This is a genomic window from Lutibacter litoralis, assembly GCF_014646675.1.
GTDB classification, from domain to species: Bacteria; Bacteroidota; Bacteroidia; order Flavobacteriales; family Flavobacteriaceae; genus Lutibacter; species Lutibacter litoralis.
The window spans coordinates 1-115,343 of the sequence record NZ_BMNS01000007.1 but is presented as its reverse complement, the minus strand read 5'-3'; the positions used below and the strand labels follow the sequence as shown (position 1 = coordinate 115,343).

The following is a 115,343-nucleotide window of genomic DNA, read 5'->3' as shown; positions in this document are numbered from 1 at the left end:
ACAACACAATTTAAAAATTGAACACCCACAAGATGATTCTGTCGTAAAATTCAGTACTAAATTTCAACAAAAAGTATTGTTCAGACGCTCACGTGGGTATGCTCCAAATTATTTAGAAACTTCAATTAATTCTGAACAGAAAATTTTGGCAATGGGAGCTCATTTAAAAAGTACCATTGCGTTTTATCCAAATTCAAATTTATATATAAGTCAGTATTTAGGTAATCTCGATAATTTTGATGTTTATAAACGATTTACAGAGGTTACAGAAAATTTTATACAGCTTTTTGAACAGCAACCAGAAATTATTTTGGTTGATAAACATCCTACATATCAAAGCACCCAGTTTGGAAAAGAATTAGCTAAAAAAACAACTTCAGAATTAATTGAGATTCAACATCATAAATCACATTTTACAGCTGTTCTAGGAGAGCATAATTTATTTGATAAAAAAGTACTAGGTGTTGTTTTTGACGGAACAGGCTTCGGTGATGATTCAAACATTTGGGGAGGAGAGTTTTTTAGTTATCAAAACAATAAAATAGAGCGCATTGGCCAAGTTGATAACTTTGATTGGTTGTTAGGAGATAAAATGTCCAAAGAGCCACGTTTGTCCCTATTTTCATTGGCTTCAGAGGAAATGAATAAGATTTTAAAGCAAAAATTCACTTCAAATGAGTTAAACAATTATAGTTATTTAAAATCTCAAAATAAGTTAAAAACTTCTTCAATAGGAAGGTTGTTTGATGCAGTTGCTTCCTTATTAAATATTACAGATTTTAATACGTATGAAGGCGAAGCTGCCATTTTATTGGAGAACTCAATATTAAATTACAATTTAAAAACGTGTAAAACTTATTGCCAATTAAATTCATTAGGATTTTCAGCAAAAGAGATTATAAAAAACATCTATAAAGATGTTGAAGAAGGTATTGATAGAACGCAAATAATTTCCAACTTTTTATTTACTTTGGCTACTCATATTTTAAACTTTTCAAAAGAAAAAGGTTTTAATAAAATAGCTTTAAGTGGCGGTGTTTTTCAAAATACAACCTTGGTTGATATGCTTATAGAATTAGCCTCAAAAGAAATAAAATTGTACTTTCATAAAGATTTATCGCCTAATGATGAAAATAGTTCCTTTGGGCAATTAATGTATTATTTAAACATCCATAAATGAAGTATTTAAGTGAGTATAGAAATTTAGCAGAAACTAAAAAGGTTTTAGATGAAATTCACAAAATAACTACTCGTGAATGGAATATTATGGAGATTTGTGGTGGTCAAACACATAGCCTAGTTAAAAACGGAATTCTAGAATTATTACCCGAGAAAATAAGAATGATTCACGGTCCTGGTTGCCCTGTTTGTGTGACTCCATTAAACTTAATTGACAAAGCAATTGAACTATTAGAGCAAGGTGTTATTGTGTGTTCATTTGGCGATATGATTCGCGTACCTGGAAGTAAAAAAAGCTTATTAGAAACCAAAGCATCGGGTGGCGATTTACGTATTTTATATTCACCTATTGAAGCTGTTTCAATAGCAAAAAATAATCCAGACAAAGAAGTGGTGTTTTTTGCGGTTGGTTTTGAAACTACTGCTCCCGCAAATGCTTTATCTGTTTTACACGCCGAAAAAGAGGGAATTTCTAATTACTCCATTTTAGCTTCTCATGTATTAGTTCCTCCAGCAATGGAAGCCATTTTAGATGATAAATTTTGTACAATTAACGCCTTTTTAGGTGCTGGTCATGTATGTGCAATTATGGGAATAAAAGATTATTACCCCCTGGTTTCAAAATATAAAATTCCAATTGTAATCACCGGTTTTGAACCATTAGATTTAGTACAAGGAATTTACATTGCTGTAAAACAATTAGAAGCAGGAAGGTATGAATTAGCCAATCAATACTCGCGCATTGTTAAAGAAGAGGGCAATAAAGCAGCAATTAACGTTATAAATACAATTTTTAAAATTGGAAATAGAGAATGGAGAGGTATTGGTGAAATTTCAAATAGTGGTTATGTAATAAAAGAAGCGTATCGAAAATACGATGCTGAAGTAAAGTTTAATATTAGTACTATAAAAGTTCCTGAAAATCCAAACTGTATTGCTGGTGAAATTTTAAGAGGAATTAAAAAACCGAATCAATGCGATCAATTTGGAAAAACTTGCAAACCATCTAACCCGTTAGGCGCTCCAATGGTGTCTTCTGAAGGTGCTTGTGCAGCATATTATCATTTTTCAACTAATTTAATCGACTAAAATGAACATAGAAAATATAGGCTTTGAAACTATTAATTTGGGGCACGGAAGTGGCGGAGAACTAACTAGAAATTTGCTTGACAAGATAATTTTTAAAACGTTTAGCAATCCTTATTTAGATCAAAAACATGATGGTTCCATTGTTAAATTTGAAGGCGAAATAGCAATTTCAACCGATAGTTTTGTAATTACACCAATATTTTTTAAAGGCGGAAATATTGGAGAATTAGCAGTACATGGAACGGTAAATGATGTTGCAATGTGTGGTGCAATTCCAAAGTACTTATCATTGGCTTTTATTATTGAAGAGGGGCTAAAAGTTTCAGAGTTTATAGAGATTGTACAATCTATAAAAAAAGCTGCTGATGAAAGTGGAGTTCTAATCATTACTGGAGACACCAAAGTTGTTGAACGTGGAAAAGGAGACAAAATATTTGTAAATACTACAGGTTTTGGTGAAATGCATCCGATGGCAAATATATCAGTTCATAATATAAAGGAAGGTGATAAAATTTTAGTGAATGGATTTATTGCGCAACACGGAATGGCGATTATGAGTGAACGCGAAGGATTAGAATTTGAATCTACCATAGAAAGTGATTCAACCAATTTAAACTTTTTAGTAAATGATTTATTAGATACATTTGGCAAAAAAATAAAGCTTTTTAGAGATCCCACTCGTGGTGGTTTAGGAACTGTTTTACACGAAATTGCCAACGATATAAATAAAGGGGTCTATTTAAAAGAGACAGCTATTCCTGTAGAAAAACAAGTTGCTGCAGCCTGTGAAATGTTAGGGTTGGATCCAATGTATGTTGCAAATGAAGGTGTATTTTTGGTAGTTGTTGATCCAAAGATAGAAAATGAGGTTTTGGAACTAATGAGAACTCATAAAAAAGGAAAAAACACCGCTGTAATTGGAGAATTTACTAATGAACACCCGAAAAAAGTTGTAATGGAAAGTTTAATTGGAGGAAAACGAATTGTGAGTCCGCTAGTTGGAGAGCAATTACCTAGAATTTGTTGATCCACTAATCCCAAAGGGAAATTTTAAACCTAACAGGTTTTTAAAAACCTGTTAGGTTTGTTATAAGTTTTAATTATAAAGAATATCTTCAACTTCTATTTTTTTATCATTTATAAAATCGTAAAGTGTAAGTTGCCTTAATACGTAGTAATCAATCCAAAAATCTTGTAAAGAATTTAAATACCGCACCATAGCTTGATCTTTTTTCTCTTGACTTATATTTAAATCTGTAATAGTTACTTTTCCAAGAAAATACCTTTTTTTAGTTATTTCGTAACTTTTATCGGCTATTTCTTTTGCTTTTTGTGAAGTTGTTAAAAAATCTCTTTTGCTCGACCAATTTAATACGTGTAAATATATTTCCTGTTCAAAAGCTTGTTTATCTTGTTCTATATTATTGTTTGTTAAATCTAAATTGGCTTCTGCCATTTTACGTTCAGATTTAGAAACTCCCCAATCAAAAATAGGAATCCCTAAATTTAAGGATACAAATTGTTGCTTGTTATAATTGTTAAATAAATTATTAAAATCATTATCGTTTTGCGAAATTCCCAAATTAGCAATAAGACTCATTTCTAGCTTGTTACTTCCCTTAGCTCTAGCTAATTCACTTTCTGCTTGCAGTCTTTTTCTTCTAAATTCAATAACTGCTTTTCTGTTAGACTGTGCTTCTTCAATAGCTTTTTTTACATCCACATTAAACAGTGCTAACTCATCTGGAACTCTTAATTCTAAATTTTCATTCTCTAGTTCTAAATAACGTGTAATTTCTTGAGATGATCGCTTTAGCTCTATGGTATTTGTAGTTACCTGATTTTTAGAATTTAAAAGTGATAATTCCATTTGTAATAATTCGTTCTCAGCAATTTTACCATTTTTAAAACGACCTTGTGAAATTTGGTATAACGTATCTTTATTTGATACATTTTTTTCAGAGAATTTTAACTGTATTTGAGCTTTTAATAATCTAAAATACCGCCTGCAAGTTGTTATCGAAATTTGTTCCATGTTCTCGATAAAATCTCTTTTAGACTCTTCGTAAATTAAAGGTTCTATTTGTTTATCCCATTTAAATCTATTGTAGAAAAGTGAATTTTGACGGTATCGAATAGAAAATGGCACCACAGAATAATTTGTAATATTATTATTGCCATAAAGATCTACTTTTTCTAAATTAGAATAAAGTGAAAAAGTACCACCTGTAAAAGCAACATTTTGAGATACCGACAAACCTGCAGCTAATAATAGTTGATTTTGATTCACAAAAACATCTTGTCCAGCATCGTTGGTTTGTCTTCTGGTAGAATTACTAAATTCTGGCAATGTCGCATCCAATCTCAGTTGTGGCAAAAAACGTGCTTTGTAGTTTCTAAAACGCCAATAACTTGCCTGATTTCTATTTAAATTGGTTTTGTATTCTGGCGACTTTTTTTGTGCTATAGTAATAGCATCGGCAAGCGTTATTTTTTTTGATTGAGAAAATGTAATTATTGAAAACAGGCCAATAATTATGAAGAGAATTATTTTTTTCATATTTTTTTATTCAGATCTTAAAGCTTCAATAGGTCTTTTTTTAGTAGCTGCTTTTGCAGGAAAAATCCCAAAAATTAATCCAACGGAAACTGCAATAAAAAAGGATAATGCTATTGAACTTAGGGTTATTATAGTTTCAATTCCAGAAACTATTTCAATTATGTATGCTCCTAAAACCCCTATAATTATTCCTATAACTCCTCCACCTACACTAATTAGTACAGATTCGGATAAAAACTGTAAAATTACATCGCCTTCTGTAGCTCCAATGGCACGCATAATTCCTATTTCTTTGGTGCGTTCTAATACAGAGGCTAACATAATATTCATAATACCAATACCACCAATAAGTAATGAAATACCCGCAATTAAGCTTAATACAATATTAAATATCTGTTTTGTTTTTTGTTGCTGTTTTAGAAGTTGAATTGGAATTGATATTTCAAAATCCAATTGATCGTTATGTCTTCGTTGTAGCATTTTACTTAAAACCTCTGCTGTTGATTTAAGTTCGTTAGAATTGGTAACTTGTACAATTAATTTATCAATTTGATGATAATTACCTCTAAGATTACTTCCATTAGGTCCGCCTTGGTTTCCTCCATACCTTCCAATGTTAGTATTTTTTTTACGGTTATTATAACGTACTAAAAAGGTTTTAATAGGTACATACACATCTTGGTTTAAATCTCTTATACCTAAATTTTCTTGTGCTTTTTCCGAAATTAGTTTCTCTTCTATAACCCCAACAACTTGAAGCCAAACATCTTTTACTTTAACGTGTTTACCTAATGCGCTTTCTCCTGTAAATAATTTTTTTTCCACTTTTTTACCAATAATGCAAACTGGTAAAGAATTTATGTGTTGGTAATCCGAAAAGTTATTCCCGTTTTCTATATGGATATTTGAAGCTTCAAAAAAAGAATTGGAAACACCAACTAATTTAACAGCATTTTGTTTTCCGTTATTAATAATATAGGTGTCTAAAATAATTTCTGAACTCACAAGTTTCACACTCGGTATGTTTTCTTTTATACTATTAGCGTCCAAAACATCAAGACCTTTTGAAAACCGTTTTCTATCATTTTTATCACCTTCATTTTCATCGATTTCAGTAGTGCCATCATCTATAATTGGCGTAATAACAATATTATTTACACCTACTAGTTCTAGCTGTGCTAAAATTTCTTTTTCAGCACCATTTCCAATAGCCAACATTGTTATTACAGAGGCAACTCCAAAAATAATACCTAAGCCTGTTAAAAAAGTTCTAACTTTATTGGTTTTAATAAACCAAAATGCTTGACTAAAATTAGTCTTTAATTTTTCTAAAAGTATATTATCTATCATAATTTATTTCAAGAGTGTTATACTTTTAGCATCCAAATCTTGAGGTTTATTTAAATAAATAATATCGTTTTCTTTTAAACCTTTATTTACAATAACTTGATCGTTGTTAGTGAGTCCTAATTCTACTTGTTTTTTTTCAATAGAATATCCAGATTTTACATAGGCATAACTAATTGAATCTTGAGAAAAGATAGCTTCTAACGGTGCAATTAAAACATTTTCTTTTTGATTAATTAAAATTTTATTAGAGGTTGTCATACCTGGTCTAATATTTTTATCGGTTTCGTTTAGTTTAATTAAAACCTGAAAAAGTTTAATATCTGATCCATTGTTACTTTCACCAATGTTAGCAACATCGGTAACTTCACCCTCTAATTCAATATCTGGAAATGCATCAAAACCTATAGTGGCTTTTAGTCCTTTTTTTATTTTTCGTATATCAACTTCATTGCTGTAGGTTCTAGATTCCATTTTAGATAAATCTGGCAGACTTGCAATTGCAGGATTCCAAGGAGAAATAACGGATCCTATTTTCTTTTTACTATTATTTCGTTCTTTAATATAAGTAACCATACCTGGATCTTCAGAATAGATGGTGAATTGTTTTTGTAATTCGGTTAGCTCTTTAATTTGATTTTCTATTTTTAACACTTGATTCCCAACACGAATCATTTTAGCATCTGCCTGCCTCTTTTTTATAAAATAATCTGCTTTTTTTTCTGTTAATTCACGTTTGGTTTTTTCAATCTTGTTTTCTAACGATCTAATTGCAGCTGGAGATTCGTAAGCAGAACGTTGCAACTCCAGTTTGTCTTCTTCAATATTAAATAACAAATCTTTAATACTATTCCGTTCTTGTTTTAAAGATAAAGTCGTGTCGAGTTGTTGAGTTGTAAACCTAGATTGTGCATCTTCAAGATTTATTTCATAGTCTAAAATTTTTCTATTTATTTCAGAAACATCAAGTTTTCCAATGTATTCGCCCGTATTAACTATAGTGCCTTCGGGAACTAAATCTTCAATTTTTATTTCATAAATCCCAAAACGTCTAAAATTACTCGGCCCTTTAATTTCTTTAGAACTTGTAGATTGCGCTTCACCTGATATATACACCTCATTTACAAAAGTACCTTTTGTAACTTTTACTGTAATTGAAATATCTTCATTAGATGTTTTATTATAAAAAGTATAGGTGATAATTAAAATGACTAATCCACCAATTAAATAGGCTAGTTTTCTTTTACTCATAACAATTTTTAAAAGTGAATTTCAAATTTACTAAAAAATACTTGTTACAATAGTTAATTAGTGTTAAAAAGAAGCCACAAAAACAACTTTTAATTCTGAAATTAATTGTTGCTCAAAAGATTAATTAAATTATTATCTGACTTGAAATACAGCCAATTTATAACTATTTTGTTAATTTGCAATTGTCCAATAAACACCAACTACAAGGGCAAACAAACCACCGGCAAAACGAATTCCTTTAAAAAAGGTTTCGTTATGGTCTTTTTTTGAAAAATCTGAGATTCTTCCAATAACAATTGCAAAAGAAATCATTGCAAGCAAGGTTCCTATGGCAAAACCAATTATATATTTTGAAGAATCAAGCATAGAAGTAAATCCAATTACAGGTAAAAAAAGTAAAAAATGAGCAATTCCAGCCAAACCGTGAATAAAACCAACAGATAAAGAAGCAATATTTCCTTGTTTTAAATTTGGATGAGTATGATTGTGTGTGTTCTCACTCGTATGAATATGCTCATGTTTATGAATTACAGGATTATTTTTGGTATGAACATGGGTATGTTTATGGTGTTTTTCAGATTTAAATATTCTTAAAAAAATCCATAGTCCCAAACCAATCAATATGATACCTACAAATTGTTCACTATGTTCAGATATTTTTTCAATAGGAATTAATTCTTTAAAAAATAAAAATAAAACTCCTATAAATAACATTCCTAATAAATGTCCTACACCCCAAAACAAGCCAACTTTCCAGGCTTTCTTTTTACTTTCAATTGCAAAAGGAGTAACCGCTGCCAAATGATCTGGTCCAGCAAGAACATGCACCATTGCAGCAATAATACCGGCAAATAAAGGGAAATTCAACTCCATAACGATTTAGGTGTTTAGAACATTAAAAATACTAAATTTTAATAAAACAACTTAATTTCTTTTCCTTTTATTAAATTTTAAAATTTAGTATCTAAAAAGCAGTAGCGCTATACTTTTGGCTGTATAAATGTTAAAAAAATAATTTTGTATTGTTTTATTTTTGAAAACTATAGTATAGGAAGTGTTATAAAAGAAAACCACCTCATTTTAATGAAGTGGTTAAATCTAAACAATTTGAATATAAATTATTTAATGGTCAATGGCATTGTATATTTCTTAAACTGTTTTCCAGGATTTGCAATTACTTTTTGATTTAAATTTTTTCGAATATAATTTAATATATTTAAATCTTTTGAATCTACATCTAGCACAACTATTTCACCTTCTGAACTAAAAGTAAATGTTATTTTTACTGTAATTTCTTGATAAATAGGAAAATCTGGAGTATTTATTAATGCTACAATCTCATCCCTCATATCATTTACAGAATCATCTGTATTAATGTTGTTTGCAAATAACCCTGCTGATCCAATAAATAATGCTAAAGCTAATAATTTTATTTTTTTCATAATTGTAAGTTTTGTTTTGTTTTTAGTAATTAATATTTGTTTTGTTTATAAACTATATCTTCTATAGTTTCCCCAACTTGCTCTTTTAGTATTTTTGAAGCTTAATGAATTAAATTTTGATTTGCTTAAAGTTGTCATAATAATAAATTTTTTATGTTAGTATACGTAAATGACGTTTGTAAAATTATATTGTTACACTACTATGCATAACAAAGTAGCAATTTAACGAATCTTTAACAATTGTAGAAAAGCTTAACGTTTTATTAAGGGGTATATAAGGCTAAGATTTATTCATTTAAATTATCAAGTGCATATAATGCAACTATATCGCATAAAAAAAGAGTTACATCTCTGTAACTCTTACTATATTTTTAGATTTGAAATTCCTTTTTACGATTGCTCAAACAGAGTAATCATATCTTCTTTAGAAAAAAAAGTGCTAACACCAAAAGAATTCGTTTGTAAATTATTCTGCCTTATTTTCACCATTTTTACTCCTTTTAAACTTTTGTATTCAAGCTTAATTATAGTATCGTTAATTGCTTTAACTATAACTAAATGGTCTTTTGTATTATTAAACCCATCTATAATTATATTGTAAAAAGATTCTATTTTAGGGAATAAGAATAGATTATTTTCTCCTGATTTAATATCAGAATACAATAAGGAGTAATTAGATGCATTTTTAATTAATTTAATAGAGTGCTTTCCATTTTTAACAATTCCCAACTCTTGGCCCTTTGCATAACTGGTTAAAAAAAGAAACACAACAATTAAAACAATTCTCATAAATAGATTTAAAAAAACCTCACTATTTCTAGTAAGGTTTTATATTTTGCTCCCCCTCTTGGACTCGAACCAAGGACCCTCTGATTAACAGTCAGATGCTCTAACCAACTGAGCTAAGGAGGAATGCAATTTGCTTTTGCGAGTGCAAATATACAAGCTTTTCTTATTTTTGCAATTTTTTTTTAAAAAAATTTGTGCTTTTTTTTTACTAATTTTTATAAAAGTTTATAAACACTTGTAAATTACATTTTTAGCAATTAAAAAAAATACTATTTTTATCTACTTTTTATTAATTATCATAAATAAAGTATCATAAAAATCACTTTTATTATGGAATTCCTTAATTTTTATTAATTCTATAATAATTTATAAATTAACTTAATTAAAATGATAGTTTTAGTAAAAGTTGTATTTTTGTCGGGATAACTAAAACATAGACTACTAACATAAAATATGGATAAATTTTCATTTTTAAATGCTGTACATACAGAATTTATAGCCGATTTATACGACCAGTATTTAATAAATCCTGATAGTGTAGAGACAAGTTGGAGAAGTTTTTTTCAAGGATATGATTTTGCAAATGAAAACTACTCATTAACAGATGCCAAAGTTCAAATTCCGGATAATGTATATAAAGAGTTCAAGGTAATTGATTTAATTAATGGTTACAGAACACGTGGACATTTGTTTACTAAAACAAATCCCGTAAGAGCCCGCAGACAATATACGCCTACCCTAGATATCGAAAATTTTGGTCTTTCCGAAAACGATTTAGATACAGTTTTTGATGCTGGTAGTATGATTGGATCTGGTAAAAATACACTTAGAAACATCATAAAACACCTAAAAAATATTTATTGCGATTCTATTGGTGTTGAATATATGTATATTCGAAATCCAGAAGAAATAAAATGGCTTCAGAAACAATTAAATAGAAACTCAAACCACCCAAATTATTCGGTCGACTCTAAAAAATATATTCTTCAAAAATTAAATCAGGCCGTTACTTTTGAAAACTTTTTACAAACCAAATATGTGGGGCAAAAGCGTTTTTCATTAGAAGGTGGAGAAACTTTAATCCCTGCAATAAGTTCTGTTATTAGAAATGCTGCCGAAGTTTATGATGTAGATGAGTTTGTTTTGGGTATGGCACATAGAGGTCGTTTAAACACATTAACAAATATTTTTAGAAAACCTATTCGCGATGTTTTTAGTGAGTTTGAGGGTAAAGATTTTGAAGACAAAACCATAGATGGGGATGTTAAATATCATTTAGGTTTAACTATTAGCAAAACTTTAAAAAATAATAAGGAACTAAAAATGAACCTAGTTCCAAACCCTTCACATTTAGAAACTGTTGGTCCAATTGTTGAAGGTATCACACGTGCTAGAATAGACAAAGCCTACGGAGGAAATAATTCAAAAATTCTACCAATTATTGTCCATGGAGATGCGGCAATTGCCGGACAAGGCTTGGTTTATGAAGTAACACAAATGAGTAAATTACCTGGATACTCAACTGGTGGAACTATTCATATTGTTGTAAATAATCAAATTGGTTTTACCACCAATTATTTAGATGGTAGGTCTAGCACCTATTGTACCGATGTAGCCAAAGTTACATTATCTCCCGTATTACACGTAAATGCCGATGATGTTGAAGCTGTTGTACATGCAACAGAAATGGCCTTAGATTTTAGAATGAAATTTAAGCGTGATATTTTTATAGATTTATTAGGTTATAGAAAATATGGACATAACGAAGGTGATGAACCTCGCTTTACACAACCAAAATTATACAAAGCTATTGCTAAACATAAAAATCCAAGAGATATTTATGCGCAAAAATTAATTGCTGAAGGTACCATTGACGCTGCCTTTTTTAATAATAGTATTGCCGAATTTAAAAACTTACTAGAAAAAGAGTATCAGCTTTCTAAAGAAGCCGAAACTTCTAAGGTTAGAGAATTTATGCAAGATACCTGGGAAGATTTTGACCGACACAGGTTAGATGCCATGTTATTTTCTGAAGATACAAGTTATGAGAAAACTAAATTGCAAGAAATTTCAAAAATCGTTTCTACAGTTCCAGAAGGTGTAAAATTCTTAAGAAAAGCAGAGCGTATTTTAAGAGACAGAAATAAAATGATTTTTGAAACCGATAAAATTGATTGGGGAATGGGCGAAACTTTAGCTTATGGTAGCCTCCTTCAAGAAGGGTTTGATGTTCGTATTTCAGGGCAAGATGTAGAGCGTGGTACGTTTAGTCATCGCCACGCTATTTTACGTGATGAAATTTCTGAAGAAAGAATAAATTTACTGAACACCATTAGCGATAATCAAGGACAAATGTATATTTATAACTCATTGTTATCGGAATATGGCGTTTTAGGATTTGATTATGGATACGCCATGGCAAATCCAAATACATTAACTATTTGGGAAGCTCAATTTGGAGATTTTAGCAACGGAGCACAAATTATTTTCGATCAATATTTATCGGCTGCGGAGGACAAATGGAAACTTCAAAATGGTATTGTGATTTTATTACCTCATGGCTATGAAGGGCAAGGCTCTGAGCATTCTTCTGCACGTATGGAACGTTTTTTACAATTATGTGCCATAGATAATATGATTGTTGCAGATTGTACAACGCCTGCAAATTTTTACCACCTATTGCGTCGTCAAATGAAACGCAAATACAGAAAACCACTTATTGTATTTACACCAAAAAGTTTATTACGCCATCCTTTAGTTACTTCATCTTTAGATGAATTTGCAAATGGAAGTTTTCAAGAAGTTATAGATGATACAATAGCCCCAGAAAATGTAACTAAATTAGTGTTTTGTACTGGTAAATTTTATTATGATTTATTAGCAGAAAGAGCAACTTTAGAAAGAAACGATATTGCATTTGTAAGAATTGAACAACTGTTTCCGTTACATTTAGATAAATTACAACAGATAATTGATAAATATTCAAACGTAAAAAACTATGTTTGGGCGCAAGAAGAACCTGAAAATATGGGTGCCTGGAGTTATATGTTGCAACGTTTTAGATTGGTGCATTTAGAAGTGGCCTCACAACCATTTTATGCTGTACCTGCAGCAGGTTCAACCGCACGTTTTAAAAGAAGACATCAAAGAATATTAGATAATATATTTCAAACTAACGAATAAAAAAATCGTCAATAATAGACTAAAAAATTAACAACATGATTTTAGAAATGAAAGTTCCCTCTCCGGGAGAATCAATCACAGAAGTAGAAATTGCAGCTTGGCTTGTTGAAGATGGTGATTATGTTGAAAAAGATCAACCCATTGCTGAAGTAGATTCAGACAAAGCAACCTTAGAATTACCTGCCGAAGAAAGTGGTATTATTACTTTAAAAGCCGAAGAAGGTGATGCTGTAGAAGTTGGAGCAATTGTTTGCTTGATTGATATGGATGCTAAAAAACCCGAAGGCGCATCAACAACTGAAACTCCAAAAGAAGTTGAAACTCCAAAAGTTGAAACGCCACCAAAAGAAGAAAAAACCACCTATGCAAGTGGCCTTGCCTCTCCTGCAGCTAAAAAAGTATTAGCTGAAAAAGGAATTTCCACTTCAGAAATAAAAGGAACAGGAAAAGATGGTCGAATTACTAAAGATGACGCCGTAAAAGCGGTTCCAAGTATGGGAACTCCTACTGGTGGTTCTCGTGGATCCGAAAAAAGCAAACTTTCTATGTTACGTAGAAAAGTAGCTGAGCGTTTAGTTACCGTTAAAAATGAGACCGCAATGCTTACTACGTTTAACGAAGTAGATATGAAACCTATCTTTGATTTACGTAAAGAATTTAAAGAAGATTTTAAAACTAAACATGGTGTTGGATTAGGTTTTATGAGTTTCTTTACTTTAGCTGTTGTTAGAGCTTTAAAAATGTATCCAGATGTAAACTCTATGCTAGATGGAGATTATAAAATTTCACATGATTTTCAAGATATTTCTATAGCAGTATCTGGTCCAAAAGGGTTAATGGTTCCTGTTATTAGAAATGCTGAAAATCTAACTTTTAGAGGTATTGAAAGCGAAGTGAAACGTTTGGCTATTAGAGCTAGAGACGGACAAATAACTGTTGATGAAATGACAGGTGGTACTTTTACTATTACTAACGGTGGCGTATTTGGCTCAATGCTATCTACTCCAATTATAAACCCTCCTCAAAGTGGAATTTTAGGAATGCATAATATTGTAGAACGGCCTGTTGCTATTAATGGCGAAGTGGTTATTAGACCAATTATGTATGTGGCTCTATCTTATGATCATAGAATTATTGACGGAAAAGAATCTGTTGGTTTCTTAGTAGCCGTTAAAGAAGCGTTAGAAAATCCAATTGAAATATTAATGGAAAATAATCCTAAAAAAGCTTTGGAGTTATAAAATCCAATTCATATAACGTTAAAAATAAAAGCCGGACTATTTGTTCGGTTTTTTTTGTTTTATGATTATTGTCATTCTTATTTAGACTTAATAAAAATAAATTTGTGAAAGTTTATTATATCTAGAATGAAAAAATTATTACTGCCCCTATTTGGACTATTGCTGTTATTTAATTGTCCAACTTCTTCTGCCCAAACCGTTGAAGCTTCTTCCTCAATAACTAAAAATATTTTACAAATTGAACTTGAATCTGTTTACACAATTCAAAAAGAAAATAATTCAACCATAAAATATTGGAGTATTCCAAGCGCATTGTTTAGATTTGGATTAACTGATGGTATAGAACTTCAAATTAATACACCAATAATAAAAGAGGAACTTTGGGAAAATGATCATTTAGTACATTCTTTAAATAAATTTGATGATGTGCAAGTAGGATTTTCAGTAAATTTATGGAAAGAAAAAAACTTGTTTCCAGAAGCATCGCTAATGTTGAGAGCTATTTTACCAACCGATTCAAACTTTAAAATTGATAAATTTGGAAGCTTAACTTCACTTAACTTTTCCAATTTCATATCTGAAAAACTAATCTTAACTTATAATCTTGGATTTGTTTTTGAAACTGACAATTCAAAATCTGCATTTTACATTGCAAATTTAACTTTTGCTGCTTCATCAAAATATCATTTTTATGCAGAATCTTTTGGAGATTTTGCTAACAAAGAATTTACGTCATTTAATGTTGGGACTGGACTTGGCTTTAATTTTAATGAACAATTAACGTTTGATTTGTCTGTTGCAAAAGGAATTAACCACAGTCTGTTTTATGTTGGTGGTATATTAACTTATGCATTAAACACTCAAAAGAATCAATAAAACCTAGATAAAAATTAACTCAAAATCCACATTCGTTAAAAAATATGTACTTATAATATTATTATTTCATTTATTATCTTTTTATTGCCTTTTTATTTAATTATTGATAATTATCATGATTTAAGAAGCCTTATAAATTTAGCTTTGCGCTTATGTTTTAATTTAAATAAAAATGAGACAAATAATAGTATTATTTTTACTAATAATGAATTTAATATCATTTAAATCACAAGGACAAACTGTTATTTATTCTAATAAAGTTGAAAAAGATATTTTTCAAATAGAACTTTATTCAGATCAAACTATTCAACATCAAAACTTAGAAAAGGCAGTATATTGGTCTTTACCAAGTGCCTTATTTAGGTTTGGTCTATCTGATAGAATTGAACTACAACTTGTAACTCCATTTACTTTAGAACAGATTTATAACAACAACAATATCGAAACAAATCATTATATGAATTCAACGCAAGTTGGAGTTCTTATAAACTTAATAAAACAACAAAATGCAATACCAGAAATCTCTTTTACATATAGATCTATAATCCCATTTAAAGAAAATACAGTTGAAACAATATCTCATCTTGTTTCTCTCAATTTTTCGAATAAAATATATCAAGATTTTAATGTAAATTACAATTTAAAATACAAAATAATACCAGAAACATCTGACATAAAACAAGTTGTAATTAATTTAGGTTACAATATCTCTTCAAAATCTCAACTTTTTATTGAAAGTTCTGCTGAATTGATTTCAGATGAAATTGCTTCAAATTTTATTACTGGTGGCTTATCTCATACATTAAGGAAAAATTTATACTTAAATCTCTATTACGGAAACTGTTTAAAACAGAATACTTCTTTAGCTGGTGGAATATTAACTTGGCGATTTAATACAAAAAAAGTTAATAGTTAAAATCAGTTTCAAAATAAAAATAGCCTAATAATAGTATCCTACTCCATATCAAATCTAATCCCTAAAGAAATATTGTTTTGTTTTATAGCTTGGTCTTTAAAAATTGGAGATAAATCGTATTTTACATATACCGCTGCACTTCCAAAAGCAACATAAGAACTTAATCCATACACCAAATCACTGGCATTATAACCTTGCTTAATCTTATCTTTTCCTTTATCGCCATCAATTGTATATTTTAATTTTTGTCGGGTTCCAATATTAAATCCTGCATACCCTCCAATTCCAAATTTAAACTGGTTATAAGTACTATATCTAAAATAAGTATCGTTATTTACGGTTTTTTTAGATGGACCAAACTCAAAATGAATAGGCATTACCAAATTGGTAATATTTAATTTAGATTTATTTAAATTCCCTTCAAAAACTTCAAGAGAAGTTACATCCCCATTTTGAACAAAAAACCTATTATCGGTAGGTTTTAAGCCATTAAATTGCAGCGAAAAACCATACTTAAAACGCATAAAATTTGTGTTTTTAAACACTCTAGTTTTCCAAGCCCAACCAAGTTCAAAAAAACGAGAACCTAGATACTTATAGGGAGAATCATCAAACGCTTCACCTTTAATTATAGCATTGTTTAAACCAATAGCCACAACTATTTCATTATATGTTCTTCGGTCGTACCGCTTTATTTGATTGTTTTCTTTTGATTTAATTTCTACAAAAGTTCCATTTTTAGCAATACTAATTCCTTCGTTAGATATTACTTCATCATTAGCATAGTATCCTTTCTCGTTACGTTCTAAAAGGGAAATTTTATTAGTTAAAATAGCTGTTCTATTTTCAATATTTAAAGCCCGTTTTCTAGCAGCTGCCTTTTTAAGCGAATCTGCCTTCTGTTCGGTAATTTCTCCATTCTTTAAACGCTCTAAAATCGTTGCTACTTCGGTTTTTAAAAAATCGCGTTCTTCTGTAGTAATTTTATCTTTTTGTTCTTTTAATATTTTAATTCTAACACTATTATTAGCTTCTTGAGCTTGTATAAATTGTGTGGTTAAGGCAAGGACTATAAAAAGTACATATTTAGTTATATTTTGCATGGTATTTTTTTTGTTTTAACTTTTACTTATTAATTGTTACGTTGTGCAATTGCAGTTTTAATATTTTCAAAATTCAATTTTAAAGTTTCTAAAAACTTAACTCTAATAGATTTATCTAAATCTGCTTCAACGTCTTGAAGTAATTTATAAGCATTTACTGTTTTAGTATTATCTTCAAATAATTTTTCTAAAGCCAACTTATTTTGGGCATCTTTTAAAAGTGCATCAATATCTGTATCAGTTACCGTTAAATGTTCTGATTTTAAAGCTTCAATTTGAAGAATTAACGCTGTTATTTCTTGATCTTCTACCGTTGTTATTGCATTATCTTTTTTACTATCCTCATTTTTTATTACAGCTATTTTATCTGAAGTATTAGTTACAGGTATTTTTGTAGTTTCTAAAGTTTCATCGGAAGAATTTTTGCTTTTAGAAATTAATATTTTTGAACTATCAACAACCAAACTTGATGCATCATCGTTAGTTTTTATACTATTTAATGTATCATTTTCTGGTGAATTTGTTTCAACCACAATTACTTTAGTCGCAGCTTCTTTTTCAGGAATCGGGCTATCTACAACTATTGGTGTCGTTTTTTCAATATCTTTTTTAAAGAATGTTGAAACCAAAAATAATATACCAACAATACTTACAGCTACACCTAGTAAATACCAAACTCTTGTTCCTTTCTTTTCATTTTTAGAATCTAAAGAACTCGCTAATTTATCCCAAGAATTTTTAGCAGGATTGATAGTACGCCTTTCAAGCTTATTTTTTATGTTCTCTTCAAATTTATAAGGCTCCATTGCTTGTTTTATTTAGTTTAATAATTTTTTTCTGAAGGATTTTTCTAGCTTTAAATAATTGTGATTTTGAAGTTCCTTCGGTAATATTTAACAATGTGGCAATTTCTTGATGTTTGTACCCTTCAATAGCATACATAACAAAAACAATTCTATAACCATCTGGAAGTGCATCAATTAAATTCTGAATTTCAGCAGCATGCATATCGGCATAAACAGTATTAATGGTAGTTTTTTTAAATTCAAATTCATCAGTAACAAATTCAATTTGCTGTTTTTTTCTTAAGAAAGAGATTGATTCTCGAATCATAATTCGTCGAATCCAACCTTCAAAACTTCCTTTATTTTCGAATTTATTTAAATTCGTAAAAACTTTTAAAAATCCATTTAACATGGCTTCTTCTGCAAACTGAAGATCTCTTATATAGTACCTACAAACACTCAGCATTTTTGGTGCGTGGATGTGATACAACCGTTGTTGTGCTTCTCGGTTATTTTGAATCGCCTTTTTAATAAGCTTTTCTTCGTTTTTAAATAATTGAATTATTTTCACAATTTGCAACGGTTTTACCAAAGTGTTTTTGACAACTTTCTTAGGTTAAATTGATAGTATATTTATAAAGACGCAAATTGTATGCAAAAGGTTGCCTGAAGTTGATTTTTTTTAAAATAAAAAATCAATTATAAAAAATAATTGAAAAATGAAACAGTTTTTGTACTTAAAACTTATAAATTATCTTTTTTAAATAGACACATTGGTTTTTATAATCTATAATTGCTTCTCCCCGTTCTAAAATATCGGCGCCAATAATACCATGCACAGCTTTTGCGTTATGTTCGGTTAAAGCAGTATTTACATGAGTTAAATCTAACAATACTAAGCTGAATTTTTTAAACTTATAACCTTTAAATTTAATGGTATTACTTGACGCTATTTTAGTTTCCATTCCAATAGCACCAGCTCCTGCTGCTTTGGTTTCAGATTCTTCTACTTTTAATTTAAATTGATCTGCTAAAGTAATATCCAAACAAGAATTTGAAGCACCAGTATCTAAAATAAATCGTCCTTTCACACCATTTAATCTTGCTTTTACCTCAAAATGATTGGTATTTATCTTCTTCAATTTAATTTTAACGAAGCCTTTTCTAGAAAGAATATTTTTTAGTTTCATGTTCTATTTATTTAGCCCAAATCTACTGTTTTTTAAAAAAACAAAACCACCTAATAGCGCAATAAATACAATAAGAATCCACCAATACTTATTATTTTGTTGCGCAACAGGTGTTACCTCTCCAAAATAAATAAAACTTGCCCAATAATAAGGTGATTTTTTTAGTGCTGGAATAGAAGTATCTTCTAAATAATTTAATTTTGAAATATGTAATGCTTCGGATTTACTTCCTGTTTTTTTATAATTTTTATAAAAATTAGTCATTAAATTTTCTGTAGATTTATCGTTTACTTTCCAAAGTGAGACTATTAAATTTTTAACGCCTGCATACGAAAACCCTCTTGCCAAGCTTAAAACTCCTTCGCCTTTTCTTAAGGTTCCAATTCCTGTTTCACATGCACTTAATACCACTAAATTACAATCTAAATTATAACCATAAATTTCTGGTAAGTACAATGTCTCATTATAAAACTCAATGGCTGGCGGCGAATAAAAATCTCCAGCAGTAGCATGTGTTGAAAGGTGTAAAATAGCATAATCCTCATTTATATTGTTAAAAGCACTTTTTGTAGCGTTTTCAAAAATTAAAAAATCTCCATCAATTACATTTTTAATACTTGACGCTTCTTGTCCTGTATAACTTAATTCAGCTAAATTTCTGTGGTTGTTTTTAAATACAGGAAAAAATCCCAAAATTTTAGCTTCTTTATTCTCATTACTTTTAAAATCGTTCCATAAAATAGAAGCGGAATATCCATAACTAATATTGGTGTTATGTATTAAATATGGTAATTTATCAAAACTTACCTGCTCAACAGGCAGGTTGTTAATTGTTGTTTCTGCCGTTAACAGAGCTTCAAAAGGCATAAATGAAAATGAACCATCTGGAATTATGATTGTATTTTTATTTAAATCTTCATCAAATAAACGACGGTATAAACTAAAAGCTAAGCTTTTGTATTCTTGCATATTATTTTGAATTGCTGTTCCCCTAGCTTCTGAAAATAACGCTAAAAACTGTGCTATTTCTTCCTTAAATTGCGAAGTCTTTTCTATTCTTTTTACTGAAACCGGGTTATTTTTTGAAATTGAAAAAATATAAACATGGGTTGAGCCATCAAAAAATTCTAGCAACAATTCATTATTAACTAAAAATCTTTCTTGTAATGTTTTAATTGTGACAATTTTATTTAAGTCTGATTTTAAATTTGGATACTTTAATTCAATCTCCTGATTTATTAGCTGGATTTCCTGAACCACATTTACGCGCTCCTTTGTTAATGCTGCCAATAAGTTTACTGATGCAGTTTCATTTTTTAACTGTTCAATTGTAATACTCTTATTTAATTGCGCTTTTTTTAATGCCAATTCCTTTTCCTTAATGAATAGACTTTCATTTTTAATACTTGATTTAGTAGCAATAAGTTGTTTGTTTTCTAATAAAACTGAGGCTTTTGTTAGTTCCGCAAATTCAAAAGCTTTTTCAATCCAATTGGTTGCCTTCGTTTGTTCATATAATGTGTAACATAAAGCTATACATTTTTCACTTCTACTTCTATTTTCTTGCTGTTGTTGTAATTTAGCATTCTGACTTAAATATGTGTTATTAAGTTCCTTTTCAACTAAAAAAGAGAGCTCATAATTTTTTATTGCCGCTTCAAAATTATTAATTTGTGCAAATATGTTCGCCCTACCGTCCAACGCTTGAATTAACGTATTCTCAGGATAGAAAAAAGTACTTTTCGGATTTTCAAATTCGTTTTTAGGAACATAATTTGGCAATAAAGTTGTTAATGCCTTTTGATATGTTTCTAAAGCTTTTTTAGTTTCGTTTTGTAGTTTGTATACTTCAGCAATTTGATTGAAAATTTTTGCAACTTCCCTATCATTGTTTCCAAATGCAGTTTTAGCAAATTTTAAGGCTTTTTTAAATTTAACTAAAGCATTATCAAAATCCTTCTTTAAAAGAAAACAACTCCCCAACGTATTAAAATTTCGTGCTAAAATTGATATATCACTATTCAAATTTAACTTGTTAGATAAACTTACATGATATTCGGCTTTTTCAATTGCCTCTAACATAAAATAATTAATTGCTAAATTGGAATTAATTATTGCCTTTTGACTATTTGAATTGGTATTTTCCAGTCCTAAATTTAAGTAATTTATAGCATCTAAATGCGCTCCCTTTGTCCAATAAACTATTGCTAAGTTTAAGTAACCTGATGCAATTTGACCCTTATTTTTTTCAGCAACGGCTTGTTCAATGGTAATTTTAATAATGTCTTCAGCCCTTTCAACATCTCCAAGGCGCGTATAATTATTGGCTAATGGTTTTAGGCAATACTCTATAATATTATAGTTAATTGAATTCTTTTTATAATATGAAAAACCTTTTTCATAGTAATTTATAGATTCAATTACAAACCCCAATTGCTTTAATTGAAATGCATAATTAATATAAAAATAAAGTTGTGCAGTATGTTCGTTTTTATTTTTAGGACTTCTCCATAAGTTAGCCGCTAAGTTTTCAAAAATTTCTAAATTTTGAAGTGTTGGATTTTCAGCAAATTCATCTAAATGTACATAAATATATTCCGAGTAATTATTTTGTTCTTTTAAAGCATTAATAGTTGTTGTAAAACTATTGTTTTGTTGCTGTGCCGAAACTAAATAATTACAAAAGATAAATAGAAAAATTAACTTCTTTTTTAGCATCTTAATTTTTTAAATTTTCCAAATAGCATAAAAATGAAGTTGTGCATTTGGTTCCTTAAAATTATAAATATAACGAGCGCCCAAACTTGGTCCAATTCTGGAGGCCCCTATGGTAATATCACCAAAAATACCGTATTTAATATCTGTAAACGGTTTATTTTCAACTGTAGTTGTTGTGGAAGAAGCGCCTTCAATGTGCTTACCAACCCGATTGTTAAAATAAGTAAAATACTCTATTGAAGTTGTTGTTTCTACTTCATTGGAAACATCTAAAGAAATCTGTGGCCCAATTCCTAATCCAATTATTCCATTTAAATTATATCGAAATGACACTGGAACAACATCAACATTTAACTTATTATTAGTTAAGGAACTCTCTTCAAATTTTATGGCACTATCAACTATTGCACCTGGTATTTCTAAAGTCCCAACCTGCTCTGATATACTTTCAAAATCTAAAAACTCATGTGTACTTATCATAATTTCAGCTTGAAAATACTTTTTGTAAGATTTATATGGAGAAATAGTTGCCCCAACAAAATAGCTTTCCGAATCTTTTAAATCTGGAAAACGATTATAACCTGCTTTTACACCAATTGAAATTCCTGGTTTAAACCTAGAAGTAGAAGTATTGGTAATAATTGGTTCATTCTTGTCAAATATAATTGCAGTTTTACTTTTTGATGTTACCTTATGGAAATCCTTCCCAAACTTTAACGCATATTTCACAAAACCTTTGGTAGAATCTTTATCATATACTCCCTTCTGAGCAGTTCCAGGTAAATAAATATTTTTAAATTGAAAGGAAATTTGATCTTTACTAATAATAGTATCTAAACAGCTGTATCTAACGTCTTCTTCTGGACAAATTTTACATTTTGGATACATATCCAACACTTCTAAAGTAGATTTATCTAACATTTTAGGAATATCAACATTTAACTTTATTAACCTTGCAGGACCTTCTCCATCGTTTTGAAATCGTACTTTATATTTTAATTTCTTGTATCGTACCAATCTATAATTTAGGCGTGTATCATAAACTGCCATTTTATTTGGATCGTGAGACGTTACTATTTCCATTTCCTTTGTTAATACTTTATGCGCATCATTTCCACTTTCTGGAACGTATATACTTCTTATAGAAATAACTGCACTTGTGTCTTTCAACATTTCTGGTGTTGTTTTAAATGTAAAAAACATATTGCGTTCTTCGTTGGCTTGCATTTCATTAAAATCGTACTCTTTTACATCTTGATAGGATAATTTTGCTTCTTCTAAAGTAAGTGGCAAGTTTTGTTTTAATGTATCTGTTACAAATAGTTTGTCATCTAAAAAGGTACTAATTCCTGTAGTTTGAATCAATTCATTTTTTGAAATGTAACGACTATTATCAACTACTATTTTTTTAAAAATTTCTTGTTCGTTGTTATGTAAACGCACGTCTACTAAATCAAAATTTTTGTCTTTATATTTTTTTTCATTAAAAAATAAATACAATGTTCCACTTGTAGCATAGTCTCTATTATTAGCGTAACTAACAATAAATTGCATTTCCTCTTCTGGCATTGGCTCCCTATTTGTTTGCAACCTAAAACCATTATGATCTGTTATTAAATTATGATTTTGATTTGAATCAATATTTTGATTGATGGTTGTTATACTAATATCTTTAGGTCTTGTACTTGGGGGTTTTCCATCATCGTAATTATTAGTTACCGAAAGTTTGGCTGTATAATTGCCTTCATCTTTATAAACGTGTACTGGATCCTTTTTAAAACTATAATTTCCATCTCCAAACTCCCAGTAGTAGGTATAGAATGCCTTTGGTGCACCGGCAATTTGATTTAATTCTGGAGTTTCGGGATTAAAAGATACTTTATTTCCTTTAATTGAATATACGATTGAAGCTTCTCTTGTAATAGTATCATTAACAATAGATTGAGCGCTTATATAATGACAACTTATTACAACAAAAATAACTCTTAAATAACTTTTCATATAATCTCCTTTTAACAAATATAGAAAAACATTCTAAATGACTGTTAAAACCAATTATTTTGCATAAAAAAAGCCACCTTTTATAAGGCGGCTTTGTTATTTTATTTTATAATTTTATTTGCTATTCAACTTTAAAAGCAATAGGTAAACTATATTTTACACCTACTGGTCTACCTCTTTGTTTACCAGGAGTCATTTTTGGCAATAAATTTACAACTCTAATTGCTTCTTCTTGTAACCTTTTGTGAGGTGCACGTGCCATTACATCAGTAATATTACCTGTTCTATCTATCTTAAAAACAACAAAAATACGCTTAACCCCAGGAGCAAGTCCTAAATCTGACGCCAAATCTGCATTAAATTTTCTGTTAACGTGTTTTGTAATTTGTTCTTGCAAACAAGCTCTTAATTCAGCCTTATTTCCTTTACAGCCTGGATATACTGGAACATCTTCAATAATTGCAAAGGGTACATCTTCCATTACTTCTTCTTCCTCCTCAACTTCTATAATTTCCTCAACTTCAATAGCTTCGTCTTCATCTGTTTCAGTAGATTCTATTACAGTTTCTTCAATTTCTTCTTCATCCTCAACAACTTCAATTTTATCTGGAGTTGGTGGTGGTGGAGTTTTTGGCTCAGGCGGCTTAACTTGTTCTATTTCTATTGTTTGCTCTTCATCATCCATATTTAAAACAACAGGTCCTAAATTTTCGATAACTCTATCATACGTTTTTTTCTCAATGGCCAAATAAACCACCAATAATGCTAAAACTAGACCTAATTGCATAAATAACTTGCTGTAGTTCTCTAGATTCGCTTTTGGATTTTTTTTAATCTGCATCTGTAAAATATTTATAGTTCGCTAATTTAATAATTTTATAACAACTTTTACAATAATATTTTTCTATTTCAAAAGTTTTTTTGTGTAAGTACCCTAAAAACTGTAAACCCAAGTGCAATTCCAATAGTATTTGCTACTATGTCTTTAATTTCAAATTGTCTATTAGTTGTAAAAGTTGCTTGTAACACTTCAATAATTATGCCATAAAAAAATATCAAAAAAACTATGTAAGCATTGATTTTCAGAATCTTAAGTTTATTCTTATATGCAATTAACCAACATAATGTTACTATTAGATAGGCCGTTAAATGGATTGCTTTATCTGAAACATTTATATTAGACGAAACAGTATTACCAATTGTAATTAGACTACCCCACCCAATAATTATTGTTATAAAAATTGCTAAAAATAGAAAAAGTTTATCCTCCAATTAATGCTGTATAATCTTCTGCCGATAATAATTCTTCTAGCTGAGAGGCATCTGAAATAGTAATTTTTATCATCCAACCATCTCCATAAGGATCTGTGTTTACTTTTTCTGGTTCGTCCTCTAAAGTCTCATTAAATTCAGTTACTTCACCTGTAATTGGCATTAGTAAGTCTGAAACTGTTTTTACGGCCTCAACTGAACCAAAAACTTCGTCTTTTTCGATTGTTTCATCTAAAGTATCTACATCTACATAAACAATGTCTCCTAGTTCGCCTTGCGCAAAATGCGTGATACCAATGGTTGCTACTTCGCCTTCTACTCTGACCCATTCGTGGTCTTTTGTGTATTTTAATTCTGCTGGAATACTCATTTTTAATTTTATTTTTATTATTGATAATTTATTAATTTCCTAGTACATATCTAACGCTTAACCCTGAACTAACTGATTGTCTTGGGAATGTTGTTGAAATTGCATATTTCGAAGAACTTTGATCGAAGTAAAACGAAGCTGTTAAGTTTTTATTAATTGCATAGTCTGCAAAAAACTTAAACGATAATAAACGTTGACCTCCTGTTACTTGATTATTATCTTCATCAATTGCTCTAATTACTGTTTTATTATCTCTTAAAGATAAATCTGCTCTTAAATCTAAATCTCCTTTTAACTTGGTTAATTTCCCTCCAAATCTAAATTTCATTGCTAAATCTTTAAACCTATAGCCCATTCCAATCACATACTCCATCCCTTTCATTTGGGTAATGGTATTATTATTAAAGTTTAAGGTTAACCTTCTATCCTTATCCACTCTTCCAGTAAATGAAATTGAATTTTTCATTTTCATATCTACTTTTAACAAGGGGCTAAATTCTTCAATTAAATCTACATTTGTAAATAACGTTTTGTTAAAATAATTCCCGACAATATCTGTTTCTGCATAAGGATCTTGAGCATTGTATTCCAAGTTATTACTAAAACTTAATATTGAATATCTAGAATCGTAACTATGTGAAAGTGAAAAACTTCTAAAGGTTTCTTTAAACCATTTCATTTTCATTAATCCTTTATAATTTATGTTCCAACTTGGTATTGGCACATCTCTAAAAGCATTTAAATCTATTTTCGAGGCATCTTTACCTGAATATGCAGCTAAAAAGGCAGGCAGTGAGACTTGCTGACTTGTAGCTCCAAAACCATCTATTGATGCTCCTGATGCTTGTACCAATCTTTGCGCTATAATAAGTCTATTTGCTTTAAATTCTTCAAAATTTTCATCGCTATTTGAAAAGGCTGTTTTTAACATATTATGACTAATCATAAAATTACCAACTTGTGATATTGGTGAATCTGTTAAAACATTATCTACAACATCTAATTGCTGAGAAGTGTTTTTCGTATAGGTTTTATTCCCTCGTAATTCAATATCAAAATCTCGAAATGGTTCTACTGTAATAGTAGCATCAAACTTATTCATATGTGTTACACTGTACGTTTTATTATAGTATGGATCTGTTTCACTTCTGGACAACAACCAGCCGTTTTCCAATGCACGTTCACGAATATCTATTTGACTTCCAAATACAAAACCAAGAGATGGAGCTACACCACCGTTAAAATTATCTTGACCTAAGAACCCTACTTCTGGAATATAACCTGGTAAGTAAGTACCATTATTTTCCGAATAGTTAAAACGAGCCTTTTTAACAGCCGTTAACAAATTGTGAATCCCTTGTTTTATAGTTTCTCCTGAAGACTTCTTCTTTTTACTATTTCTATTTGCAGCAACACTAGTAGATACATTATTAGTAGTTGATTTCTTTTTATTGAATAATTTTGTGAGTCCAATATTTTTATAAAATTTATTAAAATCTACATCTATTCCCAAAGAATGTGTATTTGTATTTTGAATTACATTACCAACTTTATTTATATAAGATTGTGAGGAAGCCTGCCAATCAAAATCCGCTGCATATGTATAATCTGCATTAATAAAATCTAACAATGGTAATTTATTAATCGGGAGTTTATAGGTTCCATTTAATGTTTGATGGTAATGATCCGGCCTTCCTACTGAAAAGAAATTATCGAATATTTGAATCTCATCTACTGCATCAAAATCATCGTACAAATAATTATTAGCTGCTCTAAAATTAAATTGTATGGATTTAGTTAAATTATAGCCTATGGTATAATCCCAATCGAACATAAAATGACGTTGTTTTAACGTTGGAAGTTGCGGTAACCCTTCTATTAAACTTCTTGATAACTGCTCGTTATATGTTCTAAAAATATTTGAATTTACCGAAATTGTTGAAGGAATTAAGTTAACATTTAAATCTTTTATAAACTTAAAGTATTTACTATTTAATCCTGCCCAATTTTTAAAAGGCTCAATACTTTTTGGTTCAAAACTATAATTATAATTAGCTGAGGCCCTTACATTTTGGTCAACAAATTTTTGGACATTATAATCTCTATGGTAGGTTTCGTTATAAGCATAAGAAACAGATAAATTTTCCACATTGTAAAAACGTTGTTTACGCTCAGAATTTGGATTAAATTCTTTTCTAACATTTATTAAACTAATACTTCTCCGTTTTGTATAATCCTGACTACTTTCTCTATTTGGACTGTTTTCTAAATTGGTGTCTTCAAATAAAACATCTTGGTACTGTGAGTCGTATTTTGGATCTTTTACTTCTTCGGAAACACTATAGCTTAATGGTAGTGAAACGCCCCAATTTTTAGGCAACAACTTACCAACATTAACATTTGTTACAAGGTCATAAAGTTTTGTATCTTCTTGGCTACGTTCGTTTACACGTTGTTCAATTCCACCAAAACCCTTAGTTTCCATACGTCCTGTAACCGCTACATCTGCAAAATCTGCAATGTTCGCATCTGCACTTACAACTGCAGCCCAACCTCCATCATTATCAAATTCTGCAACACGCATTTCATTAAACCAAACTTCGGCACTTTGGCTAGCGTTAGAAACGTTTTTAACACCCAACATTATGGTTTTAATGTTTGATAGATTTGGATTTCCCTTTACTCTAATTTCATACCCTTCTAATCCTTCAATTGGAGAAGGCATTCCAACAGCTGGGTATACAATATTTGGAGCAATACCTTCTTCAAACCTCAACAATTTTAATTTACCTAAATCTTCTAAAAAAGCATCTAAATTATTTTCTTCAGGCCATACATCTATTGCCGAAGAAACTCCATAGTCTGAAATGGTTAATAGTTTTTCTATTTGATAATAATTATCGTTTAAATCGCTTCCTAATCTAATTATTGCTTTTAACTCATCATTTTGAACTTGTGGTCTAGTTTGCACACCTTCTGCATGTAAAAACAATTTTAAATGTTTATACATTCTTAAATCTACGCGAACATTTTTAAAGATTGCTCTGGAATCATCAGATTCTAAGTCGGTAACTTTAAGTGATAAAGATTGTTCATTTTGCTTTTGTAACGTTGTACTTCCTCTTAAAATTTCTCTTTTTATTCCAGGAGGTAACACGTAAGGAGTTGGTCTTCGATCTTCATTTTCTTGAATATTAACAACCCCAACTTCAAAATTCTGTAATTCGTTATTGGTTAAATTTTGAGGCGGAACAATATTTTCATCCAATGTTTTTGTATAACGTCTCCAATCTCCTCTAACCAATTGCAATTCTCCAAAACGCAATACTATTGGCATTTTAAATTTGGTTAAAAACATTCGCATAAAGCGAATGGAATTAAAACCTGTAATATCATTTATAACTTCATCTGGTGTACCAACTTGGATTCTAAATTGCAACCATCTAAATTGTTTTTGACTTCCGTCTTCTAATGCTACATTTACAATTTTCTCATCTACAATATTATTTTGCCCAACAACTAAATCACTTTTATTTAATGATACTTTATATTGGTAATAACTTTCAACAGAATTCATTGTTTGATCTTTATCTATATCTTCTGTATCTGGATACGTTGTTGCAGAAGTTGGATAATTTTCAGTTGATAAATTATTAGTTGGTGAGTTTCCTTGTGTATTATTATACTTTTTATAACGTGTAATTATGGAAGCATCAGAGTTATCATACTCTGAACTTCTAAAATAACTATAATTATCATTTGATGGGTCAAGCCCAAAGCTTGTGCCAAATTTCGCTATCTCTTCTTGATCATTTAAACCATCAAATCCAATATCTTGATTTAAACGTTCGTTATCATTATCACTAAATGCATATAATAAAGATTGATTTGTTGGAATTTTACCCCATATAGTTTCATCGGTATTATTTGTACTTAATGGATCTTCTGGCAATCCGTTTTCGTACATTTTTCTACCATCTTTTAAAACATCTTCAGAAATATTTCCAAGGTTAAAATATAATTCTCCTACTTGATTTGTAGGGTCGTTTGGATTAATTCCAGCCGGCAAGCCTTCTGCATTCGTAATTGAATAATGATCATAAGGATCCATCATCCAAAATTGGATATATTCTACGTTAGATTGTTCAAAATTAGTAGTTGTTAATGCTCTTGTAATTCCGCCCCAACGCTCTTCTGGATTTGTAAATTTACCATCTCCTCCAACATTATTCGTATCGTAATTATAACTTCCTCTTTCATTTGGGAAATAGGCTAAATCTAGGGTTCTAACAATTGTAGACTGTGTTAAATCTAAATCTTGCTCAGGAAATAACTCTTCATATCTAATTCTTCTAACTTCTGCTCTAGACAGCTCGTTATTATCTATGTTTCCTGGTTTTAACGTTGAACCACCATAAAAAAGTGGATCTATAATATACCATGATAGTTTTGCTCTTTTATAACCATATGTAATATCAGTAGCGTTACCACCTAAGTCAAATTGGGTTTGATATTGTGGCGTACTTGCCATATGCCATTGTTGAATGGATTTAATTTCTAAAGGAATTTGAGAGCCTTCAAAATCATCTACATACGATGTTGCTTCGCCTTCTAATTCGATTCTTTTTGGTGAACCTGGTCTTAAATAGGCAAAATCTCCTCTAATAGAAAAGTTGGACTCATACTCGGTATCTATATTTGGTAATTTGTTTGCCAATTTTGTTAAAAAAGGAACTTCTGTTCCAAAATTTGCATTCAATCCAAAAATTGTATTGTTTATTGGCTCTTGTCCAAATAACGCTTTTTGAGTAATTGGTTTTTCATTTAAATTTAAAAAAGTAGCACCGGCAATAAACTTATCAGAAAATTTATGTTCAATATCAACCCCAAAAAAACGTTTGGTTTGTAAATTAAATGCTGCATTATTTTCAACAGATACATTAATTGGTGCATTTGAAGCTTCTAAACTAGGGTTTACAATTTGCACGCGACCCATTTGGTAATCTACAACATAATCTACACCTTCAACTAATTCTCTTCCTCCAGTTGTAACTCTTACAGATCCTTGTGGTACATTAAAAGCACCTAAAGGAATTCCATTTGCACTTTCAGATTTATGATACCCTTTAAGTAAGTATTTATCTTTTTCTTGAAAATTATTTCTAGCTTCAGATTGTGTTATTTCATACAATTCATTAAAAATATATTTTTCATCAGCAATATTTGTCAATTTCGATTTTAAATCTTTTCCAAAAGGCTCAACCTTTGGAAAAATAATAAACCCTTTTTCAGAATTTACTGTTGCCCCCTCTACATAATCAAAATAACCGTCTCCTTCTGGTACATAAAACTGACTTTGATCTAACCTATCAATATCTAATAAATTTAATAAGGTTCTATCTGAAATGTTTGGAGTTTGTGCATTCTGCAACACATTAATTGGAACTCCTGTTGCATCATCTGCATATAAAAGTTCTAACCTAAAACCATCTTGTTGCATTCTATAAGTTTGTAGCGAATACACGTTTTTCATCATTAAATCCCACATTGGAATTTGGGTGCTAATAATTTCGCTACGCAGTAATTTTACTACAATATTATCTGGAGCGATAATACCATCACTTGTAAATTCACCAACTTTATATACTTTAGAATCTCCACTAACTGTAAATTCAAAAGATACTGCTAATACATCTGAATCTGCAAGTCTTCTATTTAACGAAATAAAACCTAATTGTGGGTGTACTTTAAACTCGTCTGGCCGTAATTTTATCGCATTTTCTAATACTGAATAATCTCTACCTTGTTGCATTACAAAAGGCGCTAAACCATTACCTACAGTAGAAATTTTTCTAACTGGGTTGGTGTCATCCAAAATTGAAACAATATTATTTGCATCGTTTGAAGGGTATTGAAAACCCGGATTTGGAGTTACATTTGCAGGTCCAATATTTGTTGGATCGCTTTCACCAATATCCGATAAAGCAACAATATTTCTAATATCTTCTGTTGTAGCATTTCTGTTGGTTACCCAAACTTCAACTTTAGTAATGTTTACAGGGCTATTGATTAATGGATAATCTTTTAAAGCTATGTTATAATTATCTCTAAAATATTGTGAAAGAAAAAAGTGTCTGTTTTCATCGTAATCGGTTGCTTGTAACTCAAACTCTTGAATTGTTGAACCTCCTTGCGCTGCAACAGATCTAGTTTGTGATTTTTGTTCTGCAAAAACTCCAGTTACTGTTGTACGCCCAAATTGTAATTGGGTTTTAACACCAAACAAACTTTGTGCTCCAACAATTAAAGAATTTTTTAATGGCATACTAACATTTCCAACTTCAATTTTTTGAAGAATATCGTCTTCCGTTGGTGTGTATTCCAGTTTTATTTGATTTTGAAAATTGAAAGAAGCTTGCGTATCGTATTGTGCTCCAACTTTTAAACGTGTACCAACCTTTGCTTGAATACTGGCACTTATTTGTTGATCAAAATCGAAGGTAAAACTACTTCTATTACGTTCGGATAATTGAGGATTGTCAACTTTTTGATACAAAGCTCCCATTTTAATAGTAACATCTCCTGTTGGATTAACTTCTATGGTATTTCCTCCAAAAATGGATTGAAAAAAATCTGATTCTACATAATACGTAGGCAATAAATTCTTTTGAGCTGCTTCGCTTCCTAATTTTTTACTATTTGTGGCACTAATTTTATTTTTATAGTAGCCTAACATGTCCTTTTTAAGTTTGTACTTTTTATATTCTTCTTGAGACATATAAACGGGACGTTTTATATAATAATCCCCAATTTTCTCAACAATAATATATTTTCCTAACTCGGTATCATAAATGATTTCAGATTTTGCAGGGTCCGATAAAAATAAACCACCTTCTTGTTTACTATTAAACGGATACTTTAATTTAATTGAATCTGCACTCTTTTCAACCTTTAACGTATCTCCTGCTTTTGCCACAGGTGGTGTTTGCGCATTTATTGTTGTTTTAAAAAACAACAATAAAATGATTAAAATATATGCTTTAAATATTAAAGTAGTCTTCTTCAAATCTTACAAATTTTTAAGCGCTTTTTTAATTAAAGCTTCAACACTTAAGGTGTTATCTTCCAATAAAATTTTATCAATTGCTTTTTCTGCTTGTTTTTTAACAAATCCTAAGACTTCTAAAGCAGATAACGCTTCATTTTTATTGGTATTGCTTTTAGAGACAGAAACTTCATCAATAGCATACGTTTTTAGAATCTTATCTTTCAAATCTATCAGTACTCTTTGGGCTGTTTTAGCACCAATTCCTTTTACTGATTGAATTACACCAACATTTTCTGAAGCAATGGCGTGCTGAATTTCATCAGTAGTCATTGAAGATAACATTGTTCTTGCAATACTTGGCCCGACACCTGAAACTGAAATTAACAATCTAAAAATTTCACGTTCAATTTTATCAACAAATCCAAATAATGTATGAGCATCTTCTTTTATTGATAAATGTGTAAATAAAAACACCGATTCATCATTGGTAATTCTTGAATAGGTGTTTAGTGAAATATGTAACAAATACCCTATTCCAGCTGCTGATTCAACAACAACATAAGTAGGGCTCTTTTCTATTAATTTTCCTTTAATATGTGTGATCATTACATTTAAGACTATTAACAGCCAAATGTAGTAAAATAATCTGTATTATTCTTAGCATTTTCTTGTGCATCTACAATAGCTACACAAACCATATTAACAATTTCATCTACACTACATCCTAATTGTAAAATATGTGCTGGTTTTTTTAATCCCATAACAATTGGACCAATAGAATCAATATTATTTAATGATTTTAAAAGCTTGTAACTAATATTTGCAGAATTTAAATCAGGAAATATAAGTCCATTTACTTTTTTCTTATAAATCTTAGAAAAAGGAAATTTTTCATCTCTCATTGTTCCTGTAAGTGCAAAATCTGCCTGGATTTCACCATCAATATTAATTTCTGGAAAATGCTCGTGCAAAAGTGCAACTGCTTTTGAAACTTTATTGGCAGATTTTAAATCTGTAGAACCAAAATTAGAATATGATAAAACAGCAAAATGAGGGTCTAATCCAAATATTTTCATAACTCTATCAGTCATTCTAGCTATTTGAACTAGCTCTTGTTCTGTTGGATTAATATTAAATGCTGTATCAGAAAAAAACATAGGACCTCTATCTGTCATCATAATGTTTGTTGCGGCCACTCTACAAACACCTTTTGCCATTCCAATAAGCTCAATCATAGGTTTTGCAACACTGGGATAGCTTCTAGAATATCCTGTAACCAATGAATCTGCTTCCCCTTCATTCACCATCATGGCTGCAAAATAATTACGCTCACGCATCCATTTCTGTGCATCTAATAATGTTATCCCATTACGTTGGTGTTTTTCCCAGTAAATTTTTGCAAACCTATTTCTTCGTTCTTTTTCTTCATCAGATTTTGGATCAATTATAGGAACATCGGCTTCAAAGTTTAATTCATCCATCAATTCTTTAATAATAACCTTATTTCCCAATAAAATTGGATTTCCAATGCCATCATCATACACAATTTGTGCAGCTTTTAAAACATCTAAATGATCAGCTTCTGCAAAAACAACACTTTTAGGATTTGCTTTTGCGCGTTCGGTAATCATTCTCATTAATTTACTACCAGTACCTAATCTTTCCGCCAAAGCTTCTTTATAAGCATCCCAGTCTTTTATTGGTTCTTTAGCAACACCTGATTTCATTGCAGCTTTTGCAACTGCCGGAGGTACTTCTGTTATTAATCGTGCATCAAAAGGTTTTGGAATAATATATTCTCTACCATATTGAATATTTACCTCTCCATAGGTTATATTTACTTGCTCTGGAACAGATTCTTTTGCCAAATTAGCCAACGCATGTACCGCTGCCATTTTCATTTCTTCATTAATTTTTGTTGCTCTAACATCTAAAGCTCCTCTAAAAATAAAAGGAAAACCAAGTACATTATTTACCTGATTTGGATGGTCTGAACGACCTGTTGCCATAATTACATCTTTTCTTGTTTTTACGGCCAAATCGTATTCAATTTCTGGGTTTGGATTTGCCATTGCAAAAACTATTGGATCTGATGCCATACTTAATAGCATTTTTGGGGTAAAAACATCGGCAATGGATAAGCCAATAAAAACATCGGCATTTTTCACAGCTTCTTCAAGAGTATAAATATCTCTGTCTGTTGCAAATTGTGCTTTCTGAGGCGATAAATTTTCAATATCTTTTCTAATTACACCTTTACTATCACACATTACCAAATTTTCACTTTTGGCACCTAAAGCTAAATACAAACGTGTACATGAAACTGCTGCAGCTCCCGCCCCATTTATAACAATAGAAACTTTAGAAATGTCTTTTCCGGTTAATTCTATAGCATTTTTTAATGCTGCTGCAGAAATTATTGCTGTTCCGTGTTGGTCATCATGCATAACTGGAATATCCAATTCTTCTTTTAACCTTCTTTCTATTTCAAAAGCTTCTGGTGCTTTAATATCTTCTAAATTAATTCCTCCAAAAGTTGGTGCAATATTCTTTACTGTTTCAATAAATTTATCTACATCCTTTGTATCAACCTCAATATCAAAGACATCAATATCCGCAAATATTTTAAAAAGCAGTCCCTTTCCTTCCATTACTGGCTTTCCTGCAAGAGCACCAATATCTCCTAATCCTAACACTGCCGTTCCATTCGAAATAACAGCAACTAAATTACCTTTTGAAGTGTATTTATAAGCATTTTCAGGATCCTTTTCAATTTCTAAACAAGGCTCTGCAACTCCCGGGGAATAGGCTAAAGACAAATCTTTTTGTGTTGCATATTTTTTTGTAGGAACTACTTGAATTTTTCCTGGAGTAGGTTTTGCATGGTATAATAAAGCCTCTCTTCTTTTTCTTGAATCGCTCATAAAGTTCATGTTTTAAGTATGAATGGACAAATTTAATAATTAATTACACAAACGCACTTTATTTACAATATATAGTGCAAAAACGCAATGATTGTTACGTAATATGCATAATTAAGAATGAATTATTTAAAAATATTTATTTTATAAATGAAATATTTCGAGTTAGACCCGAAAATTTAGCACGTTTCACTGCCGATTTTTTAAATACTTTTTTAAAGACTGTTTCAGTAATTTCCTCCCAATCATTTTTAGTCATTTCTAATAAATCAGGATGTGGATTAAATCTTTCTTCGGAATGTGGTGTTGAAAAGCGGTTCCAAGGACAAACATCTTGACAAATATCGCAACCAAACATCCAATCTTCAAATTTCCCTTTTAATGAATTTGAAATTTCACCTTTTAATTCAATAGTGAAATAGGAAATACATTTGCTTCCATTTATTGAGTTATTGGGCAAAATTGCCTCCGTTGGACAGGCATCTATACATTTTGTGCAAGTACCGCAATGATCGGTTTTAAAAGGGTGATCGTACTCCAATTTTATATCTAAAATTAATTCTGCTAAAAAGAAAAAGGAGCCTTTATTTTTTTGAATTAGCAATGAATGTTTTCCTCTCCAACCCAAGCCGCTGTTCTGAGCCCAAGCACGTTCCAACACAGGTGCAGAATCTACAAAAGCTCTACCGTTAATTTCTCCAATTTGGTTTTGAATAAATAAAATAAGTTCTTTAAGCTTGGATTTTAAAACATAATGATAATCTTTTCCAAAAGCATATTTTGCAATTTTATAAGTATCTTTTTTTGAAGTTTTTCTGGAAAATAATTAAAGGATAGACTTATTACAGATTTTGCGTCTTCAACCAATAAACGCGGATCCAAACGCTGGTCAAAATAATTTTCCATGTAATGCATTTTACCGTGAAATCCTTCTTTAAGCCATTGTTCTAGATTGTTTGCTTCTTCTTCTAAAAAAGTTGCTTTTGAGATACCGCAACTTTCAAAACCCAATCGTTTTGATTCTTGCTTTATTAATTTTGAATATGTTTTGAGATTTTTCAATTAAAAATTTACCTTTTTTGAAGCAATCAAACACTTATTGTTTTTCCATTTTTTTAAATCTTCTTCTAAAATTATAGCCCCATCACAAGTTAAATAATTCCCTAAACTATCTTTTTTTATAACTTTTAGATCACCCCTTTTAATAGCATTTACAATTTTATAAATAAGTCCTTTTTTAGAACGTTTATCTCCTTTAAATGTGTATTTCAACCCCATTTTATTGTTGAACATATCCATTTCTTTTGATACAAGATCAGAAGTAATACCATCTTCTAAATCTCCTTCTTTAAAGGATTTATAATTTGCTCTTTCATAAGATTTACCCAAAGAGAATGTTGCTTTTTTCCCAATTTCTATTTGTAAAATTGCCATCCAATATGCATGTCTAAACGCATCAACTTGCCCGCCTGCTTTATCTTTATCTAATAAATTAGTAGTTGCTATAGAATCCGATACTTTAATTACCTCATTAGAAATTTCGAATGCCTTTTTTGCTTTTAACGGATACAATAAAGCCCACATTTTAAGTGGGCCAGATTGACTTTTAAATAATTCCCAGTTTGATTGTGCTTGCAATTTCAAACTCAAAAAAACAAATACAACCAGTAATTTAATTTTAAAACACTTCATATAAATTAAATTGTTGAGATTAGATTTTTTCGTTTTATAACCTCTTCTTACAACGGGTAGATTCCTGCCTTTGTAGGAATGACAGCGATAAAACAACTTCAATTAAAATACATTTTTACATATATAATTTATTTTACTTCAAAAGGTTTTTTAATATCTCCTATTTTTATAAAGTATTTTCCCTTTGATAGGTAAAAGACCCCATTTTTAGCTTTCTTATTTGAATTATCTTTCATAGATAGCTTAACAATATTTTTCTTTCCTTTTACTGATAAATTATAGTCAAAATAATTAAACCCTTTATCTGTATTAATTACAAAAGAGTTCAATTTTGTGTCATCTTCTGCTAAAATTTCTAAAGTATATTCTCCAGAATTTGAAGTATAAAAAGGAATTGTAATAATTGGTTCAAAAGGTTGTGACCATTTACTCCAGCTACTTCCCCATCTTGTTGAAAACCTAATTGAAGGAACCTTAAAAATAGCAACTGACGCTGACTTAACATCATTATACTCTTGCAGGGCAGCAATATTTGCTTTATAAATTGAACGACCGTGGGTACCGATAAGCAAATCTTTTGCATCATTTTGTATTACCAAATCGTGCACAGCAACTTTTGGTAATCCGTTTGAAAATAATTGCCATGTTAAACCTTTATCAAAACTTACATAAGCTTCATTATCTGTACCTAAATATAGTGTGTTTTCATCTGAGGGGTCTTCTTTTATAACATTTACCGGGTAGTTTGGTAATTTACTACCAATGTTTTTCCAAGTAACACCTTTGTTTTCACTCATAAAAACATAAGGTTTAAAATCATCATTTCTATAACCGTTTAACGTTATATACACCCTATCTTTTTCATGTTGAGATGAAATAACCCTAGAAACCCATAAACCTTGTGGTAAAGTATCGGAAATTCTTGTCCATGTTGCTCCTCCGTTTTCCGTAATATTAATATAGCCATCATCGCTTCCAACATAAATAAAACCAAATTGAAAAGGACTCTCAGAAATGGTTGTTAGTGTTCCATACGGTACATTTCCCTTTTGTCCGCCAGTTGTTAAATCATTAGAAATAACATCAAAATTTTCACCTTTATCCATAGAACGTAATAATTTATTAGCCCCCATATATAATATATCTTGATTATGCGGTGATAATAAGATTGGTGCTTGCCAGTTGTAACGATAAGGAGTTTCTCCCAATTGATGTGTTGGATGAATACTTAAATAAGCATCTGTTTTTAAATTTATGCGGTAATAATACCCAAATTGAGAACCAGCATATACTACATTATTATCTCTGCTATCAATTTGAACTTGCATTCCATCTCCACCACCAATACTTTTGTATGGATAGTTTCCACTACCTTCCCAACGCTTTGAAGCCTTGTAATTGCTTGGCCCATACCAAACTCCGTTGTCTTGTAAACCTCCAAAAACATTATAAGGTTTTTGATTGTCAACATTTATATAATAAAACTGCCCAACGGCGGGTGAATTGTTTTTAATCCAGTTTTCACCATTATCATACGATATATTTACACCTCCATCGTTTCCGTTAATTAAATGACCTTCTAAAGTTGAATTTACCCAAAGTGCCTGATGATCAGAGTGTACATTTTCTTTTCCAATGGAAGTCCAGTTTTTACCACCATCATCTGATTTTAATAAAGGAACGCCACCAATATAAATTTTATTTTGATTTGTTTTATTCACCGCAATTGTTCCAAAATAATAACCATAAGAACTGTAAACTCCATCTAGATAATCTTTATGAGTTTTTTCCCATGTTTTTCCACCATCAACAGACTTATAAACCTCCGCTCCAATTACTTCAGAATTCAACAAAACATAATTAGCATCTTCTAAATAGGTTGCCAAATCATTTGGAGTAACTGTGCCTTTTTTAATCGCGGCTTTTACACTTTTAGCAGTATATCTTTTATCAAAATTGTTGGTTTTTAAATAGGTATTTAATATATCATCATCTAAATTTAAAACTTTCTCTACAGACATTTTTTTAAAATCGTCTTTTTGCAAACCCTTTTCTTCCTTTTTTTCTTTTTCAGGTCTCATATATTGATTGTCCAAAAGCGCATAAATAACATTGTTATTAAACGCTGCTAAACCAATTCTTCCAACACCAGCTCCTGTTGGAAAGCCACTTTTTTCATTTGTAATTTTGATCCAAGTTTCTCCTGCGTTTGTGCTTTTATAAATTGCAGAACCTTCTCCATCTCCATCAAAGTTCCATGCTTTTCTGTTACGTTCCCAGGAGGCAGCAAATAAAATGTTAGGATTTGTTGGTGAAACACTGAGATCAATAACTCCGGTATTTTCATTAATAAATAGGGTGTTTTTCCAAGTTTTACCGCCGTCTGTAGTTTTATAAACACCCCGTTGTTTGTTTGAAGTGTATAAGCTTCCAATTACAGCTACTACCACTTCATCTGGATTATTTTTATTTATTATTATACGACCGATATGTTGTGAATTTGGAAGTCCAACATTAATCCAAGTTTTACCATTATCTACACTTTTAAGAACTCCAATTCCAGAATAGGATGAACGCGAAGAATTACTTTCTCCTGTACCAGCCCATATTGTTCCATTTTCCCAATCTATGGCAATTGCTCCCATATTTTGAGTAGGTGCGTTTTCAGAAACTGCTTTAAAAGATGTACCATTATTATTGGTGTACCAAAGACCTCCTGAAGCATAAGCAACATAAAACTCTGTTGGATTTTGAGTGTTTACTGCTAAATCAACCACACGACCACTCATTATTGCTGGCCCAATATTACTAAAAGGCACATTTTTTACTAAAGAAATTTGAGCATTTATTTCAAAGATTAGAAATAAAAAGCTAAAAAGAAAAATTAGTTTTTTCATTATAGAAGTTTATATTAAAAATTGCTATTTATTGTATTAGTCCAAATTTAATAATATAAAATTAATAGCGAGATGTTTAGAAAGTAAAGTTTACATCAATCTACACTTCGACTTCGCTCAGGGACCAATTTAAGAATGACCAATTTTATTGAAGTTAAAAATTAGATTGATGAAGTGCTAAAAACGGTGTTTTGGAATAATAATTAAGTGTTGCCTTTTGTGGTCTAAATAAAATTTGTTCTAATAAGTTCAAATTTTTTGCTGCTAACACAATTAAATCTATATTTTTTTCATTTATAAATTGCTCTAAAGATTCTTCAAAGTTTTTATTTATTTCAGAGTGAAAACTGTGTTGTTTATCTGCAAAATAATCTTGTAATGTTTCTTTATTCCAAAGTTGCTCTTTATTGAGAGTTTTGCTCAATTTATTAAGGTATAAAAAACGAACTGCGGCATTGTTATAACCAGATTTAGTAGTTAAATAATGCAATAGTTTAGCCTCATAATAATTAGTATAATCTGTTGGAAATACAATTTCTTTTACCCCAGTAAATACAGCAATTTCTGGCACCACTAAAACAGAACATTTTACTTTTGTAATAATTTCTTCGGAAATTGAATTTCTGGTTATTTGTCCTTTAGACGGTATATCGTTTGCACCTATTACTATTAAATCAATCTTTTTAGTTTTTACTTGATTTCTAGTTGCTTCAACAATATTGTTTTCTTCTAAGATTGGAATAAACGTGTGGTTTTCTTTTATTTTTAAAGTATTAATTTTAGTGATTAAGGCCTCTATTTTTCTTTTTGAATCTCTTTTGGACTTAACTTGTATTAAATCAACTTGATTATAAAAATTATCATCTTTCTCATTATCGTTCCTATTTTCAGCATTAAGCAAATGAAAATTACATTGCTCGTTCTGAAATAAACCTAACGCATAGATAATTGAATTCCAAGATTTCTTAGAAAAATCAGTTAAAATTAATATGTTCTTCATTCCATTTATTATTAATACAAACTTAAAAAAAGCCGTACTTATAATAAATGACATTAATCAGTAAAATTTGGAGTAACGCTCGTGATTTTTTGTTTAACTATTATAATATTTAATAAATAGCCGCTAACTGTTCTAGGTTAATAATTCTAATATTTCTTCCTTCAATTTCAATAACTCCTTCTTTTTTTAAATCTGTTAAAGTTCTTATTAAACTTTCGGTTGCAATACCTGCAACACTTGCAAGGTCTCGACGCGAAATATTTATATTATCAGATGGTCTATGTTTCATCTTTTGGGCAAATTTCAAAATTGTTTTTGCGGTTTTTCTTCGCATAGAGCCATATGCCATTTGTAATAATTGATCTTTAACTTCAGTTAAATTTTCATTAATTAATTGAAACACTTCTAAAGATAAATTGTAATTACTTTTTAAAATGTTTTGTACAGTTTTTTTAGGAACGCACATAATTTCTACCTTTTCCATTGCAATTGCAGACTCATAATTATAGGAGTTTTCAAAAATTGCTGAAAAACCAAAAAAGTCATCATCTTTATTAATGGTAATAATTAGTTCTTTGCCAAACTCATCAATTTTAACACCTTTAATTTTCCCTTTATAAACTAAATAAACATTATTAGTTTTTTCCGATTCTTTATAAATTACTTCACCTTTTTTAAAAACTTTGGATGTGCCAAAATCGCAAAAATAATTTTTAAGATCATCTATGTTTGAAATATCTTCAAACGCGTCATCATCAGATTCAGTATTTTCTTTTTCTTCAACTACCAAAGATTCATTTAAAAGGGCTGATTTTGCCAATCTACTTTCAATAGCACTTAACAATAGTTCTTCTTCTACTGGTTTGGTTAAATAATCATCAGCGCCTAAATCCATTCCTTTTCTAATATCTTTTATTTCTGTTTTAGCAGACATAAAAATAAAAGGAATTTTTTTTGTTGTTTCGTCTTCAGAAAGTAATTTAAAAACATCGTAGCCATCTAATTCTGGCATCATTATATCACAAATAATTAAATCTGGAAGCATAATTCTAGCTTGCTCAACCCCTCTTTTTCCATTTGCTGCAACCACAACTTTATAATCTTCTAACTCTAAAATTTCGGCAGTAGTTTCTCTTAAAACTGAATCGTCTTCAATTAGTAATAGTGTTTTCATTTTTTATTAATTAATGGTAATTCAACAAAAAAAGTGGTGCCTTTTTCGGCAATACTTGTAAACCTAGTAGTTCCTCCCAAACTTTCTAAATGGGTTTTCACTATATTTAATCCAATTCCGGTACCTTGGTTTGTAAGCGCATTTTCGGCTCTAAAATATCGGTTAAATATGTGTTTTTGATCTTTTAATGGGATTCCAATTCCTTGATCCGCTATTTCAAAAATAATAATTGCTTTTTTAATGCTTATTTTAAAATCTATCTTACTATTTTCTGGAGAATATTTAATTGCATTATTTAAAACATTAGATAAAATTAATTCTAATATTTTTTCATCTTGATATACATCTATATTATCAATATCTTTTGGGTAAATAATATATTGTCCACTTTTTAGCATTAAATTGGCGTTATAAATAACTTCATTTACAACTTTATTAAGTTTAAAATTGCTAAATTTATAGTTAACTTTTCCTGACTCCAATCTTTCTACAGATAAAAAATCATTTAAAATTCCATCTAAATAATGTACCTTATTTTTAATAGTAAGTAAATGTTTTTCTCTTTTATCTTGCATTTCAGTTTTCTTATATTTTCCAACTAAAACTGCTGCATTTAGCATACCACTTAATGGTGTTTTAAATTCGTGAGAAACCAATGAAAGGAATTTAGTTTTTAACTCATTTAGTTCTTTTTCTTTTTTTAAGGCCTTTATTAATTTAGATTCAGCTTTAACACGTTTTTTAATTTCGCTTTTTAAATTGTCAACCGTATTGTTAAGTTCTAAAGTTCTTTTTGTAATTTTACTTTCTAATAAAGTATTTAATTCTCGTATTTTTGCTTCCGAATTTTTACGAGCTGTAATATCTAAAACAATTGCCATTACAAATTTTTCTCCACTAATTTCAAACGGATTTAACCCTACTTCCACTGGAAATTTATGTCCATCTTTATGAGCACCAAACAAATCTCTATTAGCTCCCATTCGTCTAGTGGCAGATTTTTTATAAAAAGAATTAAAGTGAGCTCCATGACCCGAATGGTAATTTTTTGGAATTAAAATATGTAAATGCTTGTTTTGAAGTTCGTCTTTAGCAAAACCAAACATATTTTCGGCAGCAGTATTGTTTGCAACAATTGTTTGATTTTGGTCAACAACAATTACACTCTCCGAAACGGCTTCAAAAAGCACATTAAATACATATTCATTTTCATGAAATAAATTAGGCAATGGTATATTTTTTTAGTTTTTTAGTAAAATCGAAAATACTAAAAATTTATGAACTTCAATATTAATTTTAAGCCAAAAATAAAACTTCGTTGGACTGAACTGAGAATGAGCTAATTAATTTTAAAGAATCAGTACCAAATATTGAAAATGATTAAAAAATAAATTGTTAATTTTTTAATTAATACGTTTTAGTCATTGATGGAGGTACAACAATAATAAAATCGGCTTTTAATTTATTTTCTTTATTAAATTTTTTAATATTTTCTTGTTCAATTACACTTACTGTGCTAATTTTTAAAGAACTATTTCCTTTTTTTAAATACCAATTAATTCCCTCGTAGTCGTCTGAATGATACGAACCATTATAATGCACAAACAGTGAATTTGGCTCGTAATTTTCTAATATAAAATAACCCATTGTAGCATCCTTTACAGCTTGTGCTTTTGGCAAATTATCACCCCCGTGACCACCCATCATTTCTTTCATTTTAACATAACCTGGCAATGTTTTATCATAGGCAATTGGCAACGGAGCAATCCAACTTTTTTCTTCTACAGAAAGGTTTTCCAACACTTCAAAACCACCCCTAAAAACTTGACTTGCATATCTTCTTGGGATATTGGTTGCAACAAATTTTATGGCTTTATCTTTCGCAAAATCTACCAAAGGTTTATAATCGGTTTTAAAATTATTCCAAAGTCTAGCCAACGTATCTAATGCCTTTGCATCTATTGTTTCAGCTAAATAGTCGTTTAATTCATTTTGATTATCTGCTTCAAACATTTCTGCTCCTAGAATTAATTTTCTTTGTGTCTGTAGATCTTTAGTAGCTTCTAATTGCAACCAATGTACTATAGGATTGTTATGGTGTTCTCCAAATAAAACCACATCGGCTTTACTCATTTTTTTTATCATCTTTTTATACGATACTTTGTTCCCTTTTGCATTGTATAATTTATATGCTGGTTTGTTTTGCGCATATGATACCACCGAAAATGTAATTACTAGAAAATATACTATTAGTTTTCGCATAAATATTATTGGTTTTTTAACAGTTGGTTTTGAACAAATTTATAACTTTGTTACTAATTATTACAATTATTTCTTAATAATGAAAAACTAGACTTTTAATCAGTTAGTTTATTAAGATTTAAATAACATATTAAAACCTATTAAAGATGAAATACCTTCCAATTAACAATCAACTTTTTACAAAAAATAGAGCTAAATTTACCGCTCAAATGAAACCAAAATCTATTGCGGTTTTTAATTCCAATGATACCTTTACAACTGGTGCAGACAGTACACTTCCGTTTAAACAAAGTAGTGATTTATTGTATTTAAGTGGTGCAGATCAAGAAGAAAGTATTTTAGTACTTTTCCCAGATGCCATAAATCCAAAACACAGAGAAATTTTATTTTTAACTGAAACAAGTAAGTTAATAGAAATCTGGTATGGTGCAAAATATTCTAAAGAGGAAGCCACTCAAGTTTCTGGAATTGAGACTATTTATTGGTTGTCTGAATTCGATAAAGTATTTTATGATTTAATGACTGAAGCAGAAACTGTGTACTTTAATACAAACGAACATTACAGACAATCTGTTGTTATAGAATCTAGAGAAGACCGATTTATAAAAAAATGTAAAGCAGATTTCCCTGCCCATAAATGGGAAAAAAGCGCTCAAATAATGCTGAATATAAGAGGTGTAAAAGAACCTGAAGAAATTGAACTTATACAAACGGCTTGTAATATTACAAATAAAGGTTTTAGAAGAGTATTACCGTTTGTAAAGCCCGGAATTATGGAGTATGAAATTGAAGCTGAATATATGCACGAATTTTTAAGAAACCGTTCAAATGGTTTTTCATACACTCCAATAATTGGTTCAGGTTATAGCGCCTGTGTTTTACATTATATTGAAAACCGTAAAGAATGTAAAGATGGAGATATGCTATTAATGGATGTTGGTGCAGAATATGCTAATTACTCTAGTGATATGACACGTACAATTCCTGTAAACGGACGTTTTACTGAAAGACAAAAACAAGTTTACAATGCTGTTTTCCGCGTTAAAGAAGAAGCAACTAAAATGTTGGTTCCGGGAACGGATTGGGCTGAATACCATAAAGAAGTTGGAAAATTAATGACGAATGAATTGTTAACTTTAAAACTACTTGATAAAGCCGATGTACAAAACGAAGATCCAAATTGGCCTGCGTATAAAAAATATTTTATGCACGGAACTTCGCATCATTTAGGTCTAGACACACACGATTATGGTGCGTTAAAAACACCTATGAAAGCTAATATGGTATTTACCGTTGAACCAGGAATTTATATTCCAGACGAAAATATGGGAATTAGACTTGAAGATGATGTAGTAATTCAAGAAAATGGCGATCCTTTTAACTTAATGAGAGATATTCCTATTACAGTTGAAGAAATTGAAGATTTAATGAATGGTTAACTAATGTCACCTTAATTTAACTAAAATGTTATAAAAAGTAAAAAACTCGAATCTTTAGATTCGAGTTTTTTTGTTAACCAATAAATCATCCATTCATAGAAACTTATGCTGTAGCGAAATCAAAAACATACTTATTTAGGTGTTTTAATGCCAAATTTTTATCGTTTGTATTTACCAAAAGTGAAATATTATTATTACTTCCACCATAAGAAATCATTCTTACAGATATATCTTGCAATACTTGAAACAATCTATGCGTTTCGTGATGTTTAACAACCTCATTTCCAACCAAACAAATAATACTCTGATTTTTATCCACTTCTACTATGGAGAATTTTTTCAATTCTTCTACAATGGCATTTAAATTTGTGTCATTATCAATAGTTAACGAAACTGCAATTTCTGAAGTAGTAATCATATCAATTGATGTTTCATATTTTTCAAATATTTCAAACACTTTTTTTAAGAAACCGTGCGCCAAAAGCATTCGTGCCGATTTAATTTTAATAGCCGTAATATTATCTTTTGCCGCAATTGCTTTTATTCCTCCACCATCTGTATCCTGTGAAATTAATGTCCCGTGAGATGTTGGTTCAATAGTGCTTTTTAAACGTACTGGAATATTTGCTTCGCGCGCAGGCATAACTGTTTGTGGATGCAATATTTTTGCTCCAAAATATGCTAGCTCCGCAGCTTCATCAAAAGATAAGTTAGAAATGGCGTGCGTATTATCTACAATTCTTGGGTCGTTATTATGCATTCCATCTATATCGGTCCATATTTGAACCTCAGCTGCTTCTATCACTGCTCCAATAATTGTTGCAGTATAATCACTCCCTCCACGTTGTAAATTTGCTATGTTTCCGTAAGCATCTAAACAAATAAATCCTTGAGTTATATAAATATCTGCAGGTAAACTCTCATCAATAATACGATTTAAATTTTGTTTTATATAAAAATCATCAGGCTCATTAGATTTGTCGATTCGCATAAAATCCAATGCTGGTAATAACCGCGCATTTATGCCGTCTTGAATTAAATATTTAGTAAACATAAAGGTTGACATTAACTCACCTTGTGATACAATTTTATTGTATAAAAATTCGGTATGTTTTTCTGAAGTTAAACCTATCAAATATTCAAAAACCTGATCAATATAATTACTAACCGTTTGCTTTAATTCGGAAACTTCAAACAATTCATCTATAACAATTTCATATTTTCCTGCTAAATTTTCAATATCCTGCACAGCAGTTTCTATTGCTCCATTTTTTATGTGTTCAGAAATTTTTACCAAATCATTAGTAGTTCCTGACATTGCAGATAAAACAACAATTTTTTTATCACCGTCATTAATTATCTCTTTTACACTTTTTATATTTTCAATAGAACCAACAGAGGTTCCTCCAAATTTTAAAACTTTCATTTTTTCTAATTTAATAGCACAAATGTAAAATCATTTTCAACTTATTGTGTATATTTAAAAACAATACACTAATTTTGCACAAACTGTTAACTATTTAACAATATGAGAACCATTGCAACCTGCGTAGAAGAAATTTTAGTTTCGCAACCTTTTTTAGAAGATGCTTTAACCAGAAATATTTTAAATTTCAGTGCGTTAGCCGAAGAACTGAGAGAACCTATTTCTAAAATGTTACGAAAACCAGTAAAATCTGGTGCTATTATGATGGCATTGCGCAGATACAGTCCGCCAAAAGAAATGGCAAATAAGATCAAGTTAAATAAAGTACTTCAAAATTTGGGAGATATTACGGTACGTTCAGATTTATCGGACTATACTTTTAAAAACTCTAATTCTTTAATTAACTGTCATTTAAAAACATTGGAAATAATTAAAGACGATCCGCATATATTTTATACTTTTACACGTGGCGTACACGAAAGTAACGTACTAATTACCACAGCCTTAAAAGATAAAATTGAAGCATTCTATAAGGATGAAACGTGTACTGAGGCAAAAGATCATTTATCTGCAATTACAATAGGTTTACCAAAAGAAAATACCAAAATTGCGGGATTGTATTACCAGTTTTTTAAACGTTTGGCTTGGGAAGGAATTGCTTTATACGAAGTGGTTTCAACAACCAACGAGTTTACAATTTTAGTTGAAGATGATGTTGTTGACAAAGCTTTTTCAGCCATAAAGGGATTAAAAAATTAGATTTTAAGCACTATGCATAATGACATTCTCTTATAAAAACACATCGGTTTACTATACCTCAAAAGGAATAGGTAGAGCTATAGTTTTACTACATGGTTTTTTAGAAAATAGTTCTATGTGGAATATAATTTCTGAAGAACTTTCAAAAAAACACCATGTTATTTGTATTGATTTATTAGGGCATGGGAAAACCGAAAATCACGGTTACATTCATACTATGAAAGAACAAGCAGAAATGGTTGTAGCAGTTTTAAAACACCTTCGCTTAAGAAAATATATAGTAGTTGGTCACAGTATGGGAGGTTATATTGCGTTAGAATTTGTAAAATTAGTTTCAAAAAATATTAAAGGCTTGTGTTTGATGAACTCAACTGCGTTACCAGATTCTGAAGAAAAGAAAATTAATAGAGATAGGGCTATTACAGCTGTAAAACAAAACCATAAAACATTTATAAGAATAGCAATACCAATGCTTTTTTCAGAAGAAAATAGAACTGTTTTTACTACAGAAATTAAGGAAATAACAAACGAAGCTTTAAAAATGTCTCCACAAGGTATTATTGCAGCATTAGAAGGTATGAAGATTAGAAAAAATAAAGCTTCAATTTATAAAAATGCAGATTTCCCTATTTTAATGATAATTGGAAAACAAGATCCTGCTTTAGATTACAATTCTTTAATTGCTCAAACTAAAAACACAAAAGTAGAAGTTGTTGAATTTCCAGACGGACATATGAGTCACATAGAAAATAAAGATGCGTTAACTACTTCTTTAATTTCTTTCGCAAAACATTGTAACTAATTCAGCAAAAAAATATAATTAGATATATTAATATGCTATTTTATTCTTCTTTTGGAATATAATAACATCCTCCGGGAGATTTATCTGGTGTAAATGCTCTATTAAACCATAAAGGTCTGCGTTCTCCGTTTGGCCCAGGTGCTGGTCGGGTCATCGCAATCCATTTTTTATATATTTCATGAGATTTATTAGTGTCTACAAAGATATCACCATAATTCTCACCTTGTTTTGGTTTTTCAATACGAACACGCTGGTGCCAACAATGCATCCCACTTATAGGATCTGGATGCACAGCGTGTGTTATATTTTGATGCACCCCTCCGTCTTTCCAGAAAATTCTTTTTGAATCTTTATCATCTGATTCAAAAGGTTTAACTCCTGAAATTGTATTCATTTTCCAGCCACCTTTGCCATCACCTTCAATATTTACAGTATTTGTTGCCCAACGATTACCGATTTTATCTTGCGGTCTGCGCCAACGTCCAATATGATGTGAACAAGCAACAACACCTGGCTTCATACTTTGTGTTACCCAAACTTTATCTATAAAATAACCTATATCTGTATTCATTTTCACCAAATCTCCTGTTTTAAAATTCCATTTAGCAGCATCATCTGGATGCATCCAAATTGGATTTCTATTAGAAATTTCAACCAACCATTTTGCATTTCCAGATCGTGTATGAATTAACGTTGGTAACCTAAATGTTGGCACCAATACATATTCTCCTTTAGATTTATCTAAATTATCATTATGAATATGGCTTTTTATATATTTTGGAGTAGCGTATTCTGGCCACTTCCAATCTACCATGGTTTGAGAATAAAATTCATTTTTACGCGATGGTGTTGGAAAACCAACAACAGCTTTTCCATTCACCATAACTCCAATAGCTTTTCCATCTTTAGAAATTACATCTGTTTCTGGATCTGTAATTGAACCTTTTAATTGTTCAGCTGAAAGTTCATTTTCATTTACTTTATAAGACTCTCCTTTTTCAATTTCAAAAGCGCCATATTTTTTCATGTATTCTAAGGCTGCAAATTGCCCAATAAATCCATCTGCTTTGGCTTTTTCATTTAACCCTTTAACTCTTTCAAAAATATATTGATAATATTCGTCAATTGTAATTTTTTCTCCTGGTCGATAAGGGGATTCAAAATGTTTTCGAATTCCCATGCTTCCATCAGGATCAATTCTCCAGCTTAATTCAATCCAAAACTCATCTTCTTCCCAAACTTCACCAGGATTTGATTGGTATGTAAATTCAACGGGTTTACCATTTCTTCTTGCAGCTTCTCTTAAAACTGGCTGACGAAAAGCAATCCAAGTTCCCCCATGTGTAGCATAACTATTTAAATCGTGTCGTTCAGATGCTAATCCCATTGGCAATACAAAATCGGCGTAAAAAGCGGTTTCGTTCCAAGTAGGGGTTAATGCAGTGTGCAATCCAAATTTGGTTTCATCGGCAAGCATTTCCATCCAAGTAAATCCGTCAGGATAGGTCCAAACAGGATTGAATACTCGTGTAAAATAGACATCCATTTTACCTCTTCCTTCTTTTAAGAAATGTGGCAATAACTGACTCATTTCAAAAAATGCCAATGGATATTCTTTTGGAAAATGCAATTCATTCCAAAATTTTTGTGGTTTTGGTGGATTTGGTTGTGTAGGCTTAAACTTATTCCAAGAATTAGGTGAAGTTCCTCCTTTTGCACCAACAGCACCAGTAAGCGCCGTTAAAAAATGTAAACAACGAGCAACTGCCCAACCACCAAGGTTTGAAGCTCCTGCAGCGCGCCAATTATGAGATGCAAAGCGTTCACCTGCCTCACCAATTTTTTGAGCAATTTCAACAATCATTTCAGCTTTTACACCAGATTCTTTCTCGGCATATTCAGGTGTAAATTCTTTGTACTCATCAATCATTGCAGCAATGTAATTTTCAAAAGTAACTTCCTTATCAGAATGTCTTGCTTTTAAATATTCTTGCCAGTTAGTCCAATTTTCTAAATATGGTCTATTGTATAAGTTGTTTTGTAAAATATACAAAGCCATAGCCAATAAAACTGCTGCCTCAGTTCCTGGGTAGGAAGGCAACCAGTAGTCTGACATAGATGCGGTATTAGACAAACGAGGATCCATTGTTGCCAATTTTGCCCCTTTCATTTTACCTTCTATAATACGTTGTGCATGTGGATTGAAATAGTGTCCAGATTCTAAATGTGCAGATACCAATAAAATAAATTTCGCTTCTGCATGGTCTGGTGAAGGTCTGTCGTAACCATACCATAAATTATACCCAAAACGCGCTCCAGAAGAACATATATTGGTGTGTGAATTATGACCATCAATTCCCCAACCTTGTAAAATCCAATTCATAAATTTCTCATGTCCTGGTCTTCCTACATGGTACGCAATTTCATTTTGACGGTTTTCTTTTAATGCTTTTCTAATTCTTGCAGCAATAGTATCTAATGCATTATCCCAAGTAACGCGTTCCCATTCTCCATCTCCACGCTTTCCTTTTCTTTTTAAAGGAAATAAAATACGATCTGGATCGGTAATTTGATTAATAGTTGCTGGGCCTTTAGCGCAGTTTCTACCTCTACTTCCAGGATGGTACGGATTTCCTTCAAACTTTTTAACTTCTTGGGTTTCCTTATCAATAAAAGCAGTTAAACCACAAGCACTTTCACAATTAAAACAGGTTGTTGGTACAATTTGATAGGTTTTTTTCTCTTTTTTAGGCCAAACTTTCGGATTGTATTCTACCCAATTATCCCATTTTTCTGGTGGAGGAAAGTTCTCATACATCTGAGCTACTTCTTCATCTGTAAAGTGACGCATATCTTGGTCAAATTCTTGATAGCCTTCTTTATGCAGGTTTGGAATTATTCCTAATTTTTCAGCTATTCCTTCTATAAATGATGGTTTTTTATATCCCATGATTTTCTGTTTTTTTTTAAATTAAGCTAATGGAATTCTTTGTGGTGCTTCCACCCAAATTTTCTCCGTTATAACAATTCCAATTAAAACACATATTCCTGATATTACAGCAACTAATTCCCCTGTTCCTAAAAACAATAATGCTAAAGGAATAATATTTCCAATTATAACCGTACCTAACCAGAACAACCTACTATAACGTCCTTTAGTTATCATTTTAACCACCGCTTTTGCTGATGTTGTTGGATGCGTTATTGTTAATTCAGTTATTAAAGTGAATAAATTAACTGCCAATGCAATTATCATCGTATTTTTAAGAATACCCATCCAATTTTCATTTCCTAAAATTAAAGAAGTAATTACAAAAATCGCGGTTCCAGCCATAACACTATGCACTAACATATGTAATGGTAATGTTGGGCTTTGCCAAAAATCACGACCTTTTGCTTGAGCAAATAAGAAAGCTGTATACACTGCTAATAAAATAGCAAAAACAGCTGTTACCCATAATAAAATGGTTTCACCAGTTTGTATTTCAAAAAATGTTAGTGCTCCCCAAATGGTTACTAGCAAACCGAAAACTGTGATTGTATAACCACCTTTTACCAGCCAAGAGTTCCATTGCGGTCTTAAAAGCACATTTAAAAATCGATCTGGTCTGTCTAAATCCATCACTAAAAATAATCCGGTTAATGCTAAAAACACCAACGAAATTCCTGCAGACCATAATTTTGCAGTCGGCGAAACTTCATAACCTAACATAATAGCTAAAAATGGAATTAAGAAAGCTCCAGCTGCAATTGCTTTTGTAAATACATACGCTGAAACTTCCCAACCCCAAAGTATTCCTTTATCTGGGGTGTCGTAGACTCGGCGAGCTTTTCCTGTTAAAACATCAATATAATTAGGGTTTTCTGTTTCCTTTCTTTGATACGCAGCTTGAATATCGTTGTCGATACTCATTTGTAATAAATCCACATCATCATTGGTATACATCATTTTTTCAGCAGCCTTTGCAAAATGACCAACGCCACGCGCTTGAGAATTCCATAAACCTGGACCCGATTTAGCTGTTGCTTCAGGTACTAATGAAGCATCATCTCCATCTATATAAAATAAATTTGGATTAGTCCCTTTTTCTGGTTTCCGCACTTTTACAGCTTGACGTGCCAATAATTGCGAAATTTCTGTTGTTGGATTGTGCATATCTCCGGCAATAATTGCGTGTTCTGGACATACCGTAACACACGCTGGCTCACGACCAACATCAACTCTATGCGCACAATAATTACACTTAGCCGCTGTGTTGTTGTCTGGATCAATATACAAAGCGTCGTAAGGGCAGGCTTGCATACAAGACTTACATCCAATACAACGATTGTTATCAAAATCTACAATACCATCTTCCCGAGTGTAAAGTGCTTCAACCGGACAAATTTCCACACAAGGAGCATCTGTACAATGATTACAACGCATTACAGAAAAAATTCTTCGGGTATCTGGAAATTCTCCTTTTTCAACTTGCTTAACATAAGTTCTGTTAACGCCAACCGCCACATCGTGTTCCGATTTGCAAGCTGTTGTACAAGCGTGACAACCAATACATTTTCGATTGTCAATTATAAAACCATACTTCATTTTTTAGAAAATATTTTGAACTTCAATCAAAGTTAGGTAATAGATATATTAGTTTTGTAACTAATATCACACAATCTAGCTTTAAAATTTATTTAAAATGATTCTAAATAGTTATTATTCAAAAATGAATTACTTTTGTATTAAATTGAATAAAACTAATGGAAATTCAACTCTTATTTTTTGGAATAACAACAGATATTGTTGGCGTTAATAAAATGAAATATACCTTAAAAGAAGGCGCTACCGTAGGCAATTTAAAGAAATTATTAATCGCTAAATATTCAGCATTAAAAAATATAAATGATTTTGCAATAGCAATAAACGAGGAATACGTTAAAGACACAACTATAATTACTAAAAATGATATAGTTGCAATTATTCCACCTGTTAGTGGCGGTTAAGCTCTTAAATATTTTTTATCGATATAAAATGTTCCAAAAGGAATTATTGATGCAGCCAAAACAGTAATAAAAGTTTTAGAATTCCAATTTAGTTCATATTTCATCGTTACTGCCAGCACAACATAGGCTATAAATAAGAGTCCGTGTGGCATTCCAAGTATTTTAACAAATATATCGTTTCCTACAATATATTTAATTGGTGTTGCAATAAAAAGTAATAATAAATAAGAAACTCCTTCTAAAATACTTACAATTCTAAATGTTTTTATCATAAATTCAATAATTAGTAGCAGCTGCGAAAATACACTTTAGATTTATTAAATTTGCAAATAAATAGTTAAAATGGTCAAAAGAACTTCAATTCTAATAACATCAGAAAAATTAAACCTGCAAGATTGCTACAGTTTTGTACAAGATGCTTCCTGTGGCGGTATTGCGTTGTTTGTTGGTACTGTTAGAAATTCCACACAAAACAAAGAAGTTACTTTACTCGATTTTAGTGGTTACGAGCCAATGGCGATTAAAGAAATGCAAAAAATTGCAGACCGCGCTTTAAAGAAATTCGACATTCATAAAATTGCAATACACCATGCAGTTGGAGAACTTAAAATTGGTGAAATTCCAGTAATTATTGCTGTTTCTTCTGCACATAGAAAAGCCGCTTTTGAAGCTTGCGAATTTGCTATTGATACTTTAAAAGAAACTGTACCAATCTGGAAAAAAGAGCATTTTGAAGATGGTGAAGTTTGGGTAAATTCGCATCCATAAAAACTAAACAATTTTCATTTTTTTCAATAAAAAAGAAGCATTCATATTTTTGCAAATTCCATCTTTTAATTGGTAATCAAAATTTAATTCGTCGCTTATAATCTCGGCATCAAAGTAGTAGTTTTTAACTTCGGTTAATTCTTTTTCAATTTCACACAAACTTAAATCGTGCGTTGCAATAATTCCTGTTGAATTTGAAGCCACTAATTTTTGAACAAATTTCTTTGAGCCAATTGCTTTATCGGTACTATTTGTGCCTTTTAAAATTTCATCTAAAATTATAAAATAATCATCGTTTTCAATTTCATCAACAATAAATTTTAACCGTTTTAATTCTGAAAAGAAATACGACTCATCTTCAACTAAAGAATCCGATGTTCGCATACTTGTTATTAATTTAATTGGGCTGTATTCAAAATGTTCTGCACAAACTGGTAGTCCAATATTGGCCATAACAATGGATAAAGAAACTGTTCTTAAAAAAGTGCTTTTTCCTGCCATGTTTGCTCCCGTTATTATAAAAAATTGCTGATTTTTAATAGTAAAATCATTATCAATTCTTTGCCCTTCTTTTAACAAAGTATGTCCTAAATTAGTTGCTTTTATTACATTATCATTGTTTTTAATTTCTGGAAAAACATAGTTTGAATGGTTAAAAGCAAAGTTTGCCAACGAATTTTGAGCATCGAAAAAGGCAATTACTTTAAACCATTGTTCAACTTTTGTTTTATAAGTTGCAATCCAATTTTCAATTTTATAAACTTGGTGTAAATCTCTTAGAAAAAAACCATTTCCGAGCACCGCAATAATAACATTATTTCTCTGATCTAAGGCATCTAATAATTTAGAATATTCTTTAAAAATAGCAGATGCTTTTTTTGCATCAGTTTGAATTTCTAGTTGCTTGTTTTTTAAAATTTCTGAAGTAAAAGTGGTCTGTTCTATTTCATTTAACAATTTATGATATTGCTTAAAAGTATCTTTTGCATTGTCTGTATTTCGAGATAATTCGTTTACCTTTTTTACATAAAATCCGGAAATTCCTAAGCCTATAAAAAGCCAAAGTAATAGTATTATTTCAGGAATTAACTGCAAGACTAACACTACAATTAGTGTTAATGATAAAACTGAAAATACTGCTGGTAAATATTTAAAATATGTTGGAAAAACAGCTTTATAATTATGAATCCAATTTATAATTTCTTTTGCAGGATGTTCTACTTTAACCAAACTTGCAATAGCCGAAAAATGCTGTCTCCATATTGGTTTTTCACTTAATTCTTTTATTCCAGATTGTTTTTCTTTAATGGCTGAAATTGAGTTAGATGTCAATTCCGAAAACAATTTGTCTTTACCTTCAACGGTAACTGTTCTATTGCAATATTGAAAAAAAGAACCTTTCCCAAATAAATCAATATCGTAACTATAAAAATGTTTAGGATTTAAAAACTCACTTCCGTCATCTAAGTTTAAATAATCCCTTTTTAGAACGCTTAATTCTGTTTGATTAATAGAGATTAATGTTTTATTTAGGTTGAAATTATACTGTAAGTCGCTGTGTTTTAAAACTAAATAAATAAACACAATTATACCAGTACCTACAACTAATAACATAGCTGAAATATTTCCAAAAAACAGGTAAATTCCTAAAATAATTGCTGAAAACGTGAGAAATCTTAGAGTGCTTGAAATTGAAAGTTTCTTTTTTAATTGAGTAGATTTTTGCTCAAAAATAGATTTTTGACTGGTATAAAATTCTTGTGGATCTTGCATTTAGTAGTTGTCAATTCCATTAACTAAACTAAAAATAGTTAGTTGTGGAAATTTTTCTTTTAATTTTAAAGTAACGTCGTAACTTGTAATTCCCTTTTTACAAATTACCACATATTTTTTATCGTAATCTGGATTAAAATCTTCTGCATTAAATGTTCTGTATGGAATTTTTTGATGCACTTTAAAAGGAATTAGCGCATCTGTATGATTTAAAACACTAACAACTTCCGTTGAATTTTTAGTCTCAATTTTTAAAAATTCTGAAGCTGAAATTAATAATGAAGCATCTTGAGTTTCGCAATATGTTTCTAAATAATCTGAATTTTTGAAAATCTCCTCAATATGAATCGAATCATTTTTACGTAATTTCATTTTAAACTGCGAATTCTCAAGCGCATTGTAAATCAACAACTGATTTACCAATAATATACCAGTTTTTGTTATTAATTTTAACACTTCGTTCACTTGAAGCAAGGCAATAATTCCTACAATAGGATTTAAAGTTCCTGCTTCTTCACAATTTGGAATATCCGTTGCTATTTTTGGAAAAGCATCTCTTAAATTACAGCTAAAACTACCATCTTCATTTTGATAATTAAAGGTAGCTACGTAACCATCAAATTTATACAATGAACCATAAATCAACGGTTTTTTCAAGAGCACACAAGCATCATTTATTAAATATTTTATAGACAAGCTATCGGTACCATCAACTATAACATCAAAATTTGAAATTAAGTCTAAAACAGTGTTCTTAGTTACTGCTTTATCGGTAAATGAAACGTTTGTAAACGGAGCTCTTTTCTTCACTTCAGAAGCTAATATTTCAGCTTTTGATTTTTTAACATCTTCTGTTTTAAAAAAAACTTGACGATGTAAATTAGAAACAGAAACTGTATCAAAATCCACCAAATGTAACGTTCCAACTCCGCTAGTTGCCAAATAAATAGCAATTGGACTTCCAAGCCCGCCACAGCCTATCACCAAAACTTTTGCCTTTTGCAACAGCTGCTGTCCTTCGTTACCAATTTCTGATAACGTAGTTTGACGTTTAAAAAATTCTTCGCTTGTAATGTTCATTATTTTTGAAAAACCAATTGCCCAAAGATATTTAAATAATATCAAATAAGTATATTGCTACTTTTATTGAAATATACTATTCGTTTATTTCTCTTTTTGCTGCTTTATACTCTTCTGGAGTATTAATATTTCTAATAAAATCATCATCAATCTCAACAATTTCAACATCAGAATTTATCAACACTTTACGCGGACAAGAATAGCCTTGAGCTAAATAATTTAGTAATAATGGATAACTTTTCGGCTCCCAAATAGTAATTAAAGGTTCTGGAAATTGCTTGTCTTTTCCTTTAATTGTAGTTGCTGCCTTTGAAGGATTTCTATGTTTTAACAATAATTGAATCACATCATTAGTAACAAAAGGCAAATCGGTAGCGATTACCAACCAAGCCACATCTGGATTTTCTTGAAACGCAGAACAAATCGCTCCAAACGGACCCAAGCCAATAAATTTATCGGTTATTTTATTCTCAATTGTAATTTCTTGTGCTGCTCTAACAGATAAAAATGTCTTCAAATTGTTACTCTCTAACAATTCTAAAGCAACATCACGTTGATTTTTTCCGTAAAAATTAAGTCTTCCTTTATCAGTTCCCATTCTTACACTCTTTCCGCCAGCCAAGACCAAACCGTTTATTGGAGCAATTTTTTCTTTGATAAGATTTTCTATATGTTTTGAAATTTTATCAATCTCGTCAATAGCATAACATAGTAAATTTTTAATTTGAGGATATTTTTCTTCTAAAAAGTCGAAATAATTAGCATCATCGTTTAGTTTAATTACAAACTGAATATTGTTTAATTGTTCTAATCTTTTTAAAATCGAAGCTTCTTTTTCGTTGTCTAAAATTAAAATTTGTTTTGCTCCTTGGTAATGATTTCCATTGATAAACACAAAATCGTATTGAGAAAACTGAACCCGTTGATTGAATTTGTTTACCTCAAAATTAATTGAATTTTCAGCAGACCCTTTGTGATGAAATGTAAACGTTTCTAAGGTATCTTTTCCAATATCTTTTGAATGTGAGGCATCAAAATAAGCCAATCTATAACTTGCTAGATTTTCAGAAACTTTTGAAACCAGATTTGAAATATTAGTACAATTTGTTCCTAAAATCGAAACTTCATTGGGCGCAAAATTGTCGTTATCCCTTAATTTTAATTTAGCGTGTTTTTGATGTTTAGCCATTTTTTATATCGCTTTTACCACCTGATTTTTCAAGTAATTTAACTTCCTTAATTACCATTTTTTGAGAAATTGCTTTACACATATCATACACTGATAAAGCAGCAATGTTAGCTCCAGTAAGTGCTTCCATTTCTACTCCAGTTTTACCTTCAATACTAACTGTACATAAAATTTGAATATCTGTTTTATCAATAATTTCAATATCAATTTCCACTCCGTTTATCAATAATGGATGACACATTGGAATTAACTCTGATGTTTTTTTAACTGCCTGAATTCCTGCAATAATTGCTGTTTGAAAAACTGGTCCTTTTTTTGTAACCAACTCATCTCCTCTAAAATGTGCAATAATTTCTGTCCCTAAAAACATAGTTGCTTTTGCAGTTGCAGAACGTTTGGTAATTTTTTTATCCCCAACATTTACCATTTTAGGTTGGTTTTTTTCGCCAATATGTGTGAATTTGTTTTTCATAAGAATAAGATTCTGAAACAAGTTCAGAATGACCTTGTTTATCTAAAAGTTAAAAGAGGAAATACCTGTCCTTTGGTAAAATTACTGTTATCATCTGGCAATTCCAAAAAAGCATCAGAATCTACCAAGTTAGTTAAATCTCCCGAGCCTTTTCCTGCTATTGGTGTGGCTATTAATTTCCCATTCTCTTGCTGAAGTTTAACTTGTAAAAAATAGGTTAAATTAGGTTTAAAATAAAAATCTTCGCTTAAGACTGCTTCCTGTTTGTTTTCAAAATTCAATCCAATAGATTTGTTATACCAAGGATAAAAATATTTTAAACAACTAACAAAAGTTGAAACTGGATTTCCAGGAAAAGCGAAAACAGTTTTAGCACTTCGACTCCGCTCAACGACCGTTTTTTTACCAAACCAAAATGGTTTTCCAGGACGCTGTTTTACTTTATGAAATAATTTTTCAACATCCAAATTATCCAATACTTCTGGAATAAAATCGAATTTTCCTTTAGAAACCGCACCGCTAAAAAGCAGCACATCATATTCATTTAAAAACGAAGCAATTTTAGTTTCTAATGTTTTTTTATCATCTAAAATATGTGCAGTATCTGCTTTTATTTGTAAATTTTCTAATAAAGAAACTAATGTATAAACATTACTTCTTCTAATTTGATATTCAGCTGGAGTTTCAGAAACTTCTACCAATTCATTTCCAGTAGAAACAATTATTACTTTTGGCTGTTTTGCAACTTTTACTTTAGATTTCCCTACAGTTGCAAAAACTCCAATTTCAGCAGCAGAAATTAAGGTGTTTTTTGGAATTAAGACATCGTTTTGTTTTCTATCTAAGCCTTTTTTATGAATGTTTTGGAAACTTTTTACTGTATCTAAGTTTACAGTTGCAAAACCATCTTTAATTTCTAACAATTCATATTGAATTACAACATCTGAATTAATTGGAAGCATTGCTCCGGTCATTGCTTCAATGCAATTGTTGGTGTTTTTTAATGTTAGTTGTGGGCTTCCTGCTGCTTGTATTCCTTCAATTTTAAAGCTTCTGATCCCTTTGTTAAACGCTTCTTCAGCAATTGCAATTCCATCCATACTAACGCGGTTAAACGGAGGAAAATCTCTATCTGCAACAATATCTTCTTTTAAAACACGTCCTACTGAATTTATAAAATCTACTTCCTCAATTCCAAAGTTTACCGAATTGTTTAAAATTATTGTTGTTGCTTCTTTTACTGTGGTTAAATTCATAGAATAAGATTCCTGCGTATGCAGGAATGACATTTTTTAATTACTTTATTTGTGGTTAAATAAAATACGAACGCTAATTTTTAATTATTCATTGTCAATTTTCAATTGAAATCACCCTCCAATTGTAGACATACTTTCAGAAACATCGTTATCTCTAGATGCTTCTGCAATAAATCCGTTTTTAGGTTTTTTATCTACTGTTTTAATAAATAATTCTTTCAGATCATCATCACTTGCGCCATCTCTAATAAAATCACGTACATTAAAAACACCACCATCAAACAAACAGTTTTTAAACATTCCGGTCGCTGTAATTCTAATTCTATCGCAATCGTTACATATAGTACGTGTAAAAGCCGAAATTATTCCAAAAGTCCCCCTATAATTAGGTATTTTATAGTTTTTTGAAGTTGAAGATTTTTTTGAAAGCACATTTTCAACTTCAGAATAACTTCCTTTAATATGATTGATGATTTTATTGAAATCCCAAACTTCCTCCATTACTCGTTGTCCTTTTCCGTTAAAAGGCATTTCTTCAATAAACCGAACGGCAATATCTTTTTCTTTAGACAATTCAACAAAATCGATAATTTCATCGGTGTTAAAACCAGATTGCACAACAATATTTAGTTTTAATCTTAGTTTACTTTCTTCTAATTTTAATAGTGTATCATAAACATTTTCATAAACATCTCTTCTTGTAATTTTAGTAAATTTTTCTCTTTGCAAACTATCAATACTTAAATTAATTGAATTTATATTTAATTCCTCTAATTTTTTGATGTGATTTGAAATTAATGCACCGTTTGTTGTAATATTTATTTCCTGTAATTTGTCGTTGAAAGAAAGTGATTCTAAAAAATTTACAAAATCTCTACGCACAAAAGGTTCTCCTCCTGTAAGCCTAACTTTATCCACTCCTAATTCTGAAAGCACTCTAATAATTCGATACATTTCTTTATAAGTAAGCAACGCTGTTCTTTTAACAATGTCAATGCCGTGAGCTGGCATGCAATATTGACATCGTAAATTACATCGGTCTGTAATTGCCAATCTTAAATACGAAATTTTTCTACCAAATTTATCTGTTAACTGCATTAATTTAATGTTATTTTATTTCTTCCTAAAGTTACAACTTCTTCTTTTTCTAATTTTTTTAAGATTCTTGAAATAGCTTCTCTTGAAACTTTTAAATCTCTTGCAATATCAAAATGCTTTCTATTAATAGTGTTATTATTGTAAATTAAACTTGAATTTTCTATATATTTTAAAACTCGAAATTCTAAATTTTCAAAAGCGATATCATTAATTAAATTTAATAAAGATGCTGTTTGCTGTTGGTTTAATTTTAAAAAAAACAATCTCCACGAATTGTATTTATCAAACCACGAATTTACAATTTTTGTTGGTATTGCAATGTAAGTAATATTGCTTTCGGCTTTTATTCTAATTTCATTCTCTTTATTTTCAAGCGCATACGAAATTGCAATCGCACTTGTTTGTATATTTGACAAATAATGTAGGAAAATACCGTTTCCTTTTCCGTCACGGCGCATAACTTTTGCAACTCCCGAGACAATTAAAGGAATAAAATTTGCATCTCTGCGTATTTCTAAAATAATTTGATCTGGTTCAGCCTGCTTTAAAATACCATATTTACAAAGTTCTTGTTGTAATTTTATTTCAAATACTTTTGAAAAATGGCTATCAATTATTTTATTAATTTTCATGTGTCTGAATTATTTTTTAAAGGTCACATGTTATTTGTAGTTTAAATTTTATTAGAGCAATAAACTTTTTAACCTAATTGCTTTTCAAAAAAAACTATTTAGTGAGGTAGTTTATCCTTAAAATATCCATATAAAAAAGCACCAAGTGTTGCCCCAAAAATTACAACTAAAATTGATACAACTCCTTTCCCTATAAGAACAAACATTGGGCCTGGACAAGCACCTGCCAACGCCCAACCTAAACCAAATAAAATACCACCTAATAAATTACGATACAATCCTGATTTTTTTGGTGGCACATGAATCTCATTTCCTTCAAATGTTTTTACCATTTTCTTTCTGAATAAAAACATGCTTATCATTCCTAAAAGAACTGCTGATCCAATAATTCCATACATATGAAACGATTGAAATTTAAACATTTCGTATATTCTGTACCACGAAATTATTTCAGCTTTACTCATTACTATTCCAAAGAGTATACCTACTAAAAAAAACTTTATATATTTCATGTTTCTCTTTTTAAAATAATAATGGTAAAATAAACCAAGTCATAATTAAGCCTCCAATAAAAAACCCGATGACGGCTATTAACGATGGAAGTTCTAAATTACTTAGGCCCACAATTGCATGGCCAGAAGTACAACCACCCGCCCAACGAGCACCAAATCCAACCATAATTCCTGCAATTAACAGAATTAAAAAGCCTTTAAGTGATAACATTGTTTCAATGCTAAAAATTTCTTCAGGTAAATAAGTAGCTCCTGCATTTTGAATTCCAATATCCGCTAAATCTTGAATTGTTTGCGGGTTTATAGCAACAACATCTGTTGGTGAAAGCCATTGCGAAGCTATAAAACCTCCTGTAATTCCACCGGCAACAAATATTAAATTCCAAGAGTTTTGTTTCCAATCGATTTTAAAATAATCAACAAATCTTCCAGCTCCACCTATAGAGCATAACGTTTCTAAATTTGAAGAAACTCCAAAACGCTCACCAAAGTAGTACAGTAAAAACATGACCAAGGCTATAATCGGTCCAGCAACATACCAAGCCCAAGGTTGTGTAATAAATTCCATAATTTATTTAATTAGTTAGAACTATAAAAGTATTGTATAAAATACGTTGTTATGTAACTTTTGTTACGTATTTAAAATTCTAAAATCTCAATTTTATTTCTGTGTAGCTTAATTTTACCTTCATTCTCTAATTGTTTTAACAACCTTGAAATTACTACTCGAGAGGTATGCATATCGTAAGCAATATCTTGATGCGTGGTGTTTAAAGTAGTTTCACGCAATATTTGAGCTTTATCTTTAAGGTATTTGTACAATCGCTCATCCATTTTCATAAATGCCAAAGTATCTATGGTTTCCATCATTTCATTTAGACGAATATTATAACTATCTATTACAAAATTTCTCCAACTTTTGTATTTAACTAACCAATCATCCAGTTTTTCCTTTGGAAGGAAAATTATTTCAGATTCTTTTTCTGCAATTGCTCTAATACCACATTTTCCATTTGAAATTGCGCTAGCAAACGAACTTGCACAGGTATCGCCTTTTTCCAAAAAATAAAGCAATATTTCTTCACCTTTTTTATCTTCTCTTACAATTTTTATAGCACCATCTAATAATAGTGGAACTCCTTTCATTTGATCACCTAAATCAACTAACAATTCGTTTTCACGTAATTTTTTATACACTCCAACTTGCTCAATTTCATCTAATAATTCTTTTTCAAAAACATAAGAATAAAAGTTCTCTAATTTTTCTCTAATCATTTTAAGTATTTTAAAATTTTTGCGGTAGACCCTGTTTTATTAATCACATAATTCAATGCTTTTGAACCTGTTTCTAATCTTTTAATTTTATCACTAAAAAAACTGCTTAAAAGTACGGATAATTTTTGAGAATTATTTACTGAAAAACAAGCCTCTTTAGCAACTAATTCTATTACTTCAATAAATTTACTATAATTTGGTCCAACAATTATTGGTACACCAAAAGTTGCTGGCTCTAACACATTATGGACTCCAGATTTTGTATAACCTCCACCAACATAAGCAATATCAGCATAACTGTACACTTTTGTTAAAATCCCGATAGTATCAATAATAAAAACTTGATATTCTTGAAGCTCTCTATCTTCTTTTTCTGAAAATAAAACAACCTTTTTAGTAATCGATTTTTTTAATTCTTGAATATCTTTTGCATTTATATTATGAGGCGCAATAATAAACTTTTCTTTTGCTGAAGCCTTGTTATTTATGTAATCAACTAGTAATTCCTCATCTTCTTTCCAAGTGCTTCCTGCAACCAATGTGTAGGTATTATTCTTAAATTTTGAAATAAAATCGAGTGTATTATCTTGTTTTGTAATTTCATAAACTCTATCAAAACGAGTATCTCCACAAGCTCTCACATGCTCAATTTTTATACTTTTTAATAAGTTTTCAGATGATTTATCTTGCACAAAAAAGTAAGAGAATGCTCTTAAAGCTTTTCGCATAAAACCGCCATACCATTTAAAAAACACTTGATTTTTTCTAAAAATACCTGAAATTAAAATGGTGTCAATATTTCTAACCTTTAATTCTTTTAATAAGTTTGGCCAAAATTCATATTTTACAAAAATTGCAGTTTCTGGATGAATAATATCTAGAAATCTTTTAGCATTTTTAACAGAATCTAACGGTAAATAGCATACTACATCTGCTCCGTTGTAATTTTTTCTAACCTCGTAACCCGATGGCGAAAAAAAAGTTAATACAATCTTTTTTGTGGGATATTTTTCTTTTAATTTTTCTAAAATTGGTCTGCCTTGTTCAAATTCTCCTAATGAAGCACAATGCATCCAAATTACATGGTCTGTTTTTTTAATATGCTGTTTTAATTTTGTAAAAGTTTGTTTACGTCCATCAACAAAAAATTTTATTTTTTTATTGAAAAGTGCCAGTATTTTTAAAATTAAACTGGCTTTAAAAATAAGTATGTTGTATAAAAAGTACATAAGATAGCAAATGTACAAAATAAGCTCATAAAAAAACCCCCAAACTTTTTACTAGTTTGGGAGTTTTTAAAAATTTAAAGAAAATTATTTCTTAAGCTTCAAAAGGCTCAATAGAAACATAAGATCTGTTGTCTTTTTTCTTTTGGAATTTTACCAAACCATCCACTTTTGCGTGTAAAGTATGATCTTTTCCCATATATACGTTTTCACCAGGGTGGTGTTGAGTTCCTCTTTGACGGATAATAATGTTACCTGCAATAGCAGCTTGTCCGCCAAATATTTTTACTCCTAGTCGTTTCGATTCTGATTCTCTACCATTCTTCGAACTACCTACTCCTTTTTTATGTGCCATGATGTTATGGTTTTAAAATGTTAGTTCTTATTTACTTAATGCTTCAATTAACTCAGCTTTCTTTAAAGAAGTGTAGCCTTCAAGACCTTTTTCTTTAGCTAAAGCTTTTAATTCAGCAACTGTCATTGAACTTAAATCGTTCGATGCATCTGCCTTTGGTTCTACAGCTTTCTCTGCTTTTGGAGCTGCTTCTTTTTTAGGAGCTGCTTTTTTAGCACCACTTTCAGCAATACTTTCAATTTGAATTTCAGTTAAAGCTTGGCGGTGACCATTCTTTTTTCTGTATCCTTTTCTTCGTTTCTTTTTGAAAACGATTACTTTATCACCTTGTAAGTGACCTAAAATTTTAGCCGTTACTTCGGCTCCTTGGATAGCTGGGGCGCCAACTGTTACTGCACCATCGTTATCTAAAAGAAGAACTTTATCAAAAGAAACTTTGTTTCCTTCTGCTTCTTGTAAACGATGTACGTAAACCTTTTGGTCTTTCGCTACTTTAAACTGCTGCCCTGCTATTTCTACAATTGCATACATACGTATAGTTTTTATTCGCTTTATTAATAAATAATTACCTTTTCAATTAAGGCGGGTGCAAATATAAAGTTTTTTTCTTATTCAGCAAAACAAAATTAACTATAAGAAAGTCCTCATTTTTAACCTCTTAAACTATATTCTCTTAATGTTTAGTTAATTTATTCGAAATGAACTTAAAAAGGATAAAAGTTTTTTAAATTTGATTCTTAAAATTCAATTTAAAGAATCCTACATCTTCTTTTAAAAAAAATGTAACAAAAAGAAAAAACATGCTACAAGTATGTAATATTTAATCTTAATTCTATCAAATCAACACCTATGAGAAAATTTTATTGTTTAAGCTTTTTCGCGCTAATTTTAAGTTTTAACACTTTTGCGCAAAAAGTAAATTTAGAAGAACCATTACCTGTAAACCAGAAAATTAAAAAAGGGGTACTAGAAAATGGAATGACTTATTATATTTATAATACGGATGTAACTAAAAATGCAGCTAGTTATTATATAATTCAAAATGTTGGTTCAGTATTAGAAAATGATGACCAACAAGGGTTGGCTCACTTTTTAGAACATATGGCATTTAATGGAACAAAGAACTTTGCCGGAAAAGGTATTTTAAATACGCTTCAAAAACACGGAGCTGTATTTGGAAAAGACATTAACGCATACACAGGTTTTGATGAAACTGTGTATAACTTAGACAACATTCCTACTAAAGATGGTTTAGTAGATACTGCCTTATTAATTTTAAACGATTGGTCTAATTATCTGTTGCTTACCGACGAAGAAATTGATGCCGAAAGAGGTGTAATTAAAGAGGAGTGGAGAACAAGACAAAACGGACAAATGAGAATTTTAGAACAAACACTTCCAGTTATGTTTGGCAATTCTAAATACTCTGAACGTTTACCAATTGGTTTAATGGATATTGTAGAAGGTTTTGAATACAAAGCTTTAAGAGACTTCTACCATGACTGGTATAGGACAGATTTACAAGCAATTGCAATAGTTGGAGATATTGATGTGGATGAAATTGAGCAAAAAATCATCAAACAATTTTCAAATATTCCGGCTGTAGAAAACCCAAAAGAGCGTTTTTTAGTTGAAATTCCGGATAATGAAGAAATGTTATTTACAGTTGGTATGGACGAAGAAGTAACAACTTCAAATATTTCATTTACCATAAATCATCCTAGATCGTTAGCAGATCAAACCGTTAAAGATTTAAAAGAATCATTAATTAATAGCATGGTTCGAACCATGTTATCTTCTAGAATAAGTGAAATAACTGAAAAACCAGATGCTCCTTTTATGGCGGCACGTTTTAATTATGGAAATTTTGTAAGAACAAAAAAACAACTTAGCCTTGCAGTTTATCCTAAACCAAACCAACAACACGAAGCTTTTAAAGCTGCTTTAACAGAGTTAAACAGAGCAGTTAAATTTGGTTTTACTGAAGCAGAAATAAGCAGAACAATTGCTCAAATAAAAAACAACTACGAAACTCAAATTGCTAAAATAAACGATATTTCTCACGGAAGAATTATTAGAACAATTCAACAAAATTACCTTGAGAATGAAACAATGACAGATCTAGTTGAAGAATATGAAATTGCAAAAAATATTCTTGAAACTATTGATTTAGAAGAGGTTAACAATTTCCTAAAACCATTATACACAAAAAACAATAGAGCTATTGTTGTAACTGGTGTAAAAGGAAATAATAATTTAACTAAAGAAAGTACTTTAGCGATTATTAACGAAGTGGAAAATGATAATTCAATAACTGCTTATAAAGATTCTTTCAGCGGAAAAACACTAATTTCAGGTGTAGAGATAAATGAAGGTAAAATAGTTTCAGAAAACTTTAATAAAGAAATTGAGGCAACTACTTTTACCTTAAGTAATGGCATAAAAGTTCACTATAAATTTGCTGATAAGAACGAAAATGACGTAAAATTAAGTGCCATAAGTTACGGTGGAAATTCGTTAATAGACGATGTTTTATTGGCATCTGCAGCACTTACAACTGGTGTAGCCCAGTTTTCTGGTTTAGGAGATTTTTCAAGAACAGATTTACCTAAAGTACTTGCAGGAAAAACGGCATCTACGTCGGTTAATATTTCTTCTTTATCTGAAAGTGTTTCAGGATCATCTTCAACAAAAGATGTTGAAACAATGCTTCAAATGGTTTATTTAACTTTTGAAAAACCTCGTTTTGAAGAAGATGCATATAAAGTTTTAATGGAAAATGTAAAAAACTATCTGATTAGAAGAAGCGAGAATATTAGTGAAAAAATGAACGATAGTTTAACAACTACACTTTACGGTAAAAATCACCCAACACAACGTATTTTTAACCAAGATTTAGTAGATGAGATGTCATTTGAAAAATCTAAACAAATTTATTTAGAGAGATTTAATAATGCAGCTGATTTTGAATTTTTTATTGTTGGAGATGTTGAAAAAGAGAGCCTAAAACCTTTATTAGAAAAATATATTGCTAGTCTAGACACAAATCAAGAAATGGAAATGTGGAAAGACAATTCTGTTAACTGGGTTTCAAATGCCATTGATAAGGATATTTTTCTTAAAATGGAAGACCCTAAAAGTTCTGTAAGAGTTTCGTATAAAAACAACATGAAATACTCTCTAAAAAATGCGATGCTTGCAAAAGCTTTAGGAGATATTCTGCAATTGAGATATACCGAAACACTTAGAGAAGAAGAAGGAGGAACTTACGGTGCTTCCGCTAGAAGTAGTATCTCTAAAAGACCAATAAATGAAGCTTCAATTTCCGTTTCGTTTGATTGTGATCCAGAAAAAGTTGAAAAGCTAGTTGGTATTGTTCACAATGAAATTAAAAAAATAGCAAACGGAGATATTCAACAATTAGATCTTGATAAAACATTAACTAATTATAAAAAAGAAAGAGAAGATCAAAAAAATTATAATAGATATGATATGAGTTTATTAAGAAACTTTTACCGTGAAGATTATAATATGAATGATCCTGAAAATTTCGAAGAAATTGTTAATAACATTACTATTAAAGACATTCAAAAATATACAAAGAATTTAGTTACAAACGCAAAAACTTACGAAGTAATTTTTAAACCAACCGAAGAGTCAATTTTAAAAGCAGCAGCTGCAGCCAAGAAAGCTTCAGAAAAATCAGTAGCAATTGCTGATGACGTTACTAAGCAATCTGTAATTGATGGTTATTTTAATGCGATTGGTGGAGCAGATAAAATTAAAGCTCTAGAAAGCACACTAGTTACGTATGAAGCAGAAGTAATGGGTAGTGTAATTTCAAGTACTGAAAAAAGAACAGCTACTAAATATGCTAACGAAACTAGTATGGGTGGTAATGTAATGCAAAAGATAGTTATGAGTAAAGACGGTGTTACTATGAACAAACAACCATTACCAGAAAATATGGCTTCTGAAATGACAAACACTTTAGGTACTTTCTTAGAAATGGGGTTACTAAACAACGAAAACTCAAAATTGTCTGGTATTGAATCTTTAGATGGTAAAGATGCTTATGTAATATCTACAAAAGGAGAAATTGTTTCTACTGATATTTATTTTGATGTTGAAACTGGTTTAAAAGTAAAAGAAGTACAAACAGTAAGTATGGGTGGTCAAACTCAAAAAACTGAAGCAACCTATAGCGATTATAAAGAATTTAACGGAGTTAAATTTGCAGGAACAAAGACTGGTAGTTTAGGTCCTCAAAAAGTTGAATTTAAATTAATTGATGCTAAAGTAAACGAAGGAGTTTCTGAAGAAGATTTTTAATACTTCAACTTCTAAAATATTAAAAAAAGGCTGTCTAAAAAGAAACATTTTTTAGACAGCCTTTTTTATTTAGATTTGTTTACCAAATAAACCCCAAACATTATAATAGCACCTGAAACAACTTGAAATAAAGTTATTTTTTCTCCATCTAAAATTCCCCAAGTAATTGCTACAATTGGTATTAAGTATGTAACTGAAGATGAGAATATTGGTGTAGATATTTGTATTAATCTGTTAAACATAATTTTCGCCAAACCAGTACCAAAAACAGCTAAAATTGCTAAATAAAACATCCCTTTTTTAGTGGACTCATTAAGTTCAAAAGATTCAAAAAAGTTTGTAAACCACAACACAATTAAGGTAGGAATTATAAGCAATACAAAATTAGCTACAGTAATACTTAAAGCATCTAGATCAAATAAATACTTTTTTAAAATATTAACATTTAGTGCATAACCAATTGAAGCTATTAAAATAAAACTTGCATAAAAATAATCTTGATTGGGATTTAACTCAGCCCCTTTTAAAATAAGCATTAAAGTACCAATTAAGCCAATTAAAACTCCTATTAATTGTCGTTTCCTAAAACTAAATCCAAAAACCAGAGCTCCAAAAATTAACGTGTTTAATGGTGTTAAAGAATTTAAAATTGAAGCAATAGAACTGTCAATTTTATCAATGGCAAAGGCAAACAAAAAAGCGGGAAAAAAAGTACCTAAAAAACCATTTAAAGTTAAATAATACCAATGACGTCTTTTAATTTTAAATATTTTTTTACCTCCAATTAAAATTAAAAATATAGCTGTAAATAATGTTCTTAAGGCACCAACTTGTATTGGTGATAAAACTAATAACGCTCTCTTCATTAGAATAAAAGAGCTTCCCCAAATTAAAGCAAGTGTAGCTAGATAAACCCAACGTAAATTTTTATTTTCCATTGTTGTTAATAAAATGCAAAATTCGGATAAATATTCGGATTTGAAATTATTAGTTGCTACTTTTGTTTAAATATTTAAAATTAAGCTAATTATGAAAAAGTTAATCGTTCTTCTTTTTATTTTTGCAGCGTTTTCTTGTAATGAAACTGAAAAAAAATCTTTAGAAACTAAAAACGAAACTGAAAAACCTGAGGTGGCAGCCAATTACAAAAGTATTGAGGTTGAAATTGAAGGAATGACCTGCGAAATAGGATGCGCTAGGTTAATACAATCTAAACTTTCTAAAGTAGAAGGTATTACCTACACGAAAGTAGATTTTGAATCTAAAAAAGGACTTTTTACTTTTGATTCTAACAAGTTAAATAAAGAAGCTATTGCTGAAAAAATCAACAAAATAGCAGGTGGAGATTTATACTCGGTATCTAAATCTACAGAAATAGATTTAATAATTAAGGAAACTTCTGAAAATAAAGATGTTATAGAATAAAAATTCAAAAATTATATTCTTAGTAAAGAATTTGTTGTTAATTTGTAATTAATTAATTCAAAAATCAATTTAAAAATGAAAACATTTAAACTATTAATTGCAATTGCAATAGTTAGTGTAATTACAATTTCTTGTAAAGAAACTGAGAAGAAAGAACTAAAAGACGCTGTTTCAACTGAAGTTGAGGCTGCTGCGGATGGTGTTAAAGATGCTGCCGAAGAAGCTAAAGACGCTGTAGAAGAAGGTGCAGAGAGCCTTAAAGAAGGTGTTGAAAAAGCTGTTGACTCTTTAAGTGCTGATGCAAAAGAAGCTTCGGAGACTGTTAAAGAAACTGTAAAAGAAGGTGCCGAAGCTGTAAAAGAAGGAGCTGAAAAAGTTAAAAAAGAAGTTGAAGATGTTATAAAATAATAAATTCTTTTTTTAAAATTTTAAAACTCCAATTATTAAATTGGAGTTTTTTTATTCTTTTGTTCCCTTAAAGAGTAATTTAAAAACAACAAACTTATTAAAAATAACACACCCACCAATTGGTGACTTGTACCTAAAAACAAAGGTATTTTACCCTCAACATTAAGTACCGTTAATATTCCCAAAACAACTTGTAATATTAGTAAAAACAAGATAGTATTCAACCAGTTCTTACTAAATACTGTAATTTTATTACGAAGCTTCAAAAACATGTAAATTGTAATTACTAATAATAAATAAGCCAACATTCTATGCGTAAATTGTATAAATGCTGGTGCAAATAAATAGCTATCGTAATTTATCATATTTTCCCAAATCCAGTTTTCAGAATTTAATAAGACTGCTGGCAAAAATTCACCATTCATATTTGGCCAACTTGGATAATACAAACCAGCTCGCATACCAGACATTAGTCCTGCAAAAATCATTTGAATAAAAGTAATTACCAAAACTAATGAAACTATTTTTCTAGATTTGTTTGCTTTACGCGTTCCAAAATTATATACATCTGCAATAGTTTTTACCATTGCTGTTATTACTAACAAGGCTAGCATAAAATGTATTGTGAGTTTGTAAGCATTTACCCAAGGCCTGTTTACCAATCCGCTTTTTACCATAATCCAACCAGCCGAAGCAGTTAAAATTGTTAAAAAAACTACTAATCCAAGTCTTTTAATTAAATAGCCATTAATTTTTTTTCTAACCACAAAAATTAGAAAAGGGATTAAAAATATAAACCCTAAAGCGCGTACCCAAAGTCTATGAAAATATTCCCAGAAATAAATAAATTTAAAATCTTGTATAGTAAATGTAGAATTTATTTTGTGAAACTGAGGTGTTTCTTTATATAAATTAAATTCATGCAACCATTCTTCAGCATTTAGTGGTGGAATAACTCCTGTAATAATATCCCAACGTGTTATTGAAAGTCCAGAACCCGTTAACCTAGTAATTCCACCAATAATAACTTGTCCAATTAACATTATCAACCCCAACAAAAGCCAGTTTCTTATGGTTTTTGTGTACTTGTATTTTTTGTTTGATTTTATTTCCATTCTAAAGTTTCAACTAAATGAATAATATCCTTTTCTATATATTTTATAGCAGGTAAAATTGAATCATAATTTGGTTTTGTATAAAAATATAAAGAGCCTGCAAGCACATTTTTTACACTATCTGTTGCCATAAATTGAATGTTTGAAGCTACATTTCCTTCAACATTATACAATTTAGCAAATACATTTTTATCAAAATTTTCATAAGGCAACGCATTTGGAATAGCATCTGCTTTTATAGTATGTTCGTAGGTTAGCTTTTCAATTTCTCTTAAAATTTCATTTAAGTTATTGTTAACTTCTCTATACGTAATATGAATTGTTGCTTTTAATCTTGGATATTTAATAGTTGCCCAACAGTTTTCTTTTAAAGAAATTATAGCCATTTCAGAAAATTCAAAAATATAAGGACAATCTGAATTAAATTTTGAATATGTAATTTCTGGATACTGTAATTTTAAAAAAGGTTTTGGTTTTGGCAACGTATTATTTGTACAAGAAACAATCATTAAAATAACTGCTAACATTAAAATAAAATTTCTCATTCTACTCTATTTGTTTCTATTAATGGTAACTTTTATTTGTTTGATTCTTTTTTTATCCATAGACTCAATTTTAAACGTATAAGAACCGAACTTTATTATTTCATTCTTTTTAGGAAATTTTCCACAAATTTCTAATATAAACCCAGCAATTGTTTCAGATTCGCCTTTATTTTTATCAAATATTTCTGTGTCTTCAATTTCTAGTATTTTATAGAAATCTTTTAAATTGGTTTTACCATCAAACACATAGTTATTTGCATCTAATTTAGAATAAGAAATATCGTCGTCATCAAATTCATCATTAATATCGCCCACAATTTCTTCAATAACATCTTCAAGAGAAATTACACCACTTGTTCCGCCGTACTCATCCACTACAATTGCTAAATGATTTTTCTTTTCTTGAAATTCTTTTAACAGGTCGTCAAGTTTTTTATTTTCTGGAACAAAATAAGGCTCTCTTATAACATCTTGCCATTTAAAATCTTTTTTATTTAAATGAGGTAGTAAATCTTTGGCATATAAAACACCTATTATATTGTCGGTATTTTCATTATAGACCGGATTTCTAGAAAACCCTTTTGTTACAATTTTATCTATAATAACATCGTAAGGTTCGCTACTAGAAAGTGCAAAAACATCAATTCTAGGAGTCATTATTTGACCTGTTTCAGTATTCCCAAAATTAACAATTCCCTGTAAAATTTTTTGCTCGTCTTTGGTTGTGGCTTCATTTGAAGTTAATTCTAACGCTTGAGATAATTTTTCTACAGATAGGCTAGATTTTTTCTTCCCCAATTTATTTTCAATACTATTAGTTATGCTCATTAAAGGCAGACTAACAACTGATAAAAGTGAATTTAAAACTTTTAATGGAACCGCCATAAAAGTTGCAAATTTTAATGAATTTCTGGTTGCATAAACCTTTGGCAAAACTTCACCAAAAAGTAAAATTAAAAAAGTAACTAATACAACTTCAATTAAAAATTTTAGCAAATCTGATGCAATATCACTAAAAATAATTTCACCTATATAGGCAAAAATCAATACCACTAAAATATTAATAAAATTGTTTGAAATTAATATAGTAGCCAAAAGTTTTTGCGGATCTTTTAACAAGTCAACAACTGCTTTTTGTTTGTCAGAGTCCGATTCTAACACATCTGATAGTGTAGCTTTAGAAAGTGAAAAAAAAGCAACTTCTGCACCAGAAATTAAAGCTGAAAGAATCAACAATAAAAATAACACTGCAAAACTAATAAGTAGCAAAATATTTAAGCTTTCGATAAAATTAGTGATTAAAAATGTGGGTTCAGGATCCAATTATTTTTTATTAAATTAAACTTAGAATGGTAAATCATCTTCAACTTCATTGGTAGAAGTCTCATTTTTTGGAGTTTCAACCTGTTTGTTTTCAACACTTGATTGTGGAGAATTCAACTCCTTTTTGGTAGACAAAAAAGTCATATCTGCAACGTGAATTTCTGTAGTATATCTTTTAGAGCCATCTTCACCTTCCCATTGACGTGTTTTTATTCTACCCTCGCAGTAAACTTTGTCTCCAGTAGTTAAATATTTTTCGCAAATTTCGGCTAATTTATTTCTAACAACAATATTATGCCATTCTGTTGTTGTTACTTTATCACCTGTTTGTTTATTGGTATAGGTTTCATTAGTGGCTAAAGGAAAACGACCTATTGAATTTCCACCTTCAAAATAGTGCATTTTAACGTTGTCTCCTAAATGTCCAATAAGAATTACTTTGTTTATTGTTCCAGCCATTTTTTTATGTATTATTGATTAATCAAAAGTACTAAAAATTTTAGTTGTAATTAAACTCATTTAAAAAATTATCTATTAAAACTGGAACAGGATATTTTTTAATATCGCTCCATGAATGTCTAAATTTTAATGAATTAGGTGTTTCTATTATCCAAAACTTTGTATAAATATGTTGATGAGATAATTTATGTGGTTTTACACTTTTGGTATGTAGTTTAATTGTTACAGTATTAAAATCAACTAATTCATTAAAAGTACTGTGCTCAATTAATTCTTGTTGATTTATTGGTTTATCGGTTTCAACCAAGGGGAATTGGTACATATTTAACCAAATTCCTTTTTCTCTTTTTACAAGTTGCGTTGTTTTATTTTTAGTTTTTATTACCAAATAATTAAAGTATCGCTTTCGTATTTTAAGCTTTTTTTCTTTTACAGGTAATGTTTTTATTATGCTTTTAGATAAAGCAACACAACTATTATTTAACGGACAGTTATTGCAATCTGCGTTTTGCGGCTTGCAAACTGTTGCTCCAAATTCCATAACAGCTTGGTTATGTGTTCCAGGAATTTTAGTATTAATAAGTGCTTGCGCTAACTGTTTAAACTCTTTAATTCCATTTGATGAATTAATAGGTGTATCAATTCCGAAATAACGCGACAAAACTCTATATACATTTCCATCAACAACAGCTGTAGGTTCATTAAAACAAATAGACGCAATTGCAGAAGCTGTATAATCTCCAACACCTTTTAAATTTAAAAGTTCTTTATATTTTGAAGGGAATTCACCTTGCAACTCATTAACCACATATTTTGCTGAAAAGTGCAAGTTTCTAGCTCTAGAATAATACCCCAACCCTTGCCACAATTTTAAAACTGTTTCTTCTGAAGCGGCAGCCAAATCAAAAATACTTGGAAATTGCTCCACAAACTTAAAATAATAAGCCATTCCTTGGTCTACTCTAGTTTGTTGCAAAATAATTTCTGACAACCAAATATAATATGGATTTTTAGTTGCTCGCCAGGGCAAATCTCTTTTATTATGTAAATACCAGACTGTTAATTGGTTAGAAAATTTCATCACTTTATTTAAGAAATGCAATATTACATGTTTTAATTGATTAAATTTTAATGAATTAACTTTTTGATTTTGATTATTATATCCTATATTTGCCGTCTTAATTTTATAATAACATATATAAATATATTTAAAAATGACGAAAGCAGAAATCGTATCAAATATTTCAGATAAATCTGGAATAGAAAAAACAGATGTTTTAGCAACTGTAGAAGCGTTTATGGACGAGGTGAAAACTTCCTTAGAAAAAGGAGATAATGTTTACTTAAGAGGATTTGGTAGTTTTATAATTAAAACAAGAGCTGAAAAAACTGGAAGAAACATTTCTAAAAATACTACAATTAAAATACCAGCACACAACATACCAGCTTTTAAACCTGCAAAAGTTTTTGTAGAAGGTGTAAAAAGCAAGGTTAAAGTTAACTAATTAAAAAGATTTATTAATACTAAATAACATTCTATTATGCCAAGTGGTAAAAAAAGAAAAAGAGCTAAAATCTCTACTCATAAACGTAAAAAAAGAGCAAGAGCTAATAGACACAAAAAGAAAAAGTAAGCTTAGCTTACTTTTTCTTTGACTTTAAAGAAAGTTCATTGAAATAGATAGTTGCTACTAGTAACTATTGTTGGGTAAAAATTCCTGTAAAACTTAATTATAAATCGTTCAAATTTTTAATTTGAACATAAAAACAATTCAGAGTGAAAACAGAATTAATTATACGATCGAATTCCTCTGATATTGATTTTGCCTTATTAAAAGATGGTAGATTAACTGCCTTAAATAATGAATCTAACGAAAATAAATTTTCTGTTGGAGATGTTTTTTTAGCAAAAATTGGTAAAGTATTGTCTGGCTTGAACGCTTCGTTTGTGAACGTAGGCTTCGAAAAAGACGGTTTTTTACATTATCACGATTTAGGTGCACAGTTAAAATCATTAAATAAATTTATAAAAGGTATAAGCACAGGTAAAATTAAAGATTACACTTTAAAAAACTTTCAGCTAGAAAAAGACATTGATAAAAATGGATCTATAGCTGATGTATTAAAAACAGGTCAAAACTTATTAGTTCAAATAGTTAAAGAACCTATATCTACAAAAGGACCCAGAATGAGTTCTGAAATTTCAATAGCAGGTAGGTATTTGGTTTTAGTTCCTTTTTCAGACAGAGTTTCCGTATCACAAAAAATACAGAACCCAGAAGAAAAAGAACGATTAAAAAGACTAATTAAAAGCATTAAACCTAAAGGTTTTGGAGTTATTATTAGAACTGTTGCCGAAGATAAAAAAGTAGCAGATTTAGATAAAGATTTACAAAACTCTTTAGAAAGATGGGTGGTAATGTGTAAAAAAATTAGAAATACTAGAGGACCACAAACACCTATAAAAGTATTAAGTGAGTTAAATAGAGCCTCTTCAATTTTAAGAGATATTTTTAATGATTCTTTTACAAGTATTGTAACAAATGATGAAACAATGTATTTAGAAACCAAAGAATATCTACAAGAAATTGCACCTGAAAAAGAGTCTATTGTATCCTTATACAATTCGAAACATCCAATTTTTGAAAAATTTGGAATCGAACGTCAAATTAAAACATCTTTTGGGCGTACAGTTTCAATGAGTAAAGGAGCTTATTTAGTTATTGAACACACCGAAGCACTTCATGTAATTGATGTAAATAGCGGTAATAGATCTAATAAAGCAATGTCTCAAGCAGATACTGCATTAGAAGTTAACTTAATTGCTGCTTCTGAAATTGCTAGACAATTACAATTGCGTGATATGGGAGGAATTATTGTTGTAGATTTTATTGATATGCACACAGCAGAACATAGACAAAAACTCTATGATCATTTAAGAAATGAAATGGCATTTGATAGAACAAAACATAAAATATTACCTCCAAGTAAATTTGGTTTAGTTCAAATTACAAGACAAAGAGTACGACCTGAATTAGTAATTAAAACTCAAGAACCTAATCCGAGTGGTTTAGGAGAGGTTGAGGCACCAATTGTTCTAATAGACAAAATTGAGGCTGAATTAGAAAAATTAATTACATTAAAAGATCATAAAAAGCTTGTACTAAATGTACATCCTTTTATTGCTGCCTATTTAAAAAAAGGTATCCCATCTATACAACACAGATGGCTTGCAAAACACAAAAAGTGGATTAAAATTTTACCAAGAGATGCTTATCAATATTTAAATTTTGAATTTACCAATAACAGTGGTGAATTAATTGAATAATGCATACAATATCTTATAAAAGTCCTGCTTAATTGTAGGGCTTTTTTTAAAACCAATACCCAACATTAAAATGCCAATACTTTTTAGAATGATCTGGAGACCAAGAATAATTTATTTCAATAGGTCCTAAAAAAGTGTCTATTCCATAACCTACCATATAACCAGATTTGGTGTTTTCAAAAACCCTTCCTTCATTAAATAAATCGGGCTCTACTCTCGAATAATTAGCTGTTGCGGAAAAATAATTTTTAGGCAAAAACTCATACCTTAACGTTAAACCAGATTTTAAAAAAGCATCAGCTGTTAATTCTGCTAGATCATATCCGTAAAATGGTATAAATGAATTTATAAAGTTTTCGCCATACCCACCAACATTATAATCTAAGGCTCTATTATTATTATCACCAATTGTAAAACCAGCTTCTGAAATAAAATGTGTTGTTAATTTATTGAAAAAAGTATGCGCAAAACCAAACTTTCCTTTTAATTGAGAGAAGGAATTAAAGTTATTACCGTAATCACTAGAACTTAAAAACCATCTAAAACCTGTATCTAAAAACACTCCATGCTTTTGAAAATACTTTTTGTCATAGGTATCAATTTTTAAATATGCAATTAGATTTAAGTAATGTGAATTATCAAAATACAACCTTTTTTCTCTATTTGCAGTTATATTAGAATTAAGTGATGATATTGTTTCTGTAAATGCTTTTAAATGTTTGTGTTCTCCACCAATTCCCAAAGCGAACTCTCTATTAAAAACGGTTTGAAAATATATTTGGTTTGTAAAATCTTCATACACTAAATTTATTTCATTAACATTAGACTCTTCAATATTTGAATTCGTTAGCTCAAAATTTATATTTGCATTAAAACTATTGTACCTCGATTTTACACCAAAACTAGTATAAAACCCATTATCAATAAAATAATCGAAATTATATCGAATATTATCACCTAAAATTATGTCAGCGGAAATTATATCGTTCTTATTTAAAAGGTGTTTTGCGGTTGAATTGATAATAATACCTGTTTTGTATAAGTCATCAAAATGTGCCCCAAGTTGCAAATAATTAGAAATTCTATGCTCTTTAACTTTTAAGCTTAAAATACTACCTTCTTCATTTTCGGTATCATCTAAAATTTTATATTGAATATTTTCAAAATTGCCAGTAGCATAAAGGTTATTTATACTTTGAATTAATTTATTATAATCTGTTTTATCTTGCTTTTTTAGATTTAATTTACCAAGAATATATGCTCTTGTATAATTTAAATTCCCCTGAATCCTAATATCACTAATATCGTATTGTAACTGTTTTGTATCTATTTTAGCAGTTTCTTTGGTGGTTTGTTGTTTTGCTATGGCCTTAAGATTGACAATTTGTTCTCTAGCAGCAACATCACCTGCTTTCATAATTTCATTAATCTTATCAAAAGAAATAACGTTATAATTAGTCACATCTGGTTTTATAAGAACATCAACCTTGCTATATTTATAATTTAATGTTTTATACATCTGAAAACCAACTATTTGGTTTATTATTGCTACAGCCGAGTTCAAATTATCTTTTTTATCTAACCCACTTTGAATATCTACACCAATTATAACATCAGCACCCATACTTATAACTTCATCAACAGGAAAATTATTTACAATCCCTCCATCTGTAAGTATTTTTCCATCACTTTCTACAGGAGCTAATAATGTTGGGAATGAGCCACTTGCCTTAACCGCTTCGGGTAAAAAACCTGAATTTAATACTTCTTGTTTTCCTGTTTCTAAATTTGTTGCAATACAAACAAATGGAATTGGTAGTTTATTAAAATCGTTAATATTATTAACATGTTGTGTTAATTTAGTAAGTAAATTTAGTACACTTTGTCCTTCAGACAAAGCCCTGGGAATCCCAACTCTTTTATTTTTAACTGGTAATGAAAGTGCATATTTTTCTCCAATTTCTTTTTCATAAAATGGTTTTGATTTTCGTGGCATTTGATCCGTTAGAATAATATCAAAATCTATTACTTTTAATATTGAATCCAATTGATTTGCAGTATATCCTGAAGCATAGAGCGCACCAATAATTGCCCCCATACTTGTGCCTCCAATATAATCTACTCGAACTCCGGCTTCTTCTAAAACTTTTAAAACGGATACATGCGCGAAGCCTTTTGCTCCACCACCACTTAAAACAAGACCCACTTTAACATCTTGATTATTAGGTTTTTCTTGGGAAAAACTTACCAAAAATGTAAGAAAAAAAACAAAAATTAAAGTTCTTTTCACTTTGTTTTTAAATTTTTATAGTAATTAATTATTTTTATTGCCCGTGCTTTTCCAACTATTTTTTCTAACTCTTCAATTGAAGCCAAACGAACTCTTTTTACAAACTTAAAATGCTTTAATAAAGATACAACAGTTTGTTTTCCAATACCAGAAATTTGCGCTAATTCATTGTCTAACGCTTTTTTACTTCTTTTATTTCTATGGTGCGTTATGCCAAACCTATGTGCTTCGTTCCGTAATTGTTGTATTATCTTTAGCGTTTCAGATTTTTTATCCAAATATAACGGTACTGGATCTTCTGGATAATAAATTTCTTCGAGTCTTTTTGCAATTCCTATAATTGCAATTTTATTTCTTAGCCCTAAAATATCTAAACTTTTTAAAGATGATGATAATTGTCCTTTTCCACCATCTATTACAATTAATTGTGGCAAACTCTGCCCTTCTTCTAATAATCGTTTATATCTTCTAAAAACTACTTCTTCCATAGAGGCAAAATCATCTGGGCCTTCAACAGTTTTAATATTAAAATTGCGATATTCTTTTTTACTAGGTTTTCCATTTCTAAAAACTACACAAGCAGCAACCGGGTTTGTTCCTTGTATATTTGAATTATCAAAACATTCTATATGCCTTGGTTCGGCACTTAAGCGTAAGTCTTTTTTCATTTGCGACATTAACCTTTTTACATGTCGATCTGGATCTACAATTTTTATCTGTTTAAACTGCTCTTGTCTAAAATATTTTGCATTTCTAATACTTAAATCTACAATGCGTTTTTTATCTCCTAAAACAGGGACGGTAACTTTTAAATCTTCACCTAAATCAACTATAAAAGGCACATAAATTTCTTTAGATTGCGAATTAAAACGTTGACGAATTTCAACAATTGCGAGCTCTAATAACTCTTTATCTGTTTCGTTCAACTTCTTTTTAATTTCTATGGTGTGCGATTGAATAATTGAGCCATTTGATATTTTAAAGAAATTCACATAACTATAACTCTCATCCGAAACAATTGAAAAAACATCTACATTTGTAATGGAAGGATTAACAACGGTTGATTTTGACTGATAATTGGCTAATAAGTCAATCTTTTCTTTAATTTTTTGAGCCTCTTCAAATTCCATTTTATCTGCAAAATCAATCATTAATTGATGAAAAGATTTGATAGATTCTTTAAAGTTTCCTTTAATTATATTTCTAATTGCTACAATATTGGTATTATAACTTTCTTGAGTTTGTAAACCTTCACAAGGGCCTTTACAATTTCCAATATGAAAATCTAAACACACTTTATATTTTAATTCAGCTATATTTTTTCTACTTAAATCGTAATTACAAGAGCGTAATTGATACAATTCTTTAATTAAATCTAATAATGCTTTTGCAGTTCTTACGGAAGTATACGGGCCAAAATATTCCGAACCATCTTTTATAACATTTCTTGTTAAAAACACACGTGGAAATCGTTCTTTTTTAATGCAAATCCAAGGATATGTTTTATCATCCTTTAGCATCACATTGTATTTAGGCTGGTACTTTTTTATTAAGTTATTTTCTAACAATAAAGCATCCGTTTCCGTATTAACAACAATGTGTTTAATGGTAGCTATTTTTTTTACTAAAACCCTCGTTTTTCCGTACTCGTGGTTTTTATTAAAATAGGAAGCAACTCTCTTTTTTAAGTTTTTAGCCTTTCCTATATACAAAATAGTCCCGTTTTTATCGTAATATTGATAAACACCTGGTTGATTTGGTAAGGTTTTTATTTGAATCTCTAATTCCAAAAATTTATTGTTTTAAAAAATAAAAGTACTACTTTTTATATGGATTTTAGTTTCCTCTTAAAAATCTTCATAAAATTAATTTAATTACAGATTATTTATATATTTTTGCGAAATATTTAAAAAACATATTTATTTTACGTGTTTTTTACATAATTCATAACTATGGTTAACATGAAGTATTGGAAAAAATATTCAAAAGAAAAATTAATAAAAAGAATTGATACCGCATTAAATGCAAATGTAAATTTTCAAACTAGTAAGGCTTTGGGCTATCCTGTCTCAAGGTTAGATGAAAATGTATTTAACACCAGTGGTTCTTTTTTAGATGAGTCGCCTTTATTAAAATCATTTATTGCAAACCCTAACAATATTGGTTGTCATACTTTAGGAAAAAGTGAAGAAGCTTTTAAAGGTTCTCAAGAATTAGAGCGTGAAATTATTCAAGTTTTAGCTGTTGATATTTTTAAAGCAAAAGAAAATGAATATGATGGCTATATTGCTACCGGTGGTACCGAAGCAAACATTCAAGCATTATGGGTTTATAGAAATTTATACAAAAAAGAATTTAATGCTACTTTAGATGAAATGGTGATTTTATCTTCTGAAGACACTCATTATTCTGTTCATAAAGGGTCTAATTTATTAAGTATTGAAAATGTAAGTATTCCTGTTGATTTTAATTCAAGGGAAATTTTAAAAGACGAATTAGATAGTATTGTTAAAGATCTTATTTCGAATGGAAAAAAATACTTTATGGTTATTTCTAACATGGCTACAACTATGTTTGGTTCTGTTGATAATCCAGATATGTATGCAGAAATTTTAGAAAAATACAATGTTGCTTTCAAAATTCATGTAGATGGTGCTTTTGGTGGTTTTATTTATCCGATTTCAAACAAAAATTCTACCATAAATTTTGAAAATCCCAACATTTCATCTATCACAATTGATGCACATAAAATGTTACAGGCTCCATACGGAACCGGTGTTTTTTTATGTAGAAAAGGACTAATTGAAAATGTGTTAACCACAGAAGCACAGTATGTAGACGGAATGGATTTAACCATAGTAGGTAGCCGCTCAGGAGCAAATGCCATTGCGGTTTGGATGATATTATTTAGCTATGGTTATTACGGATGGTTCGAAAAAATTAATACCTTATTACTGCGCACCAAATGGTTTACAAAACAAATGGATGCATTAAATATTGAGTATTTTAGAGATCCTTTTATGAATATTGTAACTCTAAAATCGGAATATATTCCTAAAAATATTGCTCATAAATTTGGACTAGTTCCAGATACTCATAATGGTGCAAATAGTTGGTATAAAGTTATTATGATGGATCACGTTGAAATTGACGATTTAATAATTTTTGTTGAAGAATTACAAAAAGAACTTGTTTCGCTTGATATGAATTAAAAAGCGTAAAATAAATCAAAAAGTCTTATCCTCAACCATTTTTAACTTCCAAAAACAAGAGACTTTAAGTACTCCCAATTTGAAAAAATAGCTCTAAATACTAAAAATGTAACTACAAATACAATACCCGCTACTAACAGTTTTTTCTTTTCACTCATTTTAGACTTATTTATATTAACGACGAATATTTCTTAACTTCATTAAAAACTATTTTAACTATTTATGTAATGCTCCTCCTAAATAATAACCTATATCATACATATAATTCAGCAAAAGTAGTAAAAGCAATATGGATATTAACACTGTTAACAATAGATAAATAGGATTTCTAAATAATTTTTGAAGTTTAATCATAACTCAATTTATTTTCTACTAATTTAAAAAATTAAAAAACGTTGGCAAAAATAAAAATGTAATACACTCCTGTAATTACAAAAACAATTCCTGCAATAGTACGTGTCCATTTTTCAACTTGAGCAATTCTATTATAAAAAACACTTATTTTCGATGCTGCAAAAGCTAATAAATAGGTAAATACAATTACAGGAATTCCTGTTCCTATTGCAAAAACAATAGGCAAATACAATCCGTCAAGACTAGAAATTGTCATAGGAATTAACAATCCAAAATACAATGCGCCACTATATGGACAAAACGCTAAAGCGAAAAGAACCCCTATTAAAAAAGAGCCTAATAACCCTTTATTAATAAATTTTTTTGATAATTTTTCGGTAAAATTAAATTTTCCTAAAAAGTTTAGCCTAAGTATATTCAACATAATTAAGCCAAAAATAATAAGTAACGGTCCTAAATATTTTTCGCCATTTTGTTGAAAAAAACGGCCAACTTGAAATTTACTAGACCCAAAAAATAAAACAAGTCCAATTACAGTATAACTAAAAGCTCTTCCTAATGAATAAATAACACCACTTAAAAAAACCTTTCTTTTACTTGCAATATTTTTTGAAATAAAAGCTGTAGCTGTAATGTTTGTTGCTAAAGGACAAGGACTAATACTTGTCATTAAGCCCAAAACAAAAGCCGATAAAATTGGGATATTATAATTTTCAAGTAGTGCCTGTAAGAATTCCATTAGATTTTACTCAATTGCTTTTCGATTCTGCTTTTCAATCTTTTTGTAAATTCTGCTGTATTTTTTCCATACATAAAACCAAACTGCGTTAAATCTATTTGTTTTTCCTCTCCATTAGAAATTACATTTAAAAATAATGCGGTTCCAGTAGCTTGAAATTTTTCGGCAAGCTTATAATTATTTTCATCATCAACATTTACTACTTGAAAACTGATGGTACCATCTTTCAATTCTTTTTCAAAATTAGTTTCTAGCACTAATTTAGTATTCGATTCAATTGCTTTGCAAGTAATACATCTGTGTGTTGAGTGAAAATCTATTACTTCAATTTTGTTAACCGATTGTCCATACCCTGAAACAAAAAGCAAACAAAATACTACTACTAACTGTAAATTTTTCATTTTGTGAAATTTATATAATTAAAAAATAATATTAAATACATACCCCGAAATTATAATACAAACTGTAACCACAGAAAAGAAAATGGCTATTAATTTAATAGTCATTACTTTTTTTAATAACATTGCTTCTGGTAAAGACAAGCCTACAACACCCATCATAAAAGCAATCGCCGTACCTAAAGGAATTCCTTTTGAAACCAATACTTGAATAACAGGTAAAATTCCTGAAGCTCCAGAATACATGGGCACAGCCAACAACGTTGCAATTGGTACTGCAAACCAATTATCTTTACTTAAATACTCTTCAAAAAAACCATCTGGAATATAACCATGCATTAAACCGCCTATAGCAATACCTACAATTACATAAGGTACTATTCCCTTTAAAATAGTGCTGGTTTCTTTCCATATTGAAGGTAAACGATCTTTTAATGACATTCCTTCCAACTCAAAACGTTCAGTTTCTTTTTGCGAATTCTCTAATACTTGTTGTACCCAAGGTGTTAAATATTTTTCAAGCTTTAATTTTTGAAGAATTATACCAGAAATTGTCCCTAGTAAAACACCACTTATTACATAAATTATTGTTGTTTTTAATCCGAATAAACCTATAAATAAACCAATAGCAACTTCATTAACCAAAGGTGAGGTAATTAAAAATGCAAAGGTAACTCCTAAAGGAATTCCACCTTTTACAAAACCAATAAATAAAGGTACAGATGAACACGAACAAAATGGAGTTACAACACCAAAAAGTGAGGCCATAAAATACTCAAAACCATATAATTTTTTACGTGATAAATAATTTCTAACTTTTTCAACGGGAAAATAACTATTAACAATTCCCATAAAAAAGATGATTACAAAAACAAGTAATAGAATCTTTATAGAATCGTAAATAAAGAAATTTAATGCTTCCGTTAAATGTTTCCCTTCTTCTAATTTAAAAACATCAAATACCAACCAATCTGCAAATTGTTGAATCCAATCGAACATAACTATTTATAGTATTTTTTCTTTAACCACAATGAGACTTTCACCAGTAAAATTAAAACTGGAACTTCAACCAAAGGTCCTATAACACCTGTAAAAGCTTGCTGAGAATTAATGCCAAAAACCGCTATTGCAACTGCTATTGCCAATTCAAAATTATTTCCTGTAGCGGTAAATGCAACGGCAGCATTTCGTTTATAATCTATATTCATTGCTTTCCCAATAAAGAAACTCACAAAAAACATTAGTATAAAATAAATAACTAAAGGCACCGCAATTTTTAGCACATCAAAAGGAATTTCAACAATTAAATCGCCTTTTAAGCTAAACATTAAAACAATTGTGGCTAACAACGCAATTAAAGTAATTGGTGAAATAAAAGGAATAAATTTTCGATTATACCAATCTTCACCTTTATATTTTGTTAGATATTTTCTACTTAAGAACCCAGCTATTAATGGAATTCCTAAATAAATTAAAACACTTTTAGCAACTTCAAAGATTGTAATATTTACATCAAAACCTTCTAAACCAAAATAATTTGGTAAAACAGTGATAAACAACCACGTATAAAAACTGTATGTTACTATTTGAAATACACTATTTAAGGCAATTAATGTAGCACCGTATTCTCTGCTTGCTCCAGCCAAATCGTTCCATACAATTACCATTGCAATGCAACGTGCTAAACCAATTAAAATTAAACCCGACATGTACCCAGGTTCATCTCTTAAAAATATTATTGCTAACACAAACATTAAAATTGGACCTACAATCCAGTTTAAAAATAAAGACATGGACATTAATTTTGTGTCTTTAAAAACTGTTGGAATTAAGCTATAATCAACTTTTGCCAATGGTGGGTACATCATTAGAATCAATCCAATTGCTAATGGTATGTTTGTTGTGCCAACTGACATAGATTCAGTAATTGTGGAAGCTTGAGGAAAGAAATAACCGATGGCAACTCCAATTGCCATTGCTAAAAAAATCCACAAGGTTAGAAATCGGTCTAAAAATTTAAGTCTCTTTTTCATTATTTCTTTATTTGAGAAAATACAAACAACATTTCCGACGCTATTTGATTGCTTCTTTCTATATACTTTTCAGCTTGTTGGGGCGTATTATCAAACGCTTTTGGATCTTCATACCTAACAGGTATTCTACTTTCACAACCTAAAATTACAGGACAATTTTCATCGGCATGAGAACAAGTCATTAATGCTGCAAATTCTCCTTGAGGATTAAATTCACTATCATACGTTTTAGAAAATCCTATTATTGGATGTTCATTTTCAGCATATTTAATACTGTAAACGGGGTTTTCTGTTTCTGATATTTTCATAATTTGAAAACCAACAACACTTAACGCTTTTACAGCCATTGGAAACATTGCAGTAGCTTCGGTTCCTCCCGAATAACAATACACATTTTTTATATTACAATAATATGCAGCAGCTTGTGCCCATACCTGAGACAAATGACTTCTACGTGAATTATGTGTGCAAATAAAGTTTAGATTTACATTCTTTCCTTTAGAAACTTTAGATTGGATATAATCTACAAACGGTTGCAAATCTGCTTTTCTTTCTTCTGAAATAGGACTATCTTTCAATGCTTCAAAAGTGTTCTTAATTTCTTGAAATAACATAGTTGGTATTTAGTTAGTTTTATTAATAATTAGCAACAACCCGTTTCGCTTTCGTCAGTTGAGCAACAAGAAGATCCTGAAACTTCATCAGAACAACATGCGTTATTTGCAAAATTATCTACCAACAATGCTTTCAATTCATTTTTGCTTGGCACTTTTCCTTTTATCATTACTTTATTATCAATAACAACTGCTGGAGTTCTCATAACGTCATATGCCATGATATCCATAATTTCAGTTACTTTTACAATTTTAGCGTCAATGTTTAATTCATTTACAACTTCTGTTACCACTTTTTCAGTACTTATACAACTTGGGCAACCTGTTCCCAATATTTTTATTACTTTGCTCATAACTTATTAATTTTTATAATTTTAATTTGAGAATGCTATGCATTTCATTTTAAACTATTTTATATTTTAATATCTCTTTAAATTTAATTAACAGCAATTTGAATTAGGTAAACAACAATTTGAAACTTCACTTTCCAAATTTGAAAGATTAACTTTTGTTTTTTCTTGTGGAATACCACAATTATCCTTCGCTAAACAATCTGTTTGTTTTGTTGTTAATAAAAAGTTTGTACCATCAAAATCCAATCCATATTTTCCAATTGTAGTTGCTTGGTATTCTACTTCAATTTCTAAATTGCCAAGATCTAATAACTTATCTGACAACTCTATAATATGAATTAATTTTTCAGGATGTAATCGGTGATCATAATCATTTGCTTCCCACAACTGAAAATTTGCAACAACTTCATTTCTAAGTGTTCCTCCGCAATCTATAAAGTGCTTGGTTACCTTACCTACTTCGGTCACATGAAAGTGGCTGGGCACTAAACTACCATCGGGTAATTGAAAGGCTATAGCGTTTAAATTTTTTAGATGCTCTTTAATTTGTTGAATCCTCATTTCCTATTTTTTTTAAGTTAGTTAATCGCAAATACACGATTAAGGTTGTTAATTTTTTTTATTCACAAGAAACTATATTTCTATCACTAAAAAAGTTATTAAATAATTGCTTTGCCTTATCCCAATTTTCTTGGTTTATACAATATTTAATTTTTGGCGGATTTACTTCTCCTTGAATTAAACCTGCAGCTTTCAATTCCTTTAAATGTTGTGAAATTGTTGATTGTGCTAACGGAATCACTTCTAATAAATCTCCCGTAAAACAACAACTTTGATTTTCTAAATAATTTAAAATTTTAATCCGTGTTGGATGCCCTAAAGCTTTAGCAAATCGTGCCAACTCTTCAGTTTCAGCCAAATAATCTATGGTGTTAGTAGTTCTTCTCATAAGTTCATCGCAAATATACGATTAATAATTACATAAATTAAAATTTCCCTTAGTATATTTAATGAAAAGAATTAGTCGTGTTTTGGAAATGCCTTTTTATTAAAAACAATTAATATACCAACTGCCGTAGAAATAGCAGTATCGGCAACATTAAAAATAGCATTAAAAAAGGTGAAAGGTTTGCCTCCCCAAATAGGCAACCATTCTGGTAAATCACCACTCCAAATAGGGAAATAGAGCATGTCTACTACTTTTCCATAAAATAATTCGCCATAAGGCTTTTCGGCAAATAATGTAGCAACTCCATTTATGGGTGTGTCAAAAATTACCCCGTAAAAGACAGAGTCTATAATATTACCCATTGCTCCTGCAAAAATTAGTGAAATGGCTACAATTAAAATATTGGGTGCGTTTTTTTTAACTGAAGAATACAACCAATAGCCAATACCTGCAATTGCAAATAATCTAAATATTGTTAAAAATAATTTTCCTGATTTCCCGCCAAATTCAGCTCCCCAGGCCATCCCATTATTCTCAATAAAATAAATACGAAACCAATCAAAAACCACTACTTCCTCTCCGTAAAAGAAATTAGTTTTAATATAAATTTTACTAATTTGATCTATTAATAAGATGACAACTATTATTGCTATTGCTTTTTTCAACTTTTTTGAGCTTTTGTTTGATGTCAAAAAAATGAAGCTTTCAAATTAAGAAAGCTCCCTTTTTCTTTAAAAATTATAGTTCTTATTGTTGCATGTTTTTAGCTTCAATACTTAATGTTGCATGCGGAACTAACTTTAAACGTTCTTTTCTAATTAGTTTTCCTGTAACACGACACACGCCATAGGTTTTGTTTTCTATGCGTATTAAAGCGTTTTTTAAATCTCTAATAAACTTTTCTTGACGAATAGCTAATTGTACATTTGCTTCTTTAGACATTGTTTCAGAGCCTTCTTCAAAAGCTTTAAAAGTAGGTGAAGTATCATCAGTTCCGTTATTGCTATCGTTTTTAAATGAACTTTTTAATAAGCCTAAATCCTCTTCAGCATGTGCAATCTTATTCAAAATTATTTCTTTAAATTCAGCTAAGTCTTTATCTGAATATTTATTTGTGTTTTCATTCATAACTTACATTTTTTGAATTAATATTTTGGTATTTACATCGTCAAAAGCAATTTCTGTGCCTTTTTCTACTATTTCTTCAAACACCAACTCACTTGTTAGGGTTTCTGTTTTTACATAATCTTGATTTGCTTCAATTGAGCGCTCTAATATATCATTTTTTTGAATAATCAACTTAATTTTGTCATTTACTTCTAAACCAGATTCTTTTCTAAGGTTTTGAACTCTGTTAATTAATTCACGTGCATTACCTTCATTTCTCAATTCATCTGTAATTGTAACGTCTAAAGCAACTGTTAAACCACCTTGATTAGCTACTAACCAACCTTCAATATCTTGTGATGTAATTTCTACTTCATCTATTGTTAAATTTACAATTTTTTCGTTGATATTTAAAGTTATTTCGCCTTGTTTTTCAATAGTTGCAATGTCTTCTTGTGTTAACTTTTGAATAGCCTGACCAACAAACCTCATCTCTTTCCCAAATTTAGGTCCAAGTACTTTAAAATTAGGTTTTATTGTTTTTACTAACATTCCAGAAGCATCATCAATTAATTCAATTTCTTTAACGTTTACTTCAGATATAATTAAGTTTTGAACAGCTAAAATTTCTTCTCTGTCAGCTTCATCCAAAACAGGAATCATAATTCTTTGTAATGGTTGACGCACTTTTATCATTTCCTTTTTACGTAACGATAATACCATTGAAGATATTTTCTGAGCTTGTTGCATTTTGTGTTCTAATTTCGCATCCATCAAACTTACATCAAAACTTGGAAACTCCCCTAAATGTATAGATTCGAAATCTTCTTTACCAGTTACCGAAATTAGATCTTTATATAGATTGTCCATAAAAAATGGTGCAATTGGAGAAGCTAATTTAGCAACATTCAACAAACACGTATATAATGTTTGGTATGCTGAAATTTTATCTTGCCCGTAATCACCTTTCCAAAAACGTCTTCTGCTTAAACGAACAAACCAGTTACTTAAATTTTCTCCAACAAATTCTTGAATTGTACGAGCTGCTTTTGTAGGTTCATATTCTTCATAGAATTTTTCAACATTTTTTATTAATGTGTTTAATTCAGAAAGAATCCAACGGTCAATTTCTGGTCTATTTTCAATAGCAATTTCATCTTCAGCATAGGTAAAATTATCTAAATTCGCATACAATGAAAAGAATGAATAGGTATTGTATAATGTTCCAAAGAATTTTCTTCTAACTTCATCAATTCCTTCAATATCAAATTTTAAGTTATCCCAAGGATTTGCATTTGAAATCATATACCAACGTGTAGCATCTGCACCATATTTGTCCATTGTTTCAAACGGATCTATGGCATTTCCTAAACGCTTACTCATTTTTTTGCCTTCTTTATCTAAAACAAGTCCGTTAGAGACTACATTTTTATAAGCTACAGAATCAAAAACCATGGTTCCGATTGCATGTAATGTATAAAACCATCCACGAGTTTGGTCAACTCCTTCTGCAATAAAATCTGCCGGGAAGAATTCTTTATTATCTATAAGCTCCTTATTCTCAAATGGATAATGCCATTGTGCATACGGCATTGAGCCAGAATCGAACCAAACATCAATTAAATCGCTTTCACGTTTCATTGGCTGTCCTTTTGGAGAAACTAAGGTAATTGCATCAACCACATTTTTATGAAGGTCAATTTTATCATAGTTTTCTTCGCTCATATTTCCAACTTCAAAATCATCAAAAATATCAGTTTTTAATAATCCTGCTTCTACTGATTTTTTCATTTCAGCTTTTAGTTCTTCAACAGAACCAATCATAATTTCTTCCGTTCCGTCTTCGGTTCTCCAAATTGGTAATGGAATCCCCCAATAACGAGAACGTGATAAATTCCAGTCGTTGGCATTTTTTAACCAGTTTCCAAATCTACCTTCACCGGTTGATTTTGGTTTCCAGTTAATAGTATTATTTAATTCAAACATTCTATCACGTTTGTCAGTCACTTTTATAAACCAAGAATCTAACGGATAGTATAAAATTGGCTTATCAGTTCTCCAACAATGTGGATAGCTGTGACGGTATTTTTCTACGTGAAATGCTTTATTTTCTTCCTTTAATTTTATAGCAAGATCTACATCTAACGAACGTTCTGGAGCTTCGCCTTCATTATAGTATTCGTTTTTAACATATTTTCCTGCAAATTCACCCATATGTTTGGTAAACCTTCCTTGTAAATCTACCAAAGGAACAGGGTTTCCATTATCGTCTAACACCAACATTGGTGGCACTTCTGGACTTGCTTGTTTCGCCACTAGTGCATCATCAGCACCAAAAGTTGGCGCTGTATGTACAATTCCGGTACCATCTTCTGTGGTTACAAAATCACCAGCAATTACCCTAAAAGCATTTTCAGGGTTTTTATATGGCAATGCATATGGCAATAATTGTTCGTATTTAGCTTCTAAAATATCTGTTCCTTTAAATTCATTAACAATTATATAAGGAATCTTTTTGTCATTTTCTTTGTACTCTAAAAGTTGTGCTTCACTTTCAACAACAAAGAATTTCTTAGTGAATTGTTTTCCTACTAAATTCTTAGCTAGAATAACATTTATTGGTTCAAACGTATATTGGTTGAAAGATTTCACCAACACATAATCTATCTTTTTACCAACTGTTAATGCTGTGTTAGAAGGCAACGTCCAAGGTGTTGTAGTCCAAGCCAAAAAGTGTACATCTCCCTCAATATTTTGCAACATTTCTGGTAAGGTGTTTTTTACAGCTTTAAATTGTGCAACCGCAGTTGTGTCAGTAACATCTTGATAGGTTCCTGGCTGATTTAATTCGTGAGAACTTAACCCAGTTCCTGCCTTAGGCGAATATGGCTGAATGGTATAGCCCTTATAAATTAGGCCTTTTTTATACATTTCGGCCAATAACCACCAAACAGTTTCCATATATTTTGGTTTGTATGTAACATATGGATCTTCCATATCTACCCAATACCCAACACGTTTTGTAAGATCGTTCCAAACATCGGTATAACGCATTACGGCTTTTTTACAAGCTTCGTTATACTCTTCAATCGTTATTTTTTTACCAATATCTTCTTTGGTAATTCCTAATTCTTTTTCAACACCTAATTCAATTGGCAATCCATGTGTATCCCAACCTGCTTTTCTTTTTACTTGAAAGCCTTGTAAGGTTTTATATCTACAAAAAATGTCTTTTATTGCCCTTGCCATTACGTGATGTATTCCTGGTAAACCATTTGCTGAAGGTGGTCCTTCAAAAAAGACAAAAGGTTTATTTTCACTTCTTGTAGCTATACTTTTTTCGAAAATATCTTCCTTTTCCCAAAACGCTAAAGTTTCATCTGCTACTTTAGTGAGGTTCAAACCCTTATATTCTCTAAACTTTTTACTCATTTTTATGCTTTAATTCAATTAGTTTGCGAAATTACGGATTTTATTGAAAATATCATTTTATAAATTGTAAAAAATTTAATAGTTAATTCACTGAATTTAACAGATTTAAATTAAGTTTACATTTGCATTCATTTTATATCCAAATATGATTCAAAATATTATATCTATTTCTTATAAAAAGGCTAAAAGAATTCCTCTAAAAAAGAACTCAAAATTTATATTTTTTAGTGACTGTCATAGAGGTGATAATAGTTATGCTGATGATTTTGCCAATAACAGTAATATTCATTTCGATGCGTTACAAAATTACCTCAAAAATGATTTCACCTATATAGAATTGGGTGACGGAATTGAGTTATGGGAAAACCTATTTTTTAACGAAATTTTTGAAGCACATAAAAATTCATTTATGTTATTACGTGAGTTTCATTTAAAAAAGAAATTACACATGATTTGGGGAAATCATGATATGACTTTAAAAAGTAAAAAAAAATCTGCCAAACTTTTAAATACCTATTTTGATAAGATTTCTGGAACCGATAAAGATTTGTTAACTGGTTTAATTTTTAATGAAGGAATTATTTTAGAACCAGAAGGGTTTGATAAAAATATATTACTAATTCACGGTCATCAAGCAGATTTTTACAATTATGTATGGTGGAAATAGAGTCGGTTTTTAGTACGAATTTTATGGAAACCTCTACAAGTAGTTGGCATAAAAGATCCTACAAGTCCTGCTAAAAATTTTAAGGAATTAATTAAAGTTGAACGCAGACTTAAAAAATGGATCTTAGCAAATAACAACCAAATGGTAATTGCAGGTCACACACATAGACCTCGTTTTCCAGAACCAAATGAATTGCCTTATTTTAATGATGGAAGTTGCGTACATCCACGTTCTATAACAGGAATTGAGATTGTTGATATGAAAATTTCATTAATAAAATGGCATATTATTTCTCGTGAAGATGGCACCTTACAAATTGTAAAAACAGTTTTAGAAGGACCAACGGCTATTGAGTTATATTTAAAATAAAAAAAAGCGCCTCTAGAAAGAGGCACTTAACAAAATTTGGGGCTAAAATAATTTTAACCAAACTAAATTTCTTCTAACCTTAAATTGGACAAACAGTTTATAAATGGGTCTCCTTTATTTTATAGAATTTATAAACCTCTTTCTTTTTGAATTTGTTCGTAGGCTTTTTGTACTTGTTTAAACTTATCTTCAGCACCTTTTACATGTTCATCTCCTAAATGTTGTAATTTATCTGGATGGTATTTTTTTACCATTTTTCTATAGGCTTTCTTTAACTCATCGTTACTAGCAGTCTTTTCAATTTCTAATATTTTATAAGCACTTTCAGAACTATCATAAAACATGGCCTTTATTGATTCAAAATCATATTGGCTTATGTATAAATAACCTGCAATTGTTTTAATGGCATTTACTTCTGCTTCAATAACAGCACCGTCAACTTTTGCAAGTCCAAATAAAAAATGAAGTAATTGTAATCGTGAAGCATGCGTCATATTTTGACGAATTTGCATACAAATTTGGCGCGTAGAAATATTGTTGTTCTTTATAAATCCCTTAAATAGTTTAAAAGCATTATTGGCTCTTTCTTCGCCATACATATTTTTAAAATGCAACCTTACAAAAGACAATTCACGTTGATCTATTTTACCATCTGCCTTAATAACAATTGCCGAAAGTAATAATAAACTTATTTCAAAATCTCCCGATTGTGCATTCCTACTTGATGTTGAATACGTGGTTGCACGCTGCACATCACCAGCCGTAAATCCTTCAATAAAATTTCCAACTACGTATCCTAAAACACTTCCTATTGGCCCTCCAACTGCAAAACCCAGTCCAGCACCCAACCATTTAATAAAATTTGCCATATTATTTTTTTGAAAGCACAAAGATACATTGAAATTTTAGGATAGCTAAAGTCAACTTTAGATACAGTTGTTAAAAGTTTAATAAACTTTTAGTAATTAAACCCTTATATTTGCGACAAATTACGTCTAACAAAAAAATTAAAAATATGTATCCACCAGAATTAGTAAGACCTATGCAGCAAGAATTAGAAAATGCAGGTTTTATATCGTTACACACAGCTCAAGAAGTTGAACAAATATTAAAAAATGAAGGAACAACTTTAGTAGTTGTAAACTCGGTTTGTGGTTGTGCTGCTGGTACTTGTAGACCTGGAGCTGTAGCTTCTTTACAAGCTGACAAAGTACCAAATAATTTAGTAACCGTATTTGCAGGAGTTGACGCTGAAGCAACTGGAAAAGCAAGAGAATTTATGATTCCTTTTCCTCCATCTTCACCAGCAATTGCATTATTTAAAGATGGAGTTTTAGTTCATATGCTAGAACGTCATCATATTGAAGGAAGACCAGCAGAAGTTATTGCTTCTAATTTAGCAGGAGCTTACGAAGAGTTTTGTTAAAAATATTTTAAATTAAAAAAATAAAAATCCATTCTGTTTTGAATGGATTTTTTTATTTTTAAAAAATGAAGAAAGATTATATAATTTCAAATACTGTATCCTTTGTAAAAGAAACTTTAAAAGATGCTGAAGGAGGTCATGATTGGTTTCACATTTTACGTGTTTGGAACAATGCAAAACAAATAGCTAGAAATGAAAATGTAAATAGTTTTATTGTTGAATTAGGTTCCTTATTACACGATATTGCAGATTCAAAATTCCACAATGGCGATGAAACTATTGGCCCAAAAGTGGCAAGAGCGTTTTTAGAAAGTGAAAAAGTACCGAATGAAATTATACTTCATATTGAAAATATAATTAACAACATTTCTTATAAAGGAGGAAATTTTGAACAAAATTTTACTTCGCCAGAGTTAGATGTTGTTCAAGATGCAGATAGGTTAGATGCCATTGGCGCTGTAGGTATTGCCCGCTGTTTTAATTATGGAGGGTTTAAAAATAGGCAGCTTTACAATCCTGAAATTGCTCCAAACTTAAACATGACTAAAGAGGAATATAAAAATTCTGAAGCGCCAACGATTAATCATTTTTACGAAAAATTATTACTGCTAAAGGATAAAATGAATACCGTTTCGGGTAAAAAAATTGCCGAAGAACGTCACCAATTTATGGAAAACTTTCTTCAGCAGTTTTATAATGAATGGGAAGGAAATTCTTAGATTTCATTACTTTTATATTGAAATACATTATATGGTAATGCTTTTCCTTTTATGTTAAGCACTACAATACCATGAGCTGGCACTTCAAAAGAAATTTTATTATTTGTAGAAGCAGGAAAATCTTTTTTCGACCATAAATCGCGCATAGTATAAGACGCAGTTGCATCTAGACCTACAGATTCTAAATTAAAAGAAATTGCTGTTGCCTTTTTAGACCTATTTAACAATCCAACTGCAACTTCCCCACTAATAGTTGAAACCAATGGTTTTGCCCAAACTTCCAAATCACCATAATCTACCATACGTCTCGCTTGGTATACAAAATCTGTTTGGTTAAGTGCAATAACTTCTTTATTTGTAATTATTTCAGTAGTTTCTTTACTCATTGTAGATAAATCGTTTCCTAATAAAAGAGGAGATTGCATTAAACACCACATAGAAAAATGTGCCTTATCTTCTTCATAAGTCATACCTCTACCAACTTGTAGCATATCCATATCATTGTATCTCCCGTAAGAACTATGTATCCATAAATTGGCATTTATATCTATAATTGCCAAAATTGAATGAAATTTATTATCAATATCTCCAGAAATTCTCCAAGAATCGGCAACTTGTGTTACCCAAGTTCCCGGGAATTCCCATCTACAAATATTATATACTGTACTAGGTTTAATTTCTTTTATTATGTTACCAATTTCGGTATACCTAGTTTGTTCATCTAACCCTAACCAATCACCTCCACACCAATCTACTTTTATAAAATCGTAATCCCATTCTTTTAAAAATAAGGTTAAATCATTTCTATCGTGTCCGTACAATCCCATTCCAACGCCAATAGTATCTTTATCCCAATAAGAGGCACAAGTATTAATACCAGCATCTGAGTAAATACCAGCCTTTAAACCTTTGGAATGGATATAAGCTGCAAGTGATTTCATACCATTAGGAAAACGTTCTTTATGTACTAATAAATTACCATTTTCATCTCTTCCTCCAAAAAAACCATCGTCTGTATTAATGTATGAATAGCCAACATCTTTTAACCCTTTTGCAACCATTGCATCTGCCTGAGATTTTATAATATCTTCATTAATATTAACTCTGTAATTATTCCAACTTGCCCAACCCATAATAGGTTTTTTAGAAGTTTTAATTTCAGATTTGCTGTTAAATGTCTCGGGTGTTTTTAATGCAGTTGATTTATTACAGGCTGCTAAAAGTACTGCTAATGCAAGTGTTAATAATTTATTCATTCTAATATGAGTTTCAATTTAGTTTTAAAATTTTAATTCGTAAAATAATCAATATTCGTTATAAATTTTACCAACTGTAAATCTAATCAATTTTGATTGTTTTGAAACAAAAAAGCTGTCTTAAAATTTAATTTTAAGACAGCTTTTTTGTATTTTTTAGTATCCGTTAATTAGAAAATAACTTTACTATATCATTTCCATTGGCTAATAAAAGTAAAGCAATTAGAATTAAAAACCCTGTAATTTGGGCGTACTCTAAAAATTTATCGTTTGGCTTTCTACCTGTAATCATTTCATACAATGTAAAAACTACGTGACCACCATCCAGTGCCGGAATTGGTAGTAAATTCATAAACCCAAGCATAATTGATAAAAATGCTGTAATACTCCAAAATGATTGCCAGCTCCATGTTGCTGGAAAAATATTTCCAATGGCAATAAAACCACCAATACTAGTAGCTCCTTTTTTGGTAAATACGTATTTAAATTGCGTTATATAATCTTTTAAAGTCCATATAGCTAAAGAATTTCCTTTTGAAATACTTTCTAAAAAGGAAAAGTCTTTATGTTGAACATCTATACCACTTTGTCTATAATTTGAAACACCAATAGTTCTATCTTCATTAGGAACTATTGAGATTGTATTAGAAACTCCATTTCTCTCAACTTCAACTATTAACTTATCTTCAGTAGAATTTGCGGCAATTTCAGAAAAATCTTGCCAAAAAACCACTGGTGTATTGTTAATTGATATTATTCTATCATTCTTTAAAATTCCAGATATATCTGCTGGAGAACCTACAATAACTGTATCAATTACTGGATTTGTTCTTATTTTAAAAGGTTCCATAACCCCTTTTTCCCACATGATACTTCCTATATCTTCTGGAATTGCAATAGTTGCTGTTTTTCCATCTTCATGAATTACATCTAAAGAAGTAATATCTCTTAAAAATAAATGTTTATTTACATCGGTAACATCTAAAGGGGCTACCCCATTAAATTTTGTAATTATATCACCATCTTTAAATCCGTATTCTTTAAAAGTTTCGTGAACCGCAAATCCATTTTTTACTCCCTCTGGTTTTACAAAATCTATACCCCAAACAAAGGTTATCATAATATAAATTACAATACCTAAAATAAAATTAACAGTTACACCACCTAACATAATAATTAAACGTTGCCAAGCTGGTTTAGATCTAAATTCCCAAGGTTCAGCAGGTTTGTTAAGATGTTCGGTATCCATACTTTCGTCTATCATACCAGATATTTTTACATATCCTCCTAAAGGAATCCAACCAATACCATAAACGGTATCGCCAATTTTCTTTTTAAATAATGAGAATTTATAATCAAAAAATAAGTAAAATTTTTCTACACGTGTTTTAAATATTTTTGCAGGAATAAAATGTCCTAATTCGTGCAGTACTATCAAAAACGATAAACTTAAAATAAATTGTGAAGCTTTAATCAATATTTCCATAAATGTATTTTCAAAAATCTAAAATCGCACAAATGTACGGTTTTAAATACAGTTTTAAAAAACGAATAATTCGATAAATGAACCTTTTAACAAACATTTAGAATAGTTAAGTAACTAATAGGGCTATTTGTTTTAAATTTGTGTTTTAATTTTACACATAAAATGGATTTAAAATTCTTCAAAAAATCGGTTCCTACATTAATTATTATGGCATTTTTTTCTGTAATAATGATTTATGCTATCTATTCACTATTAACGCCTGAAAAAAAACTACCAGTTTATAATCCAGCAGATGTAAATCCAAGATTAGTTGATGAAAGTTTGGTACATATTAGAAGAAATCATAAAGTGTTAGATTTTAAACTTATCAATCAAAATGGTGACACCATAACACAGGAAGATTATAAAGATAAAATTTATGTTGCTGACTTTTTCTTTACGAGATGTATGACTATTTGCCCAGTTATGACAAACAATATTGCTAAATTACAGGATGTTTTTATAGATGATGACGACATTAAATTTATCTCACATTCCGTAACTCCAATTATGGATAGTGTTCCAGTTTTAAAACAATACGCTATAGATAAAGGTGTAATAGATGCTAAATGGAATATTACAACAGGCCCTAAAAAACATATTTACGACCTAGCTCGTAAAAGTTATTTCGCCGTTTTAGATGAAGGCGATGGTGGTTTACAAGATTTTATTCATACCGAAAATTTTATATTAGTTGATAAAAAACGTCAGATTAGAGGTTTTTATGATGGTACTGACACTAAAGATATACAACGTTTAATTGCAGATATTAAACTTTTACAAAGTCAATCTAAAAATTAAATGATAATTGTCATTGTTTAGAATGATTCTAATTTAGTATATTTGCTTATTATTTAAAATCATTCTTAATAATGCTAAAAACAATTGCAAATTTAAAAATTGGAGAGAAAGCTTTTATAGAAAAACTTTGTCTAGAAAACATTCCTCTAAAATTGCTTGAAATGGGTTGTTTACCTGGTATTGAGGTGCAATTAATTCAAGTAGCACCAATGCAAGACCCTCTATATATTAAAGTAAATGGTAGTCACTTAGCAATTAGAAAAGAAACAGCAGAAAAAATATCAATTGTTAATTTCTAACAAATAATGAGTATTAACAATACGGTAAAAGTTGCTTTAATTGGAAATCCAAATACTGGAAAAACTTCACTATTTAATCAACTTACTGGTTTAAAGCAAAAAGTAGGAAATTATCCAGGGATTACTGTTGATAAAAAGCAGGGTTTTTGTAAATTAAATGAAACTACTAAAGCTGTAATAACAGATTTACCAGGAACTTATAGTATCAATCCAACATCAATGGATGAAACCCTGGTTTTAGATAGCCTCTTAAACGAAAAAAACGATACTTTCCCAGATGCAATTGTTGTAGTTGTAGATATAGAAAATATAAAACGTAATTTACTTTTATTTACACAAATAAAAGATTTGAGAATACCTACAATATTGGTTATCAATATGGTAGATCAAATGGATCGTAAAGGAATTAAAATAAATGTACCTTTATTAGAAACACAATTAAAAACAAAAATTGTATTAGCAAGTGCACGTAAAAGAATTGGCATTGAGCAAATTAAAGCTGCTATTTTAGATTATAAAAATCTAAATACAGCCCCAATTAGTAATATAACAGATAGAATTGATAAAGATTATTTTACAAATTTAAAAAATGCTTTTAAAGAATTTCCTCTTTACAAATCGTGGTTATTAATTACCCAAATACAAGAATTCGATTTTTTAAGTAATCAGCAAAAAGCATTAGTATTAAAATTTAGGGAAGATATTTCATGCATAAAACGTTATCAGCACAAAGAAACCATTTTAAGGTATCAAATTATTAATGATATTTTAAAAGAATCGTTTATTGTTGATACTTCAAAAGCTAGTGACTTACGTGGAATATTAGATCGTATTTTAACACATAAAATATTTGGTTATGTAATATTTGCGTTAATATTACTATTTATTTTTCAAGGTATCTTTGAATGGGCAAGTTATCCCATGGATTTAATTGACACTGCTTTTGCTAGTTTAAGTTCTTGGGTAAAAACAGTTATGCCACCTGGAACTTTTACAAATTTAATTGCTGAAGGTATAATTCCAGGTATTGGTGGTGTTATTATTTTTATTCCCCAAATAGCCATTTTATTTACGTTTATTTCCATTTTAGAAGAAACTGGCTACATGAGTCGTGTAGTATTTTTAATGGATAAAATAATGCGAAAATTTGGAATGAGCGGCAAAAGTGTAATCCCTTTAATTTCGGGTACTGCTTGTGCAATTCCTGCAATTATGGCTTCTAGAAACATAAACAGCTGGAAAGAACGGTTGATTACTATTTTAGTTGTACCATTTACAACTTGCTCTGCAAGATTACCTGTATATGCAATTTTAATTGCCTTAGTAATTCCAAATAAAGCTGTTTTTGGCATTCTTAATTTACAAGGTTTAACAATGATGGCATTGTATTTATTAGGTTTTACTGCAGCAATCGCATCATCTATTTTATTACATAAAGTATTAAAAATAAATACCAAAAGTTTGTTTGTAATAGAAATGCCCAATTATAAAATTCCTTCATTAAAAAATATTTTTTATGAAGTAATTGAAAAAACAAAAGCTTTTATTTTTGGTGCTGGTAAAATTATATTGGCACTTTCAATAGTACTATGGTTTTTAGCTTCAAACGGGCCAGATACTTTTAAAAATGCGGAACAGACAATTACTTCTAATATTAAAAATAAAGATATTTCAACAAAAGAACTTCAAAAAAAGATAGCTTCCTATAAATTAGAAAATTCTTATATTGGGCATATGGGTAAAACAATTGAGCCTATTATTAAACCAATGGGATACGATTGGAAGATTGGTATTGCATTGATTAGTTCATTTGCTGCTCGTGAGGTTTTTGTAGGCGCCTTAGCTACTATTTATAATGTAGATAGTGATGGAGAAAATGCAAGCACTATAAAACAACGCATGTCTGCTGAGATTAACACAGAAACAGGAGAAAAAAGATTTAACATACCTACTGGAATTTCATTACTACTATTTTACGCATTTGCAATGCAATGCATAGGTACTTTGGCAATAGTAAAAAGAGAAACTAACAGCTGGAAATGGCCACTACTTCAATTAGTAGGTATGGGTATTTTAGCCTATATATCAGCATTTTTAGCCTTTAATATTTTAAGTTAATGCAAGACATTTTAGTTTATATAGCCCTAGGTTTAGCCATTGGATTTTTAGTTAAAAAATATTTTTTCAAATCTAAAAAGAAGCGCAACTGCAAAACTAATTGCGGCTGTTAATCTGTTCTAATTTAACTTATAGAAAAAAGTATTTCACTGTTTTGGTGATTGTGGAAATATTATCAATAAAAAAAGCTCTGAAATTAAGAGCCTTTAAGATTTTAATATTAGTATTGTAGATTAATCTACAAACTTAGCCACATTCTGCCAAGGCCCTCCGTTGATTACATCAATACCTTGTTGTTTTAAAAATGAAGTCGCTTGTCCGCTTCTTGCGCCACTTCTACAAACAGCAATCACTTTCTTATTTAATGCCTTAATTTCATTAACTTTTGATGGAATTGAATTTAAAACAATATTTTTTGAACCATTTACATGGCCGCTTTCATACTCATCTATTGTTCTAACATCTATAACTACTGCACCTTCTTTTAAATATTCTTCAATGGATGATTCACTAGTACCTCCTCCAAATAATCCGAAAAAACTCATTCTTTTTATATTTTTAATTTTGGGCAAATATAAGTTATAATATATAAAAATTAGTAACAGTGGTTACTAATTATTCTTTAAAATCAACTTTAATCCGCTATCTAATAAATTCGCATACTCCTCATTATGTTTAAGTTGCATTAAATATTTATAGATTTCACCACTTAAATCTGTTTTTAAATTATGTACTATTTCATACATTTCTAATGGTAAAAGCCATTCGTTCGGATATTTTTCTTTTAAGATTTCTAATATTAAATGTAAGCGCTTAGTCTCAATCTTTTTTGAACGCATTTCAGCTATTTCAGCATACATTTTATGCAGTTCTATTTCCTTTTCTGAATAGGTAATTTTATGGGTTTTAGTATCAGAAACCTGTCCCATATCCTGAAAAGATTGTGCATCAGCGGGTCCAGCATATGCCGAAACAATTTCTTTACCAATTGCCATATCGTATATTCCCCATGCTGGTCTAAACAGCACTGTATCATTATGAGTTACGGTACAATTTTTAAAAGAAATTAACAGAATTTTACCTTTTAAATCGCGTTTTCCAGTAATAACTTCACCTTCAACTTTAATATTTCCTTCAAACAATAAGGTTGTTTTTTTACCTTCATAAATACCATACACTTCCAAATCTTTTGGAAACATATTTTCAATTGCCAAATTAATTCCTTTTAGCTTACCAATAGGACTCCCAAATCCATCTGGATGAGAAGTTCGTCCATGTCCAATTAGTTCCTTGTCTCTGCTTGCCAAAGCAGTTGGTCCAGTTGTTTGAATGTAGATTGGCTTGTTTGTTCCATTATCAATTACATTTGTAAAAACTCCTGAAATTTGAATTCCAGTACTTAACTCTATAGTTCCTAAATTATTGGAGTCAATTAATTTTTGAACGCCTGTTAATCCACCTTTACGCAATGCCATTTTATTGGCAAATTCTTCTAAAACAAAACTCAAATACGCAAAATCTGGTGTTACAAATAATTGTGGTTGTGTTTGTGTAATGTCAAAATTTTGTTGAGCAGCTTCAATGGAATATGGTACTTTTTTTACTTTATCGGTTAAACACAATTTACTTTCTCCAATAGATGATAATAAGCCTGCTCCGTATATTTTAGGATTTTCTAAAGTTCCAATCAACCCGTATTCAACCGTCCACCAATGCAAATTTCTTATTTGAGCCATTTCAGAAAGTTCGCCCATATTATTTTGTAAATCTTCAACAGTTTGTTGTGCATTTTCAATTTCCACTTCAGTCGCATTTGGATCTTCCTTTAATATTGAAAGTAAACGAATGGCTTCATACATTTCAAAATCTTTTGAAGAAGAAATTGCTTTACAACCAATTTCTCCAAAACGTCTTAAATATTCGGCATATTCTGGATTTGCAATTATTGGAGCATGACCCGCAGCTTCATGTATAATATCTGGTGCTGGTGTATATTTAATATGGTCTATAGTTCTAATATCTGAAGCAATTACCAACACATTGTAAGCTTGAAATTCCATAAAAGCATTTGGTGGTATAAAACCATCTACCGAAACTGCTGCCCAACCTATGTCTTTTAAAATACGGTTCATTCCTTCCATTTTTGGAATAGCATCAACAGAAATACCAGTTTTATTTAAACCCTCTAAATACGATTTATGAGCAACTTTGCTTAAATAATCTACATTTAACCGCATAACATACCGCCAAACTGCTTGGTTTTGCGCAGTATAGAACGTATAAGGTTGCTTTACAATAAACTTATGTAAATGTTTTGGCAATCTTTTGGTAACTTTATTAAATTCTATTGAGTTTTTCATAAAAATAATTCTGGGTTCAATTTACAATTTTTTCAAAATGCTGATATCTATTTCACATAAATTTAACTTTGTATATTTACAACGCTAGGTAATATTTTTAAGATGAAAAGAAAAGGGAATTCTAAAATTAAATTGCTAATTGGAGCTGGTATTATTATTTTTTCGCTATTTCAATACTTTTCTAATAGTGAAGTAAATGAATTTACAGGCAAAAAACAACATATTTCTATCTCTGTGGATGATGAAATTGCTATCGGTTTACAAAGTGCACCAACTATGGCGCAACAACATGGCGGTTTGTATCCAGATCAAAAATACCAACAATTTGTAGATCAAGTTGGCAGAAAATTGGTTCATAATAGTATCGCCAAACAAACTAACTATAAATACGATTTTCATTTATTAAAAGACGCGCAAACAATAAATGCTTTTGCTTTACCTGGTGGACAAATTTTTATTACTTACGCACTATTTTCAAGGTTAGAAAATGAAGATCAATTGGCTGGTGTTTTAGCTCATGAAATTGGTCATGTTGTAGGCAGACATTCGGCAGAGCGTATGTCTAAACAGAATTTAACTGAGGGAATACTAAGTGGTGTTCCCGTTGGTATAGATCCAAGTACAGTGCAAGGAGCGGCTGCATTGGCTACCATTATTAATATGAGTTACGGCAGAGAAGATGAATTAGAAAGCGACGATTTAGGTGTAAAATTTATGATAGATGCAGGCTACAATCCTATTGAATTAATTGGCGTTATGAAGATTATAAAAGAAGCTGCAGGTCCAAATAAAACAAATGAAAGATTAAGTACACATCCAGATCCCGAAAACAGAATTGAAAAAATTAAAGAAGCTATTAAAAAATATAAAAATAGTAGTTCCTAGTATTGAGAATAGGTTATTTCAAAATTCAGGTAGTATAATGCTCATAACTTGTTAAAAAATGTTAAAAATTTGACTTTTTCAATTAAATCTGTATATTGTTTATATGACACAACCAAAAGATAATTATAAAATTTCTGTTATTTAGACTTTAATAAGGTCTAACTATTTATCACCCCAACCTTTTAAATTACCACCTTAAAAATCAATTTTGCAATGTTACCATCTTAATTTAGGTGGCGTAACTTGCGTTCATTATTAAACACTATAAAAACATGGAAACTCTTACAAAAAACACAAATACAACATCAAAAAAAACATATAGAAAATTAGGATTTACCTATTTAGAAACAGCTGAAATTGTAGTTCATTTGAATGAATTAATTGCTAATTACATTGTACATTATCATAAACTAAGAAATTTTCATTGGAATGTTGATGGTCCCGATTTTTTCGAATTACATCAAGAATTTGAAGATGAGTACAATACCGTTAAAGAAAATATTGATGTTTTAGCCGAAAGAATACGTGTATTTGGTATTAAACCTTCAATGACAATGACAGAGATTTTATCCGTTTCTGAAATTAAAGAAGCCAATGCAGCTAAAATGTCACCAATTGAAATGGTAACCCAGTTGCTTAAAGATTATGATATTTTGCACCATAAAATGTTAAATGTTGTAAATGCGGCATTAGATACTGGAGATAATGTAACAGAACAAATAATAACCGATTTTATGAGAGCACTAGAAAAGAGAAACTGGATGTTTACCTCTTGGACTAAGTAATACTAATAGTTTCTTATAAACTACTTAAATAAAAAATCTCAGGTTAAAGATTTAACCTGAGATTTTTTATTTATAATGGCAATCAGTTATTTCTTTTTTCTCTTCTTATTTTTTTCGTTTTGAAGCGCATCTTTAATTACATTGTATGTTTCTTTAGCATTTGATGTTTCGGCCCATTTAAGAGCTGTAAAACCATTATTAGTGGCTTTAAGTTTTAGTTTTGCACCATTATCAATAAGTAATTTTGCAATTTTGGTTTTGTTATACCTTGCAGCAAACATTAAAGGTGTTAAGCCAGTTGATCTTGCATTAACGTCTTCCCCTTCTTCAATTAATGCTTGTACAGCATAAAAATCTCCCATTTGTATTAATTTGCAAAAAGCATTTACACTTGTTGAAAATTTATCAGGAATTTTTTCGGTTAAATCAGTTTTGGCTGAAACTAAAAATACAGATAATAATAAAACGATAGATAAGATTGTTTTTTTCATAATGATTCAATTAAAAATTTATTTATATTCAAAAGACTTTATGTTTTAATTCTTGTTACAAGAATTTCTCTAATTAACAATACTTTAACCTTGTCTTAAAATTAATTATATCGCAATCGTTTTAGTAGTTTTAAGAGTAATTTAATACCTAATTACAAGGTGCTTACCGTGAATACTTCGTATATTTGAACTTCAAAATTAAATAGATTTAAGAATGAATAAGAAAGTAATTTTAATGATTTTAGATGGTTGGGGAATTACACAAGACCCTAAAGTTTCTGCAATTTTTAACGCAAAAACTTCCTATATAGATAATTTATACAATTTATACCCGAACGCTAGTTTACGTACTGATGGTGAACACGTTGGGTTACCTGAAGGACAAATGGGAAATAGCGAAGTTGGACATATGAATTTAGGTGCTGGTAGAATTGTTTACCAAAATTTAGTTCGTATTAACATGGCAGTTAAAGATAAAACTTTAGGACAAGAAAAGGTTTTAATAGATGCCTTAACCTACGCAAAAGAAAATAATAAAAATATTCATTTATTAGGACTCGTTTCTAACGGAGGCATTCACTCACATATAGATCATTTAAAAGGGTTGTTAGATGTTGCAGCTGAAAACAATGCTGAAAATGTGTTTTTACACGCATTTACAGATGGTAGAGATTGCGATCCAAAATCGGGTAAATTTTTTATAAATGATATCCAAGAACATATGGCAAAAACAACTGGAGAATTGGCAACAATTACCGGGCGTTATTTTGCAATGGACAGAGATAAACGTTGGGAACGTGTAAAAATAGCGTACGATGCTTTAGTAAATGCAACTGGTGAGAAAAGTAACGATGCCATTAAAAGTATTGAAGCAACCTACGCGGAAAATATAACCGACGAATTTATCAAACCTATTATTATGACAGATGATAATGGCAACCCAAAAGCGCAAATAAAAGCTGACGATGTTGTTATTTTCTTTAATTATAGAACTGATAGAGGTCGTGAATTAACAGAGGTCTTAACTCAAAAAGATTTTCCAGAATTTGGAATGAAAACCTTGATGTTACATTATGTAACAATGACTAACTATGATGAAACTTTTAAAAATATCAATGTTATTTACAATACCGATAATTTAGAAGATACATTAGGTGAAGTTTTAGAAAAAGCTAATAAGAAACAGATTAGAATTGCTGAAACTGAAAAATATCCACACGTTACCTTCTTCTTTTCAGGAGGGAGAGAGCAAGAATTTAATGGTGAAAAACGTTTACTATGCCCATCACCAAAAGTTGCCACCTACGATTTAAAACCTGAAATGAGTGCGTATGAAATTAAAGACGCAATTATTCCTGAACTTAAAAAAGGAGAAGTAGATTTTGTATGTTTAAATTTTGCAAATGGTGATATGGTTGGACATACAGGAGATATGGATGCTGCTATAAAAGCTTGTGAAGCTGTTGACCAATGTGTTAAAGAGGTTATTACATCGGCTAACGAAAACAATTATACTACTATTGTAATTGCAGATCATGGTAATTGTGAAACAATGAAAAACCCTGATGGTTCTCCACATACAGCACATACAACTAACCCAGTTCCTTTTATAATTGTAGATAACGATATAAAAAACATTAAAGATGGTGTTTTAGGTGATATTGCGCCAACAATTTTAAAATTAATGGGCATTGAACAACCAAAAGCAATGACAAGACATTCATTAGTTTAATGTACTGCAAAAAACATTGAATTAAATATTTTAAAATGAGAACTTATGTAAGCATATTGTTCTCATTTTTTTGTTTAATTTTCACAAAAAATAAATAATTTATGAAAAAACTAACTTTAATTATTTGTGTATTGGCTTTAAACCTTAGCTGTGGTAGTCAGCAAAAATCAACAACCACTACAACTCCAAAACCTCCTGCTGTTCCAGAAATACAAATACCATCACCTACTATTGATGCTCATGGAAATTTAATTGGTATAACTGCTAAAAGTAATTTTTTAGAAGCTCCTTTTAATGATTGGTTTACTTTTAATTATGAAAACTATGAATTAAATACTGAAACCATTACCACCTTAAAACCATTGCTAAAAAACGTAACTATTAAAGCTTTCATGGGAACTTGGTGTGGAGATAGTCAAGAACAAACACCTGTTTTATATAAAATTTTAGATGCCACAGATTTTCAATATCAAAATTTAGAAATGGTTGCGGTAGATCGTACTAAAAAAACACCTGATAATTTACAAGAAGGTTTAAATGTTTTTAGAGTTCCTACTTTTATTTTTTACAAAAATGACACAGAAATTGGTCGTTTTGTTGAATATCCAAGAGAAAGTGTTGAGGAAGATATACTTAAGATTGTTAGCGGTGAAGCCTACAAACATTCATACGAAAATTAAGGTTTTAGACTATCCCATCCTTAAATATAGCTACAAGTTAAAAATTGATGTACCCTGTTTTAAAGTAAATTAATCCTAAAAATTAACAAAAAAGTCTATTAAAATTTATAATAGACTTTGAATTATAATGCCAAGAAACAATGAAATATGTACTTATTTTTTAACTAAGTTCTTTGTTGACAATTGGCTTTTTTATTTTGAATAGGCACCAGAAGAATATGTTAGTTCATAACTATGAGTATAGATTTCAAAAACAATTCCAAATGGATCTTCCACATAACACATTTTGAAAGGCTTGTCATTCGGATAGTATTCTCTTATTGGCATTCTTTGTTTTCCACCATAATCCAAAATTTTATCAATCAGTTCTTCAATATTTGGGTCTTGTATACAAAAATGAAATAGACCAGTATTGAAAGGATTAAATTCAGGTGCTTCTTTAATTCCATTCGGAAAAGAAAATAATTCTATTCCAATTCCGTCAGAAGTTGCTAAATGAGCAATTTCAAATTCGGTCCAATTATCTCCGAAAACATCAATACACATTTGACCAATGGCAGTTTCCTTTTCCTTTTTGACTTTTGAAGGCTCCATAATTATATACCAGCCCATTACTTCTGAATAGAATTTTACAGCTTCTTTTATATTTGGAACTGTGATTCCAATATGTGAAAATGATTTTGGGTAATTTTTAATAGTTGTCATAAATTATATTTTAGATTGCAAAAATAGATTATATTTGCCTAATAGGCAATAACTTACAAAAAAGTAGTATAGTTACCTAAACGAGTAAAATAGTGATAATCAATACCATAAATAAAAAATTTGAACAAAAAAAATAGTTGCCCTTTAAATTACACAATGAATTTAATAGGAACAAAATGGAAACCTTTAATTTTATTTCATCTATTAGAAGGCGATCTGCGTTCAGGAATATTGCAAAAGAAAATTCCAGAGATTTCAAATAAAATGTTTACCCAAACCGTAAGAGATTTGGAAAAAGATGGGCTTATATCCAGAAAAGTTTTTCCTGTAGTTCCGCCCAAAGTAGAATACAGCTTAACTAATAGAGGAAAATCACTAGAGGATATTTTAAGAAGTCTAGATAAATGGGGTTTAGAAGATTGTCAGAATTAATATAATAGACTGGTATTCCTACAAAAAAGATTACAAATTTAAGCGGCTCGTTTAATCTTGTTTTTTAATAATCTTCTTTCTGTTTCTAAAGGATGTCTAGTCCTGAAATATGGCTACAGGTTAAAATTGAATTTAAGCTGATAATTTATATACCATATTTGGTGTTTTAAAGTCTAAAGATAAGTGTAATCTTATTTGGTTGTATAATTTAATTGCATTTTTTGCAGCTCTTTTAGCGTGTTCTGTATTCATAAAGGTTTGATCTAGGTAGAATTCATCTTTCAATATTCCGTTAACTCTTTCAGCTAGTGCGTTTTCATAACAATGATTTTCCTCTGTCATGCTAATGTTTATTTTCTTTCTTTTTAGGATTTGAGTGTATACATTGCTGCAATATTGAATTCCCCTGTCTGAATGATGAATAAGACCTTTGATGTTTTTAGCTTGATATACGGCTTTATTAAGAGCTCTCACACAACCTTTAAGTTCTAAACTGTCACTTAGGTCGTATCCTACAATTTTCCTTGAATACATATCTGTAATGAGCGCTAAATAACAGAATCCATTTAAGGTTCTGATGTATGTTATATCAGCTGCCCAAACTTGATTTGGTTTTGTGACTTCCATATCTTTAATCATATTGTTATACTTATAAAATCTGTGATAAGAATTTGTAGTTCTACAACTATATTTCTTTCTTAATGTTAGCATATTATTCTCTCTAAGTACTTTAAATAAGGTGTCTCTACCTACTTTTAGGTTTTGTTTTTTAAACTCCAGGTTCAAGGACTTGATAAGTTTTCTAACGCCTTCTCTAGGTAAGGATTTGCGTCTTTTCTTAACGATCTGAATGATTTGTTGCTCTATTAGAATACGTTTATCAGCTCTGTTTTTGTATTTATAATAAGCATCTCTTTTGAGGTTAAAACATTCACAAATATTAGAAATTGATGCAAATCCTTTGTTTTTGTCTATTGCAATACCTAAAGCTAAATATTTAGTTTTTTTTTAAGTTCTAATACATTTTTGTAGCCTAGTTTTTTAGCAGCAACTTCTAAATAAGATTCTTCTACCATTTGGTCTAAATCTTTTTTAAGAAGTAGTTTTTTGAGTTGTTCAATCTCTTTTTGAAGTGCTTTTATTCGTGATATTTCATCATTAGTTTCTACCATAACTCTTGTGTTCATAAGGTCTTTACGGTCATATTTTCTAATCCATTCATTGATGGTAGTAGGAGCAATCCCATAAAGTTTACCAAGTTGATACTTATTATACTTTCCAGTACTAAGTTCGGCTAAAATTTTTAATTTAAAAGGTTCGCTGTAACGTCTGGTTACTCTGTCGTTTTTATACATAATGTTTAAAATTATGTAGCCTTTATTCAGGACGAGTCAGAATGTTGTACAACGATTTAGAGTATGAAAAGTAGCATAAAAAACACACAGAATTTCGGATTAGTAAACAGATTTTTTAACAGCATAAAACTTTGGTTTCGCAATAGGAAGCTATTTTTTATACGCAGTGTTGCCCACAGTAATAATCGTAAAGGTTGTTCTGAATCTGTCATAAATAATAATCCTACTCAAATTTTCGTTGAAGGTAATTGGGTTCGATATGTCAATCTAACAGATAATATTTCCTTTATGATTTCTCACGATAATTTCATTCAAATGTATAATGAATATTGTACTAAATATTTTCCAAAATCTCACGATGGTAAGGTATTCAAAAAATTAGTTATATCTAATCGTAATTCATCTGATAATAAAGATTCTTCCTTAAAAGAGTAACCTCCATCAAATATAATTATAAAATTCTCAACACACGTAATATCATCAGGGCAACTTTCAATGTAGTCCTGATGTTTTTTATTCAACTCTATTAATCCTAACTCAAATGCGTTCTTGCTATTTTCGTTTTTAAAAGGAATATAATCAGGTATTCTTTTTTGAGCTTCTTGTTTTAAGTACTCGTTATTCTTTTTTTCTTGTTCTTCTCTTTCCATAGTGTTCGTTATTGTGGGCAACGGTTTCGTGTATGAAAAGTGCGGGTTTGCGTCAGAGGATTTTCGGAACGAAAATCGGAAGAAAGCAAACACACACTTCCTTTTGGTTAAGCACTAAAATAAGCATTTTTTATACACAGTGTTGCCAACAGTATTTTATTCTTTATATTCCAATTCAATAATTTCGTTGTTAATTATAAGTGTTTTTATAATTTCATTCTTATCAAATGAAGGTCTAAATTCTACGGATATTTTTCTTTTTTTATTTGGCTTAAGTGTTTGTTGTAATTTATTAGTTCTTGCTGTCATTTTCATAGCCATAACAACAAAATCTATATGGTGTAATTCGGAATTCTTGTCTTTTATAAATATTTTTTCAAAATCAATTATTTGATTTGTTGAAGAGTTGTTTTTAAATTCAAACGTTATTGATACAAACCTTTTTCCGCTTTCTGCAATAATTGTATTCGAATAATTAGCAGAACCTCTGTCAATCATTTTTGCTTTTTTAAGTAAATAAATTCTGAATTCAACATCTTCAGAATAATTGTAATAAACATTCTTGTTGATTTTTTGTGCAGAAGTTGTGAAAGAAATAAAAAATAAGATTATTAAAACTCTATTCATTTGGCGGTGTTTTGGTTAATATTGTTGGCAACGGTATCGGCTATGAGTAGTTGCGTAGATTAGCACGTAACTTTGCAAGTACACACCAAACTGAAAATCCGCGAGGATTTTCAGAAGTAGGCGAGAACAAGCAATTACTTATAGCCATTGTTATGTGCTGGCTTTTCTAAGTTCAGTTTATCAAAATATTCATTCATTGTATCCCAAACTGCATAATATTCTAGTTCCTTCGCTCGTTCATCATTTCCCATATCTGTATTAATTACAATGTATCTGCCCGTTTTTTTCTCTTTGTCAAAATACATCCAAGTTCCTACACCTGCATCTCCTCCTGAATGCCCTATATAGCCCAATGCACTATGTCCAATGAATATCGAAGGGCTATAGTCTCCGTTATAAGGATTTCCAGCATTTCGTGATTCAAAGTTTTTTTCTTCTAATTGCTCTGTAAAGAGTTCTTTATAGCTTTCTTTTGAAAGTAATATCCCTTCTCCCGAATAACCTTTAACTAATTCAGCAAGGTATTTAGCCATGTCACTGCTTGATGAAATCAACATACCATCAGGATAAGTGATGGCTGTATAAAAGGGTAGAAGTGTATTATCATTTCTATATAATCTTGAATGCTTTTTTATATCAACATTATCTAATGACCAACCCGATGAATTCATTTCTAATGGTTTTAGAATGTGTTCTTCAGTAAATGCATCAAATGCTTGACCTGTTGCTTTTTCAATAACAAATGCACACAATGTAGCACCTATGTTTGAATAGTTATATCTTTCTCCTGGTTTGAAGTTTAAGTAATTATCATCTTGATAATATGCACCATTAATCTCCAAGTATCCTTTTAAATATTTTTCCATTGGAATATCAAGTTCAGATGGGTTCAATCTTTGAGCTGGATAATCTGTACTTACTTTGGTTAAGTCTTGGTCTTTTGTAAGAATCCAAGCTCTTTCCATATACTGTTCTTCAGTATCACTTATACCAGAAGTATGTGTCGCTAATTGTCTTATAGTAATGGTTTCATTAGGATAATTTGGGTTTATTACCTTAAATGGCAAATAATCCTGAATTGGGTCGTCTAAATTTAGTTTCCCCATTTCTTTAGCTTTCATTAAAGCTATACCAATCAAAGTTTTAGAAACCGAAGCAATATGCTGTATTGTGTTTTCCGTATATCGCTCTTGTGTCTCAAGATTAGCTAACCCAAAGCCTTTCTCATAAAGCACTCCGTTTTGGTCAACCATTGCAACTGCAAATCCATTTATTTGCCCATTTTTTTGAATGGAATCCAATTTCATTGTTAAAGAATCAAGAACAATTTGGTTTTGACTTTTTGGGCTTTTAGTATGTTTTTTGTTTTGATTACACGATGAAAATACAATTCCTATTATTAATATTAAAGCTAATTTTTTCATTTGTTTTTTGTTTTCTTAAGGACTAAAAAATTGGGTTATTGTTACAGTTTCCTTTTTCAGCTTGCACATAACGTTAAAGTATAAATGCAGTAGCTGACTTACTGTCTAAAGTTTAAATTTAAAAACAAATATTATTTATTGCAATAGCCTTAATGTTAGACACCAACACAGCTATTGCTTTTATACAGCTTAAGTTTGTCTTTTAATAAATTTGATACTTAATCAGAAAGAATAAAAGAGAGAATTAAGGTTAATATATACGGT

At 30.0% G+C, this 115,343-nt stretch carries 102 protein-coding genes, 1 tRNA gene and 1 pseudogene (1 of these 104 running past the window's edge); 30 read left to right on the top strand and 74 right to left on the bottom strand.

Annotated features, from left to right (window positions below; all coding sequences use genetic code 11):
* The 3 genes in view from hypF to hypE are tightly spaced (at most 1 nt apart) and all read left to right on the top strand, a layout consistent with a single transcriptional unit that may run on beyond the window.
* Positions 1 to 1,180 carry the 3' portion of a carbamoyltransferase HypF gene (gene hypF / locus IEW75_RS12065; RefSeq protein ID WP_134248976.1) on the top strand. It extends 1,076 nt beyond the left edge of the window, so 1,180 of the gene's 2,256 nt are visible here — the last part of the coding sequence; its start codon lies beyond the left edge, outside the window; it ends in the stop codon at positions 1,178 to 1,180.
* Positions 1,177 to 2,268 carry a hydrogenase formation protein HypD gene (gene hypD, locus IEW75_RS12060; RefSeq protein WP_134248977.1) on the top strand — a complete coding sequence of 364 codons (1,092 nt, stop codon included), beginning with the start codon at positions 1,177 to 1,179 and terminating at the stop codon, positions 2,266 to 2,268. The genes hypF and hypD overlap by 4 nt, the downstream gene beginning before the upstream one ends.
* A gap of 1 nt (position 2,269) precedes the next feature.
* On the top strand, positions 2,270 to 3,295 hold the full coding sequence (hypE, locus tag IEW75_RS12055; protein ID WP_134248978.1) for a hydrogenase expression/formation protein HypE: 1,026 nt from the start codon (positions 2,270 to 2,272) through the stop codon (positions 3,293 to 3,295).
* Between the two features lie 69 nt (positions 3,296 to 3,364).
* On the opposite strand, the gene IEW75_RS12050 is transcribed toward hypE, so the two are convergent.
* The 7 genes from IEW75_RS12050 to IEW75_RS12020 form a co-directional block, all read right to left on the bottom strand.
* The gene (locus tag IEW75_RS12050; protein WP_134248979.1) at positions 3,365 to 4,828 is read right to left on the bottom strand and encodes a TolC family protein; all 1,464 of its coding nucleotides are present in this window, start codon (positions 4,826 to 4,828) and stop codon (positions 3,365 to 3,367) included.
* A 6-nt stretch (positions 4,829 to 4,834) separates the two neighbouring features.
* Entirely contained in the window at positions 4,835 to 6,178 is a 1,344-nt protein-coding gene (locus IEW75_RS12045; protein WP_134248980.1) for an ABC transporter permease, read from the bottom strand.
* Positions 6,179 to 6,181: 3 nt separating this feature from the next.
* Positions 6,182 to 7,426, bottom strand: a complete 1,245-nt coding sequence (locus tag IEW75_RS12040; protein ID WP_134248981.1) for an efflux RND transporter periplasmic adaptor subunit — start codon at positions 7,424 to 7,426, stop codon at positions 6,182 to 6,184.
* 171 nt (positions 7,427 to 7,597) lie between these two features.
* Positions 7,598 to 8,299, bottom strand: coding sequence for an urease accessory protein UreH domain-containing protein (locus IEW75_RS12035; protein WP_134248982.1), 702 nt, complete (start codon positions 8,297 to 8,299; stop codon positions 7,598 to 7,600).
* Positions 8,300 to 8,544: 245 nt separating this feature from the next.
* A complete protein-coding gene (locus IEW75_RS12030; protein WP_134248983.1) occupies positions 8,545 to 8,868 on the bottom strand; it encodes a hypothetical protein in 324 nt (107 codons plus the stop codon).
* 390 nt (positions 8,869 to 9,258) lie between these two features.
* Positions 9,259 to 9,657 carry a hypothetical protein gene (locus IEW75_RS12025; RefSeq protein WP_134248984.1) on the bottom strand — a complete coding sequence of 133 codons (399 nt, stop codon included), beginning with the start codon at positions 9,655 to 9,657 and terminating at the stop codon, positions 9,259 to 9,261.
* A 49-nt stretch (positions 9,658 to 9,706) separates the two neighbouring features.
* A tRNA-Asn gene (locus IEW75_RS12020) sits at positions 9,707 to 9,780 on the bottom strand.
* Positions 9,781 to 10,110: 330 nt separating this feature from the next.
* Between IEW75_RS12020 and IEW75_RS12015 the strand changes: the two genes are divergently transcribed.
* The 4 genes from IEW75_RS12015 (at position 10,111) to IEW75_RS12000 (ending at position 15,873) form a co-directional block, all read left to right on the top strand.
* Positions 10,111 to 12,840 (top strand): 2-oxoglutarate dehydrogenase E1 component, encoded by a 2,730-nt coding sequence (locus tag IEW75_RS12015; RefSeq protein WP_134248985.1) that lies wholly within the window; start codon positions 10,111 to 10,113, stop codon positions 12,838 to 12,840.
* Positions 12,841 to 12,875: 35 nt separating this feature from the next.
* Positions 12,876 to 14,081, top strand: coding sequence for a 2-oxoglutarate dehydrogenase complex dihydrolipoyllysine-residue succinyltransferase (gene odhB / locus IEW75_RS12010; protein WP_134248986.1), 1,206 nt, complete (start codon positions 12,876 to 12,878; stop codon positions 14,079 to 14,081).
* Between the two features lie 126 nt (positions 14,082 to 14,207).
* Positions 14,208 to 14,957 (top strand): transporter, encoded by a 750-nt coding sequence (locus tag IEW75_RS12005; RefSeq protein WP_134248987.1) that lies wholly within the window; start codon positions 14,208 to 14,210, stop codon positions 14,955 to 14,957.
* A 172-nt stretch (positions 14,958 to 15,129) separates the two neighbouring features.
* The gene (locus IEW75_RS12000) at positions 15,130 to 15,873 is read left to right on the top strand and encodes a hypothetical protein (protein WP_134248988.1); all 744 of its coding nucleotides are present in this window, start codon (positions 15,130 to 15,132) and stop codon (positions 15,871 to 15,873) included.
* Between the two features lie 38 nt (positions 15,874 to 15,911).
* On the opposite strand, the gene IEW75_RS11995 is transcribed toward IEW75_RS12000, so the two are convergent.
* The 19 genes and pseudogenes from IEW75_RS11995 to IEW75_RS11905 all read right to left on the bottom strand — a co-directional run bounded on the left by IEW75_RS11995 (position 15,912) and on the right by IEW75_RS11905 (position 44,306).
* Entirely contained in the window at positions 15,912 to 16,976 is a 1,065-nt protein-coding gene (locus tag IEW75_RS11995) for a hypothetical protein (RefSeq protein WP_134248989.1), read from the bottom strand.
* A gap of 29 nt (positions 16,977 to 17,005) precedes the next feature.
* Entirely contained in the window at positions 17,006 to 17,782 is a 777-nt protein-coding gene (locus IEW75_RS11990) for a hypothetical protein (protein ID WP_134248990.1), read from the bottom strand.
* Positions 17,769 to 18,332 (bottom strand): RNA polymerase sigma factor, encoded by a 564-nt coding sequence (locus IEW75_RS11985; RefSeq protein WP_134248991.1) that lies wholly within the window; start codon positions 18,330 to 18,332, stop codon positions 17,769 to 17,771. Before IEW75_RS11985 ends, IEW75_RS11990 begins: the two co-directional genes overlap by 14 nt.
* A 166-nt stretch (positions 18,333 to 18,498) precedes the next feature.
* Positions 18,499 to 18,951, bottom strand: coding sequence for a retropepsin-like aspartic protease (locus IEW75_RS11980; protein WP_134248992.1), 453 nt, complete (start codon positions 18,949 to 18,951; stop codon positions 18,499 to 18,501).
* A gap of 3 nt (positions 18,952 to 18,954) precedes the next feature.
* Positions 18,955 to 21,669, bottom strand: a complete 2,715-nt coding sequence (locus tag IEW75_RS11975) for a CHAT domain-containing protein (protein ID WP_134248993.1) — start codon at positions 21,667 to 21,669, stop codon at positions 18,955 to 18,957.
* 9 nt (positions 21,670 to 21,678) lie between these two features.
* On the bottom strand, positions 21,679 to 23,670 hold the full coding sequence (locus IEW75_RS11970) for a PKD domain-containing protein (RefSeq protein ID WP_134248994.1): 1,992 nt from the start codon (positions 23,668 to 23,670) through the stop codon (positions 21,679 to 21,681).
* Between the two features lie 121 nt (positions 23,671 to 23,791).
* On the bottom strand, positions 23,792 to 24,511 hold the full coding sequence (locus tag IEW75_RS11965) for an energy transducer TonB (protein WP_134248995.1): 720 nt from the start codon (positions 24,509 to 24,511) through the stop codon (positions 23,792 to 23,794).
* Positions 24,512 to 24,579: 68 nt separating this feature from the next.
* Complete coding sequence (locus IEW75_RS16015) at positions 24,580 to 24,942, bottom strand: VanZ family protein (RefSeq protein WP_134248996.1); 363 nt, start codon at positions 24,940 to 24,942, stop codon at positions 24,580 to 24,582.
* Complete coding sequence (gene gcvH / locus IEW75_RS11955; RefSeq protein WP_134248997.1) at positions 24,932 to 25,312, bottom strand: glycine cleavage system protein GcvH; 381 nt, start codon at positions 25,310 to 25,312, stop codon at positions 24,932 to 24,934. The genes IEW75_RS16015 and gcvH overlap by 11 nt, the downstream gene beginning before the upstream one ends.
* Before the next feature lie 31 nt (positions 25,313 to 25,343).
* The gene (gene sov, locus IEW75_RS11950; RefSeq protein ID WP_229714450.1) at positions 25,344 to 32,378 is read right to left on the bottom strand and encodes a T9SS outer membrane translocon Sov/SprA; all 7,035 of its coding nucleotides are present in this window, start codon (positions 32,376 to 32,378) and stop codon (positions 25,344 to 25,346) included.
* Positions 32,379 to 32,381: 3 nt separating this feature from the next.
* Positions 32,382 to 32,966 carry a Holliday junction branch migration protein RuvA gene (gene ruvA, locus IEW75_RS11945; RefSeq protein ID WP_134248998.1) on the bottom strand — a complete coding sequence of 195 codons (585 nt, stop codon included), beginning with the start codon at positions 32,964 to 32,966 and terminating at the stop codon, positions 32,382 to 32,384.
* Positions 32,967 to 32,980: 14 nt separating this feature from the next.
* Positions 32,981 to 35,284 (bottom strand): NADP-dependent malic enzyme, encoded by a 2,304-nt coding sequence (locus IEW75_RS11940; protein WP_134248999.1) that lies wholly within the window; start codon positions 35,282 to 35,284, stop codon positions 32,981 to 32,983.
* 136 nt (positions 35,285 to 35,420) lie between these two features.
* Positions 35,421 to 36,187: pseudogene (queG, locus tag IEW75_RS11935) on the bottom strand (tRNA epoxyqueuosine(34) reductase QueG).
* 156 nt (positions 36,188 to 36,343) lie between these two features.
* On the bottom strand, positions 36,344 to 36,919 hold the full coding sequence (locus tag IEW75_RS11930) for a DUF6973 domain-containing protein (protein WP_229714449.1): 576 nt from the start codon (positions 36,917 to 36,919) through the stop codon (positions 36,344 to 36,346).
* A 182-nt stretch (positions 36,920 to 37,101) separates the two neighbouring features.
* Entirely contained in the window at positions 37,102 to 39,870 is a 2,769-nt protein-coding gene (locus tag IEW75_RS11925) for a VPS10 domain-containing protein (RefSeq protein WP_134249001.1), read from the bottom strand.
* A gap of 154 nt (positions 39,871 to 40,024) precedes the next feature.
* A complete protein-coding gene (locus tag IEW75_RS11920) occupies positions 40,025 to 40,870 on the bottom strand; it encodes a universal stress protein (protein ID WP_158283807.1) in 846 nt (281 codons plus the stop codon).
* Between the two features lie 109 nt (positions 40,871 to 40,979).
* The gene (locus IEW75_RS11915) at positions 40,980 to 42,044 is read right to left on the bottom strand and encodes a response regulator (RefSeq protein WP_134249003.1); all 1,065 of its coding nucleotides are present in this window, start codon (positions 42,042 to 42,044) and stop codon (positions 40,980 to 40,982) included.
* The gene (locus tag IEW75_RS11910; RefSeq protein WP_134249004.1) at positions 42,041 to 43,273 is read right to left on the bottom strand and encodes a PAS domain-containing sensor histidine kinase; all 1,233 of its coding nucleotides are present in this window, start codon (positions 43,271 to 43,273) and stop codon (positions 42,041 to 42,043) included. Before IEW75_RS11910 ends, IEW75_RS11915 begins: the two co-directional genes overlap by 4 nt.
* A gap of 178 nt (positions 43,274 to 43,451) precedes the next feature.
* A complete protein-coding gene (locus IEW75_RS11905) occupies positions 43,452 to 44,306 on the bottom strand; it encodes a ChaN family lipoprotein (protein ID WP_134249005.1) in 855 nt (284 codons plus the stop codon).
* 146 nt (positions 44,307 to 44,452) lie between these two features.
* Here IEW75_RS11905 and IEW75_RS11900 point away from each other — a divergent pair, with 146 nt between their 5' ends.
* Positions 44,453 to 45,745 (top strand): aminopeptidase P family protein, encoded by a 1,293-nt coding sequence (locus tag IEW75_RS11900; protein WP_134249006.1) that lies wholly within the window; start codon positions 44,453 to 44,455, stop codon positions 45,743 to 45,745.
* A gap of 103 nt (positions 45,746 to 45,848) precedes the next feature.
* On the opposite strand, the gene IEW75_RS11895 is transcribed toward IEW75_RS11900, so the two are convergent.
* On the bottom strand, positions 45,849 to 47,171 hold the full coding sequence (locus IEW75_RS11895) for an aspartate kinase (protein ID WP_134249007.1): 1,323 nt from the start codon (positions 47,169 to 47,171) through the stop codon (positions 45,849 to 45,851).
* A gap of 102 nt (positions 47,172 to 47,273) precedes the next feature.
* Here IEW75_RS11895 and IEW75_RS11890 point away from each other — a divergent pair, with 102 nt between their 5' ends.
* Positions 47,274 to 47,930, top strand: a complete 657-nt coding sequence (locus IEW75_RS11890; protein WP_134249008.1) for a hypothetical protein — start codon at positions 47,274 to 47,276, stop codon at positions 47,928 to 47,930.
* A 19-nt stretch (positions 47,931 to 47,949) separates the two neighbouring features.
* Positions 47,950 to 48,732 (top strand): alpha/beta fold hydrolase, encoded by a 783-nt coding sequence (locus tag IEW75_RS11885; RefSeq protein ID WP_134249009.1) that lies wholly within the window; start codon positions 47,950 to 47,952, stop codon positions 48,730 to 48,732.
* Between the two features lie 40 nt (positions 48,733 to 48,772).
* Here the strand turns inward: IEW75_RS11885 and IEW75_RS11880 are convergent, their stop codons facing one another.
* Both IEW75_RS11880 and nrfD read right to left on the bottom strand, forming a co-directional pair.
* The gene (locus tag IEW75_RS11880; protein WP_134249010.1) at positions 48,773 to 51,682 is read right to left on the bottom strand and encodes a molybdopterin-dependent oxidoreductase; all 2,910 of its coding nucleotides are present in this window, start codon (positions 51,680 to 51,682) and stop codon (positions 48,773 to 48,775) included.
* Positions 51,683 to 51,703: 21 nt separating this feature from the next.
* Positions 51,704 to 53,320 (bottom strand): NrfD/PsrC family molybdoenzyme membrane anchor subunit, encoded by a 1,617-nt coding sequence (gene nrfD / locus IEW75_RS11875; RefSeq protein WP_134249011.1) that lies wholly within the window; start codon positions 53,318 to 53,320, stop codon positions 51,704 to 51,706.
* A 158-nt stretch (positions 53,321 to 53,478) separates the two neighbouring features.
* Here nrfD and moaD point away from each other — a divergent pair, with 158 nt between their 5' ends.
* Positions 53,479 to 53,721, top strand: coding sequence for a molybdopterin converting factor subunit 1 (gene moaD / locus IEW75_RS11870; protein ID WP_134249012.1), 243 nt, complete (start codon positions 53,479 to 53,481; stop codon positions 53,719 to 53,721).
* Here moaD and IEW75_RS11865 read toward each other — a convergent pair.
* Positions 53,718 to 53,993, bottom strand: a complete 276-nt coding sequence (locus tag IEW75_RS11865) for a DUF3817 domain-containing protein (RefSeq protein WP_134249013.1) — start codon at positions 53,991 to 53,993, stop codon at positions 53,718 to 53,720. The two genes, moaD and IEW75_RS11865, sit on opposite strands and share 4 nt — an antisense overlap.
* A gap of 70 nt (positions 53,994 to 54,063) precedes the next feature.
* Here IEW75_RS11865 and IEW75_RS11860 point away from each other — a divergent pair, with 70 nt between their 5' ends.
* Entirely contained in the window at positions 54,064 to 54,489 is a 426-nt protein-coding gene (locus IEW75_RS11860) for a molybdenum cofactor biosynthesis protein MoaE (protein WP_134249014.1), read from the top strand.
* A 3-nt stretch (positions 54,490 to 54,492) separates the two neighbouring features.
* Here IEW75_RS11860 and IEW75_RS11855 read toward each other — a convergent pair whose 3' ends face one another.
* From IEW75_RS11855 to rplU, 13 genes are all read right to left on the bottom strand, one after another.
* A complete protein-coding gene (locus IEW75_RS11855) occupies positions 54,493 to 56,262 on the bottom strand; it encodes a MutS-related protein (RefSeq protein ID WP_134249015.1) in 1,770 nt (589 codons plus the stop codon).
* Positions 56,263 to 57,342, bottom strand: a complete 1,080-nt coding sequence (locus IEW75_RS11850) for a HesA/MoeB/ThiF family protein (protein WP_134249016.1) — start codon at positions 57,340 to 57,342, stop codon at positions 56,263 to 56,265.
* Positions 57,343 to 57,418: 76 nt separating this feature from the next.
* Positions 57,419 to 58,531 carry an NTP transferase domain-containing protein gene (locus tag IEW75_RS11845; RefSeq protein ID WP_134249017.1) on the bottom strand — a complete coding sequence of 371 codons (1,113 nt, stop codon included), beginning with the start codon at positions 58,529 to 58,531 and terminating at the stop codon, positions 57,419 to 57,421.
* The gene (moaC, locus tag IEW75_RS11840) at positions 58,524 to 59,003 is read right to left on the bottom strand and encodes a cyclic pyranopterin monophosphate synthase MoaC (protein WP_134249018.1); all 480 of its coding nucleotides are present in this window, start codon (positions 59,001 to 59,003) and stop codon (positions 58,524 to 58,526) included. Before moaC ends, IEW75_RS11845 begins: the two co-directional genes overlap by 8 nt.
* Positions 59,004 to 59,041: 38 nt before the next feature.
* Positions 59,042 to 60,292 carry a molybdopterin molybdotransferase MoeA gene (locus IEW75_RS11835; RefSeq protein WP_229714448.1) on the bottom strand — a complete coding sequence of 417 codons (1,251 nt, stop codon included), beginning with the start codon at positions 60,290 to 60,292 and terminating at the stop codon, positions 59,042 to 59,044.
* Positions 60,293 to 60,370: 78 nt separating this feature from the next.
* Positions 60,371 to 61,357: a GTP 3',8-cyclase MoaA gene (gene moaA / locus IEW75_RS11830; RefSeq protein ID WP_134249019.1), complete on the bottom strand. Its 987-nt coding sequence runs from the start codon at positions 61,355 to 61,357 to the stop codon at positions 60,371 to 60,373.
* A complete protein-coding gene (locus IEW75_RS11825; RefSeq protein ID WP_134249020.1) occupies positions 61,357 to 61,989 on the bottom strand; it encodes a Crp/Fnr family transcriptional regulator in 633 nt (210 codons plus the stop codon). Before IEW75_RS11825 ends, moaA begins: the two co-directional genes overlap by 1 nt.
* Before the next feature lie 98 nt (positions 61,990 to 62,087).
* Complete coding sequence (locus tag IEW75_RS11820) at positions 62,088 to 62,501, bottom strand: DUF6691 family protein (protein ID WP_134249021.1); 414 nt, start codon at positions 62,499 to 62,501, stop codon at positions 62,088 to 62,090.
* A 10-nt stretch (positions 62,502 to 62,511) separates the two neighbouring features.
* Positions 62,512 to 63,069, bottom strand: coding sequence for a YeeE/YedE family protein (locus IEW75_RS11815; protein ID WP_134249022.1), 558 nt, complete (start codon positions 63,067 to 63,069; stop codon positions 62,512 to 62,514).
* Between the two features lie 71 nt (positions 63,070 to 63,140).
* Entirely contained in the window at positions 63,141 to 63,776 is a 636-nt protein-coding gene (locus IEW75_RS11810) for a Crp/Fnr family transcriptional regulator (RefSeq protein ID WP_134249023.1), read from the bottom strand.
* Entirely contained in the window at positions 63,773 to 65,005 is a 1,233-nt protein-coding gene (locus tag IEW75_RS11805) for a 3-deoxy-D-manno-octulosonic acid transferase (RefSeq protein WP_134249024.1), read from the bottom strand. The genes IEW75_RS11810 and IEW75_RS11805 overlap by 4 nt, the downstream gene beginning before the upstream one ends.
* 91 nt (positions 65,006 to 65,096) lie before the next feature.
* Positions 65,097 to 65,357 (bottom strand): 50S ribosomal protein L27, encoded by a 261-nt coding sequence (gene rpmA / locus IEW75_RS11800; RefSeq protein WP_134249025.1) that lies wholly within the window; start codon positions 65,355 to 65,357, stop codon positions 65,097 to 65,099.
* A 27-nt stretch (positions 65,358 to 65,384) separates the two neighbouring features.
* The gene (gene rplU, locus IEW75_RS11795; RefSeq protein WP_134249026.1) at positions 65,385 to 65,888 is read right to left on the bottom strand and encodes a 50S ribosomal protein L21; all 504 of its coding nucleotides are present in this window, start codon (positions 65,886 to 65,888) and stop codon (positions 65,385 to 65,387) included.
* 318 nt (positions 65,889 to 66,206) lie between these two features.
* Here rplU and IEW75_RS11790 point away from each other — a divergent pair, with 318 nt between their 5' ends.
* Positions 66,207 to 69,689 (top strand): M16 family metallopeptidase, encoded by a 3,483-nt coding sequence (locus IEW75_RS11790; RefSeq protein ID WP_134249027.1) that lies wholly within the window; start codon positions 66,207 to 66,209, stop codon positions 69,687 to 69,689.
* Positions 69,690 to 69,754: 65 nt separating this feature from the next.
* On the opposite strand, the gene IEW75_RS11785 is transcribed toward IEW75_RS11790, so the two are convergent.
* Positions 69,755 to 70,627 (bottom strand): DMT family transporter, encoded by an 873-nt coding sequence (locus IEW75_RS11785; RefSeq protein ID WP_134249028.1) that lies wholly within the window; start codon positions 70,625 to 70,627, stop codon positions 69,755 to 69,757.
* Positions 70,628 to 70,718: 91 nt separating this feature from the next.
* Between IEW75_RS11785 and IEW75_RS11780 the strand changes: the two genes are divergently transcribed.
* Both IEW75_RS11780 and IEW75_RS11775 read left to right on the top strand, forming a co-directional pair.
* Positions 70,719 to 71,114 carry a heavy-metal-associated domain-containing protein gene (locus tag IEW75_RS11780; protein ID WP_134249029.1) on the top strand — a complete coding sequence of 132 codons (396 nt, stop codon included), beginning with the start codon at positions 70,719 to 70,721 and terminating at the stop codon, positions 71,112 to 71,114.
* A 75-nt stretch (positions 71,115 to 71,189) separates the two neighbouring features.
* Entirely contained in the window at positions 71,190 to 71,522 is a 333-nt protein-coding gene (locus IEW75_RS11775; RefSeq protein WP_134249030.1) for a hypothetical protein, read from the top strand.
* Between the two features lie 35 nt (positions 71,523 to 71,557).
* On the opposite strand, the gene IEW75_RS11770 is transcribed toward IEW75_RS11775, so the two are convergent.
* The 5 genes from IEW75_RS11770 to mutY are packed head-to-tail and all read right to left on the bottom strand — an operon-like array spanning position 71,558 to position 76,045.
* Positions 71,558 to 72,637 (bottom strand): COX15/CtaA family protein, encoded by a 1,080-nt coding sequence (locus IEW75_RS11770; RefSeq protein ID WP_134249031.1) that lies wholly within the window; start codon positions 72,635 to 72,637, stop codon positions 71,558 to 71,560.
* Positions 72,628 to 73,182, bottom strand: a complete 555-nt coding sequence (gldD, locus tag IEW75_RS11765; RefSeq protein WP_134249032.1) for a gliding motility lipoprotein GldD — start codon at positions 73,180 to 73,182, stop codon at positions 72,628 to 72,630. Before gldD ends, IEW75_RS11770 begins: the two co-directional genes overlap by 10 nt.
* A gap of 6 nt (positions 73,183 to 73,188) precedes the next feature.
* Positions 73,189 to 74,505, bottom strand: coding sequence for a gliding motility-associated protein GldE (gene gldE, locus IEW75_RS11760; RefSeq protein ID WP_134249033.1), 1,317 nt, complete (start codon positions 74,503 to 74,505; stop codon positions 73,189 to 73,191).
* Positions 74,506 to 74,526: 21 nt separating this feature from the next.
* Positions 74,527 to 74,964 (bottom strand): single-stranded DNA-binding protein, encoded by a 438-nt coding sequence (locus tag IEW75_RS11755; RefSeq protein ID WP_134249034.1) that lies wholly within the window; start codon positions 74,962 to 74,964, stop codon positions 74,527 to 74,529.
* Positions 74,965 to 75,004: 40 nt separating this feature from the next.
* On the bottom strand, positions 75,005 to 76,045 hold the full coding sequence (mutY, locus tag IEW75_RS11750; protein WP_134249035.1) for an A/G-specific adenine glycosylase: 1,041 nt from the start codon (positions 76,043 to 76,045) through the stop codon (positions 75,005 to 75,007).
* A gap of 133 nt (positions 76,046 to 76,178) precedes the next feature.
* Between mutY and IEW75_RS11745 the strand changes: the two genes are divergently transcribed.
* Together IEW75_RS11745 and IEW75_RS11740 are read left to right on the top strand one after the other, a co-directional pair.
* Complete coding sequence (locus IEW75_RS11745) at positions 76,179 to 76,469, top strand: HU family DNA-binding protein (protein WP_134249036.1); 291 nt, start codon at positions 76,179 to 76,181, stop codon at positions 76,467 to 76,469.
* Between the two features lie 272 nt (positions 76,470 to 76,741).
* Entirely contained in the window at positions 76,742 to 78,292 is a 1,551-nt protein-coding gene (locus IEW75_RS11740) for an Rne/Rng family ribonuclease (protein ID WP_134249037.1), read from the top strand.
* A gap of 46 nt (positions 78,293 to 78,338) precedes the next feature.
* Here the strand turns inward: IEW75_RS11740 and IEW75_RS11735 are convergent, their stop codons facing one another.
* Together IEW75_RS11735 and uvrC are read right to left on the bottom strand one after the other, a co-directional pair.
* Entirely contained in the window at positions 78,339 to 80,582 is a 2,244-nt protein-coding gene (locus IEW75_RS11735; RefSeq protein WP_134249038.1) for a patatin-like phospholipase family protein, read from the bottom strand.
* On the bottom strand, positions 80,579 to 82,372 hold the full coding sequence (uvrC, locus tag IEW75_RS11730) for an excinuclease ABC subunit UvrC (protein WP_134249039.1): 1,794 nt from the start codon (positions 82,370 to 82,372) through the stop codon (positions 80,579 to 80,581). The genes IEW75_RS11735 and uvrC overlap by 4 nt, the downstream gene beginning before the upstream one ends.
* 171 nt (positions 82,373 to 82,543) lie before the next feature.
* On the opposite strand from uvrC, the gene IEW75_RS11725 reads away from it, so the two are divergent.
* Positions 82,544 to 83,794: a pyridoxal-dependent decarboxylase gene (locus tag IEW75_RS11725; protein WP_134249040.1), complete on the top strand. Its 1,251-nt coding sequence runs from the start codon at positions 82,544 to 82,546 to the stop codon at positions 83,792 to 83,794.
* A gap of 385 nt (positions 83,795 to 84,179) precedes the next feature.
* Here IEW75_RS11725 and IEW75_RS11720 read toward each other — a convergent pair whose 3' ends face one another.
* The 11 genes from IEW75_RS11720 to ileS form a co-directional block, all read right to left on the bottom strand.
* The gene (locus tag IEW75_RS11720; RefSeq protein WP_134249041.1) at positions 84,180 to 84,887 is read right to left on the bottom strand and encodes an aromatic aminobenezylarsenical efflux permease ArsG family transporter; all 708 of its coding nucleotides are present in this window, start codon (positions 84,885 to 84,887) and stop codon (positions 84,180 to 84,182) included.
* Complete coding sequence (locus tag IEW75_RS11715) at positions 84,887 to 85,288, bottom strand: nitrophenyl compound nitroreductase subunit ArsF family protein (protein ID WP_134249042.1); 402 nt, start codon at positions 85,286 to 85,288, stop codon at positions 84,887 to 84,889. The genes IEW75_RS11720 and IEW75_RS11715 overlap by 1 nt, the downstream gene beginning before the upstream one ends.
* Positions 85,289 to 85,306: 18 nt before the next feature.
* Positions 85,307 to 86,284, bottom strand: a complete 978-nt coding sequence (locus IEW75_RS11710; RefSeq protein ID WP_134249043.1) for a permease — start codon at positions 86,282 to 86,284, stop codon at positions 85,307 to 85,309.
* 2 nt (positions 86,285 to 86,286) lie between these two features.
* Positions 86,287 to 87,318 (bottom strand): ACR3 family arsenite efflux transporter, encoded by a 1,032-nt coding sequence (arsB, locus tag IEW75_RS11705; protein ID WP_134249044.1) that lies wholly within the window; start codon positions 87,316 to 87,318, stop codon positions 86,287 to 86,289.
* A complete protein-coding gene (locus IEW75_RS11700; RefSeq protein WP_134249045.1) occupies positions 87,318 to 87,932 on the bottom strand; it encodes a low molecular weight phosphatase family protein in 615 nt (204 codons plus the stop codon). Before IEW75_RS11700 ends, arsB begins: the two co-directional genes overlap by 1 nt.
* 29 nt (positions 87,933 to 87,961) lie before the next feature.
* Complete coding sequence (locus IEW75_RS11695) at positions 87,962 to 88,285, bottom strand: thioredoxin family protein (protein ID WP_134249046.1); 324 nt, start codon at positions 88,283 to 88,285, stop codon at positions 87,962 to 87,964.
* An 87-nt stretch (positions 88,286 to 88,372) separates the two neighbouring features.
* Entirely contained in the window at positions 88,373 to 88,846 is a 474-nt protein-coding gene (locus IEW75_RS11690; protein WP_134249047.1) for a DUF6428 family protein, read from the bottom strand.
* 58 nt (positions 88,847 to 88,904) lie between these two features.
* A complete protein-coding gene (locus IEW75_RS11685) occupies positions 88,905 to 89,234 on the bottom strand; it encodes an ArsR/SmtB family transcription factor (RefSeq protein WP_134249048.1) in 330 nt (109 codons plus the stop codon).
* A gap of 71 nt (positions 89,235 to 89,305) precedes the next feature.
* Complete coding sequence (locus tag IEW75_RS11680; RefSeq protein ID WP_134249049.1) at positions 89,306 to 89,899, bottom strand: lipoprotein signal peptidase; 594 nt, start codon at positions 89,897 to 89,899, stop codon at positions 89,306 to 89,308.
* A gap of 82 nt (positions 89,900 to 89,981) precedes the next feature.
* Entirely contained in the window at positions 89,982 to 90,362 is a 381-nt protein-coding gene (locus IEW75_RS11675) for a TraR/DksA family transcriptional regulator (RefSeq protein ID WP_134249050.1), read from the bottom strand.
* 3 nt (positions 90,363 to 90,365) lie between these two features.
* Complete coding sequence (ileS, locus tag IEW75_RS11670; RefSeq protein ID WP_134249051.1) at positions 90,366 to 93,773, bottom strand: isoleucine--tRNA ligase; 3,408 nt, start codon at positions 93,771 to 93,773, stop codon at positions 90,366 to 90,368.
* A gap of 145 nt (positions 93,774 to 93,918) precedes the next feature.
* On the opposite strand from ileS, the gene IEW75_RS15965 reads away from it, so the two are divergent.
* Together IEW75_RS15965 and IEW75_RS15960 are read left to right on the top strand one after the other, a co-directional pair.
* On the top strand, positions 93,919 to 94,440 hold the full coding sequence (locus IEW75_RS15965; RefSeq protein WP_308423336.1) for a metallophosphoesterase family protein: 522 nt from the start codon (positions 93,919 to 93,921) through the stop codon (positions 94,438 to 94,440).
* A 141-nt stretch (positions 94,441 to 94,581) separates the two neighbouring features.
* Positions 94,582 to 94,809 (top strand): hypothetical protein, encoded by a 228-nt coding sequence (locus tag IEW75_RS15960; RefSeq protein ID WP_308423335.1) that lies wholly within the window; start codon positions 94,582 to 94,584, stop codon positions 94,807 to 94,809.
* A 128-nt stretch (positions 94,810 to 94,937) separates the two neighbouring features.
* Here IEW75_RS15960 and IEW75_RS11660 read toward each other — a convergent pair whose 3' ends face one another.
* Positions 94,938 to 95,678: a TerB family tellurite resistance protein gene (locus IEW75_RS11660; RefSeq protein ID WP_134249052.1), complete on the bottom strand. Its 741-nt coding sequence runs from the start codon at positions 95,676 to 95,678 to the stop codon at positions 94,938 to 94,940.
* Positions 95,679 to 95,824: 146 nt separating this feature from the next.
* On the opposite strand from IEW75_RS11660, the gene IEW75_RS11655 reads away from it, so the two are divergent.
* Positions 95,825 to 96,235 carry a BrxA/BrxB family bacilliredoxin gene (locus IEW75_RS11655; protein ID WP_134249053.1) on the top strand — a complete coding sequence of 137 codons (411 nt, stop codon included), beginning with the start codon at positions 95,825 to 95,827 and terminating at the stop codon, positions 96,233 to 96,235.
* A gap of 65 nt (positions 96,236 to 96,300) precedes the next feature.
* Positions 96,301 to 96,954 (top strand): HD domain-containing protein, encoded by a 654-nt coding sequence (locus IEW75_RS11650; RefSeq protein WP_134249054.1) that lies wholly within the window; start codon positions 96,301 to 96,303, stop codon positions 96,952 to 96,954.
* On the opposite strand, the gene IEW75_RS11645 is transcribed toward IEW75_RS11650, so the two are convergent.
* Together IEW75_RS11645 and rseP are read right to left on the bottom strand one after the other, a co-directional pair.
* The gene (locus IEW75_RS11645; protein ID WP_134249055.1) at positions 96,951 to 98,210 is read right to left on the bottom strand and encodes a glycoside hydrolase family 27 protein; all 1,260 of its coding nucleotides are present in this window, start codon (positions 98,208 to 98,210) and stop codon (positions 96,951 to 96,953) included. The two genes, IEW75_RS11650 and IEW75_RS11645, sit on opposite strands and share 4 nt — an antisense overlap.
* A gap of 166 nt (positions 98,211 to 98,376) precedes the next feature.
* On the bottom strand, positions 98,377 to 99,696 hold the full coding sequence (rseP, locus tag IEW75_RS11640) for an RIP metalloprotease RseP (RefSeq protein WP_134249056.1): 1,320 nt from the start codon (positions 99,694 to 99,696) through the stop codon (positions 98,377 to 98,379).
* Between the two features lie 162 nt (positions 99,697 to 99,858).
* Between rseP and IEW75_RS11635 the strand changes: the two genes are divergently transcribed.
* The 3 genes from IEW75_RS11635 to feoB all read left to right on the top strand — a co-directional run bounded on the left by IEW75_RS11635 (position 99,859) and on the right by feoB (position 102,953).
* Positions 99,859 to 100,536 (top strand): SCO family protein, encoded by a 678-nt coding sequence (locus tag IEW75_RS11635; RefSeq protein ID WP_134249057.1) that lies wholly within the window; start codon positions 99,859 to 99,861, stop codon positions 100,534 to 100,536.
* Between the two features lie 71 nt (positions 100,537 to 100,607).
* Positions 100,608 to 100,835 carry a FeoA family protein gene (locus tag IEW75_RS11630; protein ID WP_134249058.1) on the top strand — a complete coding sequence of 76 codons (228 nt, stop codon included), beginning with the start codon at positions 100,608 to 100,610 and terminating at the stop codon, positions 100,833 to 100,835.
* 6 nt (positions 100,836 to 100,841) lie between these two features.
* Complete coding sequence (feoB, locus tag IEW75_RS11625; protein ID WP_134249059.1) at positions 100,842 to 102,953, top strand: ferrous iron transport protein B; 2,112 nt, start codon at positions 100,842 to 100,844, stop codon at positions 102,951 to 102,953.
* 233 nt (positions 102,954 to 103,186) lie between these two features.
* Here the strand turns inward: feoB and IEW75_RS11620 are convergent, their stop codons facing one another.
* Both IEW75_RS11620 and IEW75_RS11615 read right to left on the bottom strand, forming a co-directional pair.
* A complete protein-coding gene (locus IEW75_RS11620; protein ID WP_134249061.1) occupies positions 103,187 to 103,498 on the bottom strand; it encodes a rhodanese-like domain-containing protein in 312 nt (103 codons plus the stop codon).
* Positions 103,499 to 103,564: 66 nt separating this feature from the next.
* Positions 103,565 to 105,313 (bottom strand): aromatic amino acid hydroxylase, encoded by a 1,749-nt coding sequence (locus tag IEW75_RS11615; RefSeq protein WP_134249062.1) that lies wholly within the window; start codon positions 105,311 to 105,313, stop codon positions 103,565 to 103,567.
* Positions 105,314 to 105,415: 102 nt separating this feature from the next.
* Between IEW75_RS11615 and IEW75_RS11610 the strand changes: the two genes are divergently transcribed.
* Both IEW75_RS11610 and IEW75_RS11605 read left to right on the top strand, forming a co-directional pair.
* Positions 105,416 to 106,198, top strand: coding sequence for a M48 family metalloprotease (locus IEW75_RS11610; RefSeq protein ID WP_134249063.1), 783 nt, complete (start codon positions 105,416 to 105,418; stop codon positions 106,196 to 106,198).
* 272 nt (positions 106,199 to 106,470) lie between these two features.
* Positions 106,471 to 106,983, top strand: a complete 513-nt coding sequence (locus IEW75_RS11605; protein WP_134249064.1) for a Dps family protein — start codon at positions 106,471 to 106,473, stop codon at positions 106,981 to 106,983.
* Between the two features lie 86 nt (positions 106,984 to 107,069).
* Here IEW75_RS11605 and IEW75_RS11600 read toward each other — a convergent pair whose 3' ends face one another.
* Positions 107,070 to 107,474 (bottom strand): ankyrin repeat domain-containing protein, encoded by a 405-nt coding sequence (locus tag IEW75_RS11600; protein WP_134249065.1) that lies wholly within the window; start codon positions 107,472 to 107,474, stop codon positions 107,070 to 107,072.
* A 214-nt stretch (positions 107,475 to 107,688) separates the two neighbouring features.
* Between IEW75_RS11600 and gpmI the strand changes: the two genes are divergently transcribed.
* Positions 107,689 to 109,206 carry a 2,3-bisphosphoglycerate-independent phosphoglycerate mutase gene (gene gpmI, locus IEW75_RS11595; RefSeq protein WP_134249066.1) on the top strand — a complete coding sequence of 506 codons (1,518 nt, stop codon included), beginning with the start codon at positions 107,689 to 107,691 and terminating at the stop codon, positions 109,204 to 109,206.
* 101 nt (positions 109,207 to 109,307) lie between these two features.
* Positions 109,308 to 109,886 (top strand): thioredoxin family protein, encoded by a 579-nt coding sequence (locus IEW75_RS11590; protein ID WP_134249067.1) that lies wholly within the window; start codon positions 109,308 to 109,310, stop codon positions 109,884 to 109,886.
* 192 nt (positions 109,887 to 110,078) lie between these two features.
* On the opposite strand, the gene IEW75_RS11585 is transcribed toward IEW75_RS11590, so the two are convergent.
* The gene (locus tag IEW75_RS11585; RefSeq protein ID WP_134249068.1) at positions 110,079 to 110,591 is read right to left on the bottom strand and encodes a VOC family protein; all 513 of its coding nucleotides are present in this window, start codon (positions 110,589 to 110,591) and stop codon (positions 110,079 to 110,081) included.
* A gap of 156 nt (positions 110,592 to 110,747) precedes the next feature.
* On the opposite strand from IEW75_RS11585, the gene IEW75_RS11580 reads away from it, so the two are divergent.
* Positions 110,748 to 111,023, top strand: a complete 276-nt coding sequence (locus IEW75_RS11580; protein WP_134249069.1) for a winged helix-turn-helix transcriptional regulator — start codon at positions 110,748 to 110,750, stop codon at positions 111,021 to 111,023.
* Between the two features lie 132 nt (positions 111,024 to 111,155).
* On the opposite strand, the gene IEW75_RS11575 is transcribed toward IEW75_RS11580, so the two are convergent.
* The 5 genes from IEW75_RS11575 to IEW75_RS11555 all read right to left on the bottom strand — a co-directional run bounded on the left by IEW75_RS11575 (position 111,156) and on the right by IEW75_RS11555 (position 115,079).
* Positions 111,156 to 111,998, bottom strand: a complete 843-nt coding sequence (locus tag IEW75_RS11575; RefSeq protein ID WP_262711453.1) for an IS3 family transposase — start codon at positions 111,996 to 111,998, stop codon at positions 111,156 to 111,158.
* A gap of 14 nt (positions 111,999 to 112,012) precedes the next feature.
* On the bottom strand, positions 112,013 to 112,378 hold the full coding sequence (locus tag IEW75_RS11570; RefSeq protein WP_134249071.1) for a transposase: 366 nt from the start codon (positions 112,376 to 112,378) through the stop codon (positions 112,013 to 112,015).
* Between the two features lie 353 nt (positions 112,379 to 112,731).
* Positions 112,732 to 113,028, bottom strand: coding sequence for a hypothetical protein (locus IEW75_RS11565; protein ID WP_134249072.1), 297 nt, complete (start codon positions 113,026 to 113,028; stop codon positions 112,732 to 112,734).
* Positions 113,029 to 113,184: 156 nt separating this feature from the next.
* Positions 113,185 to 113,655, bottom strand: coding sequence for a hypothetical protein (locus IEW75_RS11560; RefSeq protein ID WP_134249073.1), 471 nt, complete (start codon positions 113,653 to 113,655; stop codon positions 113,185 to 113,187).
* Positions 113,656 to 113,789: 134 nt separating this feature from the next.
* Positions 113,790 to 115,079 (bottom strand): serine hydrolase domain-containing protein, encoded by a 1,290-nt coding sequence (locus IEW75_RS11555; RefSeq protein ID WP_134249074.1) that lies wholly within the window; start codon positions 115,077 to 115,079, stop codon positions 113,790 to 113,792.
* Positions 115,080 to 115,343 lie beyond the last annotated feature (264 nt).

Coding starts and splice junctions, on each gene's coding strand:
- hypD (WP_134248977.1), top strand. CDS start 1,177: ATGAAGTATTTAAGTGAGTATAGAAATTTAGCAGAAACTAAAAAGGTT.
- hypE (WP_134248978.1), top strand. CDS start 2,270: ATGAACATAGAAAATATAGGCTTTGAAACTATTAATTTGGGGCACGGA.
- IEW75_RS12050 (WP_134248979.1), bottom strand. CDS start 4,828: ATGAAAAAAATAATTCTCTTCATAATTATTGGCCTGTTTTCAATAATT.
- IEW75_RS12045 (WP_134248980.1), bottom strand. CDS start 6,178: ATGATAGATAATATACTTTTAGAAAAATTAAAGACTAATTTTAGTCAA.
- IEW75_RS12040 (WP_134248981.1), bottom strand. CDS start 7,426: ATGAGTAAAAGAAAACTAGCCTATTTAATTGGTGGATTAGTCATTTTA.
- IEW75_RS12035 (WP_134248982.1), bottom strand. CDS start 8,299: ATGGAGTTGAATTTCCCTTTATTTGCCGGTATTATTGCTGCAATGGTG.
- IEW75_RS12030 (WP_134248983.1), bottom strand. CDS start 8,868: ATGAAAAAAATAAAATTATTAGCTTTAGCATTATTTATTGGATCAGCA.
- IEW75_RS12025 (WP_134248984.1), bottom strand. CDS start 9,657: ATGAGAATTGTTTTAATTGTTGTGTTTCTTTTTTTAACCAGTTATGCA.
- IEW75_RS12015 (WP_134248985.1), top strand. CDS start 10,111: ATGGATAAATTTTCATTTTTAAATGCTGTACATACAGAATTTATAGCC.
- odhB (WP_134248986.1), top strand. CDS start 12,876: ATGATTTTAGAAATGAAAGTTCCCTCTCCGGGAGAATCAATCACAGAA.
- IEW75_RS12005 (WP_134248987.1), top strand. CDS start 14,208: ATGAAAAAATTATTACTGCCCCTATTTGGACTATTGCTGTTATTTAAT.
- IEW75_RS12000 (WP_134248988.1), top strand. CDS start 15,130: ATGAGACAAATAATAGTATTATTTTTACTAATAATGAATTTAATATCA.
- IEW75_RS11995 (WP_134248989.1), bottom strand. CDS start 16,976: ATGCAAAATATAACTAAATATGTACTTTTTATAGTCCTTGCCTTAACC.
- IEW75_RS11990 (WP_134248990.1), bottom strand. CDS start 17,782: ATGGAGCCTTATAAATTTGAAGAGAACATAAAAAATAAGCTTGAAAGG.
- IEW75_RS11980 (WP_134248992.1), bottom strand. CDS start 18,951: ATGAAACTAAAAAATATTCTTTCTAGAAAAGGCTTCGTTAAAATTAAA.
- IEW75_RS11975 (WP_134248993.1), bottom strand. CDS start 21,669: ATGCTAAAAAAGAAGTTAATTTTTCTATTTATCTTTTGTAATTATTTA.
- IEW75_RS11970 (WP_134248994.1), bottom strand. CDS start 23,670: ATGAAAAGTTATTTAAGAGTTATTTTTGTTGTAATAAGTTGTCATTAT.
- IEW75_RS11965 (WP_134248995.1), bottom strand. CDS start 24,511: ATGCAGATTAAAAAAAATCCAAAAGCGAATCTAGAGAACTACAGCAAG.
- gcvH (WP_134248997.1), bottom strand. CDS start 25,312: ATGAGTATTCCAGCAGAATTAAAATACACAAAAGACCACGAATGGGTC.
- ruvA (WP_134248998.1), bottom strand. CDS start 32,966: ATGATCACACATATTAAAGGAAAATTAATAGAAAAGAGCCCTACTTAT.
- IEW75_RS11940 (WP_134248999.1), bottom strand. CDS start 35,284: ATGAGCGATTCAAGAAAAAGAAGAGAGGCTTTATTATACCATGCAAAA.
- IEW75_RS11925 (WP_134249001.1), bottom strand. CDS start 39,870: ATGAAAAAACTAATTTTTCTTTTTAGCTTTTTATTTCTAATCTTTGAA.
- IEW75_RS11920 (WP_158283807.1), bottom strand. CDS start 40,870: ATGAAGAACATATTAATTTTAACTGATTTTTCTAAGAAATCTTGGAAT.
- IEW75_RS11915 (WP_134249003.1), bottom strand. CDS start 42,044: ATGAAAACACTATTACTAATTGAAGACGATTCAGTTTTAAGAGAAACT.
- IEW75_RS11905 (WP_134249005.1), bottom strand. CDS start 44,306: ATGCGAAAACTAATAGTATATTTTCTAGTAATTACATTTTCGGTGGTA.
- IEW75_RS11900 (WP_134249006.1), top strand. CDS start 44,453: ATGAAATACCTTCCAATTAACAATCAACTTTTTACAAAAAATAGAGCT.
- IEW75_RS11895 (WP_134249007.1), bottom strand. CDS start 47,171: ATGAAAGTTTTAAAATTTGGAGGAACCTCTGTTGGTTCTATTGAAAAT.
- IEW75_RS11890 (WP_134249008.1), top strand. CDS start 47,274: ATGAGAACCATTGCAACCTGCGTAGAAGAAATTTTAGTTTCGCAACCT.
- IEW75_RS11885 (WP_134249009.1), top strand. CDS start 47,950: ATGACATTCTCTTATAAAAACACATCGGTTTACTATACCTCAAAAGGA.
- IEW75_RS11880 (WP_134249010.1), bottom strand. CDS start 51,682: ATGGGATATAAAAAACCATCATTTATAGAAGGAATAGCTGAAAAATTA.
- nrfD (WP_134249011.1), bottom strand. CDS start 53,320: ATGAAGTATGGTTTTATAATTGACAATCGAAAATGTATTGGTTGTCAC.
- moaD (WP_134249012.1), top strand. CDS start 53,479: ATGGAAATTCAACTCTTATTTTTTGGAATAACAACAGATATTGTTGGC.
- IEW75_RS11865 (WP_134249013.1), bottom strand. CDS start 53,993: ATGATAAAAACATTTAGAATTGTAAGTATTTTAGAAGGAGTTTCTTAT.
- IEW75_RS11860 (WP_134249014.1), top strand. CDS start 54,064: ATGGTCAAAAGAACTTCAATTCTAATAACATCAGAAAAATTAAACCTG.
- IEW75_RS11855 (WP_134249015.1), bottom strand. CDS start 56,262: ATGCAAGATCCACAAGAATTTTATACCAGTCAAAAATCTATTTTTGAG.
- IEW75_RS11850 (WP_134249016.1), bottom strand. CDS start 57,342: ATGAACATTACAAGCGAAGAATTTTTTAAACGTCAAACTACGTTATCA.
- IEW75_RS11845 (WP_134249017.1), bottom strand. CDS start 58,531: ATGGCTAAACATCAAAAACACGCTAAATTAAAATTAAGGGATAACGAC.
- moaC (WP_134249018.1), bottom strand. CDS start 59,003: ATGAAAAACAAATTCACACATATTGGCGAAAAAAACCAACCTAAAATG.
- IEW75_RS11835 (WP_229714448.1), bottom strand. CDS start 60,292: ATGTCATTCCTGCATACGCAGGAATCTTATTCTATGAATTTAACCACA.
- moaA (WP_134249019.1), bottom strand. CDS start 61,357: ATGCAGTTAACAGATAAATTTGGTAGAAAAATTTCGTATTTAAGATTG.
- IEW75_RS11825 (WP_134249020.1), bottom strand. CDS start 61,989: ATGAAAATTAATAAAATAATTGATAGCCATTTTTCAAAAGTATTTGAA.
- IEW75_RS11820 (WP_134249021.1), bottom strand. CDS start 62,501: ATGAAATATATAAAGTTTTTTTTAGTAGGTATACTCTTTGGAATAGTA.
- IEW75_RS11815 (WP_134249022.1), bottom strand. CDS start 63,069: ATGGAATTTATTACACAACCTTGGGCTTGGTATGTTGCTGGACCGATT.
- IEW75_RS11810 (WP_134249023.1), bottom strand. CDS start 63,776: ATGATTAGAGAAAAATTAGAGAACTTTTATTCTTATGTTTTTGAAAAA.
- IEW75_RS11805 (WP_134249024.1), bottom strand. CDS start 65,005: ATGTACTTTTTATACAACATACTTATTTTTAAAGCCAGTTTAATTTTA.
- rpmA (WP_134249025.1), bottom strand. CDS start 65,357: ATGGCACATAAAAAAGGAGTAGGTAGTTCGAAGAATGGTAGAGAATCA.
- rplU (WP_134249026.1), bottom strand. CDS start 65,888: ATGTATGCAATTGTAGAAATAGCAGGGCAGCAGTTTAAAGTAGCGAAA.
- IEW75_RS11790 (WP_134249027.1), top strand. CDS start 66,207: ATGAGAAAATTTTATTGTTTAAGCTTTTTCGCGCTAATTTTAAGTTTT.
- IEW75_RS11785 (WP_134249028.1), bottom strand. CDS start 70,627: ATGGAAAATAAAAATTTACGTTGGGTTTATCTAGCTACACTTGCTTTA.
- IEW75_RS11780 (WP_134249029.1), top strand. CDS start 70,719: ATGAAAAAGTTAATCGTTCTTCTTTTTATTTTTGCAGCGTTTTCTTGT.
- IEW75_RS11775 (WP_134249030.1), top strand. CDS start 71,190: ATGAAAACATTTAAACTATTAATTGCAATTGCAATAGTTAGTGTAATT.
- IEW75_RS11770 (WP_134249031.1), bottom strand. CDS start 72,637: ATGGAAATAAAATCAAACAAAAAATACAAGTACACAAAAACCATAAGA.
- gldD (WP_134249032.1), bottom strand. CDS start 73,182: ATGAGAAATTTTATTTTAATGTTAGCAGTTATTTTAATGATTGTTTCT.
- IEW75_RS11755 (WP_134249034.1), bottom strand. CDS start 74,964: ATGGCTGGAACAATAAACAAAGTAATTCTTATTGGACATTTAGGAGAC.
- mutY (WP_134249035.1), bottom strand. CDS start 76,045: ATGAAATTTTCTAACCAATTAACAGTCTGGTATTTACATAATAAAAGA.
- IEW75_RS11745 (WP_134249036.1), top strand. CDS start 76,179: ATGACGAAAGCAGAAATCGTATCAAATATTTCAGATAAATCTGGAATA.
- IEW75_RS11725 (WP_134249040.1), top strand. CDS start 82,544: ATGAAGTATTGGAAAAAATATTCAAAAGAAAAATTAATAAAAAGAATT.
- IEW75_RS11720 (WP_134249041.1), bottom strand. CDS start 84,887: ATGGAATTCTTACAGGCACTACTTGAAAATTATAATATCCCAATTTTA.
- IEW75_RS11715 (WP_134249042.1), bottom strand. CDS start 85,288: ATGAAAAATTTACAGTTAGTAGTAGTATTTTGTTTGCTTTTTGTTTCA.
- IEW75_RS11710 (WP_134249043.1), bottom strand. CDS start 86,284: ATGTTCGATTGGATTCAACAATTTGCAGATTGGTTGGTATTTGATGTT.
- arsB (WP_134249044.1), bottom strand. CDS start 87,318: ATGAAAAAGAGACTTAAATTTTTAGACCGATTTCTAACCTTGTGGATT.
- IEW75_RS11700 (WP_134249045.1), bottom strand. CDS start 87,932: ATGTTATTTCAAGAAATTAAGAACACTTTTGAAGCATTGAAAGATAGT.
- IEW75_RS11695 (WP_134249046.1), bottom strand. CDS start 88,285: ATGAGCAAAGTAATAAAAATATTGGGAACAGGTTGCCCAAGTTGTATA.
- IEW75_RS11690 (WP_134249047.1), bottom strand. CDS start 88,846: ATGAGGATTCAACAAATTAAAGAGCATCTAAAAAATTTAAACGCTATA.
- IEW75_RS11685 (WP_134249048.1), bottom strand. CDS start 89,234: ATGAGAAGAACTACTAACACCATAGATTATTTGGCTGAAACTGAAGAG.
- IEW75_RS11675 (WP_134249050.1), bottom strand. CDS start 90,362: ATGAATGAAAACACAAATAAATATTCAGATAAAGACTTAGCTGAATTT.
- ileS (WP_134249051.1), bottom strand. CDS start 93,773: ATGAGTAAAAAGTTTAGAGAATATAAGGGTTTGAACCTCACTAAAGTA.
- IEW75_RS15965 (WP_308423336.1), top strand. CDS start 93,919: ATGATTCAAAATATTATATCTATTTCTTATAAAAAGGCTAAAAGAATT.
- IEW75_RS15960 (WP_308423335.1), top strand. CDS start 94,582: ATGGTAATTGCAGGTCACACACATAGACCTCGTTTTCCAGAACCAAAT.
- IEW75_RS11660 (WP_134249052.1), bottom strand. CDS start 95,678: ATGGCAAATTTTATTAAATGGTTGGGTGCTGGACTGGGTTTTGCAGTT.
- IEW75_RS11655 (WP_134249053.1), top strand. CDS start 95,825: ATGTATCCACCAGAATTAGTAAGACCTATGCAGCAAGAATTAGAAAAT.
- IEW75_RS11650 (WP_134249054.1), top strand. CDS start 96,301: ATGAAGAAAGATTATATAATTTCAAATACTGTATCCTTTGTAAAAGAA.
- IEW75_RS11645 (WP_134249055.1), bottom strand. CDS start 98,210: ATGAATAAATTATTAACACTTGCATTAGCAGTACTTTTAGCAGCCTGT.
- rseP (WP_134249056.1), bottom strand. CDS start 99,696: ATGGAAATATTGATTAAAGCTTCACAATTTATTTTAAGTTTATCGTTT.
- IEW75_RS11635 (WP_134249057.1), top strand. CDS start 99,859: ATGGATTTAAAATTCTTCAAAAAATCGGTTCCTACATTAATTATTATG.
- IEW75_RS11630 (WP_134249058.1), top strand. CDS start 100,608: ATGCTAAAAACAATTGCAAATTTAAAAATTGGAGAGAAAGCTTTTATA.
- feoB (WP_134249059.1), top strand. CDS start 100,842: ATGAGTATTAACAATACGGTAAAAGTTGCTTTAATTGGAAATCCAAAT.
- IEW75_RS11620 (WP_134249061.1), bottom strand. CDS start 103,498: ATGAGTTTTTTCGGATTATTTGGAGGAGGTACTAGTGAATCATCCATT.
- IEW75_RS11615 (WP_134249062.1), bottom strand. CDS start 105,313: ATGAAAAACTCAATAGAATTTAATAAAGTTACCAAAAGATTGCCAAAA.
- IEW75_RS11610 (WP_134249063.1), top strand. CDS start 105,416: ATGAAAAGAAAAGGGAATTCTAAAATTAAATTGCTAATTGGAGCTGGT.
- IEW75_RS11605 (WP_134249064.1), top strand. CDS start 106,471: ATGGAAACTCTTACAAAAAACACAAATACAACATCAAAAAAAACATAT.
- IEW75_RS11600 (WP_134249065.1), bottom strand. CDS start 107,474: ATGAAAAAAACAATCTTATCTATCGTTTTATTATTATCTGTATTTTTA.
- gpmI (WP_134249066.1), top strand. CDS start 107,689: ATGAATAAGAAAGTAATTTTAATGATTTTAGATGGTTGGGGAATTACA.
- IEW75_RS11590 (WP_134249067.1), top strand. CDS start 109,308: ATGAAAAAACTAACTTTAATTATTTGTGTATTGGCTTTAAACCTTAGC.
- IEW75_RS11585 (WP_134249068.1), bottom strand. CDS start 110,591: ATGACAACTATTAAAAATTACCCAAAATCATTTTCACATATTGGAATC.
- IEW75_RS11580 (WP_134249069.1), top strand. CDS start 110,748: ATGAATTTAATAGGAACAAAATGGAAACCTTTAATTTTATTTCATCTA.
- IEW75_RS11570 (WP_134249071.1), bottom strand. CDS start 112,378: ATGTATAAAAACGACAGAGTAACCAGACGTTACAGCGAACCTTTTAAA.
- IEW75_RS11565 (WP_134249072.1), bottom strand. CDS start 113,028: ATGGAAAGAGAAGAACAAGAAAAAAAGAATAACGAGTACTTAAAACAA.
- IEW75_RS11560 (WP_134249073.1), bottom strand. CDS start 113,655: ATGAATAGAGTTTTAATAATCTTATTTTTTATTTCTTTCACAACTTCT.
- IEW75_RS11555 (WP_134249074.1), bottom strand. CDS start 115,079: ATGAAAAAATTAGCTTTAATATTAATAATAGGAATTGTATTTTCATCG.